The sequence below is a fragment of the Halomarinibacterium sedimenti genome, assembly GCF_019312585.1.
GTDB classification, from domain to species: Bacteria; Bacteroidota; Bacteroidia; order Flavobacteriales; family Flavobacteriaceae; genus Halomarinibacterium; species Halomarinibacterium sedimenti.
Map to the genome: position 1 here is coordinate 749,728 of NZ_JAHWDP010000001.1, position 115,343 is coordinate 865,070.

Below are 115,343 nucleotides of genomic sequence, written 5' to 3' on the forward strand. Positions count from 1 at the left end.
AATCCTTGGTTTACCCCTATCACTGGAAATAATGCAAACATGAGCATTCTGCTAATAATTCCGTAGGAAGCCACATCCAAAGAATCCCCATAAGTAATAAGGACATTGTTCAGTAAAATAGTAAGTACCGCAATAGTTCCTTGACGCGCAAGCGTTACAAAGCTTAAGGCGTTAATTTCTCTAACAATTTTTCCATTTAAAAAGAAAGACGAAATCTTCAATTTTAATTCACTTTTAGCTACGAAAAACCAGAAAATAAATAGAAAACAAATCGCATAACTTATGAATGTTGCCCAAGCAGCCCCTTCCATTCCAAAATCAAACACTTTAATAAGTATCCAATCCATGAATATATTACCAATGGCAGGAAGCATCATAGCGTACATGGCAAATTTGGGTTTTCCTTCGGCTCGAATCACGTTGTTTCCCATCATACACATGGCAAGCATTACAATTCCGTAGAGAACTATTCGGTAATAGGTTAATGCAAGTTCTTTAAAGGATTCATCGGCGCCAAAAAATTCAATAAGTTGGTGTTGAAAAATCAATCCCAAAAGTGCCAATATTCCTGAAGTGAAAAAGGTTAAGGTAATCTGATTCCCAAAGACTTTTAGCGCCTTTTCATGATTTCCAGAACCCAATGCACGTGAAAGGACTGAAGTACCTCCTATCCCAACCGATAGACCAATGGCTCCAATAAAGAAGGTGACTGGTATCACTACAGTGATAGCAGAAATGGCTAGTGGACCAATCCAACGACCTACAAAAATGGTATCCACAATCATATTAAGAGACATAACCAAAATACCTATCGAGGCAGGAACTGCCTGCTGAACAAGTAATTTGCTAATGGGTGAAGTTCCTAATAAAGTGGATTTATTACTCATTAAGCGATGGCGGTTTTGACATCGGTAAGTTGCCATTCTTCTATCCAATTGGCAAGCAATTGTGCAAAATCATCACGGTCATTTAAACATGGAATGGTTGTAAACTCTTTCCCCCCCACTTCGTGAAATATTTCTTCCCCTTCCATTGCTATTTCCTCTAATGTTTCAAGGCAATCACTTACAAAAGCTGGGGTAACAATTGCCATATTCTTGATTCCTTTCTTTCCAAAACGCTCAATGGTTCTATCGGTATAGGGTTGTAACCAAGGGTCAAATCCTAATCGAGATTGAAAGGAGCTCGAGTACGTTCCCTCTTGTAAATTCAACTTTTCTGCAACCAGTTGAGTAGTTTTAAGGCATTGGTGTCGATAGCAAAATGTATGTGCTTCGGAAGGAGTTACACAACATTGCCCATCGATTTTACAGTGGCTCTTTGTAATATCACTTTTTCGAATATGTCTTTCAGGAACTCCGTGATAACTGAACAATACATGCTCATAATTTTTCCCTTTGAGTCCTTCAGCTATACTTTTTGAAAGCACTTCAATATAATCTTCCCGGTTATAGAATGCCGAAAAAGTATCTACCTCGAGATTCGGGAAAAACTCCTTTTGAAGCTCTTCAACTTTTACATTAATCGTTTCAGTAGTTGCCATGGCAAACTGCGGATATAATGGCATCACCAATACTTGATTCACACCCTTATCGACCAATTCCTGTAGCCCTTTTTTCAAGGTCATGCTTCCATAGCGCATTGCTAAAGACACAGGAATGTTGGTGCTTTGTTGTACTTTTTCTTTAAGTCTTTCAGAAATTACAATTAATGGAGACCCTTCTTCCCACCATATTTTTTGATAGGCTTCTGCCGATTTCTTTGGGCGTGTATTTAAAATGATTCCTCGAACTAGCAAAATTCTTGCCCATTTTGGGACATCAATAACACGAGGGTCCATTAAAAACTCATCGAGGTATTTTTTTACATCTTTAGGATTGGTACTATCTGGGGAACCTAAATTTACAAGGAGCACTCCTTTTTTCATAATTCTTTTTTACGAAACAAAAATAGTATGCATTACTGGAAACTTTCTTAAAAAAGTATCAAACTTCCTCATTTACATATTTAATAATTCTATTGGCTTAGACTCATTACAAATTTCTTTGGTGTCACCCCATATTTCTTTTTAAAGGCAGCAATAAAATGGCTAGCTGTGCTATACCCAATTTTAAGACCTACTTCATTTACATTAAATGAACCCGAAACCAATAATTGCCGTGCAACTTCCATTTTATAATCGAATAAAAAGCTAAACACGGGCTCACCATACACTTGTTTAAAACCCTCTTTTAGTTTATTTAAGGATAAACCAATCTCCTTAGACAGCTCCTGTAAAGTAGGAGGTTCCGCCATTCTTTCAATAATAATATCCTTTGCTTTTTTAATTTTAGCCACATTGGTTTCGTCTACTAAAAAAGGGCATCGTTCAATATCTACACTTTGCGGAGTATTAAAATAAAGACTTAATAATTCATAGGTTTTTGCCTTAAAATAGAGTGGTTTCACCATGGGATGCAAACTAAATTGTAACAACTGATTTAATACAATCGCCATAGAAGGAGAAAAAATAGTGTCTTTATAATATTTACGGTCCCTATTTTCTCCGCTTAAAAAAGAAATATAATTGGCCTCCTTAGAAAATAACTCATGAAGTTTTTTAATGGGAAGTAATATTGAAATCAGCCAACTTTTTGGCTGCAAGGACAGTTCAATGGGTAAATCCAATTTCGGATTATATAGTAGTAGTGTGTGGTCTTCTAGAATGGGTAAGCTGTAACTTCCTTCATTAAAAACAAAGGCTCCTTGCCCCTTAACACAAAAGTGAAACTGAATAAAATTAGAATTTACTTCACGCTTAAAATATTGATTTTCAGTAGAATCATTTGTAAACTTTAAAATAAAAAAACCTGTTTCTACTTGCGTCTCTTCATATATACCTTGAGCGATACTTTTTTCAGAAATCATAAAGATAATTTTTTATGTTATTTAGAATAATTCCAAATAAATACTCAATCACATACCGAAAATACTACAAAAAACTGATATTTATCATTGAAAAAGGCAAATTAACACCTAACGATACTATATATACTTATAGCGTTACTTTTTATTACCACAGACTACTACATTTGCACTTGTAATTCAATGATGAGAAGCCAGAATCAACATTTTACACCTTCTACTGAAGAACATTTTTTTGTAATTGGTCTTAATTACCTTAAGGCCGATGCCGAAACTCGTGGGCATTTTAGTCTTTCAGAAGCATCACAGGAAGTCCTTTTGCGAAATGCAAAACAAATTGGTTTTCAGTCTTTAAGCGTTATTTCAACTTGCAATCGTACCGAACTATACGGGTTTGCAAAAAATGAAAATGATATTATTGCACTTTTATGTAAACACACTGTTGGAACGGTGGCGGAGTTTGAAAAAGTTGGATATACGTATAAAAATTCTGATGCCGTCTCGCATCTCTTCAAAGTAGGAACGGGCTTAGACAGTCAGATTCTTGGTGATTTCGAAATTATAAGTCAGTTAAGAAAGAGTTTTCGCTTTGCAAAGGAACTTGGATTGCTAAACGCTTATATGGAGCGGCTTATTAATGTAGTGATTCAATCTAGTAAGCGGATAAAGAATGAAACGGGCATATCTTCGGGGGCAACATCGGTGAGTTTTGCAGCGGTGCAGTATATTATGGCACGTGTTCCGTATGTTTCAGAAAAAAATATTTTGTTATTCGGCGTTGGTAAAATAGGAAGAAATACTTGTGAAAACTTAATTAAACACACTCGAAATAATCACATTACGCTTATTAATAGAACCAAAGTTAAGGCAGAAGAAGTAGCTGGAAAATTTAACCTGTTGGTAAAGGATTATGCTAATATTCAAAGTGAAATTGCCCAAGCCGATATTCTTGTGGTAGCCACAGGAGCGCAACAACCTACTATTAATAAAGAGCTTCTATACTTAAAAAAGCCCTTATTAATCTTAGACTTATCTATACCAAAAAATGTTTCTGAAAATGTTTCTGAAAACCCTTTGGTGACCTTAGTGCATTTGGATGAGCTTTCAAAAATGACCGATCAAACACTGTCGCAAAGAAAGGCAGATCTACCCAAGGCATTAAAGATAATTGAAGAAGCGAAAGAGGAATTTAATACCTGGGCATCTCATCGAAAATTTGCTCCAACTATAAAAGCTATTAAAGAAAAGCTTTCAGAAATTAAAGCAGGAGAGATAGATTTTCAGAAAAAGAAAATTGAAGGGTTTCACGAAGAACATGCTGAAATCTTAGCCGATCGATTAATTCAAAAAATTGCCACACAGGTAGTTGGTCACTTAAAAAATGCTAACGGTACTTCTCAGGATAGCATTGAAATACTAAAACAAGTTTTTGAACTTGAAACCTAAATCCCTTGAGCAAAGTAATCCGCATAGGAACACGTAACAGCCCTTTAGCCCTTTGGCAAGCGAATGTTGTTAAGTCACAACTAGAAAGATTGGGTTATCAAACACAACTCATTCCCATTACCTCAACCGGCGATATAGTCCTAGATAAACCCTTATACGAATTAGGCATTACTGGCATATTTACCAAGACTCTAGATGTCGCTATGATTCAGGGACAAATTGATATTGCCGTTCACAGTATGAAGGACGTCCCAACGCTTCTTCCTAAAGGGATCATTCAAACGGCTGTTTTGGAAAGAGCTTCTCACGATGACATTTTAGTTACCAAAGAATTGTTTAATTATGAAGAAGAATGTACCATCGCTACAGGAAGTTTACGCCGAAAAGCCCAATGGCTTAACCGCTATCCGCACCACAAAGTGGTGGGTTTACGTGGTAACGTAAACACGAGGCTACAAAGCCTCGCGAATAGCGACTGGCAAGGTGCTATTTTTGCAAAAGCTGGTTTAGAGCGTATCGATTTACTCCCCGAAAATTATCAAGATTTACATTGGATGATTCCTGCTCCGGCGCAAGGTGCGATGGTGGTTGTAGCCAATGAAGATGATACCTTTTGTGTTGAAGCTACAAGTAAATTGAACCACAAAGATTCACAGGTATGCACGGGAATAGAACGAGAATTTTTACGTGTTTTGGAAGGCGGATGTACTGCCCCCATAGGTGCCTTTGCAGAAGTGATTGGGAATCAAATTCTATTTAAAGGAATATTACTTTCCTTAGACGGAAAAGAAAAAATTGAGATTGAAGAAACTACAACGTTAAGTCAAATGCAAGGATTCGGACGAAAATGTGCGGAGTATATTCTGTCCAATGGCGGAAAAACACTTATGCAACAAATCAAAAATGAGATGTCAAATTAATGACGGTGCTTTCCACTAAAATATTGACTAAAACTCAGAAAGAGTTATTTAACGATTCAGGAATGGATGTGCTTGACTATGATGCAATATCTATCGAGTTTTTAGATTTTGACGCACCTCAATTTGTGAAAAATGGAATTTTTACAAGTCAGAACGCAGCAAGGTCAGTTTTGGGTAAAAATATCCAAATTTCCAATGCTTTTTGTGTAGGAGAAAAAACAAAACAACTTTTGGAAGAAAATGGACAAAATGTGGTTAAAATGTCCGAATATGCTTCAGAATTAGCCATATTTATTCAAAATAACTACCAAAATGAGGAATTTTACTTCTTTTGTGGAAACCGAAGGAAAGAGGAGATTCCCTACTCTTTTAAAAATTTAAAAAACACACTTTTTGAGCTAAAAACGTACAAATCCGAGTTAAATTCAATGAAATTTGATCAAAAATGGGACGGAATCTTATTTTTTAGTCCAAGCGGGGTGCAAAGTTTTACCACTAAAAATTCACTTGGAACTACCCCAGTTTTTTGTGTTGGGAATACCACCGCAGAAGAAGCAAAATTACATATAAAGAGTCCTATTTATATAGCTGATGACACTACTATTGAAAGCGTTATTAAAAAGGCTATTAATACTTTAAATAATGATTAAAAACGATTTATTCTTGAGAGCCTTAAAAGGCGAATCTGTGGACCGACCCCCCGTATGGATGATGCGCCAGGCTGGAAGATATTTACCCGAGTTTCAGGAAATAAAAGCCAAATACGACTTTTTTACGCGTTGTCAAACCCCAGAACTCGCCAGTGAGATTACAGTGCAACCTATTCGCCGATACGGTATGGATGCAGCTATTTTATTCAGTGATATTCTGGTAATACCCCAGGCCATGAATATTGAGGTAGAAATGAAAGCTGGAGTGGGTCCATGGCTACCAAAACCTATTAGAAGCCGAAAAGAATTAAATGAAGTTGTTGTTCCAAACATAGAGCAAACGTTAGGCTATGTGATGGAAGCAATTAAAATGACAAAGGATAAACTCAACAACGAAATTCCGTTGATTGGATTTGCAGGAAGTCCGTGGACTATTTTATGTTATTGTGTGCAAGGCCAGGGAAGTAAAAACTTTGATAAGGCCAAAGAATTTTGCTTTACACAACCCGAATTGGCACATGAATTACTTCAGAAAATAACCGATACGACTATCCTTTATTTAAGAGAGAAGGTACAGGCTGGCGTTAATGCTGTTCAAATCTTCGACAGCTGGGGAGGAATGCTTTCCCCAGTGGATTACAAAGAATATAGCTGGAAATATATTCAGCAAATAATTGATGCGTTAAAAGACATCACCCCTGTCATCGCTTTTGGAAAAGGTTGTTGGTTTGCTTTGGATACCATGGCAAAAAGTGGAGCTTCTGCACTAGGAGTGGATTGGACGTGTTCTCCAAAAAATGCGAGATCCCTTACTGGTGGTAACATAACACTGCAAGGGAATTTTGATCCTACTCGATTATTTAGTCCACCAAAAGAAATCAAAAAAATGGTAAAACAAATGATCGATGAGTTTGGGAAAGACCGTTATATCGTAAATTTAGGACACGGTATTTTACCCAATATTCCTTTGGAAAATGCGGGAGCTTTTATTGAAGCTGTAAAAGAGTACAAAGCTGAATGAATTTGTGGAAAAAATTAAAGCGAATAAGTTTAATAAAGCTGGTTAAATTTAGCTTTTTATTGCTTCAAAAACCGCTGTTAATTTTACCCATTTTAAAGGCAACAAAACAGGCGTTACAAGTGAGCCAAAAGTTATATGGAAATACTCATAATACCAACGGAAAAGCAAATGCTTTTCGACATGCATATTGGAATTATCTAATTTGTGAAAAAACGTTGAATTTTACCAAAAATGAGCAAAAAAGTGCCATTTGGACTGAAAAAGTGGTGGATTACTACGAAAAAGTGACAAAAAATGACATTTTAGACACTGAAATGGATTTTCACAATAACGAAATTGGAAGAAAACAATTTTTGATACATTTTGAAGAAAAATCATTCAATTCTGTTCAGTTTTTCCAAAATATGGCTCAAAATGCACAAAAAATAACCAAAATTCAAGAAATTCAGCATTTCGATAATCAATTAGTGTATATTTCAGATTAACCATGTTTAAAAACTTTTTTATCGGAATAAAAGCATACGGAGGCGCCTTTTCTTTAATAGGAAAATTAGGGCTCTGGAGGTACTTTTTTGTTCCTATTTTAATCAGTATTGTAACTGCTTTTTCCATTGGTTTTTTAGCTTGGGGGTTATCAGATAACATAGGGCAATGGATTGCCAAAATTTGGGTTTGGGAATGGGGCACAGAAACTTTTAAAACCATTAGTGATATCATTGCTGGAATTGCCATCATCGCTGTGGGGTTAATTTTGTATAAGCATATTATTATGGCATTAAGCGCACCATTTATGGGTGCTGTTTCAGAAAAAATTGAAGAGCATCTTATAGGGAAGGAAGTAAAGCAAGAGCGCTCTCAATTTTTACCATTGCTATGGCGAGGAATTCGAGTAAACCTTCGAAATTTACTAATGGAATTACTGTTTACCATTCCTATTCTTCTCCTTGGATTTATCCCAATTATTGGGTTTATATCCACTCCTCTTTTATTTTTAGTTCAGGCGTATTATGCGGGCTACGGAAACATGGATTACACCTTAGAAAGGCATTTTAGCTATTCAAAAAGTAATGCATTTGTAAGAGCACATAGCGGAATTGCCACCGGAATAGGCTCCGTATTTATGTTATTATTGCTCATACCTATATTGGGCATTATTTTAGTGCTTCCTCTTTCGGTGACTGCCGCAAGTACAACAACACTCGAAATTATCATTCCTTCAGAAAACAAAAAACAATGAAAGAAGCGTTTGTTGCCTATATAAAAGAACTTCAAAACACTATCACTTCTTCTTTGGAAGAAATCGATGGGAAAGCGACCTTTCGTGAAGATCTTTGGGAACGACCCGAAGGAGGTGGTGGTCGAACGCGAGTGATTGAAAACGGTACTGTTTTTGAAAAAGGCGGAGTGAATATTAGCGAAGTTTTTGGAAAACTTCCCGCAAGCATGCAACAGTATTTTGGTGTGGGTGATGTCGATTTTTTTGCCTGCGGACTCAGTTTGGTGCTTCACCCTAAAAACCCCTTTGTGCCAACGGTACACGCCAATTGGCGCTATTTTGAAATGTATGACCAAAAAGGTAACATAGTCGATAGTTGGTTTGGTGGCGGACAAGATCTAACGCCCTATTATCTTTTTGAGGAAGATGCCATTCACTTTCATAACATCTGTAAAAAAGCGTGTGATGCGCATAATCCTGAATTTTATACAGCTTACAAAAAGAAATGTGATGCCTACTTTTGGAATACACATCGCGAGGAAGCACGTGGCATAGGAGGTTTGTTTTTCGATTATTTGAAAAAATCTATAAAAATGTCAATGCAGGATTGGTATAACTTTGTAACAGAAGTTGGCGATAGTTTCTTGGAGGCCTATCTCCCCATTGTGGAAAAGAGAAAAAACATCCAATACACGAAAGAACATCGTGATTGGCAAGAAATTAGACGTGGAAGGTATGTGGAATTTAACTTAGTACACGATAAAGGAACACTTTTCGGTTTAAAAACCAACGGTAGAATTGAAAGCATTTTAATGAGTCTTCCTTCCCACGTACAATGGAGATACAACCATCATCCTGAAAAAGGAAGCGAAGAAGAAAAATTAATTGAAGTATTAAAATCACCCAAAGATTGGGTATAAAATTAAACGCATGTTTCCATTAAATAGAAGCCGAAGATTACGCACCAGCGAGGCTATTAGAAGTCTTGTAAGAGAAACTGTAATTACTCCCAATGATTTTTTAGTGCCTCTTTTTGTGGTAGAAGGTAAAGGTGTCAAGGAAGAAATTCCATCCATGCCTAATTATTATCGATATAGTTTGGATTTACTTCAACAAGAAGTAAAAGAACTTTGGAAGCTTGGCTTAAAAAGCGTTTTGCTGTTTGTAAAAGTTCCTGAAAACCTAAAAGACAATGCTGGAAAAGAAGCTTTAAATCCTAATGGACTTATGCAACGAGCCATTAAAACGGTGAAGAACACCGTTCCAGATATGCTAGTCATGACCGATGTTGCTCTTGATCCTTATTCAGAATACGGACATGACGGAATTATTGAAAAGGGAGTTATTCTAAATGATGAAACCTCTGAGGTTTTAGCAGAAATGAGCATTTCTCACGCCAATGCTGGGGCAGATTTTGTGGCACCTAGTGATATGATGGATGGGCGTATAATAACCATTCGTGAAGCCTTGGAAGACGAAGGGTTTTACAATACCGGAATAATGAGTTACAGTGCCAAATATGCTTCGGCATTTTATGGACCGTTCCGTGATGCTTTGGATAGTGCCCCTGTCAATATGAAAAACATCCCGAAGGATAAAAAAACTTATCAAATGGATCCTGCCAATAGAGACGAAGCCATTCGTGAAGTTGAAATGGATATTGACGAGGGAGCCGATATTGTCATGGTAAAACCAGGTTTATGTTATCTCGATATTGTCCGGGAAATTAGAAACCATGTAGAAGTCCCTGTGGCAGTATATCAAGTGAGTGGAGAGTATGCCATGCTTAAAGCAGCGGCAGAAAAGGGATGGTTGGATCACGACGCCGTGATGATAGAACAAATTACCGCTATTAAAAGAGCAGGTGCTCATATTATTGCGTCCTATTTTTCGAAAGATGTTGTGAAATTGATTTCGTAAAAGGAATAGAAAAAAATTAGTAAAACTTTATCAATTCGTGATTCCTTTTCGTATACATTTGTTGTGTGAAAAGGACGGTTATATTTTTATTCCTTCAACTTCTGATGTCAATCTTATTGACTTCAGAGAGTTTCGCTTTTTCAACGCAAGAAGAAGGAACTAAATCTACTTTACAGGATGGAACTGCATCCATTCAAGTCCCGCTAAATCATCGAGCTCTTATTGTTGAAGAATTTGGTACAACCAAAACGTTTGAGCAGAATTTCTATCCTCAAATACATTTCTTTTCTAATAAAAATTCACGTTTCAATACACTTTTTTTTGTTAGTTCACTTTCAGAAAATAAAGACAATTTTTTATTTAAAAAGAACCTTAAAAAGCTTCTTACCCAACAAATCTTCCCCTTTCATTTATTTTGGTAATGCATGTTTATTTAAATCGGAAATTTAAATAAACCTATTAATTATCAATACTTTACAAAATGAAATCAAGCACTTTAATTATCAGCGCTATACTTTTAGCAGCAACCTTTTTACCCTTAATTTATTTAATTACTCAAACATCTCGAAAAGAAAGTAAGGTTCGTAAGGCAATTCAAAAATTATGCGAATTGAATAAAATAACTCTTAGTGAAATGGAAATAAATGGAGACCTAATTTTAGGAATTGATCAAACTAGCAAAAAATTAATTTGTTCCAATAGAAAACTTCTTTCAGAAAAATTTGAAATCATTGATTTGAATCTACAATCTGATTGTAAAATAAAAACCCTAAGAAACCATGGAAAGCACTTGGAATGGGTAGGTCTTGAACTTTCAAATACTACTTCAAAAAAAGAGATTGTTTTTTATCAAGAAGATGAAGATGATGCGCCTATTGTTGATCCTCACAAATGTTTAAAAGAGGCCGAAAAATGGCAGAATATAATTAAGCCTTTACTTAAGGCATCATAAAAAAAGGAGGCAAAAAAGCCTCCTTTTTTATTTCAAATAAAGTATTTTAGTATTCGAAATTTGCTTCAAACATACTTTAGTATCTTTAAGAAAAATTAACTATATGACACTGCTTATTGTTTACGCAGTACTTTCCATTGCATTTTCATTTCTATGCTCCATACTAGAAGCAGCTTTGTTAAGCTACACCCCTTCCTTTATTAAAATGAAAAAACATGAAGGAAAAGCGTATGCTTCGCATTTGGCCGAGCTAAAAAGAAATATTGATGAACCGCTTATTGCTATTTTAACTGTTAATACTATTGCGCATACGGTAGGTGCTATTTTGGTAGGCGTACAAGCCGAAAAACTACCCTATAAAGTAGAAGTTTTTGGGATAAACATCGTGGGAATTGTTTCGGCAATTATGACGCTTCTTATTTTAGTTATTTCAGAAATTATTCCTAAAACTATTGGTGCTACCTATTGGAAAAAACTTGGAAGTTTCACAGCAATAGGTTTAAAGCTTATGATTTTTCCTTTAAGATATACAGGCATACTCTGGATTTTAACCCAAGTTACCAAGCTCATCGGTAAATCGGCCCACGTCAGCACGATGAGTCGTGAAGAATTTATTGCACTTACGGATGCTGCAGAGCAGGAAGGTGTTTTCGATGATAATGAAGGTGCCGTTATTAAAAACCTGTTAGTTTTTAAAAGTATTTATGCCAAAGACGTGATGACTCCCTTCCCAGTGGTAACCATGGAAGACGAGACAGTGACCCTAGAAGCATTTCACGAGTCTCATAAAAATCTTCGATTTAGTAGAATTCCTGTGTATAATGAAAAAAGCCACAACATTACGGGTTTTGTTTTAAAGGACGATATTCTGGAAGAAATAGTAGAGGAAAAGGGTAAAAAAACTCTAGCGGATATTAAAAGAGAGATATCTGTAGTGGAAGCACAAAAACCTATCCCCGAACTTTTCAATAAGTTTATTCATCAACGAAACCATATAGCACTTGTTGTGGACGATTTTGGGAATACTATAGGTGTCGTAACTATGGAGGATATCATTGAAACGCTTTTAGGTCTAGAAATTATGGATGAAAGCGATGCTATTGAAGACATGCAGGCTGCTGCCCGTAAAAACTGGGAAAGACGCGCACGAAGAATGGGTATAGATTTACAGTCTGAAAATACAAGGGAATAATGAACCAGTATTCAATGAATAGTCCTATTGGTACTCTTTCAATTTACGGAGATGACATGGGTATTTCTAAAGTTGTATTTCGGGAAAGTGAAATAACCTCTGAACAAATCCCAGATAGTTTAAAAGACGCTGTTAATCAATTAACCGAATATTTTGAAGGAAAAAGGAATCATTTTAATCTTCAATTAAACCCAAAAGGAACTGATTTTCAGAAAAAAGTCTGGCAGCAATTACAGCAAATTCCTTTCGGAAAAACAACCAGTTATCGGGCAATGGCTAATTTATTAGGCGATCCAAAAGTGATAAGAGCCGCTGCTTCTGCAAACGGAAAAAACCCCATTGCCATCATTATACCTTGCCATCGAGTTATTGGCAGTGATGGTTCTTTAACTGGGTATGCTGGCGGATTGCATAGAAAGAAATGGTTGCTTCAACATGAAAACCCCGTAAAACAAGGTGAACTTTTTTAGCTTAATTCAATGAAAATACTCAAGAAATTCTTCAAATGGCTGACAATTATTATAGTACTTTTAGTTGCGACACTCTATATCACAGATACAGATTACCTCCTAAAAGCGGTCCGAACTATTTATCTCAATGGTCACACCACTGCCTATCTTGAAGATTATCAAAAATTCGATAATCACACAGTTGAAAATGGAGCACCACCACCTTGGCTGGAACATCGTGAATATAATACCGCTTCGGAGACTGAAAAATTAGCTCAATGGAATTTGGATCTAGGTACAGTAGCCTACCTCATTATTAAAAATGATAGTATTTGGTTTGAAAAATATTACGAGGGGTATGCCGAAGATTCTAAGTCCAATTCTTTTTCTATGGTAAAAAGCATGGTAACGGCTATGCTGGGGAAAGCCATTATGGATGGGTATATTGAGAGTTTAGATCAACCTGTAGGAGATTTTATTCCAGAATTTAATGAAGGTCTCGCTGCGCAAATGACCGTAGGTGATTTATCTTCTATGGCCTCTGGAACCAATTGGGACGAAGCCTATTATTCACCGTTTTCTATTACCACCAGAGCCTATTTTGATGATAACTTACGGGAAGTCATAAAAGGGTTAAAAGTAATAGAAACCCCAGGAAAAGTCTTTAAATATGCGAGTGGCGATACAGAACTGTTAGGCATGGTCATTGAAAAAGCCACTGGAAAAACTCTCTCAAAATATTTAAGTGAAAGCTTTTGGAAGCCTCTTGGTGCTGAGCACCAAGCCCTTTGGCAAGTAGATAGTGAAGCAGAAGGTATGGAAAAATGTTTTTGTTGTCTGGCTAGTAATGCAAAAGATTTTGCGCGATTTGGAAAATTATATAAAGATTCCGGAAAGTGGAACGGTCAACAACTATTAGATTCTTCTTTTGTGGCAAAAAATATTACTCCAAGGTTTCCAGAAAGCCCTCAATACGGCTACGGTTGGTGGTTATATAACACAGATGACAAAAACTTTTTTATGATGCGAGGACACCTTGGTCAATACGTAATAGTTGAGCCCAATGATAATATTATTATCGTTCGATTAGGGCATCAAAAAAGTCCCGATGCAGGAGTAGGTGTATTTACCGAAGACATTACGGTTTATATTGAAGAAGCATATAACATGCTTGAAGGTAATAGTTTGTAGAAAATTTGTAATTTTACGTAACTCCCCTTTATAAAATTTTCAAAATATGTTACACCGAATTAATTTGGAGCATATCCTATTTTTGGATATTGAAACGGTTCCCTTATTTGATGATTTCAACAAATTAGATGATACTTCAAAAGTGCTTTGGGGGCAAAAAACACAATACCAGCGCAAAGACGAATTCACCCCTGAAGAATTCTATGACAGAGCAGGAATTTGGGCAGAATTTGGTAAAATAATTTGTATCTCGGTAGGATATTTTAAAATGAAAGGCGATATAAGAAATTTTCGCGTAACCAGTTTTTATGGTGAAGAAGTGAAAATTCTAAGAGACTTTAAATCACTTTTAGAAACTCATTTTAATAAACCTCAACATGTACTTTGTGCACATAACGGAAAAGAATTCGATTTTCCTTATATCGCTCGCCGTATGATAATTAATAGAATGGATATTCCGTTCAAGTTAAATTTCTTTGGTAAAAAGCCCTGGGAAGTGCCTCATTTGGATACACTTGAATTGTGGAAATTTGGTGATTATAAAACCTTTACTTCCTTAAAATTAATGGCGCATGTATTAGATATCCCTTCTCCAAAAGACGATATTGACGGCAGTCAAGTTCGGGACGTGTTTTATGAAGAAAAAGATTTGGATAGAATTATACAGTATTGCGAAAAAGATGCTATCACAGTGGCTCAAATATTTTTAAGACTCCGGAATGAAGAAATTTTAGACGAAAGTGAAATATTAAGCGTATAAAAAAACCCGCCAAACAGGCGGGCTTTTTAAAAATTGAATATTATTCTTTTATAAACCGTTGTGAAATTATTTCTTCTCCATCATTAATTTCAATGATATAAATTCCACTTTTCAGTCTTCCAACATTTAAAGGTTGTTGGGTTAATAAACCAGACATTACTTCTTGGCCTAGTGTATTTACAATTTTGAAGGTTGTATTGTCGATTGACTCTAGTAATCTTACATTTAAGAAAGTTGTTGTAGGATTAGGATACAATAACATATCCCCTTCAAACGCAGCATCGCTGTCTCCACTACCAAATCCTTGAACACCTCCTATAGCTGTAATTGAATTCCCTGCAAAAGCAGTTCCAGTATTACCAGTAATAGTTACTTGATCAATATAAATGTGATCTGAATTTGAACTTGCATCGCATCTAAATCTGAATTGGGCATTACTTGGGAAATTATAACTTGTGCTAGGTATATTTACAGTTGCTACATAAAATGAATTATTATTGAAGCTCGTTCCACTTGCATATGATGCCACAGTTCTCCAAGTAGAGCCATCGTAGAATTGTACCCAGAAGTCTTCACCCGTTTCCATACTCCAAGAATAGAAATAGAACTCTATATCAATTGAATTATAACTGGTCACATTGAAACTTCCTAATGTCATTGTAGAAGAGTTTGTATTATCTCGCAATCGAATCGAATAATTTCCTTGATAAGATCTTGATCCAGAGTAACGATAGGAGTCACTTCCTCCATCTATCCATCCATCCCAACCAGTTTCAAAGGATCCTTGGTGTAACACTGTTGAACCTCCGCCGCCGCCACCAGTAGTAGTAACAGAAACTGTATTACTTAATCCCGAATTGTTCCCAGCAGCATCAAATGCTCTAACATTAAAAGAATAGGATGTTCCAGCTGTTAAACCTGTAACATTGGCAGAAGTACCTGTAACAGTTCCTATACTTGATCCTCCTTCAAAAACTTCATATCCAGTAACACCAACATTATCTGTGGAAGCATTCCAAGAAAGGTCAACCGTAGTATCTGTTACATTAGAGGCAGAAAGATTTGAAGGGTTTGTAGGGGCTTCGGTATCTCCTCCACCGGTCCCAAGATTCACGGTATAATCTTCCACTTCACCATAGGTAAAGGTTTCGCATGAAGTTGGAATTCCATTGTACTTCATCGAAACACGCATTCTTACAGAGTTCCCAGACGTCCCGCTTGGCACTGTAAAGGATCCGCTATTAGGAGTATTGGTTGAAGCTGCTTTAGACCAAACTAATTCCCCTGCATCATTAAAATCTTTGTCATCATTATAGTCAATCCAAACGGCGTACCCTTCGGCATAAACAGTTCCAGTCCAGGTAGGAGTTACTGTAATAGTATATGACTGACCTTCGGTTAAATTCGTAGAAACGGAAGTAAAATCAGAATAAAACTGTGCGCCAGAAGAGTTATCTATGGTGTTTAATTGAACTCTACTTATATATTCGTCATTTACATTAGTACTACTAGAGGCACAATAGGAGCCGCCACCACCACCACCGCCATAGGCAGAACCAACTCCAACTGCATACCAGGCATTGGTAGTGGCAATTTCTTCAGCACTTCCTGCACCATATAAATCAATAGCAGCTTGAATGGCACCTGTTCTAGCGTCACTATACTGAGAATTTGTACTTAAATAAACCGATAAGTTTCTATACGCGATAGCGGCCGCTTTATCCATTCCAATTCCAGTTACAGTATAGCTGTCACCGTTATCATTTGTACCACTACCACCAACAGTTAATAAATAGAACCAAAAATTTTGCACTCCAGAATTATAGTGTACGCCACCATTATCTCCTGAACCAGAATACCAATTAGTTCCTAAATAAGTGTCAGGATCCCCGTAGGCATTTGGGTTGCTCATGGAGCGTAAAGCGCCACCACTTCCGCCAGCTCCTATTTGGTCTCCCATAAGCCAATCATTACTCCCCGAAGCATAGTTTTCAATAGATTCACCAAAAATATCGGAGAAAGACTCGTTTAAAGCACCCGACTGATAACTATAAACCAAATTAGCAGAGTATTCTGTAACCCCATGGGTTATCTCATGACCTACAATATCTAACGACACTAAGGGTCCATAATTTACTCCGTCTCCATCACCATAAGTCATTCTACTACCATCCCAAAATGCATTTACATAATTGTTTGAATAACTTACGTAGGAACGAATAATTGCTCCTGCATTATTATAGGAGTTCCTATTATGTTTACCTAAGAAATATTTATGAGTTTGTTCTGCCCCAAAATGTGCTTGCACACCTGTTGGGTGATTAAAACTAGTAGAACCACTAGTAATATCAGAAGCATTATTATAATTGGTGCCATTATTCATATCATAGGTTTGGATACCGTTACCATCTGCTGTTTGACGTAGCCTATAAGGCCCTGAAGCATTATCTGCTGTAAAGGATACATTTCCGTTATAAAGACTATTCCCAGAAGCTGGTACATTGGCATGATGAATTTTCTTGTTCTCTAGAAGAATTTCACCCGTTATAGCATCTACATAAACATCGGCTCTATAAAGTGGCTCCGATGCATAGATATCAAACTTATAAGCAAGTCTATTTTCCTTGGTTACATTTTCAAGGACTGGAAAAATAATAAGCTCTCCTTGAGGCAATTCATAATTGGCAAGTTCACTTTCTTGTACATTTTGCCATAAATATCTTGTAGCTCCTACTTTGGCGATTGCATAATTAAATGCCTGATTTGCGCCAAGTGCGGGCGTAGTATTTAACTCTTTAATATCCGCTAGACTATTGGTCATAGATGTTATAACACCCGATTTTGAGTGAAGCGTAAAGGTTGAAAACTCAACTTTAATACCATTATAGTATTGCTGGTATTTGTCGTGAGTAAAACCTAATGGATCTTGGTTTTGATTTACATACTGAAAGGAAGTTTGCGGGGAGAATTTAAATTCCTGTTGCAGTAATTGAGAAGTGTTTTGAGAATTGTAATTTTTTGAAGCATCAAATACTCTGAGGCTTGGTGGTCTTTTAATATTTCTTTGCTCATCGGACTTGTTCTGGGAACTAACTTCAATCGTCCCAAAAGCGAAAGTAAGGACCGATAAAAAAACAAGAAATACATTTTTACTAATTTTTTTCATAATGATTAGTGTTTTTGTTAATGATTAGTATTTATTTGTAATAATTATTTAAAACAAAGGCTTTTTTTTTATAAATAAAATTATTTTCGATGAACTACATTAAGATTTTATTAACAATTTTTTTCCTACAAAACTAAACCTACTGATTTAGTAGACTTTACAGTTTTTATTTAAAATTTTAATTGAAGTATCTTTGAGCTAATGAAAAAAGAACCCCTTATTACTATTAAAAACCTTTTGGTCTCATTTGGAAATAAGAAATCCAAAACCGAAGTGCTTCATCATATCTCATTTACAGTTTTACAAAATGAAGTTCTAGGGATTGTAGGAGAGTCTGGCTCGGGAAAATCGGTTACCTCATTAGCGCTTATGGGGTTGTTACCAAAGAAAACCTCCCATCTTTCTGGAGACATATTGTTTGAAAATAAAAACCTTGCCTTTCTAAAAGAAACGGATTACCGAAAGCTAAGGGGAAATGAAATTTCTATGATTTTTCAAGAACCCATGAGTGCCTTAAACCCTTCCATTAAGTGCGGTGAACAAGTTTCTGAAATGCTTCAGCTACATAAAAAAATGTCCTCTTCGGATGCCAAAAAAGAAACGCTTTCGCTATTTGAAAAGGTAAAACTGCCTCAACCTAAAGAATTGTACCATAGATACCCACACCAGATAAGTGGAGGGCAAATGCAACGAGTTATGATTGCTATGGCTATTTCTTGTAAGCCAAAATTATTGATCGCAGATGAGCCTACAACTGCTTTGGATGTAACGGTTCAAAAAGAGATACTTCAGTTACTAAAAGAGCTTCAGAAAGAAACTGGAATGAGTTTAATTTTTATATCTCATGATCTAGCCTTAGTTTCTGAAATTGCAGATCGTGTTGTAGTAATGCACAAGGGAATAGTCGTTGAAGAAGGTTCAGTTTTTGAAATATTCAAATTACCAAAACAAGAATACACAAAAGCCCTTCTTGCTTCCCGTCCACCACTAGATAAGCGTTTTGAAAAACTTCCAACCATTGCTTCTTTAGCAGACAAGTCTTTTACTCCAAAAGAAATAACCCTTTCTCAAAGGGCATTTCAGCATAAACAAATTTATTTGCAAAAGCCTATTTTAGAAATTAAAAACTTAGAAAAGGAATATTTTCAAAATACAGGACTTTTCACCAAAAAGCGTTCTATTAAAGCTGTTAACAAGGTCTCTTTTAGTGTTTTTGAAGGAGAAACCCTAGGATTGGTGGGTGAGTCTGGTTGTGGAAAATCTACCTTAGGAAAGGTAATTCTACAGTTGGAAAAAGCGACCGCAGGGAGCGTTTATTTCAAAGGAAAGGACATCACAAAACTTTCTAATACTGAAATAAAAAAACTAAGAAAGGATATCCAGCTAATATTTCAAGATCCATATTCTTCATTAAACCCAAGGCTAACTATTGGACAAGCCATCGTTGAGGTCATGAAAGTTCATAATATTGGAACATCCAAAAAACATCGAGAAGATAAAGTTGCCAAACTTTTACAAAAAGTAGGTTTAGACGAAAACTATTTTAATAGATATCCGCATGAATTATCTGGCGGTCAGAGGCAAAGGGTGGGCATTGCACGCACCATTGCATTAGAGCCTAAACTCGTTATTTGTGATGAAAGTGTAAGTGCTTTGGATATCTCGGTGCAAGCTCAGGTTTTAAATTTATTAAATGAACTGAAAGACGATTTTGGTTTTACCTATATATTTATCTCCCACGATTTAGCCGTGGTAAAATTTATGGCAGACCAACTCATTGTAATGAATGAAGGCAAAATTGAAGAAATAGGTGATGCGGATGAAATTTATGCCAATCCATCAACAGAATACACCAAAAAACTTATTGAAGCAATTCCAAAAGGGATTTAAAAAAAGACTTCCTTGCCCTTATAACATCAGAATGGGTCGTTTAACGAATAAAAAATTGTATTTCAATATTATATGGTTTATTACTCTATCTTTAATAGACTAACTAAAAACCAAATAATTATGAAAAAAATTACACTATTATTGTTTGCAGTATTACTTTCTGCAAGTGGATTTTCACAGTTCACAATTAATGAAGATTTTAATTCTGGTGCTCCGGCAGGATGGGGTACGGCAGTATGGGAAGGTACTTGTGATTTCCAATTTGGAACAGATTTACCTACAGGAGATGACTTTTTAACGCAGGCTTGGTTTTATGATGACGATGCTTGTGGTGATATTCCAGATGTAAACTTTCTATCCATTATTAGTGCCTCTTATAATTTAAGTGGCGCGACAACAGCTGTATTAACAGTTGATGTTGCGTTTCAAGAATCTGGGGATCAATATTTCGATATTGAAGTTTGGGAAGGGAGCACCACTCAATTGGCGGTCATAGCTCATTTTGAGGATGATATGGATCCGGACATTCAAACTTTAAGTTATGATGTTTCAGCCTACGTTAATTCTAGTTTAACATTTAGGTTTACTTTTATGGATGATCCAGAGTTTGATGGTACTGGTAGTTGGGGATGGCATGGAGGAATTGACAATTTTAGATTGGAAACAGATGCCTTAGGCGTTGCAGACAATCAAGTTGAAGGTTTTTCAATGTATCCTAATCCAGCTAAAAATAGCCTAAATATTTCTGCAGCTAATACTATTGATCAAATAGCTATCTATGATGTATTGGGAAGAAAAGTTATTGATCAGTCAATCAACTTAAATAATGTAGAAGTTAATGTGTCAGAACTAACAGCTGGAGCTTATTTTATCCAAGTTTCCTCTGGGACTCAAAAAGGGTCTTATAAGTTCATAAAACAATAAAGGAAACTACTAACTTTCCCTTAAAAGAAGTAAATAAAAAACCCGTTCTAACCTCACAAAGAACGGGTTTACCTTTATCTGAATCGTTGCAGATTTGGGGAAAAAGGATTTTTAATAAGCTACATCAACAAGAATACTTTTTTAGCAACATAAAACAAACTTTTTATAAGCTGCGAAGTATTTTTTATCCAGTTGGTTACACTTTTCATTACATAAGTTGGTTAAGCGTGGTTAATCAAATTTGGGAAAGCTAAATTGTAAAAAAAATTAAATAAACACGATTAAAAACATATTTTTTCGATGAAATGCGTAATACTTTAACATTTAATCGTAAAAACTATAGAACTCAAGATGAAAATTGGGGAAGAATACTTAAAATTTCATTTCAGGAATGCTGCCATCGATTACCATTTCACCTTCAGTAGCCGCTTTTATTTCTTCTACTGAAACCCCCGGAGCTCTTTCCAGAAGGTGAAATTTATTATCTCTTATTTCTAGAACGGCAAGATTGGTTACAATCTTCTTAACGCATCGTACACCCGTCAATGGAAGCGAACATGTTCTGAGAAGTTTAGACTCCCCAGCTCTGTTGGTATGCATCATGGCAACGATAATATTTTCGGCAGAAGCCACTAAGTCCATCGCTCCTCCCATTCCCTTTACCATTTTCCCTGGTATTTTCCAGTTGGCAATGTCCCCTTCTTGAGAAACTTCCATGGCTCCTAAAATGGTTAAATCTACATGTTGCCCACGAATCATAGAAAAACTCATGGCAGAGTCGAAGAAGGAAGCGCCAGGCAATGCAGTAATGGTTTGCTTTCCTGCATTAATTAAATCTGGATCCTCTTCCCCTTCAAAAGGAAAGGGTCCCATTCCCAAAATTCCATTTTCGCTTTGAAATTCTACTTCAATATCGTTTCGAACAAAATTTGCCACCAACGTGGGTATTCCAATTCCTAAATTAACATAATAGCCATCATTTACTTCCTTGGCGATACGTTGTGCTATTTGGTTTTTATCTAATGCCATTATGCCTTTTTTCTTACCGTTAATTGTTCAATCCTTTTTTCATAATTGGTTCCTTGAAAAATTCGCTGCACAAAGATCCCAGGAATATGCACCTGATTTGGATCAAGCGCTCCTGCAGGAACTAATTCTTCCACTTCTGCCACCGTAATTTTTGCGGCACCACACATATTTGGGTTAAAATTTCTTGCGGTTCCTTTAAAGATTAAGTTTCCTGCTGCATCTCCTTTCCATGCTTTTATAAATGCAAAATCGGCTTTAAAAGCATGTTCCATAATGTGCATTTTCCCATTAAACTCTCGCACTTCTTTTCCTTCGGCTACTTCAGTTCCGTAGCCAGCAGGTGTGAAAAAAGCAGGTATACCGCTTTGTGCTGCTCGACATCGTTGCGCTAGGGTTCCCTGTGGAATTAATTCTACATCTAATTCTCCACTTAACATCTGTCTTTCAAACTCGGCATTTTCACCTACATAGGAGGAAATCATTTTTTTTATTTGATGCTTTCGAAGCAATAGCCCCAATCCAAAATCATCGACCCCAGCATTATTGGAAATACAAGTCACTCCTTTTACATTTAATCGAACCAATTCTGCGATGCAATTCTCTGGTATTCCACTTAGTCCAAAGCCTCCCAACATAAAGGTCATTCCGTCCCTCACCCCTTTACATGCGTCTTGAACATTGGCAACTGTTTTAGTTATCATTTGCTTTACAATTTTTACTAAAATTACAAAAATATAGGCATTAAAAAACCCGATTTCTCGGGTTTTATGGATTTTATTTTTAGGATTAAGGAGTAAAGTCAAACTCGTCATCCGGAAGTTCATTCCCCTCTCCAGAACCACCACTATATTTAGCACAATCTGTCTCAATGGAAAGTTTTGAAGGTTTGCTAAAGTTGTTTTTTGAAACATCCAAAGATGGGTCTTCATAACATTTTCGCATATAAATTCCCCATATAGGCAATGCCATGGTAGCTCCTTGGCCATAGGCCGTGCTTGAAAAACGCACCGAACGATCTTCTCCTCCTACCCAAACTCCTGTTGCCAAATTGGGCACCATCCCCATAAACCATCCGTCACTATTATTTTGAGTTGTTCCTGTTTTTCCAGCAATTGGATTTGTAAATTCATAAGGATATCCTGTTACTGCATTTTTATAAGTTGCTGTATTAGTTGCCCAAGAATGTCTTAATCGCTGTCCTGATCCTGCTTGTGTAACCCCTTCCATTAAACTTACTGTTACATAGGCAGATTCTTTACTTATAACATCTTTTGTTTCGGGTACATTTTGAAACAAAATGGTTCCATTTTTATCTTCGATCCGTTGCACTAAAATAGGCTTTACATAAACGCCCTCATTGGCAAAGGTGCTATACGCTCCTACCATTTCGTACAATGAAATATCTGCCGTCCCTAGAGCAATGGAGGGTGCTTCTGGAATATCTTTAGATTCAACTCCCATTTTTTCTACTAAATCAATAACGGGTCGAGGCCCAACACGATCAATAAGTCTCGCTGTAACGGTATTCACAGAATTAGCTAATGCCCGTTTTAATGTTAACATCCCACCATAACTACCATCACTGTTTTTTGGACACCAATCTTTTAAAAGTCCATACTTCCCTGTAGGAATACAATAGGGAGTATTAGGTAATGTGTCACAAGGAGACATATGCATTTGATCAATAGCCGTTGCATATACAAACGGTTTAAAAGTAGAACCAATTTGCCGCTTCCCTGTTTTCACCATATCATACTTAAAATGTTTATAATTAACCCCTCCTACCCATGCTTTAATCTCACCTGTTTGAGGCGTCATAGACATCATGGATGCTCTTAAAAAAGACTTATAATATCTTATAGAATCTATAGGAGTCATTAAGGTGTCTATATCTCCTCCCCAAGCGAAGATGGTCATTTCCGTTTTTTTTCTGAAACTTTCCAAAATTTCCTTTTCACTTTTCCCTTGTTTTTTTAACTCCCTCCAGCGATCACTTCGTCTCATTGCAGATTCTAAAATTTGATCTTCTTCTTCTTGTGTAATATCCCGAAATGGTGCTGTTTTATTCTTTTCGTTTTGAATTGTAAATTGCTTCTGAATATTTGCAATGTGAGCATCTATAGCTTGCTCAGCATACAATTGCATTTTGGAATCTAAGGTTGTGTAAATCTTTAACCCATCACTATTAATGTCATAAAAGGAGCCATCGGGCTTTGGATTATCTTTTGCCCATTGTTTCATATAACCTCTAATGTATTCTCGCACATAAGTTCCAATTCCTTTGTCATGATCTTGTGGCGTAAATTTTACGCCTAAAGGTAATTCACGTAAAGAGTCTCTTTCTTTTTCCGTAATGAAATCGTATTTTTCCATTTGAGAAAGAACCACATTTCTTCGATTCATAACTCCTTCAGGGTTTCTCTTCGGATTATAGAGAGAAGAATTTTTAAACATCCCAACCAACATAGCCGATTCTTGAAGGTTTAATTCTTGTGGCGATTTATCGAAATAAATATTTGAAGCAGATTCTATCCCAATAGCTAAATTCAGAAAATCATAGGTGTTAAAATACATGGTGATGATCTCTTCCTTAGTGTACCGTCGTTCTAGGCGAGTAGCAATAATCCATTCTTTTATTTTTTGAACACCTCTTTCAAGTTTACTACTTGCCACTTGATCTGTAAAAAATTGTTTTGCCAATTGTTGCGAAATAGTACTTGCTCCTCCACGTGTTCCTAAAAATGCTACCGCTCTAAGAGTTCCTTTACCATCAATCCCAGAATGGTCATAAAAACGAGCGTCTTCTGTTGCAATAAGAGCATTTACTAGGTCTTCAGGAAGGTCTTCATATTGTATTGGCGTTCTATTTTCCTTAAAAAACTTTCCGATCACTTGTCCATCTGAAGAAATAATCTGAGTAGCAAGGTCTTTTTCGGGATTTTCTAAACTAGTCTCATCGGGTAGGCTTCCAAACACACCCCAAGAGGCTAGAAGAAATATTAAAAGAATCAATAAAATTCCAACACCAAAAATCTTCCAAAAAGTTTTTATATGCTTTTTGTTTTCTGGTTGATTTCCCTTCTTTTTTATGGTTTTTGCTTCCATTTTTTACTCCGTTACTTCTTCTATACTATAGCCTACGTCTGTGATACCACTTAATTGAGAAACGCCACCAACATTGCCATTATTGCGCACTGCTTGTGAAACTCTTAAGACATAACTCCCTTCTTCAAAAAAAGATATATTTTCTTTGTACCAAAGTTTGCTTTCTTTAATACTCCCTACTCCTGTTCCTAACCAAGTGCCATCTGATTCAGCCATACGATATTCTAGGGTGTCTGTGACTACTTTCCCGTGGGGGAAATTGATACTGGCAATAATAAATATATTATTAAAAGGATAATCGTTCGTGTTTCTTACATGTAGAAACATATTATACTTTTTAAGAGAGTCTAATTGTGGAATTGTAAACTCAATTATATCCTGTTGACCCCAATGACCCGGCAGTGTTTTCATTTCACTAACCACAGTTTTACCATCACAAGCTATAAACGTTATGACTACTAAAAGTGTCCAAAAAATGCTACGCATTTCTTTTTCGGTTTTTATTTCTGTTTTTACTTCGGCTCTTTCCTTTTTTGTTTCTAGCACGCTTGGGTTGGTCAAATCTAGTTAAACTATCCTGCCCAACGACATTGTTGAAAAGTTCTGCATCTTCAATAATTTTTTCTTCAATAAATTCTTCAAGACTAGCTACTTTCTTCCCTTTTTTATTGATAGCAATTATTTCGTTTACCTTTTCTACTGAAAGCTCATGCCAAGCCATGGCTTGTTCTTCATAAGAAAACCACATTAAGCCTTTAAAAATATCTATTTTTTGACATTGCGCTTTTCCTTTTTCAGTCAAAAGCTTTACGTCCATTTTTGGAAACTCCTTTAAAGCCTCCATATAGCTATCTAACTCATAGTTAAGACAACATTTTAACTTGCCACATTGCCCTGCTAGCTTTTGTGGATTTAAGGAAAGTTGTTGATATCTGGCTGCCGATGTATTGACTGATCTAAAGTCCGTAAGCCATGTAGAGCAACAAAGTTCTCTTCCACAAGATCCAATTCCTCCTAAACGTGAGGCTTCCTGTCTAAAGCCAACTTGTTTCATCTCAATTCGAGTACTAAATGCTCTTGCAAAGTCTTTAATAAGTTGTCTAAAATCTACACGTTCTTCTGCGGTATAGTAAAAAATAACTTTGGATCCGTCTCCCTGAAATTCAACATCACTAATCTTCATTTTAAGGCCTAAAGCCATAGCAATTTCTCGAGAACGTTTTTGCACATCTTCTTCTCTATCTCGCACTCCCTGCCAAATATCAATATCTTTTTGCGTTGCTTTTCGATATATTTTGGGAAGTTCTTCTAGATTTAAGAGTTCTTTCTTTCGTTTCATCTGGACTCTAACTAACTCTCCTGTTAATGTTACAATTCCAATGTCATGACCAGGAGAAGATTCTGTAGCAACTACATCACCAATGGCTAAGGGAAGATTTTCGGGGTTTGAATAAAAATGCTTTCTGCCATTTTTAAAACGAACCTCAACAGCATTAAAAGGCACCATGTCTTTAGGTAAAGACATGTTAGATAGCCAATCGAATACTGTTAATTTATTGCATCCATCAGTACCACAAGTCCCATTGTTCTTGCAGCCTTTTGGTTGTCCGTCAGCGCCACTGGCACAACTGGTACAGCCCATATTTTATGTATATATAGCTCTTTTAAAGGAAAAAGAGACGAAGATGAAACTTGATTTTAAAAAAGTAAAGATACCGTATTTTGAAGAAAAAATACCTATTTATGAAAACAATCACTTTACTTGGGTATTGTTAACAAAAAATATACTCTCATGGGATTTCCTATTGTAGTGAAACCAAAGAAATAGTACCTTAGCCTATTCAAATATTTTCTTATCAATTTAAAGACTCATGAGTACCGAAAAAGACGCAAAACTAAAAGCCCTTAAACTAACACTTGATAAACTAGATAAAACCTACGGAAAGGGAACCGTAATGAAATTGGGGGATTCTGCCGTCCAAAAAGTAGATGTTATTTCAACAGGTTCTTTGGGACTTGATGTTGCTCTGGGAGTGGGAGGATATCCTCGTGGAAGAGTTATTGAAATTTACGGCCCAGAATCCTCTGGTAAAACAACGTTAACGCTGCACGCTATGGCTGAGGCACAAAAAAAGGGAGGTCTCGCTGCCTTTATTGATGCTGAACACGCTTTTGATCGAAACTACGCCGAAAAATTAGGAGTGGATATTGAAAACCTAATTATTTCCCAACCAGACAATGGAGAGCAAGCCTTGGAGATTGCCGATAACCTTATACGAAGTGGCGCCATTGATATTATTGTTATTGACTCCGTTGCTGCCTTGACACCTAAAAGCGAAATTGAGGGGGAAATGGGAGATAGTAAAATGGGATTACACGCGCGTTTAATGTCTCAAGCCTTGAGAAAATTAACGGGTTCAATTAGTAAAACCAATTGTACTGTGATATTTATTAATCAGTTACGAGAAAAAATTGGTGTAATGTTTGGAAATCCAGAAACCACTACCGGTGGTAATGCCTTAAAATTTTATGCTTCAGTTCGATTAGATATTCGTAGATCCACACAAATTAAAAATTCTGACAGCACCTCTGTAGGTAATAAAACTAGGGTGAAAGTGGTTAAAAATAAAGTAGCGCCACCGTTTAAAACTGCCGAATTCGATATCATGTACGGTGAGGGAATTTCTAAAGTTGGAGAAATTATAGACCTTGGTGTTGATTTTGAAATCATTAAAAAAAGTGGCTCTTGGTTTAGCTATGATGACACAAAACTAGGACAAGGTAGAGACGCTGTTAAAGCCCTTCTTTTAGACAATCCTGAGTTAATGGAGGAGTTAGAGCAAAAAATAAAAGAAGCCATTGCAGCAATTTCATCATAAAAAATAATCTAATACGCAACCTAACACCATGCCTTGTATCTATAAATTGTAAAGTGAAATGGGAAAGGTTGCCTACTTTAAATTAGTAGATTAACACAAACTCATTGACTTTAGAAGAGCTCATAGCAAGGTGTAAAAAGCAAGATGCAAAAGCGCAGGAAACGCTCTATAGGGATTATTCCAGAATTCTTTTCGGAATTTGTTTAAAATACTCCCCCAATAAAGCTGAAGCCGAAGATAGTTTGCAGGATGCCTTTATCACTATTTTTAAACGAATTGAGCAGTTTGAAGGCAAAGGTTCTTTTGAAGGTTGGATGAAACGAATTACTGTGAATACAGTGCTTCAAAAATACCGAAAGAAAAAAACATTCGATATCCCCAATGAGCAGCAAATTGAAGATGCTGACGTTGACATTGAGCAAACCTCCATTCCATTGGATTATCTTTTAAAGATTATCCAAGACTTGCCAGACAGGTATCGATTAGTGTTTAATCTTTATGTAATGGATGGATATTCGCATAAAGAGATAGGAGAAATGTTAGGAATTAGTGATGGCACGTCTAAATCTAACCTAGCAAGAGCTAGAGGAATTTTAAAAACGAAAGTAGAAGATTATAAAGAAAAATTACAATAACCTTCCTCTCCACGGAAGATTACTATGAAACATAAAAAAAACATAGACGATTTATTTAAGGAGCAACTTAGTTCCTTTGAAGCTACGCCCTCTCCCGAAGTTTGGAAGCATATTGAGGCACAGCTTAAAAAGGAAAAAGAAGATCGTAAAATCATTCCTATTTGGTGGAAACTAGGAGGTGTTGCGGCTGTGTTGGCTATCCTTTTAACCGTTTCAGATGTTTTTAAATCTAATGAAATACTAGACGACAATAATACCATTGTTGAAGAGAACACCAACAAATCTGAAAATAATACTTTAAACAATACTGAAGAATCTGTCTTAAATAATTTAGATAAAACGACAGACGCTATTGTTACCGAGAATCAGGATTCGGAAAATGACAAGTTTATAGATAATTCTGAAAAATTAAATTCAGACAAGCTAATAAACAACACTGAAAATGCTGTTTCTACTACTGAAAAATCTCAGGTAAAAAAAGATTCCAAAAAGAAGGCTTCAGTATTGAAAAACACTACAGTTAAAGATGGAGTTGCTATTTCAACTACCACTAAAACCAATAAAAAAGAATCCAATTCATTTTTAAAAGAGGCGGGTTCAAAAGATAAAATAGTTTCAGAAAAAGAAGTTAATAGTGCCGTTGCTAAAGTAGAAAAGACTAATGCTGAAAAAATTCCTTCAGAAAAAGAGGAAAAGATAATTAGTCCTAATACTACCGGAGAAAGTATTGCCATAGAGGATATTACTGAAAAGACCGAAAAAGACATTCAACCAGCAAACAAAAAATCTATTTTCGATGCTATTGAAGAAAACAAAGATTCTGAAGTTGCAAAAAAAGACGACAAAAAATCGAATCCTTATTGGGAGGTAACCCCAAATGTAGGCCCTGTTTATTACAACAGTATTAATGGAGGTTCTTCCATTTCTTCCTCGTTTGCAGATAATCCACAATCTGGAGACACTAATATAAGCTACGGTGTTCAAGTAAGTTATAATGTAAATGACCGATTGAGTGTAAGAACAGGTATTAACAATGTAAGTTTAGGATATGCTACAGGAGATGTTGTTTTAGCAACTAGCCCTACAGAAGTTGCCCTTAAAAGTATTACTTACGAAAGTGGCGGAAGAACTGTGTTAACTGCTTTTGACAAGGGATCTCTTGAAAATTTACCAACGGACCCCAATAATCCTTTCTCTCAAGTAACTTTAAAATCTACTTCTGGAAATGCAGAAATAATTCAGAATATCTCTTACTATGAAGTTCCCATGGAGTTAAAATATGCTTTAGTTAATAACCGTTTTGGAATCAATATGATTGGTGGATTTAGCACTTTATTCTTAGGCAATAATGAAATTTCTGTAACGGATGGAGAATTTAGAAGTGTCTTAGGTGAGGCGAATAATCTAAACTCTATGAGCTTTTCTACCAATATTGGTCTAGGATTTGATTATAAAATAAGTAAACGATTTAAGTTTAATATAGAACCCATATTTAAGTACCAACTTAATCCCTATAGTACCTCGGTAGATTTTAATCCCTACTATTTTGGAATTTATAGTGGTTTAAGTTTTAAATTTTAGGTTAGTTTTTAGTTGGTTAGGTTTGGTTATACCGAACAAAGATAAAACCGCTCTGTCGCCATAGAGCGGTTTTTTTATACTGTAGGATTATTGAGTTCGTTTAAAATTAATTCTCTGGTTTGCATACGCAACATTCTTTTATCCTCCATTTCTAAAATCCCCGTAGGAATAATCTTGTGAATTTTTACTCTCATTTTCCCTGGACTACCGCTAAAAAAAGTATAAGAAAACCGTTTTTTATTATCGTGAAATGTCATAGGAGCAATTGGTATTTTATGTTCAATTGCCAATCGGAAAGCTCCATCCTTAAACTCGTCTAAAAGAATTGATTCATCGGGTACACCACCTTCCGGAAAAATACAAACACTCAACCCTTGATTAAGCTTTTCTTGGGCACTTTTAAACACCTCTCTTCTACTTTTCGGGTTATCTCTATCTACCAAAATGCAGGTGCGTTTGTAAAAAAAACCGAATAAAGGAATTTTTGCCAATTCCATTTTACCAACAAAAACAAAAGGATTTTTGGAAGCATATAACATGAGCATTATATCTGTCATAGAGGTATGATTGGCAACAAACATATAGCTTTTCCCCTCTTCATAATCTAAATCTCTTTTAATAATTGGAATGAAGCCCATACCAAAAAGAATGATTTTTGACCAAAACCTCGCAAGCCTAAAAAAATAGGGATACCAACTTTCTTTGGATATGCTCAATAGCAAAATTGGGAATAAAACTAGTATAGGTACGGTTACCAGTATATAAAACCAGATTCGGTAAAAAAGTAGTAATGGATATTTTAAGATTTTCATCAAACTTCAAAAATACACATTTGAAACAAGCAAATACTTCAAAAAAATTACCTTTGCAGAAAATTACTATTTATGTCCCGCATTTTAACAGGAATTCAAAGTACAGGAACGCCTCACTTAGGAAATATTTTAGGTGCCATTTTGCCTGCAATCAATATGGCAAATGACCCTAATAATGAGTCTTTTTTGTTTATTGCCAATATGCATTCGCTAACGCAAATTAAAGATGCTGAAACCTTAAAAAACAACACCTACAGTACAGCAGCTACTTGGTTGGCCTTTGGATTAGACATAAATAAGACTGTTTTTTATCGCCAAAGCGATATCCCACAAGTAACAGAACTCACTTGGTTTTTAAGCTGTTTTTTTCCATATCAACGATTAACCTTGGCACATAGTTTTAAAGATAAAGCAGATAGATTAGAAGATGTAAATGCTGGCTTGTTTACGTATCCTATGCTTATGGCCGCAGATATCCTTTTATATGATGCTGAGATTGTTCCCGTAGGAAAGGATCAACTACAGCATCTTGAAATCACTCGTGATGTGGCTTCTCGTTTTCACGCAAAAATGAATACTGAAGTATTTGTGCTCCCCGATGCCAAAGTACAAGAAAATACCATGCTTATCCCTGGAACTGATGGTGACAAGATGAGTAAGTCTAAAGGCAACATCATCAATATCTTTTTGCGAGACAAGCAACTGCGTAAGCAGATAATGAGTATTCAAACCGATAGCACTCCTTTGGAAGAGCCTAAAAACCCAGATACCTGTAATGTATTTGCAATATATAATTTATTAGGATCAGAAAGTGAAATTGCACAAATGCGAAAAAATTACGAAGGAGGCAATTACGGCTATGGGCATGCCAAACAAGCCCTTTTCGAATTAATCCTTCAAAAATTTGAAACACCAAGAGAGCGCTATAATTACTATATGGATAATCTTAATGAAGTTGATAAAGCATTACAACTTGGAGCCGAAAAAGCTACCAAAGTCGCAAACGATGTGCTTAAGAGAGTCCGAACCACTTTAGGGTACTAAATTACTTGAAACATTTTGCCAGGTAAAGGACGAATGACTCCTTTAAGTTCCATATTCAATAAAATAGAGGCTAATTTAAAGGTGGGTACATTGCATTCTATGGCAATGACATCAAGGAGTTCTTTGTCTTTTTCCTTAAGGTAGTTCCAAATAATTTTTTCATCAGTGGTTAATTCTACAAATAACTGGGTTTGTTTGGGTTTTGATTTTTGTTCATCAATCTCCCAACCCAAATGATACACCAAATCGGCAGCAGAGGTTAATAAATGTGCCTGCTGACTTTTAATTAGGTTATTACATCCTTGGCTTTGCGAGTCGGTGGTTCGCCCTGGCACGGCAAATACCTCACGATTATACGAATTGGCAATATCTGCCGTCACCAAACTTCCCCCTTTTTCAGCAGATTCAATTACAATTGTTGCCTCGCTTAATCCCGCAATAATTCTATTTCGTTTTAAAAAATTATTCCTGTCAAAGTCATCATTACTCCAAAATTCTGTGATAAAGCCTCCATTCTCTTCCATTTTTGCCACATACTTTTTGTGAGTTTTTGGGTAGATTTGATTAAACCCGTGAGCTAAACAACCAATGGTTTGCAACCTTAAATCCATGGCCTTTTTCTGTGCTGTGATATCAATTCCATAAGCAAATCCCGAAATAATGACAGGATTTAAAGGTGCAAGATCTTCAAGAAGCTTTTCGCAAAAGGTAATTCCGTAGGTAGTAGCATTTCGTGTTCCAACAATACTAATGAGTTTTTTATTTTGAATATCAATATTCCCCTTCATGAAAAAAAGGATGGGACCATCCAAGCAATGCTTAAGTCCTTCAGGGTAGTGTTTATCTAGGAAATAAGAATAGTTAATTTTATGTTCTTCAATAAATGATAATTCAGCTTCAGCTTCGGGTAAATGGAGATCCAGAGAAAGTTCTTTCAGTTTTATTTGCCCAATTCCTTCTATTTTTAATAATCTCGATTTTTTTTCTTTGAAAATTCCTTCCGCAGAGCCGACCGCTTGGACTAACTTTTTTGCCGAAGTATCGCCAAGGTTAGGAACACGCTGTAAAGCAAGGGTATATAATAATTCCTTTTTAGAAAGCATAGATTAGAAAAGCTGTGGGGAGATGCTCAAAAATAACTAAAAAATTATTTGTTGAAAAGTTCCTCTATGAACTTTTGATAGTGGCGTAAAAAAAATTTAAGTTTGTTTCTATGCAATTGGTAACATACATAAAAGACTTATTATATCGATATGAATGTGTTATCGTGCCTGGCTTTGGTGCATTTTTAACACGGTATCGTGCCGCTCAAATTGATGACAATCATACCTTTTACCCTCCAGGAAAAACTCTTTCTTTTAATAGGCAACTACAAACAAACGATGGCATTTTAGCACATCATGTAGCGTCTAACGAAAATTGCAGTTATGAAGTAGCTTTACAAAAAGTGAGAAATTTTGCAGGAAAGATTTCGCTTCAACTATCTGAAGGAGAAACTGTAGTGCTTCAAAACATAGGTGAGTTTTTCTTAAATAAAGAAAGAAAAATTCAATTTATTCCTTCGGAAAAAGAAAATTACAGTCCTTCTTCTTTTGGTTTATCTTCGTTTGTATCTCCAAAAATTGAACGTATTTCTGAAGAATCCCCTTCAAAACTAGTTTCTATAGCACAAGAGAAAAAGAAAACTGTCATTCCGTATATGCGGTATGCAGCTATTGGGCTACTGGCAATAACCATAGGTGGGTTTAGCGGTTTGAAAATTTATGAAGGAGAAGTAGAAAAACACAATTTTGCTGAAAAGAAAAAAGCAGACGCACTTGTTGAAACTCAAATTCAAGAAGCAACATTTGTCATTGAAAGTTTCCCTCCTTTAACTATTTCTATACCGAAAGAAAGTGGCAAATACCATATTGTTGCAGGTGCTTTTAGAATTGAAGAAAACGCTCATAAAAAAGTAACCCAACTTACCGAAAAAGGCTTTTCGGCAAGAATTATTGGCGCTAATAAATACGGGCTTCACCAAGTTGTATATAGTTCTCATCAAGATAGGTTAGAAGCACTACATATGCTGCAATCCATAAAAAATTCTGAAAATAAAGAAGCTTGGTTATTAGTCCAAGACCTTTCGGAGTAATTCCATATTTCTTTTCTGCTTTATATTCCTTTACTAAAGACAAATACTTTTTACCTTTGTTAAAAATTTATAATGGAAGCGAAAACTCCTAAGGATTCTAGAACCATCATTACAGACATAGTCCTCCCTAGTGAAACAAATCCCATTGGCAATATGTTTGGAGGAGAATTACTTGCAAGAATGGATAGAGCTGCAAGTATCGCTGCAAGAAGACATAGCCGAAGAATCGTTGTAACCGCTTCTGTAAATCATGTGGCTTTTAATAAAATGATTCCTTTAGGAAGTGTTGTTACCGTTGAAGCCAAAATTTCTAGATCTTTTAACAGTTCTATGGAAGTCTATATGGATGTATGGATTGAAGATAGAGAAAGCGGACTTAGAAGTAAAGCCAATGAAGCTATATATACTTTTGTAGCTGTTGACGAAATGGGTAGCCCAGTAAAAGTTCCAGAATTAATCCCCGAAACTGAATTAGAAAAAGAACGTTTTATTGCTGCTTTACGCAGAAAACAATTAAGCCTTGTCTTAGCTGGTAAGATGAAGCCCGCAGATGCTACCGAACTAAAAGCGCTTTTCGAATCCTAAAATAAACTCCTCCTTTAGGGTGTTAATATTCTGATTTTTTAAATGTTTATATATATATTTGAAATTCTATAAATATTTAGAACGTTTTTAGTTCAAATTCAGTCTATTGTGAAATGCCCTTTTATTATTACTAACCCAACCGAAGATGACTCTTTGGGCATTCCATCTTCCTGTTTTTCAAATACCTTATACCTATGAAAAAAATTATCTTCCTGCTTTTTACGTTTACTACATTTTTTGGATTATCCCAAAATTTCCTTCAGTTTCAAGATGAGACGATTGAGATACAAGAAAACATTCAATCTTTTGATTGGGATCAAATGCCCGAAAATTCACATTTAGCCAACGGTTATGTAGGATGGGTTCAATTCTATAATACTCCAACTCAGAATATTCAAGATGATTTTAAATCAAGAGGCCTTGAGCTTATCAGTTATATTCCTCATAAAACCTATCTGTTTTATTTCCCTAGAAATACTTCAATAGCGTATTTACAATCTAAAGGGGTTAGAGCTATAATTCCTGTAGAAGGTCGTTTTAAGTTGAGCGAAGAGCTCAAAAATGGTGACATTGGGGAATGGGCTCAAATAGATGATAAAATATTGGTTACACTTCAATACCTTGACTATGTCGATTACAATTTTGTTATTAACGATTTAGCCGAAAGACAAATCTCTTTACAACAATCTTACAAAGGATCTAATAATATAGATTTATTAATACCAGATAATTGCCTTGAAGAACTTTCAAGTTTGGCTTACGTAAAATGGGTTGAACTTATTGTTGCTCCAGATGTAAAAGATGATACAAGAGGTAGAAGTCTTCATAGATCGAGTAACCTTGACACGCAAGGTGCTGGTAGAAATTATACTGGTGTTGGAATTGGCGTGATGGTTAGAGATGATGGAATCGTTGGCCCTCATATAGATTTTGAAGGAAGAATAGACAATACTGGAGCTACCGGTTCTGGTCCAAGCCATGGAGATGGGGTTGGAGGTATTATGGCTGGCGCAGGAAATTTAAATCCAGATATGAGAGGAATGGCTGCAGGATCTGATGTATATGTAGTTGATTATGTTTCTAGTTTTTTGGATTCTGAAACAGTAACGCTAATTAATTCTGGAGATGTTCAAATTACAAATTCATCTTATAGTAATGGATGTAATGCTGGATATACAACTGTAACACAAACAGTAGATACCCAAACACAAGCAATCCCAAGTTTATTGCATGTTTTTTCTGCTGGAAACTCAAACAATAATAATTGTGGTTATGGTGCAGGAAGCCAATGGGGAAATATTACAGGAGGTCATAAACAAGGCAAGAATGTTATTGCTACAGCCAATGTTTTTTACAACGGAAATTTAGTCTCTTCTAGTAGTAGAGGACCTGCACATGATGGTAGAATTAAACCAGATATCGCCGCAAATGGGCAAAATCAAAATTCGACAAATGAAAATAACACCTATCAAGTTTTTGGTGGAACATCTGGAGCAGCTCCAGGGATTGCTGGAATTTCTGCGCAATTATATGAAGCCTATGGCAATTTAAATGGAGGAGCTTTGCCAGAATCTGCTTTAATAAAAGCTACTCTATTAAATACTGCAAATGACTATGGAAATGTAGGTCCAGATTTTAAATTTGGGTGGGGAATTGTAAATGCCTTAAGAGCTGGGATCTTAATTGAAGATGGAAGATATTTATCTAATAACATCATTCAAGGAAATACAAATACTCATACCATTAATGTACCGTCTGGTACGACACAAGTTCGCTTTATGCTTTATTGGAGTGATGCCCCTGCAACGCCAGGTGCATCCCCAGCTCTTGTAAATGATTTGGATTTGGTTGTTACCGATCCTTCTAATAATGCGGAGCTTCCTTGGGTATTAGACCACACTCCAGATCCTACGTTGTTAGATTTACCTGCAACAAAGGGTCCTGACCATTTAAATAATATGGAACAAGTATTAATAAACAATCCTGCTGCTGGAAATTATGATTTAGAGGTTACGGGATTTAATGTTCCAGTTGGTCCGCAAAGCTATTATATTGTTTATGAAATAATTCAAGATAATTTAACAATAACCTATCCAAATGATGGCGAGAGTTTTGTTCCTGGCCAAACGGAAACCATTCATTGGGATGCAGTTAATACAACAGATGCATTTACCTTAGAGTATTCTACAGATAATGGAGGTACTTGGAATGCAATTAATACAGTTTCTAACAATGTAACAAATTATAATTGGCTTGTTCCTAGCGCATTAACAGGAGAAGCGAAAATTCGAATTACAAGTGGAGCATTTTCAGATGAAAGTGATGGAACTTTTTCTATTGCAGCTCAGGTTACAGGTCTAACCATCACTCAAGTATGTCCTACACAAGCTATCTTTAATTGGAATGCCACTGCAGGTGCTGAAAATTATGATGTATACATTCTTGGACAAAAGTATATGGAAATAGCTGGTAATAGTACAACCAATACTATTACAGTTCCAATTTCCAATGCAACAGACCCTATTTGGTATTCTATTGTGGCTAAAAATGATACAGATGGATGGAAAACAAAAAGACTAATTGCTTTGAACCACCCTGGAGGGTTATTAAATTGTTCTTTAACTAATGATATGGAATTAACTTCTATTAATAATGCTCCTGGAGAGTTTTCTGGAGCATGTGGTGGAGGCACAGACACAATTGTATCAGTTAATATAACTAACACAGGCATAAACCCTCAAAGTAATTTTACTGTTAGTTATCAGCTTTCGGGAGGCCCCATAGTAGATGAAACCTATACCGGTACCTTAAATTCTGGAGAGCAAGTAACTTATGAATTTGCAACACCTGTTTCCATAACATCAAATGGCACCTATACATTAACAAGTTATGTGACTTTAACGGGTGACCAAAATTCAGCAAACGATGAAAAAACACTAGAATTCTATGCTCAAACGGATGCCACTGGGGTTCCTTTTGAAGAAACTTTTGAATCTATTGGAGTGCCACCACTTGGTTGGTTCGTGAATAATCCAGACAATGACATTACGTGGGAGGCTAGAGAAAATATTGCCGGAATAGATGGCACATTAACAACAGTAGCATTTGTGGATAATTATAGTTATAACGCTGCTGGCGAAGAAGACCAACTGGTTACGGAGTATTTCGATTTAACATCTAGCACCGAGCCCTATTTGGAATTTGCACTTGCTAAAGCACAATATTCGGCTACTTTGTTTGACACATTGCGAGTTGAGATATCAACAGATTGTGGGGTATCATTTTCAACTATTTATGAAAAAACTGATTTAGAATTATCTACCATTCCAGATTACAACACTGATAATGATTGGGCTCCTGCTACTCCAAACGATTGGAGAGTTGAATCTATAGATTTAAGTGCTTACGCTGGAGAAATAGTTTTCTTTAGATTTATAAATATTACTGGATATGGAAACAGTACACATATTGATAATATTAATGTTACTGGTGTGCTTTCTTCACCTAGCTTTATAGCAAGCCAAATTATCATGTACCCTAATCCTTCCTCAGAAACAGTTTCTATTTCGTTTGGGAATATAGTTTCCAACAATGCTCAAGTGATTGTTTCAAATAGTTTAGGTCAGATTGTTTCAGAAATTAATGAAGACATAAATTCAAATGCTACAGTAAACATCAATGTAAGCAACTATGCAAGAGGTATCTATTTTGTTACTATTAAAACTGACACAGGTACTATTACCAAAAAATTACTTAAAAAATAATTTCAATTACTAGTGTTATAAAAGCCCCAATATTGGGGCTTTTTTTATATTTAAATAGTATTTTGAAACTTATGATACAAGAACTTAAAAATAGTTATGGTCATCTTTTTGAAAATGAACTTCTTGAAGAAATAAATCAAGTTGGTACTTTTAAAGAAATTCCACAAGACTTTACTTTAATTGAAATAGGTGAGTATATAAAATCTATGCCTTTACTTATTTCCGGGGCTATAAAAGTGTTAAGAGAAGATAATGACGGAGATGAGCTTCTTCTTTATTTTCTTGAAAGAGGAGATACATGTGCGATGACTCTAAGCTGTTGTTTGGGGCAAACCAAAAGTGAAATAAGAGCCATTGCGGAGTTGGATACCAAACTAGTCATGATTCCCATTCAAAAAATGGAGGAATGGACAGGAAAATATAGGACCTGGAGGAACTTTGTATTTGAAAGCTATCATAACAGGCTTATGGAAATGCTTGAGACTATTGACAACATTGCGTTTATGAAAATGGACGAACGCCTATTAAAGTATCTAAACGATAAAGTAAAAGTTACCAAGGAACATATGTTACACATTACGCATCAAGAAATAGCATATGATCTTCATACCTCAAGGGTAGTAATTTCTAGGCTGCTTAAAAGTTTAGAGAAATTAAAAAAGATTAAGCTCCATAGAAATAATATAGAAATATTGTAATTCTAATTTTAGAATATGTAACCTTTGTTACAGCTTATCTTATCTAAAGACTTTACTTTTGCCTTCTAATAGATTACATGGAAATTACTCAAATTTTAGGATATTTTGGTGCTTTAGTAATAGGAATAATATTGGGGTTAATCGGTGGGGGCGGTTCGATTTTAACAGTTCCCGTTTTAGTTTATCTTTTCTATATTAATCCTGTTACTGCTACAGCTTATTCACTTTTTGTTGTTGGTATTTCAGCATTAGTAGGTGCAATAAATAATATCAAAAAGCGACTAATTGACTTTAGAACAGCTATAGTTTTTTCTATCCCCGCTTTTATAGCTGTTTATATTTCAAGGAAATATTTAGTGCCTGCTATCCCGGAAGAACTTATAACCATTGGTACTTTTGTTTTAACAAAAAATGTTGCAATCATGGTATTCTTTGCCATTATTATGCTCATTGCCTCCATTTCAATGATTCGAGATGTAAAGGAAACATCAGAAGGTGCCCTTCAAAGAATTGCTTACAATTATCCTTTAATTATTGTTGAAGGCTTAGTGGTTGGAATCCTAACAGGAATTGTAGGCGCTGGTGGAGGATTTCTCATAATACCAGCTTTGGTATTATTTGCAAAACTCCCCATGAAGAAAGCCGTAGCAACCTCCTTATTAATTATTGCTATTAAATCACTCATAGGCTTTATAGGAGATATTGAAACACTTAATATAGATTGGTATTTTCTTTTAACTTTTACTTTTATTTCCACAATAGGAATATTTATTGGAGTATGGCTCAACAGATTCATAAATGGTAAAAAACTAAAGAAGAGCTTTGGCTGGTTTGTACTAATTATGGGAATTTATATTATTATTATGGAAATTAGCAGGTAATTATATTGTAACCATTGTTACTGCAAATGTCCAAAAGCTATTATATCTTAGCACTTTGAAAATAAATACATTGAATTATGCACATTGAACAAATATATACTGGATGTCTTGCACAAGGGGCATATTATATTGAAAGTAAAGGAGAAGTGGCCATTATTGACCCGCTTCGAGAAGTACAACCTTACATTGAAAAGGCAAAACGAAGTAATGCAACTATAAAATACATTTTTGAAACGCATTTTCACGCAGATTTTGTGAGCGGTCACGTAACCCTTTCAAAAGAAACTGGCGCCCCTATTGTTTATGGCCCTACTGCCAATCCCTCATTTGAAGCAATCATTGCAAAGGATGGACAAGAATTTAAGCTTGGAGAAATAACTATTATAGCGTTACACACACCTGGTCATACCATGGAAAGTACAACCTACTTATTGAAAGATAAACATGGAAAAGACTACGCTATATTTAGTGGAGACACGTTGTTTTTAGGAGACGTCGGAAGACCCGATTTGGCTCAAAAAGCTGCACATATGACTCAAGAGGAATTAGCAGGAATGCTCTTTGAAAGCCTTCGAAATAAAATTATGCCTTTGGCAGATGATGTGATTGTATATCCTGCTCACGGGGCAGGCTCTGCATGCGGAAAAAACATGATGAAAGAGACGGTAGATACACTTGGCAATCAAAAGAAAATGAACTATGCCTTACGAGCCAATATGACAAAAGAAGAGTTTGTTAAAGAAGTAACAGACGGTTTATTGCCTCCTCCTCAATACTTCCCTTTAAATGTAAAAATGAATAAAGAAGGGTACGATGATATTGATAAAGTAATAGAAAGAGGAACAAAGTCACTTTCGCCAGATGCTTTTGAAACAGCGGCAAACGAAACAGGAGCCATCGTTTTGGATGTTAGACATCAAGACGATTTTGTGAAGGGGCATATCCCACGGTCTATTTTTATTGGCTTAGACGGCGGTTTTGCACCTTGGGTGGGAGCTTTAATTGCAGATGTAAAACAACCCATATTACTTGTTACTCCAGGGGGTAGAGAAGAAGAAGCTGTAACACGACTCTCTAGAGTGGGTTTTGACAACACCCTTGGCTACCTCAATGGAGGATTTGAAGCTTGGAAAAATGCCTCAAAGGAATATGATACACTTACCTCCATTCCAGCAACTTCATTAGAGAAAAAACTACATGAAGAAACTGTTCCCGTGTTTGATGTTCGAAAAGAGGGAGAATTTACTTCAGAACATATTGAAGGAGCGAAAAATACCCCACTTGATTTTCTTAATGATTATTTAGCTGAATTCCCTAAAGAAGAAACTTTTTATGTTCATTGTGCTGGTGGATACCGAAGTGTTATTGCAGCATCTATCCTTAAAAGCAGAGGAATTCATAATGTAATAGATGTTGCGGGAGGTTATAAAGACATCAAAGAAACAAGTATTCCAAAAACAAATTATGTGTGTCCAAGTGAATTAAAATAGTGCGCTATGAAACATATCATTGAAATACAAAATCTTAAATGCGGAGGCTGTGCTAAAACTATTGAAAACAACCTAAGACAAATCGACAACTTAGAATTGATAAATATTGAGATTGAAACAGGAAGTATTACTTTTAAAACAACTTCTGAAGATGCCTTATCTCTAGCTGAAAGGAAACTTCAAGAAATAGGGTATCCTATTGTTGGAGAGAAAAACTCTGTTGTAACAAAGGCAAAATCCTTTGTTAGTTGTGCTACGGGTAAAATGAGTAAATAATGACTCCTTTTGACCAATCCTATTGGGACAATAGATACAAAGAGGGTAGCACCGGTTGGGACATTGGAACTATTTCAACACCATTAAAAGAATATTTTAATCAACTAAAAGATACTTCTCTTAAAATTTTAATCCCTGGAGGAGGCAATGCTTACGAAGCAGAATATCTTTATAAGAAAGGATTTAAAAATGTTACCATTGTAGATATTTCAGAAACGGCACTTAACAATGTTCAAAAAAGAGTAACCGATTTTCCAAAATCACAATTAATACACCAAGATTTTTTTGAATTTGAAGGAAGCTTCGATTTAATTATTGAACAAACCTTTTTCTGTGCTTTAGATCCTTCTTTACGAAAGGAATATGCAAAAAAAATGCACGCGCTTCTAAATCCTAATGGAAAAATAGTTGGTTTGCTATTCGACTTTCCGCTAACTTCTGACGGCCCTCCTTTTGGTGGAAGTAAAGAAGAATACCTTACCTATTTTAAACCCTATTTTAATATTAAGATACTTGAAAGATGCTACAATTCTATCCTACCAAGGGCTGGGAGAGAGCTATTTTTTAAATTTCAGAAATACTAAAAGAACTTCCCTCCCTAAAAAAACACTTTTTGTAGTTTTCTTTTCTCGGTAACAAAAGTTACTGACTCGCCTATACCCTTCCCTCTATATTTGCCACAAAATATATAGTAGATGAAATACACATATATCATTATTCTTTTGTTTTTGACTGGCACAATGTTTTCTCAAGAATCCATTTTAATTACAAAAAAAGAAGCCATTTCAAAAGCGCTAGAAAACAATAATAGTATAAAAATTGTTGGTGAACAGGTAAACGAAAGCAAAGCTGATTACAAACAAACAAATGCGATATTTTTACCCAATATTTCTGCATCATATACTGGAATTACTACTACAAATCCTTTAATGGCTTTTGGTTCAAAACTTAATCAAGAAGTAATTTCTCAAAGTGATTTTAATCCGCAATTTTTAAATGACCCTAATCGTACTACTAATTTTGCCACAAAAATTGAAGTACAACAACCTTTAGTAAATATTGATGGGCTTTTTCAAAGAAAAGCAGCAAAAGCTAAATTTAATGCCTCCCAAATGCAGTGGGAACGCACCAAAGACTATGTAGCTTTAGAAACACAAAAAGCCTATATGCAATTACAACTGGCTTACAAAATGGTTGAAGTGCTTGAAAAAGCTAAAGTAGCTGCAAATGCAAATTTAAAATTAGCACAAAATAACTTTGCACAAGGGTATCTTCAAAAAGCTGATGTATTGGCGGTTCAAGTGCGCGTTACCGAGGTGGAAAATCAATTACAGTACGCAAAGAGCAATGTAAAAAATGCATCCAATTATCTATCGGTACTTATTAATGACAATCGTTTTTCTCTTTTACAACCTTCCGATTCATTAGCGGTAGAAGGATTAAATAATCCTACCTCAAATCTTTCTAATGAAAGAGCCGATATTAAAGCAATGGAATATGCGACGCAAGCATACGAAAAAATGTATAAGGCCGAAAAAATGACCTTTCTGCCTCGCCTAAATGCTTTTGGAAGTTACGAACTCTATGACAATGAAATCTTTCAAGCAGATGCCAATGGATACCTTGTAGGAGCTAGTTTAAGTTGGGACATTTTGGAGGGAGCACAACGCTTTGCTAAATCCAAAAAAAGTAAGGCCTCTTTTGAAAAATCGAAGTATGAACTCAACCAGTATAAATTGGAAAGTCAAATTGCATTAAACCAAGCAGAACGAATGTTAGAAGATGCAGAAAATAGTTTAAAACTATCCAAGTTAGCCCTGGAACAATCTGAAGAATCATTACGCATACGAAGCAATCGCTATAAAGAAGGATTAGAAAAAACAACTGACTTACTTATGGCAGAAACACAATATGCACAAAAACAATTAGAATATTATCAAACCATTTTTCAATATAACTACGCTAAGGATTACGTAGAATTTTTAACCAAAGAATAATTATTAAAATGAAAAACTATATATACTTAACCTCTTTTATTTCACTTTTAATTACCACGATAAGTTGTGGTGGTGATTCAAAAAAAGAAACTTTAGATAACACCCCTCCAATTTCGGTAACTGTAAATGCAATACAAGACACCACAAACAATCCATTTCTTAATGTGAGCGGAAAAATACAATCAGTACAAAGTGCCGACTTAAGTACCCGAATGATGGGCTTTGTTAATAAAGTACATGTAAAAGTGGGTGATAAAGTAAAAAAGGGACAACTATTAGTTTCAATTAACAACACCGATTTACAAGCACAACTTGCACAAATAAATGCGAGTATTACCGAAGCAAATGCGGCATACAATAATGCCAAAAAGAATTACGATCGTTTTCAAAATCTATTTGCAGAAAATAGTGCGTCACAAAAAGAAGTAGATGATATGACTGCTCATTACGAAATGGCTAAAGCCAGATTGGAAGCTGCAAAACAAATGAAAAACGAAATCAATGCCCAATTTACCTATTCAAATATTACCGCTCCTTTTAACGGCGTAATTACAGGAAAGTCAGTTGAAGAAGGAAATATGGCGAACCCAGGAATACCTCTAATTTCAATGGAAGCTCCAGGTAATTTTGAAGTAATTGCAATGGTTCCTGAAACCGAAATTTCAAAAATAAAAAACGATAGTAAGGTAGACGTTATTGCCAAGTCTATAAGTAAAACCATTTCTGGAAATGTAGTAGAAATAAGCACCTCTGCTAGAAATACAGGCGGACAATACTTAGTAAAAATTGCTTTGGACAAAACCGAAGCCCCCATATTATCTGGAATGTTTGTGAATGTACAATTCCCTCTAGAAAAAAAGGCAAATGCCGTCTCTTCAACCTTGTATGTGCCAGAAATTGCTTTAGTAAAACAAGGACAATTAACAGGGGTTTACACCATTGGAAATGGCAATGTCGCCCTATTAAGATGGCTGCGAATTGGGAAAACCTTTGGTGATCAAGTAGAGGTACTTTCAGGATTATCTAAAAATGAACAATATATTATATCTGCGGAAGGGAAATTGTATAATGGAGCAAAAGTTACGGTTCAATAACCGCTAACCACGCACTGAAACTTAAAACTCAAGAAAATGCAAGAAGGAATATCAGGTAAAATTGCTCAGTTTTTTATCAATTCAAAGCTAACCATTTTATTAATGTTAGCCTTAATGATTATTGGATCCTACAGTTCCTTTCTCATACCAAGAGAAGAAGAGCCACAAATTAATGTCCCTATGGCCGATGTTATGGTAGGATACCCAGGAGCAAGCCCTTCGGAGGTAGAAAGTAGGGTGCTAAAACCCCTTGAAAAAATTATTGGTAACATAAAAGGGGTAGAGCATATCCATAGCATGGCCATGAACGGACAAGCCGTCATGGTAGTTCAATTTTATGTCGGAGAAAACACAGAAGACTCTTATGTAAAGTTATATGATGAATTAATGAAACATCAAAACATGTTTCCCGAAGGTGCCATGCAGCCTATGGTAAAAACTCGTTCTATTGACGATGTGCCTATGTTAGGATTAACACTTTGGAGCGAAAACTATAACGACTTTCAACTAAGACAAATTGCTGAAGAAGTTACCAACGAAATTGAAAAAGTAAAAGACGTTTCCATTACCAAAGAAATTGGTGGGAGAACAAGAGCTCTCAAAGTAGTTCTCGATAAAGCTAAAATGGCTGAAAACGGCGTGGATGCATTAGGAATAATGCAAATGATTCAAGCTAATAATGGAAGCTCGCAATCGGGTAGTTTTGTACAAAACGATACAGAATATTTAATGACTACTGGAAAATTTTTAACCTCCTCAGAGGATGTCGAAAACCTTGTAATAGGTATACATAAAAATATGCCCGTGTATTTAAAACAAGTTGCTTCCATCCAAGACGGTCCACAAACCCCAAAAAATTATGTGACTTTTGGCTATGGTAAAGCCAACAAACAATATTCAAATTATAAATCGGAATACCCCGCAGTAACTATTTCTATTGCAAAAGTGAAAGGAGCCGATGCAATGAAAATTTCAGAAAAAATCCTTTCTCATGTAGAAAATTTAAAGAAAACCTTACTCCCTTCCGATGTTCACGTTGAGGTGACTCGTAATTATGGGGAAACTGCCTCATACAAAGTAGGAGAATTATTGCTTCACTTGGGTGTCGCCATTCTCGCCGTTACAATTCTTGTTATGCTTGCAATGGGCTGGCGAGGGGGATTGGTAGTATTCTTTTCGGTGCCCTTAACCTTTGCCCTTACCTTATTTAGTTATTATATGCTGGGGTACACATTAAACCGAATCACTCTTTTTGCTTTGGTATTTGTGGTTGGTATTGTGGTAGATGATAGTATTATTATTGCCGAAAATATGCACCGGCATTTTAAGATGAAACGCTTGCCCTTTAAACAAGCCGCAATTTATGCCATTAATGAGGTGGGAAATCCGACCATCTTAGCCACTTTTACCGTTATAGCAGCAATACTGCCCATGGCGTTTGTTTCGGGAATGATGGGGCCATATATGAGCCCTATGCCCATTGGCGCGTCCATAGCAATGTTGCTATCGTTATTTGTTGCATTAACGGTAACACCATATTTAGGGTATCACCTCTTGCGAGAAAAACATACCGAAGAAGAAAAAGAAGAGAAAGGACTTGAAACTAGCTGGATTTTTAAAATTTATAAGAAAATCGAGCAGCCCTTATTGGATAATTCCAAAAAACGAAACCTAATGTTTTTGGTTACCATTGTTTTGTTATTTGGTTCCATGCTTATGTTTTTTACAAAATCAGTAGCCGTTAAAATGTTGCCATTTGATAATAAAAATGAATTTCAAATAGTAGTTGATATGCCCGAAGGAACTACCTTAGAAAGAACTGCTGTGGTCACGAAAGAAATTGCTCAATATCTTTCTACAGTTCCAGAGGTGGTAAATTATCAAAACTATATAGGAACCTCCGCTCCTATCACCTTTAATGGACTTGTAAGGCATTACGATATGCGAGGGGGTAGTAATATGGCAGACATACAGGTAAACTTGCTTCACAAAGAAGATCGCGATTTACAAAGTCACGATATTGCAAAAGAAGTTCGTACTGAGGTTCAAAACATTGCCAAAAAATATGGCGCTAATGTAAAAATAGTGGAGGTTCCGCCTGGACCTCCAGTATTATCTACGTTGGTGGCCGAAATTTACGGTCCTAATTATGAAGAGCAAATAAAAGTTGCCAATCAGGTTAAAACAATTTTAGAAAACACAGCAGATGTAGTAGATACCGACTGGATGGTAGAAGCCCCTCAAGTTGAATACAAATTAGAAATTGATAGGGAAAAGGCGATGTTAAATGGCATTGCACCGCAACAGATAGTAGGTAATTTAACCTATCTCCTTCGTGAGATGCCAGTTTCAAATCTCTACGATGAAGCTTCTGTAGATCCTGTTGGTATAGTTCTTTCACTAGACGATGCCGATAAAACTTCGCTTCAAGATATTCAGAATTTAAAAATTAAAGGGAGTCAAGGAAATGTAATTCCCGTGAGTGACTTAGTAAATGTAAAGGAGGGGACTCTTAAAAACACCATTTACAGAAAAGACCAGAAACGTGTTGTTTATGTATTGGCCGATATGGCAGGCGAATTAGAAAGTCCTGTATATGCTATTCTAGGAATGAATGAAAAGTTGCAACAAATGGAATTGCCTAAAGGATATTCGGTTAGTGAATTATACCTAGGACAACCCGAATCTGAAGATGATTTTACCGTAAAGTGGGATGGGGAGTGGCAAATTACCCTAGAAGTATTTAGAGATTTAGGGACTGCATTTTTAGTAGTTATTATTATTATTTATATGCTTATTGTAGGCTGGTTTCAAAACTTTAAAACTCCCCTTGTTATGATGGTTGCAATACCTCTTTCCCTAGTAGGTATTGTATTAGGCCATTGGATTTTAGGAGCTTTCTTCACAGCGACTTCTTTTATTGGAATGATTGCATTGGCTGGTGTTATGGTGCGAAATTCGGTTCTATTAATCGATTTTATTGAAATTCGTTTAAATGATGGCATCCCAATGAAACAAGCTATTATAGAAGCAGGAGCCGTAAGAACTACACCCATATTATTAACTACTGGAGCCGTGGTCATAGGAGCCTCAATTATTTTGTTTGACCCCATTTTTCAAGGCTTGGCTATTTCCTTGGTTGCGGGTGCTATCGTATCCACATTGTTAACACTTATTGTGGTTCCCTTGATTTACTATATCACCGAACGAAAAAAATGGGAGAAAAATCTTAAAAAATAAATGATGAAACTACTAATTATTACCGCTATTACAGCCTTTGAAGAAGATATAAAACAAATGCTTAAAGAAGCAGAAGTAACCACGTTTACATATAAACATGTTACAGGTTACCGAGATTCAACCATGGATTCAATTGAAAATAATTGGTTTGGTTATGAAATGAATGAAAACGAATCGGTTTTGTTTTATGCCTTTCTAAAAAAAGAAAAAGTGGATGTATTTTTTGATTTAGTAGAACAAAAAAATGCAAAAAAAGAATCAAAATCAAGCATCCACGTAGCGAGTATCAACATTGAAAAAATCAATTCCTAATGAAAACAAGAATTATTCACGCTGTCGCAGGCACCTTTATCTTAGTCAGTCTTTTATTAGCCATTTATGTACATATTAATTGGCTTTGGTTTACTGCATTTGTTGGTGCTAACTTATTACAATCATCCATAACAAATTGGTGCCTCATGGGAACTATTTTGGAAAAAGCAGGAATTAAGGACAACGAAAAAGAGAGCTGTTGTAACTAAGTTACATTTTGTAGATCCAATCGGCAGGATTCATTTTGTTCGTGTTTTGATACACAAAAAACTTTAAAATAGCTTTGCCTGTTGTTGGATGCGTAAAGACAGTTCCTATTACTTGCTTTGTTGAAACTTTATCTCCCTTTTTAACAGCTACAGTAGCTAGATTGTTATAAATCGTGATATAGTCTCCATGGCGAATATATACGGCCTTATTGGCACCTTTAAGCTGTTGCACCTGCATGACTTCCCCATTAAATACTGCCCGAGCGGTAGCATTGGATTCGGTAATTATTTCTACTCCATTGTGATCCTGCATCACGTTGGGGAATTGAGGATGTTGCCTTCGTCCAAAAGGGGTAATTACCTTCCCCTTTTCAACAGGCCAAATAAGCTTCCCTTTATTATTCTTAAAATCTTTGGCAAGTAATTTTGCCTCTGGAGTTAATGTAAATGTGGTAGCTGAACTCGTTGTAGTTGTGGTTGAAGTTGTATTTCCAGCGGAAGCCTTTTTATTTGCTTCAGCAATGGCTGCTTTAATTAAAGCATCTATTTCCCTTTCTAGTCTGTCTGCTTCTTTTTGCTTATCCCGTATTTGACTAGCAAATTTACCTTCCTCCTTTTTTAAGGTAGCCACCAATGCTTGCTGGTTCTTCTTCTCTTCGTCTAGTTTTGCTTTTTCAATTTTATTTTGAGCAATTAATTTTTCTTTGTCCTTTTTTTGTCTAATTAAATCTTCATTTAGCTTCTGAAGCTCCCCTGTTTTAACTTTAATTTCCTCTCCTTGCTTTTTGCGAAACTTGGTGTACTGCTTCATATATTGCATGCGCTTGTAGGCTTGCAAAAAGTTTTCCGAAGACAATAAAAACATGATTCTACTTTGCTGTGATTTGCTTTTATAGGATTTTGAAATCATCCCAGCATAGTCGGTCTTCAGTACTTTTAGTTCGGTTTTTAACTGATCTATCGAATTGAGGTTGGTATTAATTTCTCGCGTTAATAAATTGGCTTGTTCATTAGTAACCCTTATTAAAGTTTCACGAGTTGAAATGCGTTGATCCAAATCTTCAACCTCTGCTAATACAGATTTTTTTTCGCCTTTTGTTTTAAATAATAAGGAATTTATCTTCTGAATTTCTTCAAGTAATGCTTGACGCTTTTCCTCTAATTCTTTTTGTTTTTTGGACTGGGAAAAAGAAGGTGCTGCTATAAAAAAAAGTAATAACCCGAAAAGAAAGAAGCCTTTTTTTCTCATTTGGACAACTGTATTTGCTCATATCCCTGCGGAATTTCAAATGGAAAACTCACGGGGGCGTTTACATCAATATTTTTATAGGTAACGGAAATTTTGGTCTTTTCGTCCTTTTCAGATGCATCAATTAATATATCTGAAGGGTAATAACTCCCTTCCACAAATTGATAGTCTCCATAGCGAATAGACAATAATCGATTGTCATTAGGCTGTGAAACTGATCCAGAAACAACCTTGTATGACGTTGGGTTCAAAAATAAAGAATGAATAAAGTTAAAGGGTTGTTTCTTAGGCTGGATTTTATAAAGATTGTTTACCACATCCACTTTATAATTTGAATCATCCAAGTTAAAAATAGATTGCCCTAAAAGAATGGACTGTGTTTTTTCAAAATCCAAATGGGTGCTTAACCAATCACTTAATAGTGAAAAATCTCCGTCGAAATAGGTGTTCGAAACGGTTTCATAATAGCTTACTCTATCGGGAGTTATAATGGCCTTTGCCAAAGTAATGCCTAAAACAGAAGCTTTAATCCAAATAGTTTTGTCCTTTTCCATTCTAAGGCTTACGGTAATGGATTGTTGTTTATCTTCATCCTCATATACAACTTGAACTCTGGAAGCCAAGGTGTTGAAATTGGGTGAAGCCCCTTGGTGTAAAGACATCACTTTTTGAATGCTTAGGCTAGTAGCTGTTTCTCCACCAATTACAGATTTTGTCCCCTTACAGCTATTTAAAATAAAAGCAAGACAGATAAATACTATATAAATTCCTTTTTTCAGCATTAATTTGACAAGTTAATTTCAGAAGCTTTCTTAGCGTAAAAGTTTGCCTTTTTAGTATCTCCTTTTTGGGTGTATGCTTTACTTAATTGCACATAAAAATCCTTTTCCATCTTTGGGTCATCGAGTAAAAAGTCGACCCCCATTTCAAGGCTTTCAATGGCATTATCGGCATTATTTAAATGATTATTTGCTACGCCATTTAAGAGATAAAGTAATGCCTGTGCTGGAAAAACCATCAAACTATTCTCACTTAAATTAGCTGCTTCAGTAAATTTTCCCGTATCAATTTGAAGCAAAATAGTATTTTTAATTAAGCTATAATTATCAGTGTCCAGCGCTGCTCCTTTTTCAAAAAATTGAAGGGCAACTTCCTTATTTTTCTTCTGAATAAAATAATTTCCTAGTTGTTCATAGAAGTTCCCGCTATTGCTATCTGAAAGTAATGGGATGAGTGATTCCAATTCGGTTTCAAATTGAGGATGTTCTGAAACAAAATTCAAAAAATCTGAAAGCACTTTATACTTTTCGGCTGTATCAATTTCTGAAGCCTTAAAGACTATTTTCATAGATTTAATGGCATCTGTAGTATTTCCTTCTTCCAAATAAAATTTATACAAAGCCAAATGGGCTTTTTTGGAATTAGGATTATTTTTTAATAGTTCTTCTGCTATTTCAAAGGCTTTTTGGGTGTTTCCTTCTTGACTATATAAATAAATTAGGTTGAGATAATCCTGTTCATTCTTGGAGTTCTTTTCAATTTTAGATTCTAAATTGGTAATGGCTCCTTCACTATTTCCGGTAATTTGATAAATCTGCTTTCGTAACGAATCTCGATACACACTTTCTCCCCAATCTTCATCTAACTCATCCAACAATTTCAATGCTTTGTCATATTGCTTCGTTCTATGGAAAAGATTGGCTAAATCCTCTTTATAATCATCATCCTTTTTTGCTAGTTTTTCAACGAGTGGGATGGCTGCCGTGTAATTTCGTTGTTGGTAATACAACTCGTACAAGGCTTCCATAACGTCTATTCTTTCACCTGTAGTAAGAAGTACGCTTTTAAAATTATCTTCAGCTTCGTCAAAACGTTTGAGCTTGGTAAGGTTTTTTGCCATTTCAAAATGCACCACCGCTTCTTGAATAGGATCCTTTTTAGCCGCTTTCTCAGCTTTTTGAAGTGCTTCAAGTGCTAACTCATAGTTTTCTATTCCTTTTTGCTTTAAAGCTTCGAAAAAGCTCTCCTGAAAAGCATCACTTACATTTCCTAAATCATCTGTGGGTGCTTCTTCAAGTTCTTGTGAAAATAGGGTTGCTTCAGAAAAAAATATTCCGAAGAGAAACAACGCTATTTTCAATTTTTCTATCATTTTAACTCACTGTAATCGCCAATGCTTATTTGGGTAAAGTTACCGTCGTACATAACGTGATTACCAATCATTGCATTGTCTAAAGTAGCATTTTTAATAACCGATTGGGTTTGTATTATAGAATTTTTAACGGTACAGTTTTCTAAGGTTGTTTCGTTTCCAATGGAAACAAAAGGACCCACTGTTGCGTTTTTTAAAACCACACCATCCCCAATATAACAGGGAGGAATCACTTTAGAGTTTTCTGAAGTATACTTTTCTGAAAGTAATTGTTTCCCATCATCCATCAAAAACTGAAGCATTTTTCCATTGGTTTCTACCGTAACTTCTTTGTTTCCACAATCCATCCATTCCTCAACAGTCCCAGTTTTGAATACTTTTCCAGCATACATCATTCTTTTAATTCCGTCGTTTATTTGGTATTCGCCTCCATGAATAATTTCGTTATCTAGCACGTATTGAAGTTCCTTTTTCAATTCACTTACTTCTTTAAAATAGTATATACCAATAACTGCTTGGTCACTCACAAAAGTCTTTGGTTTTTCGACCAATTCGATGATCTCTTCTTTTTCATTAAGGTTAACTACGCCATACGCCTCAGGATTATCCACTCTTTTGGTCCAAATAACACTATCAGCCTCTTTATCAAGGTTAAAAGTGGCTCGAATTAGCGTGTCGGCATAAGCAATTACTGCTGGGCCCGAAAGAGAAGGTTCTGCGCACATAATGGCGTGACCCGTACCTTTTGGGTTTAACTGCCTATAAATGGATACTTTCGCACCTAAATTTTCTCCTAATTCCTGTAAACTTGTAACAACATCCTCTCCAAAAAAGGCAGGGTCTCCAAGGATAAAGGCAATTTCTTCAATGGGTTCTCCTAGGACTTGGGTAATATCGGTGACTAATTGGTGTACAATGGGTTTCCCAGCAACGGGAATTAATGGTTTAGGAATGGTTAAGGTATGTGGGCGAAGTCGCGAACCACGACCGGCCATAGGGACAATTATTTTCATTTTATATGTTCAAAAAATTCTAGATTTATTTTACTCCTGTACTCCCAAAACCACCTTCTCCTCTGTTGGTTTCAGAAAGTTCAATGGTTTCTTCCCATTGTGCACGTTCGTGTTTCGCAACAATCAATTGTGCTATACGTTCTCCGTTTTCTATGGTAAAATTTTCATTGGAGAGATTTACCAATATTACCCCTATTTCACCACGATAATCTGCATCTATAGTGCCAGGAGCATTTAATACTGTAATTCCTTTTTTTGCCGCCAATCCACTCCTTGGCCGAACTTGCGCTTCAAACCCTATAGGGAGCTCAATAAAAAGGCCTGTTTTTACAATGGTTCTTTCGAGTGGCTTTAAAAGAATAGGATTTTCATTATTTGCTCTAAGATCCATCCCGGCAGAAGCGTCAGTTTCGTAATGCGGCAATGGGTGTGAGGACTTGTTAATAATTTTAATGACCATAAAGTGTTTAAAAAGATTTAATTCCTTCCGTTAGGGTTGCTACTTGGGTAAGCAATAAGAGGCTTTTCTTCAAGATTTGAAATTTTGTAATAATGCATTTCGCCCTTAATTGTATAACTTAAAATGGCTTCATTTTTTCTAAGGCTAAAAGGAGATTTCTCAGGAGGTATATTTTGTGATTCTTTTACTGCATCGCCATCCATAACAACATCCTGTCTAGCTTCATCTTTAAAATCTGCAGTATAACTATCAATATTTTGTGGGTGTCTATGAGCACTTAAAATTCGATCTCCAAAAAATATTTCCTTTACTGAAATCTCTTCCTTTATATTCTCAATGGTAATATGGACTTTAGTTCCTGAACCTCCTTCTTTAATCCCCGCAACCCATTTTTGAAAATAAGCAGTCGAAACGGTAAAAGGTGGATTTTGCTCAAGTAGATAATCCTTACCACCTGCACAACCTGATATTCCTATTACAAAGATGGAAAGACTTAATATTTTAAATAGTTTTTTCATAATTGATACAAATCAAAAGTCTTGCCATAAAGGTATAAAAAAACCTTCCGTTTATGGCGGAAGGTTTTTAATACTTTTCTCATCAATATTATCCAGCAAGAGCCTCTGCCCCACCAACAATCTCAAGTATCTCTCCAGTAATGGCTGCTTGACGTGCTTTGTTATATTGAAGTTTTAATTCATCACGCAATTCGGTAGCATTATCGGTTGCTTTATGCATAGCCGTCATACGAGCACCGTGCTCACTTGCCACACTATCTCTCAACGCTTTAAACAATTGTGTTTTAAGCATCTTAGGAATTAATTCTTCTACAATTTTTTCTTTTGAAGGTTCAAAAATATAATCTGTGGTTGTTTTCGTATCTGTATCTTCATTCGTTAAAGAAGCAATAGGCAAATACTGCTCATGCATAACTATTTGGGTAGCAGCATTCTTAAAGTTATTGTATACTAAAACAATTTTATCGAATTTTCCTTCTGCATAAAAACCCATTAGCTTTTGAGCTAATTCTGAAGCATTTTCAAAAGAAAGATCATCAAAAATTGCGTTGTTATTTTCAACAACATTTCCTGTTTTCTTTAAAATGTCATTCCCTTTTTTCCCAAAAGTTACAAATTGAACATTTTTCCCTTTATAAACTTCCGAAAGGCTTCTTCTGCATTCCTTTACAATATTACTATTGAAAGCGCCAGCCAATCCACGATTAGATGTGATTGCCACAATTAAAACATTGTTTACTTCTCGTTGCTCTGCAAATTTACTTCCGCTATCACCCTCTAGGGTAGCGCTTAAATTTTGAAGAAGCTTGGTAAGGGTTTCAGAATAGGGTCTCATCGCAGTAATGGCATCTTGTGCTTTTTTCAACTTTGCAGCAGATACCATTTTCATGGCACTCGTAATCTGCATGGTTGAACCTACTGAGGTGATTCTATTTCTAATTTCTTTAAGATTCGCCATTTCTCTTTTGAGTTAAGCTAAAAAATATCCTCCAATCTCATTATAAATGAGATTGGAGAAAATAATATATTAGTTATATCTTGATGAAAGGTCTTTAGCAACCGAAGTTAACACATCAATTACCTCATCGGTTAATTTACCTGCTTTAAGGTCATCTAGTGTGCTTCTATGCTTAGCGTTCAACAATTCTATATAATCTCTTTCAAATTCTTTTACTTTTTCAACAGGTACATTACGAAGTAGGTTTTTTGAACCTGCATAAATAATAGCTACCTGATCTTCTACTTTAAAAGGATCGTTTTGTGCTTGTTTTAAAATCTCAACGTTACGCTGTCCTTTTGAAATTACATTCATTGTAGCGGCATCAAGGTCTGATCCGAACTTCGCAAACGCTTCCAATTCACGGAACTGTGCCTGGTCAAGCTTTAAAGTACCCGCTACTTTCTTCATAGATTTAATCTGTGCAGAACCTCCCACACGAGATACTGAAATACCTACGTTAATCGCTGGACGTACTCCTGAGTTGAATAAATCTGACTCTAAGAAAATCTGACCATCTGTAATCGAAATTACGTTGGTTGGGATATATGCCGAAACGTCTCCTGCTTGTGTTTCAATAATAGGTAAAGCCGTTAACGATCCTCCTCCTTTTACAATTCCTTTTAAAGATTCTGGAAGGTCATTCATATCTGCTGCAATGGCATCATCTGCAATTACTTTTGCAGCACGCTCTAATAATCTTGAGTGTAGGTAGAAAACATCCCCAGGGTATGCTTCACGTCCTGGTGGACGACGTAATAAAAGAGATACCTCACGATAGGCCACCGCTTGCTTTGATAAATCATCATAGATAATTAAAGCAGGACGCCCCGTATCACGGAAATACTCTCCAATTGCTGCTCCGGCAAAAGGCGCATATACTTGCATTGGTGCAGGGTCTGAAGCGTTTGCAGCTACAATAGTAGTATACGCTAGCGCTCCTTTGTCTTCTAATACCTTTGCAATGTTTGCCACAGTAGAAGCTTTTTGTCCTACTGCTACATAAATACAATACACAGGTTCTCCTGCATCGTAAAATTCTTTTTGATTCAAAATAGTATCGATACAAACAGTTGTTTTTCCTGTTTGACGGTCACCAATTACCAACTCACGCTGCCCTCTTCCAATAGGAATCATCGCATCGATAGACTTAATCCCTGTTTGAAGTGGCTCGTTTACTGGTTGACGAAAGATTACTCCAGGTGCTTTACGCTCTAGTGGCATCTCGTAAGTTTTCCCTTCAATAGGACCTTTACCATCGATAGGTTGCCCAAGGGTATTTACAACACGTCCTACAATTCCTTCACCTACGTTGATAGAAGCAATACGTTGGGTACGTTTTACAGTAGCTCCTTCTTTAATTTCTTTTGAAGGACCTAATAATACAACCCCTACGTTGTCTTCTTCAAGGTTTAATACAATTCCTTCAAGACCGTTTTCAAATTCTACCAATTCTCCGTATTGTGCATTAGCAAGACCATATACGCGGGCAATACCATCCCCCACAGTCAATACAGTTCCTACTTCGTCTAGTGAAGCGGTAGCTTCAAAACCTGAAAGTTGTTGCTTTAAGATTGCTGAAACTTCAGCTGGTTTAACTTCTGCCATTTTTTTGTATCTATGTTTTGGCTTAACGCCAAATGGTTTTATAAACTTTTACTAAATTCTCTTTTTAAATTTCCTAATTGGTTTGCAATACTTGCATTGTATTGTAAATCTCCTACACGAAGAATAAATCCTCCTATAATAGACTCATCTATTTCGTTTTCCAAAGTCACACTTTTGCTTCCTGTTAATTCTTCAACTTTAGCAAGCACTTGCTTTTCTAAAGCTTCTGATAGAGGAACCGCAGTAGTAACCTTTGCACTTTTTACTCCTTTTGCATCATTGTACAAAGCAGTATAGGCATTTGCTACATTTCCTAGTTGATTGATTCTATGGTTTGAAATTAAAACCTCAATCAAAGAATGTGTCGCTTTGGACTGTGAATTAAATATTTTTAAAAGGGCTTCTTTTTTATCTTCTCCCTTAATTACTGGGCTTTGCAATACAACGCGAAGCTCTTTGCTATCTGCTAGGGTAGTAGATATGTCCTGCATATCTGCAAACACTTCCTTAGCATTTCCTGCCTCAGTTGCTTGTTGCAAAACTGCTTTTGCATATCGAATTCCTGATTTGCTTCCGCTCATTTCTTCCTTAGTTTAGTTTGGCATCACCCAACATATCCTCTACCAATTTTAATTGCTTGTCTTTGTTGGATAGTTCTGCTTTTACTACTTTTTCAGCTATATCAAGAGAAAGATTAGCAACTTGTGCTTTCAATTCAGAAATAGCAGCTTTCTTTTCAGTTTCAATTGCTGCTTGTGCATTGGCAATTAACTTGTCAGCCTTTACTTTTGCATCTTCTTCAGCATCGGCAATCATTTTGGTCTTAATCTCTCTTGCTTCTTTTAATAACGTTTCTCTTTCGGCACGAGCTTCTTTTAAAATACGCTCATTATCTGCAGTAAGGTTTTCCATTTCACGCTTCGCAGCTTCTGCGGCAGCAAGAGCATCTTTAATAGATTGCTCTCTTGTGTTCACCGAATTTAAAATAGGCTTCCAAGCAAACTTTTTAAGAATAAAAAGTAAGATCAAGAACGATATTCCTGTCCAAAAAATAAGTCCGAATTCTGGAGTAATTAATTCCATACTTTTGTTTTAATCTAATTAATTAAAATACAAAACTAGGCGCAACCAACCGTTGCGCCCTTGTTTATTGTTTATCCTGCAACAAGGAAAGATACTACCACACCAAAAAGTGCTACCGCCTCGATAAATGCAATCAATACGATTGCAGAACCTTGCAGTTTTCCTTGCATCTCTGGTTGACGTGCCATGGCTTCCATAGCTGCCCCACCAATTTTACCTACACCGATACCACCACCAATGGCTGCAAGACCAGCTCCAATTGCTGCAAATGCTCCATAGTTTGCTACGGCTTCTTGTACTAATGCTAAACTCATAGTTTATATATTTAAAAATTAATTAATGTTCTTCTTCTAATGCTTGTCCAAAATACAATGCCGAAAGCATGGTAAATATATATGCCTGTATTGCCACTACTAAAACTTCAATAACACTAATAAAAACTACAAACACCACAGAACCAACTCCTACAAAGTAGTTTTTGAAAATAAAGGTTAAGGAAATTAAACTTAGTACGATAATGTGTCCGGCAGTAATATTTGCGAACAAACGTATGGTTAAAGCTATGGGTTTAATAAACATCCCCATAAACTCAATGGGAGCAAGAAATAACTTCATGGGCACAGGTAAACCTGGCATCCAAAGCATATGCTTCCAATAATATTTTTTACTACTAAATAAGGTAATGATAAATGTAAATAACGCTAAGGTTACTGTAAAAGCAATGTTACCACTTAAGTTACTACTAAATGGGAAAAATGGAATTAGCCCTATTACATTATTAATCCAAATAAAGAAAAACAAAGTCAACAAAAATGGCATATAACGCCCATAATGTTTCTCTCCTATATTAGGTATAGCCACCTCATCTCTTATAAATAAGACAATGGGCTCCATAAACTTTCCTATTCCAGAGGGCATATTATTATTAGATCTTTTGTAAGATCTAGCACTTAGTAAGAAAATTAATAGAATAAATGCCATAGATAAAAACATCGAAAAGACGTTTTTAGTAATGGAAATATTAAGTGGCTTTTTTGCGTTTGTTGGGTGATGTTCCGCGTCGAATGCAACACTACTTGCACCTGCCTCTAATTGATAGATTTTTTCGTGAACATTAACGAATTTCAATCCATTCTTCTCTACAATCGTTTTACCATCTATATCGTGATGAAATTCACTAGACATAAAAGTCACTAACCCATTTTCAGTCCATAAAATGATGGGTAATGGAAGTGCTAAATCTCCTGCTATGTGAAAGCTATGACTATCTGTTATGTGATGGAAAATAAGTTCTTTCGTGTCAAATTCATCATCAGAAGTTGTTTCCTTTTCTTTAGAAATTGAACTTGCCTTAACAGCAAAAATTGAGAGTAAAAAAAATGCTCCTAAAAGGAGGTTTCTATTGATACTAAATTTCGTTGTTTTCAATGTAGTGCTTTTGCGTTCCTGAAATTCGGTGCAAATGTACTAATAGTAAATGAATTGACAAACCAAAAATTACTTTGTTTTAGGAGCTTGAAAAAATTTATTCAGGCTGAAGATTTCAAAAGCTAAAAACAAGAAATAGGGAATAAAAAAATTGATAGTTTCTGTTTTGGGATATTCAGATTTGCCTGTAAATAAAGGCAATAGAAAAACAATGGCTAATCCCATTTTAACCATGGTTAAAATAAGAAAAGTTTGATAGGTTTTTTCAGAAGCCTTTTCAAATTGTCTTTTTACGAAAAAATAAACAATGAAAGCTAACACCGAATTAAATAAATAAATGCTCCATAATGGAAAATAATATTCATTTTCTGAAGCAATCTGAAATAAAATATAGTAGTGAACAACATAGAGAAGCAAAGAAAACACAAACCATTTTCCTAAGAAACTAAGTACATCTTTATTCATTTAATTCTATTTTTTTGAATCATTCCCAACTTGTCTTATGGCAATATAGGTCGCAATACCTACGGAGAGAAGGCTACAAACTATGGTAAAGACAGAATATTTATTTGGGAATTTCTCGTCCAATTTCACACCACCATAGCAACCCATAGCGATGACAGCAATCATTTGAAACGCTATGCCAGAATACTTGGCGTAGTTATTAATTTTGCTGTTCGACTTTTGCTTTTTGAGATCGTTGGGTGCGGTCAAACGGATGGTTTTTTGCTTTTAAACTTTCGGAAATTTGTGTTTCTGGTATAGAGATATTTGCCTTTGGAGTTCCATGCATGGTACACGTTGCGTTAAAAGTGGCACCTGGTTCAACAGATAGTTTCCCTACAATTACTTCTCCTTCAATATGTGCAGTTGCCTTTAAAGTAAGTGTTCCTGAAACATTTAAATTTCCTTCAAATTTTCCTTCAATATCTGCATCATCACAAATTAATTTTCCTTTTATACTTCCTGATTTTCCTAAAACAATTTTTGAAGGCTTACTAATATTCCCTTCAATAGTTCCGTCTATTCTAAAAAACCCATTAGAAATAATATCCCCTTTTAGTTGGGTTCCTTCGTTTATTCTATTTTGACTACTAGTTGGTTCCATACTGTTCTTGTTTTTTTTGTCTGAAAACATAGGTTGCTATTTTTGGGGATTACTGTTTTCTTCAGTTATTTTATCTGTATTTAAATAGGAATCCAAATTCTTATGAATTTGAATGATTTTGTAATTAGCCGATGCTATTTCAAAAAATGGCTGTTTTATTTTATATTTTTTATTTTCTTTTAATACTTCGGCAAACCCTCTTCCACCCAATCGCGTGTTTAATCCATGAATAATCACGAAATAGGTTGAAGGATTGTAGTAATCTAATGAAATACTCATATTGTTTTCATAGTGGTATTCTACTATAGCATCATTTAGTTTTTTCTCAAGTTTCTTGGCGTTTTCAAGATCACTCGCGTTGAAGGTATAAACAATTTTCCAAGTAGTTGCATCTTTATCCTCGATAAAACTATTTACTGCTATTTTCGGTAAAACCTTGGTGTAAATTTCTTGGGCATCCTTTCCTTCTTGAGCCAATGGATAATTAAGCGCTACAAAATTCACTGCTTTTTTATAGGCTTCAAAGCCATCTCTTCTTCCTAGGGCTGTTGCTTTTAGCATTTCTAATTTGGGAACGATATCGTTTCCATTATAAATAATGAGAAACTCATCGCAAGTTGCAATTACGTAATCGTAATTAGAGGCTTCAAATTCGGCATAAAGCGCCTTATACTTAAACTCTGGGCTAGATTCGTCGGTCTCCAATTGTGTATTTGGATTTCTTAGAATTTCGGCATATCGAGAAGTTGAATGATTGTTTAATATATCATTCTTCCACTTATCCGCTTCCGCTTTATTTCCTAATAAATCGTAAATCTTGTATAAATTATACTTCGAAGGAAGTACTAAACGCTCTTCCGGACCAAATCCTAAAAGTTTTTCTAATCTATTTGTTGCCAATCCATACTCTCTAAATTTTTCCTTATAAATCAGCCCCAATTGGTAATAGGCAAAATTACGATCTTTAGTTAGGCTATCTATTACTTTCTCATCTGTAGGAATAGTGGCTATATAGGTTTGAGGGTTTAATAATTCACTTTGAGTTGCGCCATCGATTGCAGACTCAATTACATTGTTTTCTTCTTGGGTAATAGCATTATTATTGTTTGACATCCTCCAATTATCTTGAAGCTTTCGTGTTCCCCAAATTTTTCTAAACTCTTCTCTACCATAGGCGACCGTTGAGCTATTATAAAAATAAAACGCACCACCTTCATTTGCCTCACTATTCTTGCTTGTATTCTTTTTGTAAAATTCTTTGTTTGCTATTTGCTGCTCTTCTTTAATTTTTGCGATGGAATCTTGACGTATTTGTTCTTGTAAATTCTTTGTGTATTCTGAAAAATACGCCATTTGTTGAAATTCTGACATCCCAGCCAGTCTTAGAATCGAATCATTTCTTGTGGCAATATCTTCATACTTAATAACATCCGCTAGATTGTCAAGTTTCTTCTTCATACGTCTCCAAGGGCGAGAATTTTCAGGAAGAAAGGCAAGCGTACTATCGTAATACTTTCCAGCAGTTCTGTAAAGTGCTCTATCGAAGCTTATTTCTGCCAACGTAGAGTAATTCAAAGCCTGTAAGGGGTCATTTTCTAAATATTTCTTTATAGACTTATTGTAGTAAATGATAGCCGTATCTACATTTTTTGTGTTTCGATAATATTCCCCAAATTGATTGTAAATAAGGTCTAAAAAAGGTCTGTTTTCACGATTCTTCTCCAAATCCTGTAGCAATTCTAAAAAGGCAACCTTATCTCCTTTTTCATAATCGAAATTTCGTGCAATTTCCATATAGGAATTGAGCATATAAGTTCGAGGAGATTTTCTGTTTAATTCAATCACTTCTTGAAAGGCCATGTTGGCACTATCTTTTTCTCCAAGCCGATTATAAATCTGTCCTTTAATGTACGTATATCTTCCTTTTAATTCGTTGTCTCGAACATATTCTGAAGCAGTTTTAATCAGCGGTAATGCTGCTTCCAAAGTATCAAGGTTAATATAAGCTTGAGCCATAATTGCCGAAGCATCTGCCAAGTCTTCCACTTCCAACCCTTCCTTTTCAATCAACTCAGCTAATTCCTCAAGGGCTCCTTCTTCATTCCCCATTCTAATGTTGGTTTTCGCCTTCCACATTCTGGCTTCATTCACATTATTACTGGTGGCATAACGGTTTAGAATAAAGTTGAAAGCATCCTGAGCAGGGACAAAACGCTCGTCAAAATAACGAGCTTTTCCCAATAGCATATAGGCTTCGTCTATTTGCGGATTGTATTCTTTTCCATCAATGTAAATAGAGTGTTTTTGAATAGCTTTTGCGGCTTTTTCTTCGGCTCTATTAAATTTTGGATTGGTTTGTTCTCCTGGTTTAGTGAATTCCTCCTTAAGCTCTATACGTTCCACTGGAAGAATTTCCCAAAAATTATCTCGGTAAGTTAGTGCTAACTCTTCTTTCCCTTCTGCCAAAGCCACATCGCCATTATAAATAGCATTGTACTCCGCAGTAACGGCGTGATAATTTCTGCTTAAAAAAGTATTTTTCTTTCGGGAGCAAGCTGCAAAAAGTAATACAGCGAGTAAAAAAATGGTAATTTTATGTAAGCGCTTCAAAATTCTTTCAGTTTGTATAATAAAGTAACTTAAAACCTTTGTTTTTAGTATCTAAAGATAGCTAAAGGAGGGTAAAAATACACTTCTTTTTTGTAACTGTAAGTTTTTGATAAGAAAAATAGCCCGCTTTCATTCAATTTTAGGATGGTTGTAGAAATTATCCTTTGTATTTTTGCGACAAATTTTTGCAATGAATACTTTTTACCCCTTATCAATTTCTGAAATAAAAAAAGAAACCCGAAACGCGGTTTCAATTACTTTTCATATTCCTGAAAACTTGAAAGAAACCTTCAAATTTACAGCGGGACAATACCTCAACATAAAACATACCCTCAACGGAAAAGAATTGAGAAGATCCTATTCTTTATGTAGTGAAGTGGATAGCAATACTTGGAAAATTGGAGTTAAAAAAGTAGAAGGCGGAGCTTTTTCGGTATTTGCCAATGATGTTTTAAAAGTGGAGGATTCCCTTGAAGTCATGCCGCCACAAGGGCATTTTTTACTAAAGACAAATGCCGAAAATAACAACGCCTATTTGGCATTTGTAGCGGGTAGTGGAATCACTCCAGTTATGTCCATGATTAAAACGGTTTTAAAAAAAGAGCCACACTCTACTTTTGTTTTAGCATACGGAAATCAGAGTAAGTCTGAAACCATGTTTTATACGGAATTAGAAAGTCTAAGAGCACAATATTCTAATAGACTTAACATTGAATACTTCTTTAGCCGTGAAAGTGTAGAAGGAACATTCTTTGGAAGAATTGAAAAATCGATGGTTAATTTTCTGCTGAAAAATAAATATAAAGACATCGATTTTCATTCGTATTATCTATGCGGTCCCGAGGAAATGATTTTTGAAGTGAAAGACACTTTAATTGAAAAAAATATTGCGGAAAAGGATATCCACTTCGAATTGTTTACCTCAACAGAGCAGGGAACGCTTACCGAAACTCACGACGGAAATACTAGCATTACCATTACGTTAGACGATGAGACTAAAACCTTTGTTATGTCTCAAGAAAAAAGCGTTTTAGACGCTGCATTGGCTGAAGATTTAGACGCCCCATACAGTTGCCAAGGCGGAATTTGTAGCACGTGTATTGCCCGCGTAAAAGAGGGAAAAGTAGAAATGCGGAAAAACCAAATTTTAACCGATAGCGAACTGGAAGAGGGGCTCATTTTAACGTGCCAATCGCACCCCACAACCCCTACTTTGGTAGTGGATTATGACGATGTTTAATCAAGTAGTTTTTTAATTTTTTCTATTACGGCTAATGGTTCGATGGACTCCATCACATTTTCGTATCCAGTAGGGTATTTATTTCCATACACCGAAGTGGGTAATAAGGGGTATTTTTCAACATCAGAAACAAGTTGGTTTTCCATAGGTTGATGAAACGGGACAAAGCCTGTAAACGGATGGGTCACTCCCCAAAGCGTTATTACGGGAATGCCATACATGGCCGCCAAATGCCCATTGCCGCTGTCCATAGACACCATGACATCTAAATTTGAAATAAGTGCCAATTCTTCTTCCAAAGAAAACATTCCTGCGGTATTTATAATAGTATTTGAGTTTAACACTAACGTCTCTAGTGCATTTTTCTCTTCAAGGCTTCCAAAGAGAAACATTTGATATTCGTTGGTAGCTTCCAACGTCTGTATGACCTCTTTCATTAAATCCAATGGATACATCTTACTTTGATACGCCGCAAAAGGAGCTATGCCAATTCGTTTTTTTGAAGTAATCTTCTCAGAAATTTTAGCAGGCCAAGGTTTTCTTTTCAAAAAAAGAGGGGACTGTAAATCCAACGCATAACCTAATTTTCTGAATACATCAGCGTAGCGTTCATGTGTAGATTTAATAGGTTTTAATGGTTTTCCACTAGCCTTTGTAATAGCTTTTTTTTCAGCGCGTCCTTTATCAATTTTCGCTACTTTAATCGAAAAAGAAGTAAAATAACGCCTCATAACTTTCGTGCGAATGACATTATGTAAATCGGCTACAGCTGTTATATGCTGTTTTTTTGCCTGCTTTGCTAGCTTAACAATGCCTACTAATCCTTTGTGAGCTCCTTTCACATCGGCTTCCAAAAAGGAAATATTGGGAATGTCGTCAAAAAAGGGTTTAAATAGCTTTCGAGAAATTACTGTAAGTTGAAGGTCTGGGTAGGCTTCCACTAATTTGAGCAACACGGGAACCGTCATGGCAACATCTCCCATGGCTGAGAGACGAATAACCAATATGTGTGCGGGAGGTTTCACCCAAGTTTATTTTTGACTTCTCAATATCGGGTTCAATTCATCGTCATTGTACATTTTCATCTGCTTATACACTTTCATGTATTTTCTACCGTGGGCGATATCGTCTAATAACTGCTGGATTGCCGTGCTTAAATCCACACGTTGCTCTAACAGTACATCCAACTTTTTTTGGCAGGCTGCTCTATGGGCATCCGAAGCATTTTCGCGAGTAGCCTCCTCTTGCATATGATAGACTTTCAAAGCCAAAATGGACAATCTGTCCACGCCCCAAGCTGGGCTTTCGGTATTTATAGTAGCATTATCCTTTACCTCAACATCTTTGTATTTTTCTAGAAAATAGCTGTCGATATATTCTACCATATCGGTTCTGTCTTGATTGGAAGCATCAATTTTTCGCTTCAAATCTAGGGCGGCAACGGGATCGATATTGGGATCGCGGATAATATCTTCATAATGCCATTGTACCGTGTCTATCCATGATTTTCTGTATAAAAGATGCTCTAATAATTGAGAATCTTTGTTGTATGGATTGGTAAATGGCTGATAGGGGTCATCTACAACGTGATAGGTTTTAATGACTTCCTGAAATATTTTATTGGCTTTTTCGGTAAACATATTATTTCTTTTCAAGTATGTGTAAAAATTCGGTTGTATGCGAGGCCTTATGGTTTCGGTTTTCTGTTTTATCGGCTTTAAAGCGTTGGTATTTTTTGGTTGCCAAATCGTAGTTCCCAAATTGTTCCATGACTTTTTGCACTTCGTTTTGACTCATTAATCCTTCGTTGTTATAACTAAGAAAAATGTATTTAAATTGTGCGTTTTCTATCAACGCTTCAAAGCTTTCCAACACTTTTCCAACCTTGCAATAATCGCTTTTATAATAATCTCGTAATCCAGTAACGCCTCTGGGTGCAAAGGTATCCATTTTTGCGATAGTATTTAGTATATGATAATTGGCGCCGTATTGCCTAGCATTATAGGGAGGATCGAGGTATAAAATATCCCCTTCAATAGTTTTTATGAGTTGATTACTATCCTGCTGAAAAACCTCGTGCTGGGTAGTGGTTTCTTCAAAAAGTGCGGGTTGCAATACCAGAGGTTTTGCAGCCGATTTTTTAATGTGTTTTAAATACGCCCCATATACTGAAGCCGTGTTGGCCACTTTATCGGCACTTTCCAAAAGGGATGCTAAGAGAAAGTAGTATTCGTCTTCGTTAATTTCCCCAGCCTTTTTCCAAACCTCAATTTGAGTGCGAATGGCATCTATTTTTTGTCCGTTCTCTTTGGAAAAATAGTTTCTTCCTTGTTTTCCGCCTTCGGAATATTCTGAAAAAATAAAGCCTTGTTTTCCTTTTAAATTATCAAGCACCTCTATCTTTTCCTCTAGTGATATGGGTTTGTGATTGCCTATATAATTTCGATTCAATACAAAGCTGTAAAACTCTACATCGTTGGCAATTACTTTTTTTACTTGCGTTTTAAAGGTGCGGCCTACAATTCCCGTTCCTGCAAAAAGATCGCAAAATACTTTTTGGGATAAGTCGTCACCCGCTGTTTTTGAAATGGTTTCAAAAAGAAAAGGAGCTAGTTTGTATTTGGAGCCGATGTAGTTCAATGTGTCACCCAGATTATATCACTCAACGTTTTGTGATTGTTGTCAAAATTAAAAGAATGTAATTGGTTGGGACGAAAGTTTGATAAGTAATTCTCAATTTCTTTTTTAATAAGGGATAACTCGGCTTTCAACTTCCAATGAAACCCATTAGTCTCATGTACAATAATAAACAATCTATTTTTTAGATGGTAGCGTTGCTCGATACTTTGATTTGTATAAAGCCACGAAATTAATTCTTCTTTATGGGTTTTTGCATATTCGAAAGACTGTTTAAATCCTTTTGGAAATACCGAGGTTTTATGGTCAAAGGGAATGTCTTTCAGGAAAAAATCCTTTTCAGAATCTTTAGCATTGGCAACAGGTTGCACTAGGTCTGCCGCTTTAAAAATCATTTCCACTCCCATGGCACTCCAAAAATTAAACCAGCGGTTGGCAGCATAATTGAACAAAGCTCGCTTATCTACTTGTAAGCTTTGATGGGTTTGTTTTAGTTGCAAAATAAATTGTTCCCAAGAAGGCGTATCGTAAATAAAACCCGTAAAACTATCCCATTCGTTATTTTGAATCCGCCCCCATTGATAACGGTAGGGAAGTCTTTTTTGCAACTGACTTTCCAAATACGGTATATCTATTTTTGTCATATAAACAGAAAAATAATGGGGAGCAACAAAAATGTCCAAAGGAGTAATTCCTTAAACCAAATATCTCCCTTTTTTTCTAAATAACCCGCTATAGTCATAGCGCTTGGTGCAGCAAGAAAGATAAGTTCTGTGCCAATTTTAATTTCAGAAAAAAGGGTAATAAAAAAACACGCTATCACCGAAAAAATAACTAAAAGGTAGTTGCTTTTAAATTTCTTGGGAATATCTGGGAGTTTCGAAATTCTATAAAAAATACTCCAAATCAATACCGAAAAAAAGAAGGTTAAAAACACAAGTATATCTGCCGAAGCATAAGCGGTAAAGTCATAAGAAATAGACTTTGCAAACGCAGTGAGCCAAACAAATGAATTCTCTTTAATAAGGAAGAATGTTACAGCAATAAGGGTCATCCCTAATAATCCTATTAAAGGAATTAACAAATATCGAATAGCCTTTTTATTTAGTTTTACAATAGCGATATACAGTAGGATAATGAGCAAAATACTCCAGAAAAAGAAATAAGAAGCTAGTAGAATCCAAAGGGTAGCGTCCAGTATTTTCTTCTCCATGTTTTTTTCGGAGGCCATACTAAAAATCCTACGCAAAGCTAATAGTATCAGAAACTGAGAAATGATAATTCCTAGATGTTGGGTACTAGGTAGCATCGCAACCACACACGAAAATATAAATATCGCAAAGGTGCTTGAAGTGTTTAAATAGTTCTTCCTGATAATAAAATCAAGCAGTAACATGGAGAAAACAAGTAATACTAAAATGGTGAGGAGTGTTATAAACTCTTCTAGTTGAAACGTAAAGTCACTCACCAAAAGATATTTAAGCACACAAAAAATAGTGATGAAAATACTTAGCAATAAAAAATTGATAGGACTAGATTTACCAAAAAAGCTTGTAAGCATCATGCTTTATTTCTATTTTTGTGCTATAAATATACTACTATGACTTGGAAAGGTTTTTTTGAAGGTATTCAATCTTTTGCTGAAAGTGTTTTATTTGCTCCCTACGATGCGTTAAGACTTGGCGTAGACAGTTGGTGGGTTTCTAATGTGGTAAGCTGGATTTTAGTACTCATTGGGTTTGTTGCTTTTTTCTATTGGATGAAACAACTATCTATTTTTAATGCCAGTGGTGAAGAAGATAGAAGTCAGACCTCACATTCTTTTTTAGGAAAGAACTAAAGATCAAAACCGATATCGGTTCTATAATACATCGTATCAAAAGATAGTTTTTCTATTTCTTGATACGATTTTTTTATGGCCTTTTTAAAATCCTTATCCAGCGAAGTCACAGCAATTACACGCCCTCCGTTAGTGACCACTTTACCGTCTTTTAAAGCCGTCCCTGCGTGAAAAACGATGGAGTCTTTTACATTTTCTATTCCAATAATTTCTTTTCCTTTTTCATAGGCCTCTGGATATCCTCCAGAAACGACCATGATGGTAGCTGCAGATCTTTCATCCATTTCAAGGGATATTTCATCTAACTGTTGATTTGCTGTAGCTTCAAATAAATCGACTAAATCTGTTTTAATTCGTGGTAAAACGGCTTCGGTTTCAGGATCACCCATACGTACGTTGTATTCGATTACGTAGGGCTCGTTATTCACTTTTATTAAACCAACAAATACGAAGCCTTTATATTCAATCTTTTCGGCTTGTAATCCGTTTACGGTAGGTTTTACAATACGTTCTTCAATTTTCTTCATCAAGACCTCATCGGCAAAAGGAACAGGAGAAACGGCACCCATTCCGCCAGTATTTAGGCCAGTATCGCCTTCGCCAATACGTTTATAATCTTTGGCGGTAGGTAGTACTTTGTAGTTTTTGCCATCGGTTAAAACAAATACGCTTAATTCAATTCCGTCGAGAAACTCTTCAATCACTACTTTGCTACTCGCAGCGCCAAACTTTGCATTGGAGAGCATATTTTCGAGTTCAGATTTTGCTTCCTCTAAATCTTTCAAGATTAACACCCCTTTTCCAGCAGCTAGGCCATCTGCTTTTAACACATAAGGAGGATTCAATGTTTCTAAAAATTGTTTTCCCGCCTCTAAACTTTCTGAAGTAAAACTTTGATATGCTGCCGTGGGAATGTTGTGCTGCATCATAAACTCTTTAGCACGTTCTTTACTTCCCTCCAATAAAGCACCTCTTCTTGAAGGACCAATCAGCATCAAATTGTTAAGTTGGTCATCTTGTTGAAAGAAATCATAAATACCATTTACCAATGGGTCTTCGGGTCCTACCACAACCATTTTTATTGTATGTTCTAAAACAGCCTTTTTAATGGCTTCAAAATCGTTTACAGAAATAGAAAGGTTGGTTGCAATACTTGCTGTTCCAGCATTTCCAGGAGCTACAAATAATTTTGAGCAACGTGGACTCTGTGATATTTTATAAGCAAAAGTATGTTCTCTACCGCCAGAACCTAATACAAGAATATTCATTGTGAAGCGTTTTGTTTCGGCATCAAAAATAATTGTTTGTAAATTGAACCCCTAATTATTTTACATTGAATTTATTCGAACTTTCATTGCGTTGGAATGGTTTCCCAATAAAGGAAGCCAAAACGCAATTAAAAGAAATTCAATCCATTCCCGAAAGTGAATACCAAGCCTACGTTCAAACACAACGAATGGACATTGTAAACTTTCATCTCGCTAACAATGCCTTTTATAAGAAATTTACTGAAAGCCTCAACATTTGCTCTTGGGAAGATGTACCAGTGATGCAAAAAAGCGATTTGCAAATTCCGTTAAAAAAGCGGCTTTCAGAAGGGTATTCTGAAAGAAATGTATATGTAAATAAAACCTCAGGCTCTAGTGGCCACCCTTTTATTTTTGCAAAAGACAAGGTATGTCATGCCCTTACTTGGGCCGAAATATTTGACCGATTTGGCTGGTTTGGGTTGGACTTTCATACTTCGCTACAAGCGCGTTTTTATGGAATTCCGTTAGATTCTTTAGGCTATCAAAAAGAACGGTTGAAAGACCGTTTAAGCAGTAGATACCGATTCCCTATTTTTGATTTATCTGATAAAAAATTAGAACAATTTTTAAAGGCTTTTCAGAAAAAGAAGTTCGATTATATTAATGGCTACACCAGCTCGGTTGTATTGTTTGCTAAGTTTCTTCAGAAAAAAGGAATCGTACTTACATCCATTTGTCCCACGATAAAATATTGCATTGTTACTAGTGAAATGCTGTACGAAAGCGATAAAAAATTAATGGAACAAGTCTTTGGGGTTCCTGTGGTAAACGAATTTGGTGCTAGTGAGTTGGACCTCATCGCATTTACCAATAAAAAAGATGAATTTATCGTAAACAGTGAAACCCTTTTTGTCGAAATTTTGGACGAAGACAACGCTCAAGTTCCTCACGGAAAATCGGGACGAATTGTGATTACTTCCTTGTATAACAAGGCACACCCGATGATTCGGTATGACATTGGCGATACAGGAAGGCTTTCAGAAAAAAGCACCTTTAAAAAACCCATTTTACAAGAATTGATTGGCCGTACTAATGATGTTGCGAAACTCCCCAGCGGCAAAACGGTTCCTGGACTTACCTTTTATTACGTCACTAAAAGTGTGATTGAAGATGATGGAAACGTAAAGGAGTTTGTGATTGAACAACACGCTTTAGATAGGTTTAAAATTATCTATACTTCGGAAAGGGGATTAACTGCTTCAGAAATTGAAACTATAAAACAGGCCCTTTTTAAATACTTAGAAGCGGGGCTTCAACTGCAGTTTGAAAGGGTTGAAGTACTCGATAGAAGCAATCGAGGAAAACTGAAGCAGTTTATATCAAGATTATAATTTCTGAATATACTTTGGTCGAACAAAAAAGTATTCCCAAAAAAATCGAAGCAAATACCCTCCCGATTTAATCAGGTTAAAACCAAGGCTTCGATAAAACAGATAATTGTATTTGACTAGATTTATTTTATTTGAACTTATGGATCCCTTTCGTAATCGGTAATACGCCAAATCCTCCTGAAGCCCTACAGCGGGTTTCCCACTTCGCTTAATGGCTTCTAACCAAACCGCCCAATCCTGTCTTTTACGGATATTAGGTGCTACTATTTTTCCTATTTCACCGGCATTGTAAATTCCAGTAAGATTCCCAACATAATTATTTAAAAGCTGTTTTTTATATGACAACTTAGGGATGGCAAGGATTCTCTTCTTTAAAGGATTTCCATCTTCATCTATGTGTAAATAACTTGTAAAAGAAACCGAGGCATTTTCATTTTGCATCAATTTTAGTTGCCTTTCAAGCTTTTCCCGATGCCAATAATCATCGCTGTCTAAAAAAGCAATATAGTTTCCTCTAGCCCTTTCGGTTGCAAGATTTCTACAATAAGCAGCTCCTGCATTTTCATCTAATTGAATAAAAGTAATGCGCGGTTCTACTTTTGCAATCTCCTGAACTAGGCTTGCAGAGTCGTCACTTGAAGCATCATCTACAATAATTTGTTCCCAATTTGAATAGGATTGAGCTTGGACACTTTCTATATTTTGAAGTATAAATTTAGAGGCATTATAAAGTGGAGTAATGATTGAAACCAAAGGCGTTTCAGAATTATTAGTATGCTTTTTCTTCTCCTCGTAATGCATTGTAAATGGTTTGGAAAACAATCTTTATATCTAAAAATAAAGACCAATTTTCAAGATAAAATATATCGTATTTCACTCTGTTAATAATATGATTGTCGTCTTCAACCTCACCGCGATAGCCGCTTACTTGTGCTAGGCCAGTAATCCCAGGCTTTATAAAGTGACGCACCATAAATTTATCAATCCTTTTGGCATACATGTGTGTGTGGCTTACCATATGCGGTCTTGGCCCAACCACAGACATTTCACCTTTAAGCACATTAATAAATTGTGGTAATTCGTCGATACTGGTTTTTCGTATAACTTTTCCCACCCTAGTTACCCTTGGGTCATTTTTTCGAATTTGATGTAAATGTGCTTCAGGATTAGGGCGCATGGACCTAAACTTATAGCAATAAAACTCTTTATAATCAAGGCCATTTCTTCGTTGTTTAAAGAACACTGGCCCTTTGGATTCCAGCATAATAAAAATTGCTAAAATTGGGGTTAGCCAAGATAAGACCCCAACTATTATTATTATGGATAATATGATGTCGAAACTCCTTTTAATGAATTTATTGAAAGGTTCTTCAATTGGTATTTTCCGCAACGAGAGTATCGGCAAATAACCGTAGTAAGTAAAGTCTAATCGTTTGCTATAAATTTCTTTATTGTCTGGTAAAAACTTTAGGATTTTTAAGTTATTATCTGCGTAATCTATAAGCTGAGACAATTCTTTATTATTAAGTTTTGCTACGGAGGAATATATTTCGTCTACATTATTTTCTTCAATAAAAGCAAGGCATTCGTCTAGTGTGGTTTTATCGTCTTTGTTTAAATCAAAAGTCTTAGCCAATACATATCCGTATTCAGGATTTTCTAAAAAGAATTTTCTTAATTGATCCGTTTTCTGGTTTAAACCAATTATCACAACTTTTCTAAGGTTCCCTTTTAATAATAATCTGTACTTTTTAAGCAAATAAAAAACTGCAAGTTTTGTGAGCGTTATACATAACAAAGAGAAGAGGGTATAATTTAAAATTGAAAGCGGGTCTCTATTTAGGTTGTTGAAAACGCCAAAAAAAGCAAAAACAATAAGAATAAATAAAACCCCCTGTTTCCCAATAAGTGTAAGGATATTTGTTAAACGCGTAAAGCGGTATATTTCATAAAAATTAGAGCGTAGCGCAATTATAATCCACAACAATGAAACGCTTACGGTGTAATTTATAAATATGATATTATCTTCGAAAAAACGATACGCTAATACATTGATTATTAATAGATCAATTATATAAGAAATAGGTCTCAAAAACCCCGAGTATCTCCCTCTTTTAAATATCATACTTAAAGCCTGTTATGAGCTGTAAAATCTTTATGTTCACTTCTATAAAGCTCTTCCTTTGTCAAGCCTTTAAAATAATCAAACGTTTTTTTCATTCCTTCTCCTCGGGACACCATAGGTTCCCATTTTAATATTTTTCTTGCTAAAGTAATATCGGGCTGTCTTTGTAAAGGATCGTCTTTTGGCAAAGGCTTATACACAATTTTTTGATGCGTGTTTGTTAGCTTTACCATTTCTTTTGCAAAATCTAAAATGGTGATTTCTTCTGGGTTACCAATGTTTACGGGCAAATTATAATTGCTCATTAATAATCTAAAGAGACCTTCTACTTGATCATCTACATAGCAAAAAGAGCGTGTTTGCAATCCGTCTCCAAAAACAGTTAAATCTTCACCGCGCAAAGCTTGACCCATAAAGGCAGGAATTACTCTTCCATCATTAAGGCGCATTCTAGGTCCATAGGTGTTAAAAATGCGTGCAATTCTTGTATCAAGTCCATGAAACGTATGGTAGGCCATAGTAATAGATTCTTGAAACCGTTTGGCTTCGTCATATACTCCTCTAGGTCCTATGGTATTTACATTTCCGTAATAATCTTCACTTTGAGGATGCACCAATGGATCTCCATAAACTTCAGAAGTAGAAGCAATAAGAATTCTTGCCTTCTTTTCCTTTGCTAACCCCAATAAATTATGTGTTCCCAAAGAACCTACCTTAAGGGTTTGGATAGGGATTTTAAGGTAATCTATCGGGCTAGCAGGAGACGCAAAATGAAGAATATAGTCCACTTCTCCAGGTACATGAACAAATTTCGTTACATCATGGTGATAAAAACTAAAATTCTTAAGGTGAAAGAGGTGTTCAATATTTTTTAAATCTCCCGTAATAAGGTTATCCATAGCAATTACTTCGAGCCCTTCAGCAATAAATCTATCGCATAAATGAGAACCTAAAAATCCAGCAGCGCCCGTAATTAATACCTTATTCTTCATTGGCCAATTTCTTTTCTTCCTATGGAAATATACGTGAATCCTTCGGTCTCCATTTCTTCTAATTGGTATAAGTTTCTTCCGTCGAAAATCACAGGCTCCTTAAGTAATTCCTTTACCTTTATAAAACTAGGAGATCTAAAAATGCTCCACTCCGTACAAATAATCAATGCATCGGCCCCCTCAAGTGCATGATACATAGATGTAGCATAGGTTAACTTGCTCCCAAATTGTTTTTCAATATTTGGCATCGCCTCTGGGTCGAAAACGGTAAGTGAAACTCCCTTATCCAGTAATGCATTCATTACATCTATCGACGGAGCTTCACGAATATCGTCTGTTTCTGGTTTAAAGGCTAATCCCCAAATGGCGATTTTTTTTCCTATTAGGTTATTATTAAAATGACTTACAATTTTAGGAATCTGTATTGTTTTTTGTTTTTTATTTACCGTAATGACTGAGTCTAGAATCTTAAAATCATACCCTTGATCTTTTCCTGCTTTTTGAAGTGCTTTAACATCTTTAGGAAAACAAGATCCTCCATAGCCAATCCCAGGAAAAAGGAAGCGCTTGCCTATGCGAGAATCTGTGCCCATTCCTACACGTACTTTATCCACATCAGCACCTACTTTTTCACAGTAGTTGGCGATTTCATTCATAAAGGTGATTTTGGTGGCAAGAAAAGAATTAGCAGCGTATTTGGTAAGTTCTGCCGATTTTTCATCCATCACAATAACTGGATTTCCCGAGCGCACAAAGGGAGCATATAATTTCTGCATCAAAGCGGTGGCCCTATCACTACTAGAACCAATAATAATTCTTTCGGGTTTTAGGAAATCGTCTACCGCAAAACCTTCTCTTAAAAATTCGGGATTAGACACTACATCAAAGTCGCATTTTGCATTTTCCTTTATTACAGCGGTTACTTTTTCTGCAGTACCTACAGGTACGGTGCTTTTGTCAACAATAACTTTATAGCTTCCTATTTTCTTCCCTATTTCTTGAGAAACATTTAACACGTAGGAAAGGTCTGCGGAGCCATCTTCGTCTTCAGGGGTAGGTAATGCCAAAAAAATGATGTTGCCATGAGCTAATCCTTCATCTAACGAAGTAGTAAATTGTAATCTATTTGCCTTAATATTTCTTTCAAAAAGCACATCCAAATGGGGTTCGTAAATAGGAACCTCTCCTTGTTGCATTTTGGCTACCTTGGCTTCATCTATATCGACACAAATCACTTCGTTCCCTGTCTCGGCAAGGCAGGTTCCAGTAACCAATCCAACATATCCTGTTCCAATAACTGCTATTTTCATGTAATCTTCAGTTTGTTTTTGTATTTACACTGTTTTATTTCGGCAAAAATACAATTTGCTAAAGGAATTATCCTTGGTTCGATTGATTTTCAGTTTCTATATTATTTTTTATTAAAAGGGACAATATAATAAACCCTACATAGTATGCTCCTATTTGTCTATGAAATACATTTTCTACCATGGCAAAACATACCAAAGTTACCAGTAGGGCTGAGGGATAAAAGCTTTTTCTATTCCTAATGAATAAAATAAGAATCGCTAAAGAAAATAAGACTAGAGCTCCTACACCAGCCGCTAAATAGATGTCGAAAAATTGGTTGTGTACATTATATTCCTGACTTAGGAACCATTGCTTTTTCTTCTCATCCTCAATGGTATTATCATAACACAAGGCCAAAGCCGTATTTGTCTGTGAAAATCCCATTCCAGTAACTAAGTCATTCTTTTGCTTAGAAATTTGTAAGGCACAATCCCATATAATAGCTCGCGGCTCAAAGGCCATCGTATTGGCTATTAAGCCTTGATGTTTTTCAGCATTGTTTGAATAAAACACCTTTTTTCTAAGGTCGTTATTCCATACAAAAGCAAGGGTTACTGCTAATATGATACTCCCTGTAGCAAATAGGATTTGTGGCCCTCGCTTTTTTGAATGAAAAAGGCTAAGAATAAAAATTACCAACAAGGTGATAATGGCTATTCTTGAAACAATAAATAAGATAAATAAGACATTAATTATAATATTGGCTAGATAGTATCGATTGTCTGGGTGGTATTGGTTCCGTAACTCTTGATAAGATACAAGAATGCTCAAAACCGCTAAAAGGCCTAAGTAAATTCTGTCGACCAAAATGGCTTCTATCACCGCTGCAGATTCTAAAAAAGAAAATTCAACGCCTTGATTTAAAAGAATTAATAATTTAAAAAGTGAGTATATAATGGCCGCCAAAGAAGAAAAAATAATGGCCTTATTTATTTTTTTGAAATTATTTACGGGCAAGTATAAAACAACCAAGGCTCCCGCAAGCAATATCTTTTTCAACACAACCCAATCCAGCTCCCATCTGCCTGAAGATAAGGTAAGAAAGGCTACATAAACAAAAAACAAAAGCCACGTGGCTCCAGCGACTCTTTTAATTTTTTTAAAGTCATTTTTGGTAACGACTAAAGGAAAAAGAACTGCCAATAAAATAAGCAAAACGTTAGGGAGCGCCCTAAAATATAAATCAAAAGGAATGGTAAAAAATAGCAGTAAAAATATAAATGGATATATGGAAGCTAAAAGTACTCTCACAGTTTAATAATTGAGAATTTAAAAATAAGAAACTAAATAGCGCTATCCTATTTTTTTGAAGTTGAAAACTTTTCTTTTAAAACTAAGCCTATAAATTTACTATTTCCTACTAGATAGCGTTTCCACATGCGCTTGGGCTCTTGAATAAACCTATAAAACCACTCCAATCCAGCTTTTTGCATCCAGAGAGGAGCGCGCTTGGTAAGTCCAGCCACTACATCGAAGCTACCTCCTACGCCCATAATAAAGTTTACCGAGGAAAGCTCCTTTTTATAGTTAAATAAGAAATTCTCTTTGGTAGGGGAGCTTATGGCCACAAAAAGTAAGTTTGCACCACTAGTCGCTATTTGCCTAGCAATAGCAGGTTCTTCTTCTTTGGAAAAGTAGCCATTTCTGTAGCCAGCTATGAGTTGTTTACCATGTCTTTCTTCATACAAGGAAGCCACTTTTGTGACGATTTCTTCTTTAGCACCAAAAAGAAAAATTTTATAATTTTTTTTAGCTGCCAGTTCGACCAAGTTTTCCATTAAATCGATTCCCGCGACACGTTCTTTTAAAGGTTTCCCTACAAACTTAGACGCCCAAACCACCGCTTGCCCATCGGCATTAATAAGATCGCTTTCATTTACACTTTGGCGGAGTTGTAAATCCTTTTGCATGGCGACAATTTTACCTGCGTTAACCACTACATGATGGATTTGGTCACCATTAGAAATAGCAGTATCTACCAACTGCAAGGTTTCTTGCATGGATAGGTTGTGGATGGTGGTGTTAAGAAAGTTTATTTTAGGAATTGTTACCATGTGATTCCTGCTTTGGTATTATTTCTGAATGTAATATTTGCATTCTTAAGATTAATAAAAAAAGTGCTGTCATGGTGTACACAAAAAAGTTGCCAGTAAACAAAAGGATTATTGAAAATAGCACAAAAAACAGTACCAACGCCTTATTCATTTTAAAAGTAACAAAGGTTATTCCATAGCTGTATAGATAGATTATTCCACCCAAAATACCCCAAAACAAAAAGATATCAATTACTTCCATTTGTGATCTTAGATCGTAATTGGAAACCCCTCCAAAAAGATAATTTTTCCAGTCCCAATTTTCTTGAATAAAGGGAAGTGTCCTATCCATAAACAATTCATTTCTTAAAGATAAAAAAGAGGAGACAATTCCTTTTTCATGGGTAAGTTTTGCAAAAAATCCAACTTCATAAAACGAGATATAAAAAAGGGCTCCTATAAATGTTGCAAAAAGTAAAAGAACATACTTTCCTTTTGAAATATTTAATTGGCTTATCGTAGCTATTAAAAACACTAAAATTCCTAGATAGACTACTTTGGTTCCTATAAAAAAGCAGGAAACAAAAAATATCCAAAATTTAATATTTTTCCACAATTCTCTTTTATAAGAAAAATAAAAGTATGCAAGTGAAATAAGTATACAATAGGAAGAAACACCTGAGGTTATAAACAACCCATTATAACCAAAACGGGGTCCTATATAGCTTTCAAATAATTTTATTTTAAAAATAAAGCCAACAAATATGAGAACACTGTTAATAACAATGGTCCATTCAAAAACGTTAAAAAGACGCTTAGCGGACTGTTTACTTATTTCTGCCTTGTTAAATAATTCAAAGAATATAAGTGGTGTAATAAATTTTCCGAAAATAATTAGATTCTTTTTTGAAAATGGAATCTCCAATGTCCATTGCCCAAAAGCAAAAAATAAAGCTAGGATTAATAGTAGGATAAATACCTTTTTGTTTTTATAAAGAGCAGCTAAAGTGAGGATGATTCCTCCAGACATTATTCCCTTTATAATCATTGGAATAGTAGTGGTTGTTTTCGAAAAAATATGTGTTTTCCCCAAGGCGTCTAAGGCAAAAAAAAGAACAAATAACGTTATAAGACCGTATTCACTTAGATATCGGTTTAAAACCATTGTATTTTCACTTAGTGCTTTTATATTAGAAATATTTAGTTATTTAAGTTTTAAGGATTTTAGGATGATTTGTTCTGCAAAAGGGATGTCATATTGCTTTATGCGCTCAGAGTGTTTCATCATATCCAAAACTAGATTTTTATCCTGATGCAACAAAATAAGCTTTGATGCTAAATCTGCAGCATTCTTTTGTTTAAAATATACCTTATTGTTGAAGGTGTCCAACATGTTTTTATTTTCAATTATATCTGAAGCAATTATTGCCATTTTTGCAGCAATGGCTTCCTTTAAAACAATGGGTGAATTTTCAAAATAGGATGGAAAAATAAAAACAGAGCATTTTTTAAAATAGTGGAATTTTGCCTCTCCCATTTGTGGTCCATGAAAAATAAAATTAACTAGATTGTTGTCATTAATTTTACTTTTCATCCGTTCTTCAAACTCTGCATTTTCGAAAGCACCAAGCACTTCAATTTTAAGGTCTTTTAATAGTTCTCCAGCAATTATTAGCGCATCAACCAAGGTCTCGAAACCCTTTTTTTCAGAAAGTCTACCCACATACAAAAAATGGGGTTGCTTGTCTTCAATCTCGTTTTGAAATTCCTTATAATCAACAAAATTTTCTAACACCACCAATTTTTCAGGGTTAATGTATTTGGAGTAAAAGGCCTTATGGTGTTTTTCTGAAAGCACAAAAATGATATCTCCCAACGAAATAATCCATGTAAAAAGTTTAAGTCGAAATCCATGTAGAAATAAATCCCCGTCGGTTTTAGCATGCAAGTGTACGACCAATTTTTTGGCTTTTAGTTTTAAAATAAAGATAAAAATGGCCTCCCTTAAAAAGGAAATGTTGGGAACGATAAAAACATTTGCGATAAAAATTTTGTGTCTAAAAACAAACCTTATTAATTGAAAAATATTTTTTGTAAAATGGAAGAATTCACCCAATCCTTTCTTCTTATACAGATCGGCATTAATACTTTTTTTGGAGGTATTTAGGTTAATAACCTTGTAGGAAGGAACCTTTCTGGCAATAATCTCTTGAGCTCTTAAATTAGCAAGAGCCACACCTCCCACGGGTGGAGGAAGAGGACCAATAAAGGCTATTTTTTTAGGCAAAAGAGAGTTTTTGATTTTTATATTCTATATAAATAAACGCTAGCACTGCAAAAAACCAGTATCCTGCTAATGCTCTTACCGCCAATCCATTACTAATGATAGATGTAAATAAATATCCGAAAATTAGGGTCATGTAAATTAAGTGGTTCTTTTTGGTAAGGAACAATAATGAGCCAATAAGCACTAAAAACATAAATAAATAAATAGCCCCATTTTCAACTAAAAAAGTTAAATAATCATTATGAGATCCCTTTTCGGCATACCACCATTCTTTTGTTTTTACGAGATCCGATCCCCAACCTCTTCCAAAAAGATATTCCTCCAATTTATAATATCTTAAAATATCAAACTTTTTGGCATACATACTCAAACGACCTGAAGAGAAAGAATTAAAATCGAAGTTTTTTAGGGCCGAAAAAAGGAATAAGCCTAAAAAGGGAAGGTAGGCAAGAATTCTCGCATAAATATTTTTAAAAAGATTCTCTTTTAAGTAAAAAACCATGGATATATAAATGAGATAAAAAACCATAGGGGTCCTTACCCCATATCCCAACGCTAAGAAGGCAAAGGTTGCAAGGAAATAAAGAGTAAGGATGTAGGTATGTTTTCTTAAAAAGAGGGAAATAGCTATAAAGGTAACCGCCAAAATATAGTTATGGGTATGCAGGCCTGAGAAAAAAACTGGATAGCGATAAGCACCCCTGTTAAAACTTACATCAAAAAATAACAAGGCAATGATGCATAAAAACACAATATAAAGTATACTTCCAATAAATAATGTATTAAAATTATGTCCAGTCCTTTTTGAATGTACCACCAAAACACAGAAAAAGTAAATGGGAGCGGAAATTTTAAGAGTATACCTAATAGACTCTAGAATATTAATATTATTTAAATATGAGGTAACACAATTAAGTAGTAATAATACCCCTGTTAAAAAAAGAGGGATCTTAAGAGGTCCTAGCTTTCCAAAGCTTATAAACAAATAAAAAAGAATTGTTGGTATTATTAAAAATTCTAAATACTCAGACAGGTTTTTGGGTAAATGTAATGGATTAAATTTCTCATGATTTGGTGTTAAAAAACGCAACCACCAATCTAGTTCTACAGTTAGATAGGAAAATGTAAACTTTAATGCCATTAAAAAGATAATAAAGGCAAATACTACATTAGGTATGGTAAGTTTTATGTTCAATCTATTATCTTAAATTTGCTAAGTTCAAAAGCGTCATTAAACGGTTGAATTTCTTTAAAGTGCTTCACACTCACAGAGTAGATTTCATCTTGGCTTAAGGGTTGCTCATAAATTTCAAAATTTCTAAGGAATCCATACAATTGGTTAGTATAAGAGCCTTCAGTATTTAAAACCCCAAAAATACAGGAATTTATAACGATATTGGTGTCTTTTATAATCTTATATTCTCCATAAAGTTCAGCATTAATAAATACCTGAATGGTGTTGTCTATTTTGTTTACCGAGAGAAAATAGTATTTACCAACTTCTAATCTGGGTAGATCGTAGAAGTCTCTAGAAATAGGTAACTCCTTTGAAAATTCTTTAGCACTAAATCTGTTGCTGTTAAGGTTTCCGGTCACCCTAAAACCAGACATCCAGAGAGCCAATTGCTCCTTTGGGTTATTGCGGTTAAAAGCCTTAAAAAGTACCTGAGGAATTTTCCCATTATCCCCCCTTACCCGAAACCAAAAGGAAAGGTTAAAGCTTTTGGAAATGTCTGGGATGGAATCTAATACCAAATAAGAGGGAATATGACCATTTCCAAATTCTGCTCCCTCCATAGAAAATAGAACATGGGAAAAGGAATGAATTTGGGAAGGATTGGTTAGTTTCAATTGAACCATGGGTTCGCTAACGGTCACGAGTTTTCTTTCTTTTCTCAAATTAGTGCAAGAAAATAGTACTATAAACAAAAAACTATATTTAACGAATTTCATTTATTATATTATTATTACCATAAATAAAAATAAGCATCAAAATATAAAATGAAAGTCCCCAAGATCGCTCTAGGATAGATTCCGTTATACTCGCCACAACAAAACTATAAACTAAAAATAGGGTAAAAGAATCTTTTCTTGCCACGCCTTCTTTGCATAACAAATACAAAATCATTATAAAGACCAACCCACCCATAATACCATAGGTGCTGAGGTATTCTAAAAATTGATTGTGAGCGTTATAATTATCATTATAGGCTTCGCTATCTCTATTTTTAAAATAGACTTCTTTTCTATATATATCTTCCCCTGCAGTACCAGGCCCAAAGAGTGGAAATTTTTTAAATACTTCGATTGAGGCAGAATATCTTGAAAATCTGTCGTCCTTTTTACTAAAAATGGTTTGTTCTTCAAAAATGTTGATACTTTTAAATATTCGGTCTCTTAAAAAATTTTCATCTTGATAATAGGCCAGCATACCTAGGGAGGCAATAAGAGAGGTGATTAAAAAAAGAGCGAAATATTTTCGGTGGTAAATAAAGAATACTAAAGCCCCCGAAATGACAGTAAAAAGGGCCGTTCTTGCCAATAAATTTATCAAAAAGAAAAATAATACCAATGCCCACAAGGCTATAGCTAGGCTATGTTGTTTTGATTTTCTATGGAATCCTTCAAGAATTAAAAAAAACAAGGAAACCGCAACAAATAAACCTAAATAAGGAGTGTGTATTCCAACCCTTTCAGAAAGGAAATGATAAGCATACGCTTGCGAAAACAAATCCCCAATAGTTCCGTTTGTTTGCCAGATTTCATAAAGTGAAAGTCCCCAACAAACAAGCGCTGAAATTAAGCACCCAAGCGCTAGACTATAGAGTAGTTTTTTTAAAAGATTTGTAAAAAAATGAGTGTTATATATAATTACTGGAACAAGCAGCGCTAATGGGAATAGTCTTCCAATATCCTTAAAAGCACCGTCTGGATTGCTCGTGTAAAAACTGCCTAAAACAGAAATAAGTAGGGGGCTGGAAAGTATAACTATAGACAACCACTTTTTTTTTGAATGCATTAAAAGATCTATGCCTTCATTTAAAACCGTTTTCAAAAAAAAACCAACAAAAAATATAGAAAAGAATAAATTGTTAAAAAAGAGGTTAAGCGGCAAAAAAAACGTAGCTATTAATAGAGCCCACTCGAGAAGCCACAAGGGTATAAATCTATTATAAATTGTTCTTATTTGTTCCAAAATATGATATCAAACAGTTCTTTTCTAGGTGTTAGCAACAATTTGTTTGTTATAGAAAAACAATACAAAATAGCGTAAGGCTAGACAGGCAGCACTACTTCCTGCTAATCCTATAATTCCATAAATATTATACCCTACCCAACAAAGTATAACGTTTAATAATAACATTACAATATTAATAATCAAATTCTCTTTAAATTTTTTATAAATGAGAAGGTTGGTGCCAAATAATGACGACAAGGCGTGAAACACTTTTGCAAAAAGGATAATTGTAAATAATACAAAAGTGGTTTCATATTTTACAAAAAGGAAACTTACCAAGACATAATATACCCCAACTAATACTAATGCTCCCGGAAGAACAACCTTTTTTATATTTTTATGAAGTTCGTAAATAAAGGTTTTATTAATCTTAAGTTTTTCAATATTAACTTGCACTAAGGTAAGTGGCGCTATTAATAAAATACTAGCAATGTTAAGCGCAAAGCTAAAGTCGGCTATTTCACTATTAGCCTGCTGAGAAACCCATTTTATTACAAAAATATCGGTATATAAAAACATTAAATTGGCAAAATTACTTACCACTAACGTAAAGGAGCTTAATAGTAGCTTTCGAAAAAGCGTCCAATATTTTTTGAGTGTTGACTTCACGAGCTTTTCTTTGTAAAGCTCAAGTGCAGTATAAACTATTAATATAGGGAGTAACGCATAATTAACATACACATACGCCATACTCCCCTGATGTTCAAAATAGATATACAGGAATACGATGCAGTAAAAGAAAATAGAGACAATTATCTTGTAATAAGACACATAATTACTCCCCTTTTTAACTAATAAATATGACTGCATGATCCCTCCATTAAAGAAAAGAGCATAAAACAAGAAGGGGACTATTAAAAATTCCCATTGAACAAAAAATAAAAAAGGAAGAGCTGCTATGGCCAAAACTACCACCGTTGAGGTGCTTAAAGCCAAAAAATTTACTTTGCTTTTTAGACTGCGAGTATAGCTAAGTATTAGTGCTGGAAATCCAAACGCCAAGACAGATGATCCTACCTCAATTACCTTTTTGTAAAACTCTAATTGCCCGTACTCCTCTTTTATCAAATACCCCGCAGCAAATAATAAAACCAAATACTCAAGCCCCCTTGTAAAAACAAGAGTGCCTCCATAGAGTAGGTATTTGTTCTTTATAAGTTTCAGTATAACATTATTTTAAGAGGTAGGTTAACAACTCTAACACTTTATCAACTAGTAAATAATAGTTAAGCCATTTTAAGCTGACCTAAAAATATTTAGAAAATGCCCTAATTTTGGGTCATATCTTTATCATCTGCCCAAACTTTATCAAAGCTTATTGCCTTATATGAAGTCTCGTTTAGGTCTTTGTTACAATCCCACCAACCCCATTTGTAAATTCCAATTTTAAGATACATAGGGTAGTTTTTAATATAGTTTCTACCCTCTTGGCTCAATACTTTTTCACCGTCTTTCCAAACTTCTACAATACCTTTTTTATCACTTTTTGAAATAATTATTCGATATTTCCAATCGATCCATTTATTTTTCACCACAGGGCCTAAATCAAAACTCTCTCCCTTTCCATCGTTATTTTTTGTAATGGTAAGTTTAAATCTATCTTTAACAATGAGTAACGCAATGGGAGGGTTAATTACTTTCTTTCCTCTACTGTGAAATTGTGTTACAATTTCGCCTGGATTAAGGTTATCTATTTGGTAGTTTTCATCAATAAGCATTCTTAAGCCAAACCAATGTTCTTTTTTTGCTTTATATAAATCACCTCTATTTCCATAAATAGCAATTTCATTTCTATTCATATGAGTTTTATATTCGTACGATCCTGTCCCTAAGGGACTAAGGTTACAATCTACACAGTAAAGATTTTTAGGAGCATTATATTTACTTAACAATAGCGAATCTGGAATAACATTATTAATTTCGCTGTCATCACAGGAATATTTTGCATAAAAAAAGGGATCCAATCTTTGTAATTCGAATCTTATAATCTTGTTGTTGGCGTTAAACGGATCTAACACAATGACAGAGTTTTTAAATTCTTCTTCCTTATCGATTACCCCATTTTCATTAAAGTCAATGGTGCTAACTGCATGTTTTGTTGACCAAATGCTATTTCTTGCATCATTTTGATATAAGGAATCCAGAGTTTCAAAATCGGGATAGTCAAAGTCTTCAAAAAAATAAGTCTGAGCCAGTGATGGAAATGAAATTAATAGAAGAATAAATGTGAGATTTTTCATAGATATTAGGTAATTCCTACAAAATCTAATACAGATTTTAATTTGTTAATTTTTAGATTTTTAAATCCAGTATGCCCAACTAGATAGATAATAATATCTGCTTGTTTTATAGCTTCTTCACTAGAAATTAAAGGTCTTTCTGCAGTATTTTTTAAATTGGGCTCTACTTCTAAAGTATGAAAACCTTGAACCTTTAATTGATCTGCAACATACAATGCTGGCGATTCGCGTAAATCATCTATATCTGGTTTAAAAGCTAGACCCATACAAGCAATTACCGCTTCTCTACCATTATCTAATTTAAATTGAAGCGCTTTATTTTTAACCTTCTCTAAAACCCATTGGGTCTTGAAGTTATTTATTTCTCTCGACTTTTTTATAAGCTGTGCTTGCTCAGGAAATTCTGAAACTATAAACCAAGGGTCTACCGCAATACAATGTCCTCCAACCCCTGTGCCAGGTCTTAATATATTCACCCTAGGATGTTTATTTGCAAGACGAATGAGTTCCCAAACATCTATCCCTGCTGAATCACAAATCATAGAAAGTTCATTGGCAAAAGCAATTTGGTTGTCGCGGGAAGCATTCTCCACTAATTTTACCATCTCTGCAGTCTTAGCATTGGTAGGATGTAACTCACCTACAACAAAGTGCTTATAAAAGTTTATTGCTTTTTGGGTAGAAGCTTCATTTATCCCTCCAATGGCCCTATCATTATGCTTTAGTTCATGTAAAATATTTCCTGGAAGCACCCGTTCTGGGCAATAAGCAATGTAAATATCATCTCTTAATCCTGGCCTTTCTTTCTCTATTAGGTCCTGAATTTTTTTAGTTGTCCCTACCGGACTTGTAGATTCTAAAATTATTAAAGAACCCTTTTTTAAAGTTGGAATAATCTTTCTCACTGCAGCGCTAACAAAGCTTAAATCTGGTACGTGATTTTCCTTAAAGGGAGTGGGAACCGCAATTAAATATACATCCGCCTCTACCGGGCTTATTGAGGCCTTTAAATGGCCTTCTTTTACTACATGATGGACTAATCCGTCAAGGTCGGGCTCCACAATATGTATTTCCCCTCTATTTATAGTTTCAACAACTTCTTTTCTAATGTCCACGCCTGTTACGCTAAGACCTCTGCTAGCAATTAATGCTGCTGTGGGGAGTCCTATGTAACCCAAACCCATCATCACTACTTTGGGTTTACTTTCCATGAGGTAATTCTTTTATAAATTTTACAATTCTTTCAACCGCCTTACCGTCTCCATATGGATTGTGAAGCTCACTCATCTTATGGTATAATTCTTCATTTTCAAAAAGGGCTTTTGCCTCCGAAACAATTTTCGTTTTATCTGTTCCAACCAATTTAACCGTCCCAGCTTTTACTGCCTCTGGTCTTTCAGTAGTTTCTCTCATAACCAATACCGGTTTCCCTAGGCTTGGAGCTTCTTCTTGAACACCTCCACTATCAGTAATAATTAAATATGATTTATCCATTAACCAAACAAATGCTGGGTAGCCTAATGGTTCGATTAGTTTTATATTAGAAATATTGTTTAATAATTTATAAACTGGCTTTTGTACATTGGGATTTAGGTGCACAGGATAAATAATTTGGGCCTCTGGATAAATAATTGCAATCTCCTTTAGAGCATTACATATGTCTATAAATCCTTGTCCGTGATTTTCTCTTCTATGCCCAGTAACGAGTATTACCTTATCTGAATTGATACTTTGTTTAAGTATATCAATTTCTGAATCATAAAAATCTATGGATGAAACTTTTTTTACACTAAATCTTAAAGCATCAATAACGGTATTCCCAGTTACAATGATATTCTCTTCAACAATATTCTCTTTAAGCAGATTCTTCTTTGAAGTTGTTGTGGGAGCAAAATGGTAATCTGTGATTCTCCCGGTAATTGATCTATTAATTTCCTCTGGAAAAGGCGCCCACTTATTATGAGTTCTTAATCCAGCTTCTACATGACAAACTTTTGCTCCTGAATAAAAAGAAGCAAGGCTTGCTGCCATGGTAGTAGTTGTATCTCCATGTACATAAACATAATCCGGCTGAAAATCTTCTAAAACGGATTTCATCCCACTCACAATATCTGCTGTTAGGCCGTATAAATCTTGATTAGGTTTCATTAAATCCAAATCATAGTCTGGGATAATTTCAAAAAAAGTGAGTACCTGATCTAACATTTCTCTATGTTGGGCAGTTATACAAACTCTTGTAACAAAGTCTTTATCATTCTCTTGGAACGCCTTTACTAGGGGAGCCATTTTTATAGCCTCTGGACGCGTTCCAAAAACAATAAGATTTTTCTTTTTCATAGAGTAGTTTCTAGACAGAATAAAGCCGAATTTTAATTACTTCGAACTTTCTTGGTCTATTTTTTCAAGTTTTTTAAATAGTGCAACAAGATAAATGGACACTACTAAGAAAAACAAGAAAATAATAGGCATTATAATTGTTGTTCTATCTAAAAATGAGGTCTTCTTTTGTAACATAGGCTTGTTAATTAAAGACAAAATACCATCCTTCCCTCGTAATAAATCGGTTTCAATGATTTGAAGATCTTTAACCAACTTGGTCTTTTCTTGTACTAAAAAATGTTGGTTTACGGGACTTGAAGTATTAATATATACTGTCCCGGGATTGGTTTGTCCTTCCACCACCGTACCGTATGCTTTTAACATCATATCGATTTCTTCAATACTTTCCTTTGTCTCTGCAACCTCATTTGCTAAGTTTTTAAGGCCAATTACCTTAATTTCATCAAATTTGGGATTGTTATTAAAATAAGAAAGAATAGTGTTAATTACTTGCGGACTCGCATCGCTAGTAGTTGTTAGTTTGATTCTATGAAGTCTATATTGTGAAACAAACATCTCAGAAATAAGTAAATCATCTTCATATTTTGATTGATCCAAATAGGTATCCACATTTCTATTATTTGGGTCCATTCCATTATTAAGATCTCGAATATCAGGAATGGGCTCAATTTCTATTTTTCTTATTTTAAAGAGATGAGTAAAGTCATCTTTTAATTCATTTAGTGCTGTCCCATCTCCTTCATTAATCTTTTTCTTTAATTGATTTACTGCATCATAAACATAATCTGCCGAGTCGAAATTAATTTGAACTAAAAGTTGAGTTTCTCTTAACTTCTCTTTATTGTTTTGCAGATAAAGCCCTAATAAATAACCTAAAACCAATACTATAATTAAGACATACCAAAATCGAACGAGAAATCGGTAAAGGTTTAACAGAAAATTTAGGTATATACTTCTAACTTTATTATAAAGGAACAATAAATCTATTTCCTCTGGATGATTATTATTCATAACATTATTAATTTTTATAAAGGGTTTTTATTGTTTTTTTTAAGCTTCTTTGCCACATTAACGGTTCGATTAACAAAACCTCTCTTATTTTACTTGTTTCAAGAATACTATACGCTGGACGCTTTGCAAAAGTAGGATAATAGTCCGTTTCTACAACATTTACTTTATTTGAAAGTCCTGAAAACTCTATTATAGATTTTGCAAAATCATACCATGTTGCCTCCCCATCATTACTAAAATGATATATCCCGTAGTCTTTAATGTCTAAATGTATCAATTTTAATAAAATATCTGCTAAATCATTAGCATTGGTAGGACTTCCTGTTTGTTCAGTTGTTATGGTCAACGTTTCTTTTTCTTTAGAAAACTTCAAAATAGAATTTAGAAAATTATGCCCGTATTGAGAATACAACCAAGACGTTCTAATAATGAAATACTTATCGCAAATCTCCTGAATATACTCCTCTCCCTTTAATTTTGATGCTCCATAGACATTAATTGGGTTTGTCTCATCTGTTTCTTGATATGGTGTTTGCTTGTTTCCGTCAAAGACATAATCCGTAGATATATGAAGCAAGGTAACATTACTCTCTTTACAAGCAATACTCAAGTTTTTAACTCCTTCTGCATTCACTAAAAAAGCTTGCTCTTCATCGCTTTCAGCCTTATCGACTTGGGTATAGGCAGCAGCATTGATACAAAAATCAAAGGTATTCTCTTCAAAGAACGTTGTTACAGCTTTGGGAGTTGTAATATCTAAAATCTCCTTATCTACAAAGCTAAAATCAATATCTGGGTAATTCTTTGATGCCGCTTTTAAACAACATCCCAATTGACCTTTTGCTCCAGTAATAAGCACTTTTTTCATTGAGTCACCTCCTTAAATGTGGGAAGTTCCAAGTCTTTTTCTGAAACTATTAAATCCTCTTGGGGAAGATGCCAATCGATGTTTAAGGTTGCGTCATTATAAATAATCCCGCTTTCTGAAGCTTTGTCGTAAAAATTATCGCATTTGTAACAAAAAACAGAATCTTTTGAAAGTGTTACAAACCCATGGGCAAAGCCTCTTGGAACAAAAAGTTGAAAGGCGTTTTCGCCTGAAAGTTCGAGCGAAAATTGTCTTCCAAAAGAAGGAGAATCCTTTCTTAAATCTACTACAATGTCAAGTACTCTGCCTTGAGCTACTCTCACCAGCTTGGCTTGTGCCATAATTCCTGTCTGGAAATGAAGTCCTCTTAAGACCCCATATTTTGAAATTGACTGATTGTCCTGTACAAAATTCAAAGAAAGAGCTGTAGCCTTTTCAAACTGCTTTTGATTGTAGGTTTCTGAAAAAACACCCCGTTTATCTTCAAAAACGCTTGGCTTTATATAAAAACAGTCCTTTAATGGGCTCTGAATGATTTCCACCTTAATCTAGTTTCATTAAATGTTTCCCGTAGCCACTTTTTAAAAGGGGTTCGGCTAATTTTACTAATTGTTCTTTTGAAATATATCCCATCTCGTAAGCAGCTTCTTCAATGGCACCAATCTTTAACCCTTGCCGCTCTTCAATCACTTCAACAAACTGGGAGGCTTGCATAAGCGATGCAAAAGTCCCTGTGTCTAACCAAGCGGTTCCTTTATCAAGTTTACTTACACTAAGTTTTCCTTGTTTTAAATACACATTATTTACATCGGTAATTTCAAGTTCACCACGTGCACTTGGCTGTATGTTTTCAGCAATGTTTACTACGTTATTGTCATAAAAATAAATACCTGGAACTGCATAATTACTTTTTGGGTTTTCTGGTTTTTCTTCAATAGAAAGTGCTTTTCCATGTTTGTCAAATTCCACAACGCCATAACGTTCTGGGTCGTGCACATGGTAGGCATAAATAATTCCTCCATCAGGGTCATTATTGGCTTGCAATAATTCCTTTAATCCCGATCCATAAAAAATGTTATCTCCTAGAATTAAAGCAACCTTATCTTTACCAATGAAGTCTTTTCCAATTATAAATGCTTCAGCAAGTCCATTGGGATTTTCTTGCACAGCATATTGGAAATCACAACCGTATTTTTTGCCATCGCCCAACAGTTTTCTGAAAAGAGGAAGATCTTCTGGAGTAGAAATAATCAAAATTTCCCGAATTCCAGAATACATTAACGTGGATAGTGGATAATAAATCATGGGTTTATCATACACTGGCATTAACTGTTTACTTACCGCCAATGTTAATGGATGAAGCCTAGTCCCAGAGCCACCTGCTAGTATTATTCCCTTCATAATCTATTGGTGTTGTGCAAATACCATAGTATGGTTTTTTTAATTCCTGTTTCAAATGTTTCTTCAGCTTTCCAACCCAATTCATTTTCAATTTTGGAAGCATCAATCGCATATCGAAAATCATGTCCTGGACGATCGGTAACAAAAGAAATTTGTTTTTTATACGAAACTTCTTTTGGTTTTAATTCGTCCAAAAGTTCACAAATAGTATTTGCAATATATAAGTTTTTTCTTTCGTTACGCCCACCAATATTGTAGGTTTCACCCAAGGCACCTTGGTCCAAGGCTAATTTAATTCCTACACAATGGTCTTTTACATATAGCCAATCCCTCACGTTTTGACCATCACCATAAATAGGAATAGGTTCTCCTGAAAGTCCTTTACGAATGATCGTGGGAATTAATTTCTCCTTATGCTGATTGGGCCCATAATTATTTGAACAATTTGTAGTCACAACAGGCATTCCGTAGGTGTGAAAATAGCTTCTCACAATAAAATCTGAAGAAGCTTTTGAAGCGCTATACGGGCTATTAGGCGCATATGAAGTCTCTTCAGTAAACAATCCTGTTTCACCCAAAGTTCCGTAAACCTCATCGGTGGAAACATGAAGAAATCTCGCAGTATTATAGTCAGCTTTTAACTGGTTTGCTCCATCCATCCACAATTTATAAGCTGCTTGCAATAACTGAAACGTCCCTACAATATTAGTTTCTATAAATGCCGAAGGACCCGTTATGGAATTATCTACATGAGATTCTGCCGCAAAATGAACGACTTCTTGAAATTGGTATTTGCTAAAAAGTGATTCCAGTAGATGCGAATCGCATATATCACCCTTTACAAAATGATAATTTGGATGATTATTAAAAGCTTCTAAATTTCTAAGATCCCCTGCATAGGTAAGTTTGTCAAGTACCACGACGTTGTCATCAAAATTTTCCAAAACGTAACCCACATAGTTAGATCCTATAAAGCCTGCCCCTCCTGTTACTAATACTGTTTTCTTTGCCAAATCGTACTATTTAAGTATTTGTTCTAAAATTTTCTCCGTAATTAAATAGGTTGGGCGTACACCCGTGGTGCCTAGGCCTCCTGAGGCCAAGGTACTTCCAGTTTCAAGAGGGTTATCCGATGCGTAATATGCATACCGCACCTCAACTTTAGGGCTAATGCTTCGTCTTATTTTTGATGCAGACTGGATGGCTTTTTGGTAATGTGCTCCTTCCATTTCCAGACCAATTACGTTCCATGATGAATTATAAAAGAAGGTAAGAATGTCCTTATTTTGCAGTGACGTTCCCAACACTGTAATCATCGCACCAGAACATACTTTTACATTATTCCCAAAATGATTTTTCTTTAGTTTATTTTTAAAGGGATAATTGTCTGCTGTTCCTTCAAAAATATGTGAAGAAGGGATCATAATATCACCTTTTCCACCTTCCAAAATTCCAGCCTTCCCCATGATAGAAATAGATGCCACATTTAAATATTCCTTTTTCCCGTTATGCTGAAATGGTTTCAGAAGTTCATCCATGGTTTCATATGCCTGTTCCCCAAAAGCATAATCCATGACCAATAACACAGGTTTTTCAGGTGAACTGAGATTTAATTTTAAAATCTTATCAGTGTCAAAAAGCTGTACATCTATGTTAGTGCCACTTTCATCTGGTAAATAAATCATTCCATTTTGAAGCGCTTTTTTAGTCACTTTTTCTCTCAATTTTCCGTTATCAGCCTTACTCAATTCCTCAAACAATTGTAGTGTGGTTTTACCTTTTTTCTCTGTTGTTAAGGCTTCTTCAGCAAAAAGACTATTCATGACACTGTGCATATTAGCGCTAATAATATGAAGCGGACGTTCTAACAATCCTTTATTGAAAAGTTCTTTTTTAATTCTAAACGCCCATCGTTCGCCGTGAATATGATGCCCTAAACGCTCTCTTAAAACTGGGCTGAAAGTAATGAGTCTTTTCTTATCTGTAAGTGTTTCGGATATTGCCCCTATTCCTAGATAATAGATAATTTTTAGAAATCTGTGTTCGTCCTCTTTACAGGCAAATAAGGAATACACTTCATTTACTTCTTCAAAGGTTCTCCCTAAAAAATTGGCTGTATGAGTTAAGGCTATTTCCTTATCCTTTTGAGTGAGTGTTTTTTTGTTTAAAACAGCGTCTTCAAGCTTTTCCCAATCTCGGATCAATTCTCCATCATCATTAATGAGGACTTGCTTCATGATTTTATGAGATTCAATATAGAGAAAGGTAAGATGGGTTAGGATGTCATAAATTTCACTTCTCCCTCGGGTAATTTCAATATTCATTTGCTCCTCGTCTATACGATAGCAATTTCGTCTTCTTTTGGCTGGAATAATAGGAGTGAAATGTGACTTTTTATAGCCTTCGTCGCTAGTTAAATTTATAAACGTACATTCTTCAATCCCATAGGGAAGCCTGTCCATGACATAAAGCAGTCCCTGTAATTCTATTTTCTCTTCGGCTATTGAGCCATAAATCTCTGGACGTAATATAAGAAGCGCCTCACGAAGCGTTTCTCCACTAATTCCCATAGGTTTATAAAAACCTCTGTTAAATAAGTGACGCATCGTTATATACAGCCTTTCTATAGCGCTTGAGCTTTCTTGGGCTCGAGTTCGTTTATGTGAAATTTGCGGATTCATTTTCTTGGCAAAGATACTATTATTTTAGCCTTGAAGTTTTACAAGTTCGTTTGCTATTTTTCGGTCGTTTGCCAGTCGTGGGACTTTGTTTTGCCCTCCCAGTTTGCCTTGGCTTTTCATAAATTCATTAAAAGCATCCTTTTTAAGGCTTGTAATTTTTAATGGTTGAAGGACCTTTCCTTTTATTAAATCGAAATAATAGCTATTCTGTTTTTGAAGTGATTCATCTAGAAAAGCTGCAACTTCTGAAAGATTTTCAGGAGTGTCTTCAAATTCAATCAGCCATTCGTGATAGGGTAATTCTCCATGATGGGTTTCGGTTTGAGGGGCAACTGTAAATTCTGAAATTGAAAAGTCAAATTTTTCTGAGGCCTCTTGCATGGCCTGTTCCACCTCTTTACCAATAACGTGTTCTCCAAAGGCAGAAATAAAATGTTTTATTCGTCCTGAAACAATAAGTTTATAAGGTTTTGTGGAGGTAAACATAACTGTATCCCCTAAATTATACCCCCAAAGACCTGCATTTGTAGAAATAATCATTACATAATTAACGCCCACCTTTACCTCTCCAATTGTGAGTCGCTTTGGATGGTCTGAAAAAAAGGTGCCAGCTTCCACAAATTCGTAAAAAATTCCAGCATTTAATTGCAACAACAGTCCTTTATCCTTTTGTTCATTCTGAAATGCAAAAAACCCTTCAGAAGCTGGATAGAGCTCAATACTATCCACTTTTCGCCCAATAAGGTTTTCAAATTTTTGTCGGTAAGGTTCGTAGTTAACTCCGCCGTAAATAAAGAGTTCAAAATTCTTGAAAAGGTTACCAATTTTCTTTCCTGTTTTTGCTTGAAGGCGTTCAAAATACATCTGCACCCAAGATGGAATTCCACTTATAATGGACATATTTTCTTCTTGTGTTTCGGCTACTACGGAATCTACTTTTTCTTCCCAATCTTCTATACAATTAGTTTCCCATGAAGGCAGTCTATTTTTTTGCAAATATTTTGGGACATAGTGCGCTACAATTCCTGAGAGCCTTCCAAGTTTAATCCCATTTTGTTCTTTAAGAATCGGACTTCCTTGTAAAAAAATCATTTTACCATCTACAATTTTGGTGTTTCCAGTTTCATTTATGTAACATAGTATGGCGTTACGCGCCGCCCGAATATGATGGGGCATTGACTCCTTGGTGAGTGGAATGTATTTAGCTCCAGAAGTGGTCCCAGAGGTTTTGGCAAAATATAATGGTTTTCCTGGCCACAATATGTCTTCATTTCCTTCTACAACTTGATCGATGTATGGACGTAAATCTTCGTAATCTCTAATAGGGACTTTGTTTGCAAAATCTTTAAAAGATAATATTTCAGAAAAGTGATGGTCTCTTCCAAATTTGGTGTTCTTTGCTTTAGAAATTAGTTCGTTGAAGACTTTTTGCTGGGTTTCTATGGGTTTTGTAGCCCATCCCGAGATTTGCATCACAATAGTTTTGGCAAAAAGTTTAGCTCCAAAAGATTTTAGCGTCATTTTAATTAAAATCGATAAAGTTTTTTGGGTTTATTGGATAGCCATCGCTCCAAAGTTCGAAATGAAGATGAGGCCCCGTTGTAAGCTCACCTGTGTTCCCAACGGTTGCAATTACCTCACCTGCTTCAACTAAATCCCCTTGTTCTTTTGATAAGGATGCATTATGCTTGTAGGCTGAAATTAAATTGGATCCATGTTTTAAAATAAGCACATAGCCCGCATCTGCGGTCCAGCCCGAAAATATAACGGTGCCATCTGCAACCGCCTTTACCGCGCTATTTTTGGCGGTTACAATATCTACTGCAAAGTGTTTTTTTGAAGGATTATAATCTTCAGAAATGGTTCCTTTTACTGGAGCAAACAGTACAAATTTTAATTCTGAGTTTGCCGTTAAGGGATTGTATTTGTCTTCTTGTTGTACCTTTTCCCTTAATATAGAATCTTGTTTTGAAGGTAAAAATGCCGACTCATTTATTTCTTTTCTAACCACTTGAAGAATAGAGTCCCTATTAAAGTTTTGAGCTTTAACATCTCCCGTTAACACTCTTTTTATAGAAGCTAAGTATTGCTGATTAATCAATAATTTTTGTTGAAGGGAGTCTGTTTGATATGTTAGCTCGGTCGCCTTCTTCTTTAGAGAGGTGGAAGAGTATCCAGGAATATATTCGCGTAGGGGTGTAAAGGCAATAAGGATAGTTGTGCCAGCAATTAATATAAGCGCTGCTAAAGAACTAAATACAAAAACATTTAATCTGTTTAGTTTAAAAGAAAAACGTTCTTCAAAGGTTTCTTCATTTAAAACTACCAGACGATATTTATGCAGTAATTTCGTCTTTATTTTCTTCCCTCTTCTTTCTTTTTCTTGCATTTACAAAAATAATAGGTTTACAAATGTACGTGGTTTATGCTAAACTTACGATGAAAACGTTCTATCTAAGGATTTCTTGTTACCTTTGTGTCATAAAATTATACTAAAATGGAAGCACTTTTTATACCCCTTGCAATTGGTCCTTGGCAAATCGTTCTTATTGTCATTATTGTTTTATTACTTTTTGGAGGAAAGAAAATACCAGAATTAATGCGAGGATTGGGAAGCGGAATTAAAGAATTTAAAGATGCTTCTAAAGACGATAAAAGTGATAAACTGGAAGAAAATAAATAATTTTTCTAGTCTTATTTATAAAAAACCCGAAGCTCGTAAGCTTCGGGTTTTTTATTTATTGTCATTAAGAACTATTCAAACTTAGTCGATTTTATAATGGACTCTAATTCAAATTGTAAATCTCTTTTTTCCATGGATGGAGCGTGTGTAAAACCTTCTATTATTAAATAGCGCCCACTCTCTTCATCTTTAATGGCATAATTAAGAAAGGGTCCTGCCATAAAATTATCTTTTACTTCCCAAGTTCCTTTAGTTTCATAGGCAAATTTTCCTCCTACTTCCGTTGTGAAAAGGTAGGGCGCAAAAGCCTCTTCGGTAACAAACAAATCATCGTCCTCAACAGGTAAATACCCAGAACCAATAGTGTCACGAACTTTAATGATATCACCAATGATACTACTATCTTGTCCAATTACATTTAAAGGCACTTCATAAATTAACAAATTGGTACTCCCATTTGATTTTAAATCTTTTCGAATCCAATAAAAATCATCGCAAGCCGAAGCCACTCGGTATGCAGATGGTATATTTAGTGAAATACCAAATCGCTCTTTAAGAGAGTCTACTTTTAATAAAGAAATATTCGTTCTTCGTTGGCGCTCTTTAATCTCGAAAGATTTAAAAGTGTTTATAATATTCTCTTGGTTTGCCTCAATAAGTTCAATTAGTTTATCTTCTGAAGTGGCAGTAATAAAAGCTCCTATTTGTGGTTTTGCATAAGAGTCCTTTTTCACTTTCACAGTGTCCTCTTTTCCTAAATCTACGTATAAAAAAGTACGGTAGGTGCGTGCAAAATCACTAAAATTTTCTGGCTGAATTTGACTAATTGAAAAAATAGGCTCTATTTGAGGAAGTCCATCGGCTGGTGCGGCGAAATATTCTCTAATTTTTTCTCCTACTGAGTCATTCCATAGCGTATTAGAAATTACTACCTGAAGCCCATTAATAGCCCCTACAGATTCGGTTAAATAAGATGTGTCTCTTTTTCCTGATGAATTATCACAAGAGAAAAATAAAATGCTACAAAAAACGAGCGGATATAAAAGTATTTTCATTTGGATAATGGTCTAATTAATACAAAGTTAACCTTTTGAAACTTTTAGTCTCATTCCTGGTTTTATATTATTACCACTAATATCGTTCCACTTTTTTAAATCATCAATAGAAATATTGGGGAATTTTTTTGATATGCTCCAAAGCGTATCTCCACTTTTTACAGTATATGTTTTTACGTTTTCCGTTTTAGCAATAGTAGTAGTGTTTTCAGAGGCTGCTATTTGGGCCCCTTTAGGATATATGGTAAGTCTTTGTCCAACTCGAAGTGTATTACTTCTTAATCCATTCCAGCGCTTTATTTGACTTACTGAAACGCCATATTTTTCAGCTATTCTTCCAAGATAATCTCCGCTTCTTACTCGATACCGAATTTTATCATTTTGCTCAAAAAGTTGGGGAAGTGGCTTTTCTCTATCATTAAATTCTGTTTCGGCTAGATCATAGATAGCTTCTTCGTTATTAACAAATTTCCCAATCGCATCAAGAGGCAATCTTAACACATAATTTTCATCTTTAATTACTGGAATAACACCCAGCTTATAAGAAGGGTTTAGAAATTCTACCTCGGACAAATCCATATTGGTCACCTTTGCAACTTGCTCTAAAGTAATCATCTTTTTAATATGCAAAGTATCGGTTGCAATGTATGGAAATTTAGGTCCATGACTTTTTAATCCGTGTTCTTCAGCATATTCAAAAATATACATCGTAGCTAGGAAAGCCGGAAGATATCCAGCTGTTTCACGTGGAAGAAATTGACGGATATTCCAATAATTTGTTTTTCCTCCCGAGCGACGTATCGCCTTAGAAACATTCCCTGGTCCACTATTGTAAGCTGCCAAAGCTAAATCCCAATCGCCTAAACTTTTGTGAAGGCTTTTTAAGTATTTTGCTGCAGCTTCTGTTGCCATTAAAGGGTCTGTGCGCTCATCTACATAACTATTTACATCCAATCCAAACATTTTTCCTGTTTGAAACATAAATTGCCAAAGTCCTTTGGCTCCTACTCTTGAGGTAGCTTTTGGGTCTAAAGCCGATTCAATTACGGCCAAATATTTCATTTCTAGAGGTAATCCTTGGCGTGCCATTTCCTCCTCAAACATCGGGAAATAATAATCGCTTAACGCTATGAGCCTCCCCATAGTCCTTCTTCGATTTTTGAGATAGCTTTTTATAACACTTTCCAAAGAAGGGTTGTATTCTACATGAAAAGGGGTGCGAGCATCAAGCTCTTTGAGACGTTGTTTTAAAACTTCGGTGGGTAGTTCTTCATATTCCACGGGTTCATAATCCAATTCAACCACAGAACCATAAATTTCTTCAAAAAGATCATTATTGTACAATTGTGCTAGCCAAACAGAGTCTATTTTTCTAGCTTTCTTTAGGTCTTCAAGTTCATATACTACAGAGTCTCTAAGCTTTGTAGCCACAATGGTTGTGGGAAGTTCCTCGTCTAATTTAGGAACCGAAATAGAATCTACTACCTGAATCGTTTTTTGTGGTAGTTGTTTCTTTTTGTCTTTTTTTGAAGGTGTCTTATCCTGCGAGAAAGTGATCCCGCAAACCATAAGTACCACTATTAAAATTACCTTTTTTAGCATAGGCATATAACGAGGGAGTAGGTTAAAAATTTTGATAAAAATAGTGAATTGCCTGAATTGTGCAATTTTTTAACGTATTACTCCAAAATAGCCGCAATCCCAGGCAATGTTTTCCCTTCCAACATTTCCAGCATAGCACCCCCTCCAGTGGACACATAACTTACTTTGTCCTCAAATCCAAATTGCTTTACTGCCGAAACACTATCGCCTCCTCCTACTAATGAAAAGGCACCATTTTGCGTTGCTATTGCAATTGTTTCACAAACAGCAATGGTTCCCTTTGAAAAGTTAGGCATTTCAAAAACACCTACTGGACCATTAAATAAAATGGTTTTAGAGTTTTGGATGACTTCAGCAAATTGCTTTTGTGTTTCAGGACCTGCATCCAAGCCCATCCAACCTTCAGGAATTTTATAAATATCGCATACTTTCGTTTCGGCATCATTCGCAAATGCATCTGCAATAACAGTATCTGTGGGTACATGCACTTGCACATTTTTTTGTTTGGCTTTCTTTAAAATTTCCAAAGCCAATTCTTGTTTGTCATCTTCCACCAAAGAGTTTCCAATGGTTCCGCCTTGAGCTTTTATAAAAGTGAATGCCATCCCACCCCCAATAATAAGGTGATCTACTTTGTCTAAAATGTTCTCAATTATGGTAATTTTTGAAGATACTTTGGCACCCCCCACAATGGCAGTTACGGGCTTTTGACTATCGTTTAAAACTTTATTTACATTTTTAATTTCGGAAGCCAATAAATGTCCAAAGCATTTATTTTCAGGAAAAAATTGTGCTACTACCGTGGTGGAAGCATGTGCTCTATGAGCCGTTCCAAAGGCATCATTAATATAAATATCTCCCCATTTTGAAAGCTTTTCTGCGAAATCTACCGCTCCTTTTTCCTCTTCGGGATAATATCTTAAGTTTTCGAGTAACAAAATTTCACCGGGCTGAAGCTTAGAAACAGCTTCTTCAACCCTATCTCCTATACAATCATCCACAAACTTAACAGCAACACCAAGAATATCGCTAGCTGCATTCACAACGTGTTTTAATGAAAACTCGTTTTCTTTGTTTTTGGGCCTCCCTAAATGCGACATTAATACGCAGCTTCCACCATCTTCCAATACTTTTATAATGGTAGGTTTTGCGGCTTCAATTCGCGTCGCATCAGTTACCGTTAAATTCTTATCCAACGGAACGTTAAAATCTACTCTTATTAAAGCTTTTTTAGTATTAAAATTGAAGTCGTTTAGCGTTTTCATAGGTCCTATTTTTCAAACGCAAATATAACCAATTATGCCGTTAATAGACTGAATAAAAAAATGTAGTTTTGTGTATGGATTTCTCACAAGTTGTTGGTTTAGATTACATCAAAAACCATCTTTTAACAACCCTAAAAAATGACAGAATTGCCCATGCTCAATTGTTTGTAGGGCAAAGCGGTGCTGGACTACTTCCAATAGCCATAGGTTATGCCAAAGAAATTTTGTGCAGTCAATATGAAGTTGATAGTGAGGCTCACCTTCGTTGTTCAAAAAATGTCGAGCGTCTTTCTCACCCCGATCTTCATTTTGTATATCCCGTAAACACAAATGAATCTGTTAAAAAATCGGCCGTATCCGACTCATTTTCAACAGAATGGAGAGATTTTGTTTCAAAAAATCCTTATGGTTCTCTCTTTCAATGGTTTCAGCATTTAGGAATTGAAAATAAGCAAGGGAATATTAGTGTAAAGGAAGCCGAAGAAATTTCGAAAAAGCTCTCATTGAAGGCATATGAAGGTGGTTACAAAGTTATGATTGTTTGGATGGCCGAAAAAATGAATACCGAATGTGCCAACAAAATTTTAAAATTGGTCGAAGAACCTTCAGACAAAACAGTGCTCCTTTTACTTACTGAAAATGAAGAGCAAATTATTAATACTATTCATTCCCGTTGCCAAACATTGCATTTGCCTTTACTTTCTGAGGCTGCTATTACAAAAGCACTCATAGAGAAAAAAGGAATTACAGAAAATGAAGCACAAAAGATTAGTAGACAGTCTCATGGAGATTTTAATAAAGCACTTCAAATTATTGAAAACACCAATGAAGACAGTATTTTTGAAGAATGGTTTATTCTTTGGGTACGTACTGCATTTAAGGCAAAAGGAAATAAAAAAGCGATTGAGGAACTGTTGCAATGGAGTGACTTAATGGCCCAAAACGGAAGAGAAACACAAAAAAACTTTTTGTTTTACTGTGTAGAATTATTTCGACAAGCGTTACTTAAAAATTATAAAGCCGATTCACTTTTATATTTTGAAACGAAAGACCCAAAATTCACTATTGAAAAATTTGCACCTTTTGTACATCAAAATAATATTTTTGAAATTGTTGAAGCCTTAGAAAATGCAAATTACCATATTGAACGAAATGGGAATGCAAAAATCATTTTTACAGATCTTTCCATACAACTCACCAGGCTTATTCATAAAAAAGAATTGGTATAAATAATACTTATTGAAGCATCGGATTTTTATAAGTACTTATTATTTGTTTTGATCAAAAATAAAGCCGTTTAAGAGCGTTTAAAAAAGAAGAAAGGCAAACTGCCGTTTATGCGCTTTTGCATTAAAAATTAGCGCTTATTTTAATTAATTAGCCTTTTTGAAGATATAAATTAAAGAAGAATACTCCTTGGTCTTCCAAGCAGAAAGATTTGAACGCAATCCTATCCAAAATGCCTTAAGTGAAAAAGTATTTCCGTTTTTATATTTCTCCGAAATAAGACTTACATAAAATGCATCAAAAATCATAGGTTTAGTTTTTACCAATGTCATTTTTGACGAAAACAACATCTTCATGCTTTCTTGAGAAAAATGCCAAAGATGTCTCGGCACATCATAGGCAGCCCAAAATTCTTTATAAAATTTTGCATCGTAGGAATTAAAGTTGGGAACTGCAACGATTAAAGTTCCGCCTTCTTTAACCAATGCTTCAATGTTAAGAACTGTATTTTGTAAATCGGGTAAGTGCTCCAACACATGCCACAGGGTAACCACATCAAATTGATTTCCCTTACATTCTTCTATCGACTCTTTTAATTGTATTCCTTTATTTAGAGAAAGTGATCTTGCACTTGCATTCACCTCAACACCATTTACCTCCCAATTATTATCTTTTGCGTATTTTAAAAAATCTCCTGTTCCGGCTCCAATATCTAGCAAGCTCCCTTTTCCTAGATGTAGTTTTTCAATTAAACGTAGTTTTCTTTTTAAAGAATAGTTCTTGACTGCTTGGTAAAGAAAATTAATTAGACCCTTTTTTGAATCGGTATGAGAGATATATTCATTGCTTTCGTAGTACTTATTAAGATTCTCTTTTAAAGGTTGTGGTTGTGTTATAAGAATCTTTTGGTCTTCATTCCAAACTAATGAAAAGGATTCTCCAGACACCAAAAAGTCTTTGGTGGTACAATGAGTTTTATCGGATTGTTCTGTCAAAATAGTAAATGTTCCACGTGAAACAATGTTAAATTACCTTCCCATATACACTAACAATACCGAAATATCATTAGGAGAAACGCCGCTTATTCGTGACGCTTGAGAAACCGTTGTGGGTTTAATTTTAGTGAGTTTTTCGACAGCTTCATACGACAACGACTTAAGTTTAGAATAGTCAAAACTTGATGGTATTTTAATCCCTTCTAGTCGATTTAACTTGTCTGCATTGTTCTTTTCTTTTTCAATATAACCCGCATATTTTATTTGAATTTCGGTTTGCTCCAAAATCTCGTGGGTTAATTCATTGGATGCAGCAAATTCATTTACTTCTTGTATTTTCCTCATATCATCCATAGTGATATTAGGTCTCGAAAAGAACTTAAATAATTTGTCACTTTGCTTTACAAGGGCCGAATCTTTATTTTCAAGTATAGGATTTATTATTTCTGGCGCAGCACTTGTTTCTTTAAAAAACTGAATAAAAGCATCACTTTTTGCATACTTTTCTTCCATATCACGCATTCTTTCTTCAGAAGCCAAACCAAGCTCAAAGGATTTTGGTGTTAACCGATTATCGGCATTATCTTGTCGCAATAAGGTTCTATATTCCGCACGAGAGGTAAACATTCTATAAGGCTCCTTTGTTCCTTTTGTAATAAGGTCGTCTATTAACACCCCTATATACGCTTCATCTCTTTTTAATATAAAAGGGTCCTTTTCATGCACTTTTAAATGCGCATTAATACCTGCCATTAACCCTTGAGATGCGGCTTCTTCATATCCTGTTGTACCGTTAATTTGACCCGCAAAATACAACCCAGATACGAGTTTAGTTTCTAGAGTGTGCTGTAACTGTGTAGGCGGAAAGTAATCATATTCTATGGCATATCCTGGTCTGAAAAACTTTACATGTTCAAATCCAGCACATTCCTTTAACGCTTTAAACTGAACTTCCTCTGGTAAGGAAGTTGAAAACCCATTAATATAATATTCAACAGTATTCCACCCTTCAGGCTCAACAAACAATTGATGTCTGTCTTTATCTGCAAACCGATTAATTTTATCTTCAATAGAAGGACAATACCTTGGTCCAATACTTTTAATAGAACCATTAAACATAGGAGATCTATCAAATCCTTCCTTTAATAATTCATGAACTAAAGGACTTGTATGTGTCATATGACACGCTCTTTGTTGGGTAAGGGGTTTTGTGATTTTTGAATAAGAAAATTTTTGTGGGTCGTCATCTCCTGGTTGTATGATCATTTTGGAAAAATCTAAGGATCTTCCATCCACTCTTGGTGGTGTTCCAGTTTTCATTCTTCCGGCTTCAAAACCTAAATCAACTAAATCCTGTGTAATCCCGGTAGAAGCTTTTTCTCCTGCTCGACCACCTCCAAATTGTTTGTCTCCAATGTGAATAAGACCGTTTAAAAAAGTTCCGTTTGTTAATACAACAGATTTTCCCTTCACTTCAATACCTAACGAAGTCTTTACGCCTATTACTTTTCTGTTTTCAACTAAAATCCCAGAAACCATTTCTTGGTAAAAATCAAGATTGGGTGTTTGCTCTAACATTAATCGCCATTCTTCAGCAAAACGCATTCGGTCACTTTGAACACGTGGACTCCACATAGCAGGTCCTTTCGATTTATTGAGCATTTTAAACTGAATGGCTGTCTTGTCTGAAACAATTCCGCTATAGCCGCCCAACGCATCAATTTCACGAACAATTTGTCCTTTAGCAATACCTCCCATAGCAGGGTTGCAAGACATCTGTGCAATATTTTGAAGGTTCATTGTAATAAGTAAAGTAGACGACCCAAGGTTCGCGGCAGCAGCCGCTGCTTCAGATCCTGCGTGTCCAGCACCTACAACAATAACATCATATTCTTTATTAAACATAGCTTCTATTGTTCCACGTGGAACAAATTAATTTTTAAACGGGTGCAAATATAGCGTAAAACATTGAAATTCAGATAATTAAAATAATAAATAGTTGAATATCAGGCTACTAGCTTTGGAAAGCTTGAAGATAAAAGTTTTCCTTGAAACGCATTTGGCTTTCATCAGCTTCAGATTTGTCCTTATAACCACATAGATGAAGCACGCCATGTATAATCACTCTATGTAATTCTTCATTAAAAGAAACTTTATATTCTGAAGCGTTTTCTTTTACCCTGTCAATGGATATATAAATCTCCCCGTGGATTTCCTTTCCTAAAGTATAATCAAAAGTGATAATATCTGTAAGTGTATCGTGATTAAGGAATTCAAGATTTATTTTATGAAGGTACACATCATCACAAAAAATAAAAGTTAAATCTCCTTCCTTTAATCCTTCAGAAACTATCGTTTTTGCAACCCAATCTTTTACAGAATCTTCATCACTAAATTCAAACTCTGTTTCAGAAAAAAAATCAATCATTTTCTTTGTTAAAATACTTTTGCACTTCTTTCTTATATTCTAAATGCAAAGGTAAGGCTTCCCTATTTAGAATTTCTTCTTGATTGAAATACTTTTTAATGTCCTCTGGTTGTAACCGAAGCGAGTTATTAAATTGTTGTCTATTGGTACGAGATTCTCTTCTATTTTCTTTTCCTTGCTCAAAGTCTGCTTCGTCTAGTTTCAACAATTCATACTGCAGATTTAGCATACGTTCCAAGGTTCTTTGGTTAAAGCCTTTATCTAGCAATTGCTGCTCAATACCTTCCATTTCCTTTATAATTTTACCTCCTTGCCCCTCTAGTCCTTCTTTACTTAATCTATCCTTTAGTTGATTTCGTAAATCCTGCTGTTGCTTGTAAATTTCATACAGCTTTCCATTTAAATCCTCATTGTATTTATCTCCATTTTCACCTTCTTTTCCATCTTTATTACCATTACCACCACTACCATTATTTCCACTTTTGCCATCTTTACCATCTTTTCCTGAATTTCCATCACCAGATTGTCCACCTCCTTCTCCTTCTCCTTGACCCTCCTTTCCTTGACCTTTTTCACCTTCTCCATCTTGTCCCTCTTTTCCTTTTTCCATTCCTTCACCCATTTCTTTACTCAGGCTTTCTTGTTTTTTGATAATATCTGGGAGTTGGAAGCCATCACCTTGTCCTTCTCCTTTTCCCATACCCTTGCCTTGTCCTTTGCCCTGACCTGGCATACTCATAGCCATACTTTGCATATTACTTAGCAGATCGCTTAAAAGAATAGCAAGCTCATTAGCGCCTGTTACAGTATATTGTTGACTCGCAATACCATTACGTGAATTATTTTCTGCAAATTGTTCTAGCGCCTTATCGATGTTGAAAGACACATTAGTAAGTGATTCATTAATTACTTCGCTAATTAAAGGTTGTCGTAATGATAATGCAAAAAGACTATCATCAATATGCTGAAAATTCAATTTTAAATCATTCTGAATATTAAGTTTTTTTCCAAAGGCAGCACTTCCATAATCAATTTGTTTAAAATCTTGCATTAAGTCTTCCTGCTCAAATGAAAAAGTAACAAGGTTGTCCAAAACCTGACGCAACATTTCAATGTCTTCATCCATACTATCCATTTGGCCGGACATCATTTTAGCTTCCATTTGCTGACTCATTTGCTTCATTTTTTGACCCGCTTTCTTTTGGCTGGGTGCTGCACCTTGAGGATTTTGCTGTTGTAATTTATCTGTGGCTTTTTCTTGCTCCTTTTCAACTTCCTTTTCGCCAGTTACATCTTGTGGGATATCAATAGGCTCTTTCAACTCTTCATTTTCCTTTTTTAAATCTTCCATCTCCTTCTGGAAGTCGTCAAACTTTTTGTTCAACTCTTCCTGCTTTTCCTTTGTGTTTTCTTCTTTTGATGCTTCCGAAAGCTTTTCCTGTTCCTCCCCTAGCTTGAAAAGTTCTTCCGCGAGCTTTTCTGCTTTTTTGGTGACATAATAGCGCTTCGTAAGCTCAACTAACTGTTCTAAATTCTTTTCTTGATTCTTGTTTTGCTTAGCAAGTTTTTCCAATTTTTCTGAAAGCTCTTCTTTGTCAATTTTTTCTTGAAGTCGTTCTAATTCTTCTAACAGTTTTTCATTTTCCTCCAGGCGCTTTTCATTTTCTTCTAGTCGCTCTTCTAATTGTTCCTTAAATGGATCTTCCTCTTTGTTTTCGGGCTGAAACTTTTGTAAATCCTCTTTCATTTCTTTAGAAAAATTCTTCATCATTTCCTCTTGCTGTTTTTGCCGTTTCAGGAAGTCCTCAAGCTTCTTTTTATCGTTCCAATTAAGTTGCTCTTTTTCTTTTTGAATTTTATTAATTTCTTCTAAGCGTTTGTCTTGTTCTTTCAAGTCCTTAATCGATTTTGAAAGATCTTTTATATTTTCTCCTTGTTTTTCAAGTTGAAGTTTCTCCAATTCGTCTTTTGTGAGCTTTCTGAAGGTGTAAAATCCTGTTTTTGAAGATTTATAATTATGAATTACATCGTTGTCAAAAACTTCAAAATAGTATTCATAAGAAACGCCTTCTTCAAGTTCTAAATCCCCTGGAAAGGTATGTGTAAATTGGTCGAAGTTTGAAGTATTAATAGATAGCTTTTTAGTTTTCTTTTGTCCTTCTTCTCCCACAGGATAATACACCAATTGTAGCTTTGTAAGTCCATAATCGTCTGAGACTTGTCCCAAAAAATAATAGGTTTGAAACTCGGTACTGTCTTGTTTTGAAGACACAGATATTTCAGGATACTCGTCTTTTACAACCCCTAATGTAAAGGCAAGGTTTTCGTACTCTTTCAAATCTTTATTGGAAGTTGTAATGGCGTAATCCAGTTTTTGATATACTCCTTTATTAAAGCTGAATTCGTTTTCCTTTACACTAAAGTTATAAGAAGTGTCCTTTACTTTAAGTTGCACCGTTTCGGTATTCTTGGTGTTAACTTTCCAGGTAACCTGCGTTCCCTCTAGTATCGTAGCATTACCCGTGCTCTTTAAAGTTTCATCTTTCTTTCCTGTGTAAGATGGATAATTCAGAAACATCTCAAACCCTAACAATGATGGGGTTTTAACCACCTCAACCCGATAGGGTTTAGAAATTACTTTATTGGCAATAAAGCGAAAATCAAAACTTTCGGAAGGTTGAGAGAAGGTAAATTCAAATCTCCCTGGGCTGGTTTGTTCTAGGTAATAGGTTTCGTTATTAAAGTTCACTGAAGCATTTTCGGGAACTACGGTACCTTCGGTTTTTACTTTAACCTTAAAGTTTTTGTTTTCAATAGCTTTTAAATCATCATTCAGCAATACAAAACTAAAAGGCGCTGGTGGCTCATAAGCGGTATCATAATGCACTACTCTTTCGTAGCTATCTGTAAATAAATTTTTGTCCCAAAATAGACTTATTAATACAATGATTACAACAGGAATGGCCGCATATTTAAGATATTTAATGTTTTTCTTAAAATGAATAGCGCTCACAAAAGGAATCGGTTGCAACTCACCAGATTTTTGATCGATACTGGCGGCAAGCAATTCAGATTCTCGTCTATTCTGGTTTAGCTGAATTACATTTAACAGCTTATCATTAACCTGCGGGAAATGGTTGCCAATAATTTTTGAAGCTTCTTCATAACTAATCCCCTTTTGGAGTTTAAATAGTTTTGCTAATGGAAAAGCAATAAATCTTGCAAATAATCCTAACGCAACGACAACAAAAGTCCAAAAAAGGATGGCTCTGCCTGTTGTTTCTAACCACAAAAAATGTTCAACAAGCAAGGTGATAATAAGATACAATAGCCCAATAGCAAAGAACAAGATAGCTCCTTTAATAAGTTCATTCGTGTAGTATTTACGAATAAACTGTTCTAACTTTTGTTGTATGATATTAAATGTGCTCAATGGCAATGGCTTTAAGGACTAAAATATAACAAAAATTATACCTAATAAGCGCGTTTGGGAAAGATTTACATGTTTCAATTCTTTTTAGCGGCTCACCAAGGAGAAAACTTAAACAATTTCTACCTTTGCCACTCAAATTAAGGTTATGTCTCAAAAAGTTAGAGTTCGTTTTGCTCCTAGTCCAACTGGTCCTTTACATATTGGAGGGGTAAGAACGGCATTATTTAATTATTTATTTGCAAAAAAACACGGTGGCGCTTTTCTACTTCGTATTGAAGATACCGATCAAACCCGATATGTTGAAGGCGCCGAAGAGTATATTGTTGAAGCGTTAAACTGGCTTAATATTCCTTATGACGAAGGCCCTAATAAAGAAGGGGATTGTGGTCCCTATCGCCAAAGTGAACGAAAGTATTTATACAAAGAATATGCAAATAAGTTGATTTCTGAAGGAAAAGCTTATTATGCTTTTGATACGGCAGACGAGTTAGACGCACACCGGAAAGACCACGAAGCAAACGGCAAAACCTTTATCTATAATTGGCACAATCGCCTAAAACTAAAAAATTCGCTTGCGCTTTCTCCCGAAGTAGTTGAAAAGAAAATCGCTTCTGGTGAGGAATATGTCATTCGTTTTAAATCACCTGAAGGCAAAACGCTTCAGTTAAATGACATCATTCGAGGAGAAATGCAAATTGACACCAATATTTTAGACGATAAAGTGCTGTTTAAAAGTGATGGAATGCCAACGTATCATTTGGCCAATATTGTGGATGACCATCTCATGAAAATCACCCACGTGATTCGAGGAGAAGAATGGCTACCCTCTTTGGCTTTACACCAGTTGTTGTATGATGCTTTTGGATGGGAGGCGCCTCTATTTGCACACCTTCCTTTAATTATGAAACCCGTTGGAAAAGGAAAATTAAGTAAGCGAGATGGAGAAGCAGGTGGATTTCCAGTCTATCCACTAGAATGGAGAACTCAAAATGAATTATATATAGGCTATCGCGAAGAAGGCTATCTACAAGAAGCAGTAGTAAATATGTTGGCCCTATTAGGTTGGAATCCTGGAACGGAAAAAGAAATATTTAGTTTAAAAGAACTTATCAATACCTTTTCCTTAGAAAGAGTACATAAGGCCGGGGCAAAGTTTGATCCCGAAAAAGCAAAATGGTTTCAGCATCATTATCTTCAGGAATTAAATGAAGAAACCTTGGTTTCACAATTTACAAATCTCTTGGGGAGTAAAAATGTTTTTCCTTCAATCGAGGTGGCAAAAATTGTTTCTTTGGTGAAAGAACGTGCCACCTTTGTTTCAGATTTATGGGAGCAAAGCAGTTTCTTTTTTGAAGCTCCGAAATCCTATGATGAAAAAGCTGCGCAAAAATCCTTTAAAGAAGATACGCCGCAATTGCTTCAAAAAGTAGTTGGCATATTAAATGAAATGGATGATTTCTCGGCCGCCACTCTTTCCGAAAAAGTAAAAGGATGGATTACGGAAGAAGGTATTGGGTTTGGAAAAGTTATGATGCCGTTACGACTTTCATTAGTGGGAGAAATGAAAGGTCCAGATGTGTTTGAGATAATCGCTATTTTAGGGAAAAAAGAAGCGGTTGAAAGAATCCAAAAGGCGATTCAATCTATAGGCTAAAAGTATAAATACGCTCCAATAATTATTGTGGACGTATTTCCTTTAAACCCTCCTTCTGGTTTACTTGAAGATAAGGCCTCTTGGTCATTAAACCTATCGAACAAATTACTCACCCCATATTGATATTGGGCATTTACTTTAAAGTTTTTAAGCCCTGCTGTAATTCCGGTGGCCAAATGAAAATGTACCCTAGATACATTATCAATATCAGATGCCTTTAGGGTATCATATCCGTCCAAGACATAGTTATTAAAAGATTCATCCTTTAACTTCAGTTTCCCATTTACATTTAAAACAGGGCCTGCGTCAATACTTAAATGGTGTCTAATGATGTTATATCCACCTAACAATTTCACTTGGACACTAGAAAGCTCGTAATTAATATATTGCTCGTCAAAATTATTTAACGGATTGGCAAAGTCTCTACCAAAGATTCCCAATTGATTTTGATGAAAACTCACTCCGTATTCTAAATCGAAATTATTATACACATCCCCACGAGTAACAAATCCAGCAGAAAAACCATTTCCTGAGTTCGTATTGAAATTTGAAGTATTAATATCAAAAATATTAAAGCCGCCAAAAATTCCTAGTTGGTTATATTCATCATAATTTCGTTGGGCGGTAATTTCAGAAAAAAAGAAAAGGGAAATAGTAACAAAAAAGAGGTTTTTTAGACTCATCAAATAGCAATTTTTAAGGGGCAAAAGTAGCTTTAATTTTGTATCTTCAAACAGTAATTCAATAAAAACAAAACTATGGGCGGTATTTTAGCAATTCCAGTATTAATTTTCGCATTTTTCGTTTTACTCATGTTTATTTTCACGGTAAAACAACAAACAGCAGCCATAATAGAACGCTTTGGAAAGTTTCAAAGTATACGAACTTCAGGTTTACAGTTTAAAATCCCAGTATTTGACCGTATTGTGGGTCGTATTAACCTGAAAATTCAGCAATTAGACGTTTTAGTAGAAACAAAAACAAAAGACGATGTTTTTGTAAAGCTTAAAATTTCGGTACAGTTTCAAGTATTAAAAGAAAAAGTATACGATGCTTTTTACAAATTAGAAAACCCTCACGACCAGATTACATCCTATGTTTTTGATGTGGTGAGAGCCGAAGTTCCAAAGATGAAATTAGATGACGTTTTTGAAAGAAAAGACGATATCGCAATTGCAGTAAAACGAGAGTTGAATGAAGCTATGATTGATTATGGATATGACATTATTAAAACATTAGTGACCGATATTGATCCCGATGTACAAGTAAAAGCAGCAATGAACAGGATAAATGCTGCGGAACGGGAAAAAGTGGCGGCAGAGTACGAAGCAGAAGCAGAGCGTATTAAAATTGTTGCTAAAGCGCGTGCAGAAGCAGAAAGTAAACGACTACAAGGACAAGGTATCGCAGATCAACGTAGAGAAATTGCTCGTGGTCTTGAAGAATCTGTAGAGGTATTAAACAATGTAGGTATTAATTCTCAAGAAGCTTCAGCATTGATTGTAGTAACACAACATTACGACACATTGCAATCTATTGGGGAAGAAACCAATACTAACTTAATTCTACTTCCTAATTCCCCACAAGCAGGAAGTGATATGTTAAATAATATGATTGCTTCTTTTGTGGCGAGCAACCAAATTGGAGAGGAAATGAAAAAACAGAATCAAGCTACTGGTATAGGCAACACAAAGAAAAAAAGAACCCCACCACGAAGCAATGATGATATCAACTATTAATAAAAAAGGCGCTTTCGAAGTGCCTTTTTCTATTCTGTAAGTTTTGCCCAAGAATCTCGTAAAGGCACTGTTCTATTAAAAACTTTATTTTCAGAAGTACTATCCCTATCGACTACAAAATATCCCAAACGCTGAAACTGAAAATGATCTCCTTCATTAATCTCTTTTAGACTTGGCTCGGCATATCCTGTGATAACTTCTAAAGAATTAGGATTCACAAACTCCATAAAATCCTTGTCTTTTTGAGTGTCTGGAGAGGCTTCAGTAAATAGTCTGTCGTACATCCTAACTTCTACTGGTAAAGCATCTTTAATAGAAACCCAATGTAGGGTCCCTTTTACTTTTCTAAGAGAAGCTTCGGTGCCGCTTCCACTTTTAGAATCGGGGTCGTAGGTACAATGTATTTCAGTAATGTTCCCTTCAACATCTTTTACAACACTTTCCCCTTTTACTATGTAGGCACTTTTTAGACGAACTTCTTTGCCTAAAGTAAGCCTGAAAAACTTTCGGTTAGCTTCTTCCAAAAAATCGTCTCTTTCAATATATAGCTCTTTCGAAAAAGGAATTTTACGCATTCCAGCCGTTTCATCTTCGGGATTATTTTCGGTCTCTAACCATTCGGTTTCGCCCTCTGGATAGTTTGTGATAACCAATTTTACTGGATCTAAAACCACCATCACACGCGACGCTTTTTTGTTTAAATCCTCACGAACATTAAACTCGAGGTGTGAAACATCAATTAAATTTTCACGCTTTCCAACACCTATACTATCTGCAAAATTCCTGATAGAATCCGGCGTATAGCCTCGTCTTCGTAAACCAGCAATGGTTGGCATACGTGGATCATCCCAACCGGTCACAACGCCTTCTTGAACTAGTTTTAACAGTTTTCTTTTACTTACAACTGTATGACTTAAATTTCTACGTGCAAATTCACGCTGTTTAGGGCGTAATTTATTCTTATCGTACACTTGGTCTAAAAACCAATCGTAAAGCTCTCTATGGGGTAGGAATTCGAGTGTACAGAACGAATGTGACACTTGTTCTATATAATCGCTTTCCCCATGAGTCCAATCGTACATTGGAAAGATTTTCCAATCGGTTCCTGTTCTATGGTGGTGTTTGTTTAATACACGATACATAACTGGGTCGCGCATCAACATATTAGATGAAGCCATATCGATTTTAGCACGCAATACATGAGCGCCCTCTTCAACTTCGCCATTTTTCATTTTTTCGAATAACTCCAAATTTTCTTCTACAGAACGATTTCTGAATGGACTAGCCGTTCCAGGAGTATTGGGTGTTCCTTTTTGAGTTGCAATTTCTTCCGAGGATTGTGAATCTACGTATGCCATTCCGTCTTTAATAAATTGAACGGCCCAATCGTATAGTTGTTGAAAATAATCTGAAGCGTAACATTCGTTGGCCCATGTGTATCCTAGCCAAGAAATATCTCTTTTTATAGCATCAACGAATTCTTGTTCTTCTTTTGCCGGATTGGTATCGTCAAAACGTAAGTTAACAGGCGCGTTGTATTTTATCCCTAAGCCAAAATTTAAACAAATAGAGGACGCATGACCAATATGTAAATATCCGTTGGGCTCTGGAGGAAATCGAAAGCATAATTCGCTTTTTGAATATCCATTTTTTAAATCCTCTTCAATAATGTGCTCAATAAAATTGAGACTTCGTTCTTCACTCATAATTGTAATGTCTCCCTGAGCGCAGTCTCGGGGTTTTTTGAAGTGTCTAACCTTTCCAATTAAGTTCTCAAACACTGCGCTAATATTCGCAAAATCAAAAGTATTGAATTTTCAAATAATGCTTGAACAGACACGTTTTAAACCTATTGCAAAGGTAAATAATTAACTGAATAAAGTATCTTCGCAAAAAGTTTTTAAATGAGTACCATTCGACTTAAAAATATTCGCATTTATGCCAACCACGGTTGCCTAACAGAAGAAGAAAAAATTGGGAGCGATTATTTGGTGAATCTCACTGTTAAAGCCAACCTTGTTACGGCGGCCAAAACGGATAGGCTTGGTGATACCGTAGACTATGTGCATTTAAATAAAATTGTGAAAGAGCAAATGGCCCTTAGGAGTAAGCTTTTGGAACACGTAGGAAATCGAATTATAAATGCTATATTTTCTGAAATTCCTCTAGTTTCTCAAGTGAAAGTAAGTGTCGCTAAAGTAAACCCACCCATTGGGGGTGATGTGGCTGAAGTTAGTGTGACGATGAAATCTAAAAGATAGTTTTAAAAGAAAACAATAGTAATTCCTCTTTTGTTTCATTGGAATCTTATTATATTTGCCAACATAAATTGGCGTCTTGGCCGAGTGGCTAGGCAGAGCTCTGCAAAAGCTTGTACAGCGGTTCGAATCCGCTAGACGCCTCCAAAGCCTTCACTATAGTGAGGGCTTTTTTTATTTTGTCATATTCTCAATTTTATCGGAAGCATTTGGAATTCGATCGAGTCCCTTTTGAACTTCATCTGGAAAAACACCTTGAAGTAACATCATTACCCCAAAAATTAAAATAAGTATACTCACCCATTTTTTGGTTTTATAAATAAACCGAGGTGTCATTTTGCTTTTCAGCTTTTTTGCAAGGAATATTTTTAATAAATCTGTTAAGAAGAAAGTCGCTAATACCGTTGCAAGAAAAAAGAATACGCCATTTTCTGAAGTAGTTAAAGCATTTGCCATAATTATGGTCCCAATCCAACCCGCAAGTACACCAAAATTTACAAAATTGAGTAAAAATCCCTTCAGAAAAAGACCTCCTAAATCCTTTTTTACGTTCACCGCATAGTGCTCCCTAACAATTTTAATGAATGATTTTGCTGTGCGTATGTATGAGATTATTCCGTAAGCAATTAAAACAGCGCCTCCAAAAATGAGTAATCCTGGGTCATCTTTTACACGCTCTAAAATCTTACTTGTACTAAAATAGGCAATTAATATGAAGATAATATCTGCCGTTTGCGCGCCTAAATCGAAGAATAATCCAGCTTTAAATCCTTTGGTAATACTCGTTTCTATAAGTGTAAAAAATACAGGCCCAATAGCAAATGCTAACAGAAATCCGTACAAGGCAGCATATAACAAACCGTCAAACATGCCTTAAAATTACGAATTTGTTTATGGATGTTTAACGGTTTTAGAAAAAATATAGCTTCCCCCTTCCCTCCTTTGACAAGAAGGGAATTAAGAGGTGGTAGAAATAAGTTAATTCATCCTTTTAATACGACCCCCTGCAAATGTCTTTTCACTTACTGTTTTTGGATTACCATAAATATTAACATTCCCACCGGCGGCTACTCTAACATCTGCCTTGTTTGACACATAAATATCTGCTTTTCCTGCAGCAGTAACCCCAATAGTAGTGTCTTCGGTTTTAAGGTCACGACCTTCAAAAATTCCACCAGAACTTAAAGTGATGTCTTGACTTTTTGATACCCCCGAAGCTTCAACAATACCTCCAGTGACAGCTTTAATTTTAGTATGATTTACCTCCAATCCTACTTTTATTTTACCTCCTTCTTGAGCGCGAAGTTCAATCGTATTTTGCGAAATCATTTCATTTCCAACAATATAAGATCCTTCGTTAGCATCGATAATATCAATACTTTTAAAATATACTTCTACATAAGTTTCTTCTCCTCTAAAAATCTTTTCGGCCTCCATCTTCACTTTTAAGGTGCCGTTCTTATTTACAATGTTTACATCTTGGCTGTC

108 protein-coding genes and 1 tRNA gene (2 of these 109 only partly in view) are annotated in these 115,343 nt (G+C 35.4%); 42 read left to right on the forward strand and 67 right to left on the reverse strand.

Going from position 1 to position 115,343, the window contains the following annotated elements; all coding sequences use genetic code 11:
• The 3 genes from KXJ69_RS03580 to KXJ69_RS03590 form a co-directional block, all read right to left on the reverse strand.
• Positions 1–887: the 5' portion of an MATE family efflux transporter gene (locus KXJ69_RS03580; protein ID WP_219051361.1), read on the reverse strand. Its footprint begins 487 nt before the window's first position; 887 of the gene's 1,374 nt are visible here — the first part of the coding sequence; it begins with the start codon at positions 885–887; its stop codon lies off the left edge, out of view.
• Complete coding sequence (gene hemH / locus KXJ69_RS03585) at positions 887–1,927, reverse strand: ferrochelatase (protein ID WP_219051362.1); 1,041 nt, start codon at positions 1,925–1,927, stop codon at positions 887–889. The genes KXJ69_RS03580 and hemH overlap by 1 nt, the downstream gene beginning before the upstream one ends.
• Positions 1,928–2,016: 89 nt before the next feature.
• Positions 2,017–2,907 carry a helix-turn-helix transcriptional regulator gene (locus tag KXJ69_RS03590; RefSeq protein WP_219051363.1) on the reverse strand — a complete coding sequence of 297 codons (891 nt, stop codon included), beginning with the start codon at positions 2,905–2,907 and terminating at the stop codon, positions 2,017–2,019.
• A gap of 180 nt (positions 2,908–3,087) precedes the next feature.
• Between KXJ69_RS03590 and hemA the strand changes: the two genes are divergently transcribed.
• From hemA to KXJ69_RS03660, 14 genes are all read left to right on the forward strand, one after another.
• On the forward strand, positions 3,088–4,350 hold the full coding sequence (hemA, locus tag KXJ69_RS03595) for a glutamyl-tRNA reductase (protein ID WP_219051364.1): 1,263 nt from the start codon (positions 3,088–3,090) through the stop codon (positions 4,348–4,350).
• Positions 4,351–4,355: 5 nt separating this feature from the next.
• The gene (hemC, locus tag KXJ69_RS03600; RefSeq protein ID WP_219051366.1) at positions 4,356–5,270 is read left to right on the forward strand and encodes a hydroxymethylbilane synthase; all 915 of its coding nucleotides are present in this window, start codon (positions 4,356–4,358) and stop codon (positions 5,268–5,270) included.
• Complete coding sequence (locus tag KXJ69_RS03605) at positions 5,270–5,920, forward strand: uroporphyrinogen-III synthase (RefSeq protein WP_219051368.1); 651 nt, start codon at positions 5,270–5,272, stop codon at positions 5,918–5,920. The genes hemC and KXJ69_RS03605 overlap by 1 nt, the downstream gene beginning before the upstream one ends.
• Entirely contained in the window at positions 5,913–6,941 is a 1,029-nt protein-coding gene (gene hemE, locus KXJ69_RS03610; RefSeq protein ID WP_219051370.1) for a uroporphyrinogen decarboxylase, read from the forward strand. Before KXJ69_RS03605 ends, hemE begins: the two co-directional genes overlap by 8 nt.
• The gene (locus KXJ69_RS03615; RefSeq protein WP_219051372.1) at positions 6,938–7,426 is read left to right on the forward strand and encodes a DUF6973 domain-containing protein; all 489 of its coding nucleotides are present in this window, start codon (positions 6,938–6,940) and stop codon (positions 7,424–7,426) included. The genes hemE and KXJ69_RS03615 overlap by 4 nt, the downstream gene beginning before the upstream one ends.
• A gap of 2 nt (positions 7,427–7,428) precedes the next feature.
• On the forward strand, positions 7,429–8,178 hold the full coding sequence (locus tag KXJ69_RS03620; protein ID WP_219051374.1) for an EI24 domain-containing protein: 750 nt from the start codon (positions 7,429–7,431) through the stop codon (positions 8,176–8,178).
• Entirely contained in the window at positions 8,175–9,077 is a 903-nt protein-coding gene (hemF, locus tag KXJ69_RS03625; RefSeq protein WP_219051376.1) for an oxygen-dependent coproporphyrinogen oxidase, read from the forward strand. Before KXJ69_RS03620 ends, hemF begins: the two co-directional genes overlap by 4 nt.
• Positions 9,078–9,087: 10 nt before the next feature.
• Entirely contained in the window at positions 9,088–10,077 is a 990-nt protein-coding gene (gene hemB, locus KXJ69_RS03630; protein WP_219051378.1) for a porphobilinogen synthase, read from the forward strand.
• Positions 10,078–10,181: 104 nt separating this feature from the next.
• Entirely contained in the window at positions 10,182–10,499 is a 318-nt protein-coding gene (locus tag KXJ69_RS03635) for a hypothetical protein (protein WP_219051380.1), read from the forward strand.
• 59 nt (positions 10,500–10,558) lie between these two features.
• A complete protein-coding gene (locus KXJ69_RS03640; RefSeq protein WP_219051382.1) occupies positions 10,559–11,029 on the forward strand; it encodes a hypothetical protein in 471 nt (156 codons plus the stop codon).
• Positions 11,030–11,132: 103 nt separating this feature from the next.
• Complete coding sequence (locus KXJ69_RS03645) at positions 11,133–12,221, forward strand: CNNM domain-containing protein (RefSeq protein ID WP_219051384.1); 1,089 nt, start codon at positions 11,133–11,135, stop codon at positions 12,219–12,221.
• Positions 12,221–12,691 carry a methylated-DNA--[protein]-cysteine S-methyltransferase gene (locus KXJ69_RS03650; protein ID WP_219051386.1) on the forward strand — a complete coding sequence of 157 codons (471 nt, stop codon included), beginning with the start codon at positions 12,221–12,223 and terminating at the stop codon, positions 12,689–12,691. Before KXJ69_RS03645 ends, KXJ69_RS03650 begins: the two co-directional genes overlap by 1 nt.
• 9 nt (positions 12,692–12,700) lie before the next feature.
• Positions 12,701–13,861, forward strand: a complete 1,161-nt coding sequence (locus tag KXJ69_RS03655) for a serine hydrolase domain-containing protein (RefSeq protein ID WP_219051388.1) — start codon at positions 12,701–12,703, stop codon at positions 13,859–13,861.
• Positions 13,862–13,907: 46 nt separating this feature from the next.
• A complete protein-coding gene (locus tag KXJ69_RS03660; protein ID WP_219051390.1) occupies positions 13,908–14,621 on the forward strand; it encodes a 3'-5' exonuclease in 714 nt (237 codons plus the stop codon).
• 40 nt (positions 14,622–14,661) lie between these two features.
• Here the strand turns inward: KXJ69_RS03660 and KXJ69_RS03665 are convergent, their stop codons facing one another.
• Positions 14,662–17,787: a M4 family metallopeptidase gene (locus tag KXJ69_RS03665; protein WP_219051393.1), complete on the reverse strand. Its 3,126-nt coding sequence runs from the start codon at positions 17,785–17,787 to the stop codon at positions 14,662–14,664.
• Between the two features lie 201 nt (positions 17,788–17,988).
• Here KXJ69_RS03665 and KXJ69_RS03670 point away from each other — a divergent pair, with 201 nt between their 5' ends.
• Together KXJ69_RS03670 and KXJ69_RS03675 are read left to right on the forward strand one after the other, a co-directional pair.
• On the forward strand, positions 17,989–19,677 hold the full coding sequence (locus KXJ69_RS03670; protein ID WP_219051395.1) for an ABC transporter ATP-binding protein: 1,689 nt from the start codon (positions 17,989–17,991) through the stop codon (positions 19,675–19,677).
• Positions 19,678–19,797: 120 nt separating this feature from the next.
• Positions 19,798–20,601 (forward strand): T9SS type A sorting domain-containing protein, encoded by an 804-nt coding sequence (locus KXJ69_RS03675; protein ID WP_219051397.1) that lies wholly within the window; start codon positions 19,798–19,800, stop codon positions 20,599–20,601.
• 372 nt (positions 20,602–20,973) lie between these two features.
• On the opposite strand, the gene KXJ69_RS03680 is transcribed toward KXJ69_RS03675, so the two are convergent.
• The 5 genes from KXJ69_RS03680 to KXJ69_RS03700 form a co-directional block, all read right to left on the reverse strand.
• Complete coding sequence (locus tag KXJ69_RS03680; protein ID WP_219051399.1) at positions 20,974–21,630, reverse strand: CoA transferase subunit B; 657 nt, start codon at positions 21,628–21,630, stop codon at positions 20,974–20,976.
• Entirely contained in the window at positions 21,630–22,331 is a 702-nt protein-coding gene (locus KXJ69_RS03685; RefSeq protein WP_219051400.1) for a CoA transferase subunit A, read from the reverse strand. Before KXJ69_RS03685 ends, KXJ69_RS03680 begins: the two co-directional genes overlap by 1 nt.
• Before the next feature lie 85 nt (positions 22,332–22,416).
• The gene (locus tag KXJ69_RS03690) at positions 22,417–24,735 is read right to left on the reverse strand and encodes a penicillin-binding protein 1A (RefSeq protein ID WP_219051401.1); all 2,319 of its coding nucleotides are present in this window, start codon (positions 24,733–24,735) and stop codon (positions 22,417–22,419) included.
• Positions 24,736–24,738: 3 nt separating this feature from the next.
• A complete protein-coding gene (locus tag KXJ69_RS03695; RefSeq protein ID WP_219051403.1) occupies positions 24,739–25,221 on the reverse strand; it encodes a gliding motility lipoprotein GldH in 483 nt (160 codons plus the stop codon).
• A complete protein-coding gene (locus KXJ69_RS03700; protein WP_219051405.1) occupies positions 25,214–26,377 on the reverse strand; it encodes a PSP1 domain-containing protein in 1,164 nt (387 codons plus the stop codon). Before KXJ69_RS03700 ends, KXJ69_RS03695 begins: the two co-directional genes overlap by 8 nt.
• Before the next feature lie 229 nt (positions 26,378–26,606).
• Here KXJ69_RS03700 and recA point away from each other — a divergent pair, with 229 nt between their 5' ends.
• The 3 genes from recA to KXJ69_RS03715 all read left to right on the forward strand — a co-directional run bounded on the left by recA (position 26,607) and on the right by KXJ69_RS03715 (position 29,830).
• Positions 26,607–27,614, forward strand: coding sequence for a recombinase RecA (gene recA / locus KXJ69_RS03705; protein ID WP_219051407.1), 1,008 nt, complete (start codon positions 26,607–26,609; stop codon positions 27,612–27,614).
• A gap of 104 nt (positions 27,615–27,718) precedes the next feature.
• Positions 27,719–28,249, forward strand: coding sequence for an RNA polymerase sigma factor (locus tag KXJ69_RS03710; protein ID WP_219051409.1), 531 nt, complete (start codon positions 27,719–27,721; stop codon positions 28,247–28,249).
• A gap of 24 nt (positions 28,250–28,273) precedes the next feature.
• A complete protein-coding gene (locus tag KXJ69_RS03715) occupies positions 28,274–29,830 on the forward strand; it encodes a porin family protein (RefSeq protein ID WP_219051411.1) in 1,557 nt (518 codons plus the stop codon).
• Positions 29,831–29,904: 74 nt separating this feature from the next.
• On the opposite strand, the gene KXJ69_RS03720 is transcribed toward KXJ69_RS03715, so the two are convergent.
• Positions 29,905–30,642: a lysophospholipid acyltransferase family protein gene (locus KXJ69_RS03720; RefSeq protein ID WP_219051799.1), complete on the reverse strand. Its 738-nt coding sequence runs from the start codon at positions 30,640–30,642 to the stop codon at positions 29,905–29,907.
• 72 nt (positions 30,643–30,714) lie between these two features.
• Here KXJ69_RS03720 and trpS point away from each other — a divergent pair, with 72 nt between their 5' ends.
• On the forward strand, positions 30,715–31,686 hold the full coding sequence (gene trpS, locus KXJ69_RS03725) for a tryptophan--tRNA ligase (RefSeq protein ID WP_219051413.1): 972 nt from the start codon (positions 30,715–30,717) through the stop codon (positions 31,684–31,686).
• Here trpS and dprA read toward each other — a convergent pair.
• A complete protein-coding gene (gene dprA, locus KXJ69_RS03730; protein ID WP_219051415.1) occupies positions 31,683–32,789 on the reverse strand; it encodes a DNA-processing protein DprA in 1,107 nt (368 codons plus the stop codon). The two genes, trpS and dprA, sit on opposite strands and share 4 nt — an antisense overlap.
• Before the next feature lie 110 nt (positions 32,790–32,899).
• Here dprA and KXJ69_RS03735 point away from each other — a divergent pair, with 110 nt between their 5' ends.
• The 13 genes from KXJ69_RS03735 to KXJ69_RS03795 all read left to right on the forward strand — a co-directional run bounded on the left by KXJ69_RS03735 (position 32,900) and on the right by KXJ69_RS03795 (position 48,366).
• Positions 32,900–33,820 carry an HU domain-containing protein gene (locus KXJ69_RS03735; RefSeq protein ID WP_219051417.1) on the forward strand — a complete coding sequence of 307 codons (921 nt, stop codon included), beginning with the start codon at positions 32,900–32,902 and terminating at the stop codon, positions 33,818–33,820.
• A 72-nt stretch (positions 33,821–33,892) separates the two neighbouring features.
• Positions 33,893–34,405: an acyl-CoA thioesterase gene (locus KXJ69_RS03740; protein WP_219051419.1), complete on the forward strand. Its 513-nt coding sequence runs from the start codon at positions 33,893–33,895 to the stop codon at positions 34,403–34,405.
• A gap of 194 nt (positions 34,406–34,599) precedes the next feature.
• Positions 34,600–38,169, forward strand: coding sequence for a S8 family serine peptidase (locus tag KXJ69_RS03745; RefSeq protein ID WP_219051420.1), 3,570 nt, complete (start codon positions 34,600–34,602; stop codon positions 38,167–38,169).
• A gap of 71 nt (positions 38,170–38,240) precedes the next feature.
• Positions 38,241–38,867 (forward strand): Crp/Fnr family transcriptional regulator, encoded by a 627-nt coding sequence (locus KXJ69_RS03750; RefSeq protein WP_219051422.1) that lies wholly within the window; start codon positions 38,241–38,243, stop codon positions 38,865–38,867.
• Between the two features lie 77 nt (positions 38,868–38,944).
• Positions 38,945–39,748, forward strand: a complete 804-nt coding sequence (locus KXJ69_RS03755) for a sulfite exporter TauE/SafE family protein (protein ID WP_219051424.1) — start codon at positions 38,945–38,947, stop codon at positions 39,746–39,748.
• 77 nt (positions 39,749–39,825) lie between these two features.
• Positions 39,826–41,238 carry an MBL fold metallo-hydrolase gene (locus KXJ69_RS03760; protein ID WP_219051426.1) on the forward strand — a complete coding sequence of 471 codons (1,413 nt, stop codon included), beginning with the start codon at positions 39,826–39,828 and terminating at the stop codon, positions 41,236–41,238.
• A gap of 6 nt (positions 41,239–41,244) precedes the next feature.
• The gene (locus tag KXJ69_RS03765; protein WP_219051428.1) at positions 41,245–41,514 is read left to right on the forward strand and encodes a heavy-metal-associated domain-containing protein; all 270 of its coding nucleotides are present in this window, start codon (positions 41,245–41,247) and stop codon (positions 41,512–41,514) included.
• On the forward strand, positions 41,514–42,098 hold the full coding sequence (locus KXJ69_RS03770; RefSeq protein ID WP_219051430.1) for a methyltransferase domain-containing protein: 585 nt from the start codon (positions 41,514–41,516) through the stop codon (positions 42,096–42,098). The genes KXJ69_RS03765 and KXJ69_RS03770 overlap by 1 nt, the downstream gene beginning before the upstream one ends.
• 111 nt (positions 42,099–42,209) lie before the next feature.
• Positions 42,210–43,511 (forward strand): TolC family protein, encoded by a 1,302-nt coding sequence (locus KXJ69_RS03775; RefSeq protein WP_219051432.1) that lies wholly within the window; start codon positions 42,210–42,212, stop codon positions 43,509–43,511.
• A gap of 8 nt (positions 43,512–43,519) precedes the next feature.
• The gene (locus KXJ69_RS03780) at positions 43,520–44,605 is read left to right on the forward strand and encodes an efflux RND transporter periplasmic adaptor subunit (protein ID WP_219051434.1); all 1,086 of its coding nucleotides are present in this window, start codon (positions 43,520–43,522) and stop codon (positions 44,603–44,605) included.
• 36 nt (positions 44,606–44,641) lie between these two features.
• Positions 44,642–47,845 (forward strand): efflux RND transporter permease subunit, encoded by a 3,204-nt coding sequence (locus KXJ69_RS03785; RefSeq protein ID WP_219051436.1) that lies wholly within the window; start codon positions 44,642–44,644, stop codon positions 47,843–47,845.
• On the forward strand, positions 47,846–48,157 hold the full coding sequence (locus tag KXJ69_RS03790) for a hypothetical protein (protein WP_255571167.1): 312 nt from the start codon (positions 47,846–47,848) through the stop codon (positions 48,155–48,157).
• Positions 48,157–48,366: a YgaP family membrane protein gene (locus tag KXJ69_RS03795; RefSeq protein ID WP_219051438.1), complete on the forward strand. Its 210-nt coding sequence runs from the start codon at positions 48,157–48,159 to the stop codon at positions 48,364–48,366. Before KXJ69_RS03790 ends, KXJ69_RS03795 begins: the two co-directional genes overlap by 1 nt.
• A 1-nt stretch (position 48,367) precedes the next feature.
• Here KXJ69_RS03795 and KXJ69_RS03800 read toward each other — a convergent pair whose 3' ends face one another.
• The 16 genes from KXJ69_RS03800 to porW all read right to left on the reverse strand — a co-directional run bounded on the left by KXJ69_RS03800 (position 48,368) and on the right by porW (position 62,592).
• Complete coding sequence (locus KXJ69_RS03800; RefSeq protein ID WP_219051440.1) at positions 48,368–49,615, reverse strand: murein hydrolase activator EnvC family protein; 1,248 nt, start codon at positions 49,613–49,615, stop codon at positions 48,368–48,370.
• Positions 49,612–50,397: a lipoprotein insertase outer membrane protein LolB1 gene (gene lolB1, locus KXJ69_RS03805; RefSeq protein WP_219051442.1), complete on the reverse strand. Its 786-nt coding sequence runs from the start codon at positions 50,395–50,397 to the stop codon at positions 49,612–49,614. The genes KXJ69_RS03800 and lolB1 overlap by 4 nt, the downstream gene beginning before the upstream one ends.
• Positions 50,397–51,767, reverse strand: a complete 1,371-nt coding sequence (locus KXJ69_RS03810) for a tetratricopeptide repeat protein (RefSeq protein ID WP_219051444.1) — start codon at positions 51,765–51,767, stop codon at positions 50,397–50,399. The genes lolB1 and KXJ69_RS03810 overlap by 1 nt, the downstream gene beginning before the upstream one ends.
• A complete protein-coding gene (locus KXJ69_RS03815; RefSeq protein WP_219051446.1) occupies positions 51,764–52,780 on the reverse strand; it encodes a sugar phosphate nucleotidyltransferase in 1,017 nt (338 codons plus the stop codon). The genes KXJ69_RS03810 and KXJ69_RS03815 overlap by 4 nt, the downstream gene beginning before the upstream one ends.
• Positions 52,781–52,805: 25 nt before the next feature.
• Entirely contained in the window at positions 52,806–53,240 is a 435-nt protein-coding gene (gene dut / locus KXJ69_RS03820) for a dUTP diphosphatase (RefSeq protein ID WP_219051448.1), read from the reverse strand.
• A gap of 17 nt (positions 53,241–53,257) precedes the next feature.
• On the reverse strand, positions 53,258–53,758 hold the full coding sequence (locus KXJ69_RS03825; protein WP_219051450.1) for a hypothetical protein: 501 nt from the start codon (positions 53,756–53,758) through the stop codon (positions 53,258–53,260).
• Between the two features lie 88 nt (positions 53,759–53,846).
• Positions 53,847–54,716: an ATP synthase F1 subunit gamma gene (gene atpG / locus KXJ69_RS03830; protein WP_219051452.1), complete on the reverse strand. Its 870-nt coding sequence runs from the start codon at positions 54,714–54,716 to the stop codon at positions 53,847–53,849.
• Positions 54,717–54,785: 69 nt separating this feature from the next.
• Positions 54,786–56,363, reverse strand: a complete 1,578-nt coding sequence (gene atpA / locus KXJ69_RS03835) for a F0F1 ATP synthase subunit alpha (RefSeq protein WP_219051454.1) — start codon at positions 56,361–56,363, stop codon at positions 54,786–54,788.
• 38 nt (positions 56,364–56,401) lie between these two features.
• Complete coding sequence (gene atpH, locus KXJ69_RS03840) at positions 56,402–56,944, reverse strand: ATP synthase F1 subunit delta (protein ID WP_219051456.1); 543 nt, start codon at positions 56,942–56,944, stop codon at positions 56,402–56,404.
• Between the two features lie 7 nt (positions 56,945–56,951).
• Positions 56,952–57,446 (reverse strand): F0F1 ATP synthase subunit B, encoded by a 495-nt coding sequence (locus KXJ69_RS03845; RefSeq protein ID WP_219051458.1) that lies wholly within the window; start codon positions 57,444–57,446, stop codon positions 56,952–56,954.
• Between the two features lie 71 nt (positions 57,447–57,517).
• Positions 57,518–57,760, reverse strand: coding sequence for an ATP synthase F0 subunit C (gene atpE, locus KXJ69_RS03850; protein WP_219051460.1), 243 nt, complete (start codon positions 57,758–57,760; stop codon positions 57,518–57,520).
• A gap of 22 nt (positions 57,761–57,782) precedes the next feature.
• Positions 57,783–58,874, reverse strand: a complete 1,092-nt coding sequence (atpB, locus tag KXJ69_RS03855) for a F0F1 ATP synthase subunit A (RefSeq protein ID WP_255571168.1) — start codon at positions 58,872–58,874, stop codon at positions 57,783–57,785.
• Positions 58,875–58,943: 69 nt separating this feature from the next.
• Entirely contained in the window at positions 58,944–59,339 is a 396-nt protein-coding gene (locus KXJ69_RS03860; RefSeq protein WP_219051462.1) for a hypothetical protein, read from the reverse strand.
• A 6-nt stretch (positions 59,340–59,345) separates the two neighbouring features.
• Positions 59,346–59,588 (reverse strand): AtpZ/AtpI family protein, encoded by a 243-nt coding sequence (locus KXJ69_RS03865; protein ID WP_255571169.1) that lies wholly within the window; start codon positions 59,586–59,588, stop codon positions 59,346–59,348.
• A complete protein-coding gene (locus tag KXJ69_RS03870; RefSeq protein WP_308701025.1) occupies positions 59,539–59,982 on the reverse strand; it encodes a bactofilin family protein in 444 nt (147 codons plus the stop codon). Before KXJ69_RS03870 ends, KXJ69_RS03865 begins: the two co-directional genes overlap by 50 nt.
• Positions 59,983–60,018: 36 nt before the next feature.
• Positions 60,019–62,592, reverse strand: a complete 2,574-nt coding sequence (porW, locus tag KXJ69_RS03875; protein ID WP_219051468.1) for a type IX secretion system periplasmic lipoprotein PorW/SprE — start codon at positions 62,590–62,592, stop codon at positions 60,019–60,021.
• 190 nt (positions 62,593–62,782) lie between these two features.
• On the opposite strand from porW, the gene KXJ69_RS03880 reads away from it, so the two are divergent.
• Positions 62,783–63,832 (forward strand): 2Fe-2S iron-sulfur cluster-binding protein, encoded by a 1,050-nt coding sequence (locus tag KXJ69_RS03880; protein ID WP_219051469.1) that lies wholly within the window; start codon positions 62,783–62,785, stop codon positions 63,830–63,832.
• Here the strand turns inward: KXJ69_RS03880 and KXJ69_RS03885 are convergent.
• The 5 genes from KXJ69_RS03885 to KXJ69_RS03905 are packed head-to-tail and all read right to left on the reverse strand — an operon-like array spanning position 63,829 to position 68,033.
• On the reverse strand, positions 63,829–64,857 hold the full coding sequence (locus KXJ69_RS03885; RefSeq protein ID WP_308701026.1) for a glycosyltransferase family 9 protein: 1,029 nt from the start codon (positions 64,855–64,857) through the stop codon (positions 63,829–63,831). The genes KXJ69_RS03880 and KXJ69_RS03885 overlap by 4 nt on opposite strands.
• Before the next feature lie 6 nt (positions 64,858–64,863).
• Positions 64,864–65,472: a DUF4254 domain-containing protein gene (locus KXJ69_RS03890; protein ID WP_219051471.1), complete on the reverse strand. Its 609-nt coding sequence runs from the start codon at positions 65,470–65,472 to the stop codon at positions 64,864–64,866.
• A 1-nt stretch (position 65,473) separates the two neighbouring features.
• On the reverse strand, positions 65,474–66,472 hold the full coding sequence (locus KXJ69_RS03895) for a DNA adenine methylase (RefSeq protein ID WP_219051473.1): 999 nt from the start codon (positions 66,470–66,472) through the stop codon (positions 65,474–65,476).
• On the reverse strand, positions 66,469–67,113 hold the full coding sequence (locus KXJ69_RS03900) for a hypothetical protein (RefSeq protein ID WP_219051475.1): 645 nt from the start codon (positions 67,111–67,113) through the stop codon (positions 66,469–66,471). Before KXJ69_RS03900 ends, KXJ69_RS03895 begins: the two co-directional genes overlap by 4 nt.
• Positions 67,110–68,033: a DUF6427 family protein gene (locus KXJ69_RS03905; RefSeq protein ID WP_219051477.1), complete on the reverse strand. Its 924-nt coding sequence runs from the start codon at positions 68,031–68,033 to the stop codon at positions 67,110–67,112. Before KXJ69_RS03905 ends, KXJ69_RS03900 begins: the two co-directional genes overlap by 4 nt.
• A gap of 36 nt (positions 68,034–68,069) precedes the next feature.
• On the opposite strand from KXJ69_RS03905, the gene KXJ69_RS03910 reads away from it, so the two are divergent.
• Positions 68,070–68,309: a DUF6341 family protein gene (locus KXJ69_RS03910; protein WP_219051479.1), complete on the forward strand. Its 240-nt coding sequence runs from the start codon at positions 68,070–68,072 to the stop codon at positions 68,307–68,309.
• Here KXJ69_RS03910 and purD read toward each other — a convergent pair.
• Positions 68,306–69,577: a phosphoribosylamine--glycine ligase gene (gene purD, locus KXJ69_RS03915; protein ID WP_219051481.1), complete on the reverse strand. Its 1,272-nt coding sequence runs from the start codon at positions 69,575–69,577 to the stop codon at positions 68,306–68,308. The two genes, KXJ69_RS03910 and purD, sit on opposite strands and share 4 nt — an antisense overlap.
• Positions 69,578–69,642: 65 nt before the next feature.
• Between purD and KXJ69_RS03920 the strand changes: the two genes are divergently transcribed.
• Positions 69,643–70,950, forward strand: coding sequence for a phenylacetate--CoA ligase family protein (locus KXJ69_RS03920; protein WP_219051483.1), 1,308 nt, complete (start codon positions 69,643–69,645; stop codon positions 70,948–70,950).
• Here the strand turns inward: KXJ69_RS03920 and KXJ69_RS03925 are convergent.
• The 23 genes from KXJ69_RS03925 to KXJ69_RS04035 all read right to left on the reverse strand — a co-directional run bounded on the left by KXJ69_RS03925 (position 70,945) and on the right by KXJ69_RS04035 (position 95,905).
• Positions 70,945–71,751 carry a glycosyltransferase family 2 protein gene (locus KXJ69_RS03925; protein WP_219051485.1) on the reverse strand — a complete coding sequence of 269 codons (807 nt, stop codon included), beginning with the start codon at positions 71,749–71,751 and terminating at the stop codon, positions 70,945–70,947. The two genes, KXJ69_RS03920 and KXJ69_RS03925, sit on opposite strands and share 6 nt — an antisense overlap.
• Positions 71,720–73,075, reverse strand: coding sequence for an exopolysaccharide biosynthesis polyprenyl glycosylphosphotransferase (locus tag KXJ69_RS03930; protein WP_219051487.1), 1,356 nt, complete (start codon positions 73,073–73,075; stop codon positions 71,720–71,722). The genes KXJ69_RS03925 and KXJ69_RS03930 overlap by 32 nt, the downstream gene beginning before the upstream one ends.
• 2 nt (positions 73,076–73,077) lie before the next feature.
• Positions 73,078–74,067 carry a UDP-glucuronic acid decarboxylase family protein gene (locus KXJ69_RS03935; RefSeq protein ID WP_219051489.1) on the reverse strand — a complete coding sequence of 330 codons (990 nt, stop codon included), beginning with the start codon at positions 74,065–74,067 and terminating at the stop codon, positions 73,078–73,080.
• Positions 74,064–75,377: a UDP-glucose dehydrogenase family protein gene (locus KXJ69_RS03940; RefSeq protein WP_219051491.1), complete on the reverse strand. Its 1,314-nt coding sequence runs from the start codon at positions 75,375–75,377 to the stop codon at positions 74,064–74,066. Before KXJ69_RS03940 ends, KXJ69_RS03935 begins: the two co-directional genes overlap by 4 nt.
• A 67-nt stretch (positions 75,378–75,444) precedes the next feature.
• The gene (locus KXJ69_RS13775; RefSeq protein ID WP_219051493.1) at positions 75,445–76,668 is read right to left on the reverse strand and encodes an O-antigen ligase family protein; all 1,224 of its coding nucleotides are present in this window, start codon (positions 76,666–76,668) and stop codon (positions 75,445–75,447) included.
• Between the two features lie 47 nt (positions 76,669–76,715).
• Entirely contained in the window at positions 76,716–77,471 is a 756-nt protein-coding gene (locus tag KXJ69_RS03950; RefSeq protein ID WP_219051495.1) for a WecB/TagA/CpsF family glycosyltransferase, read from the reverse strand.
• Positions 77,455–78,615, reverse strand: a complete 1,161-nt coding sequence (locus KXJ69_RS03955; protein ID WP_219051497.1) for an O-antigen ligase family protein — start codon at positions 78,613–78,615, stop codon at positions 77,455–77,457. Before KXJ69_RS03955 ends, KXJ69_RS03950 begins: the two co-directional genes overlap by 17 nt.
• A 39-nt stretch (positions 78,616–78,654) precedes the next feature.
• Positions 78,655–79,737, reverse strand: coding sequence for a glycosyltransferase family 4 protein (locus KXJ69_RS03960; RefSeq protein WP_219051499.1), 1,083 nt, complete (start codon positions 79,735–79,737; stop codon positions 78,655–78,657).
• On the reverse strand, positions 79,730–80,932 hold the full coding sequence (locus KXJ69_RS03965; protein WP_219051501.1) for a hypothetical protein: 1,203 nt from the start codon (positions 80,930–80,932) through the stop codon (positions 79,730–79,732). The genes KXJ69_RS03960 and KXJ69_RS03965 overlap by 8 nt, the downstream gene beginning before the upstream one ends.
• Positions 80,929–81,615, reverse strand: coding sequence for a LamG-like jellyroll fold domain-containing protein (locus KXJ69_RS03970; protein WP_219051503.1), 687 nt, complete (start codon positions 81,613–81,615; stop codon positions 80,929–80,931). Before KXJ69_RS03970 ends, KXJ69_RS03965 begins: the two co-directional genes overlap by 4 nt.
• Positions 81,616–81,676: 61 nt before the next feature.
• Positions 81,677–82,735 (reverse strand): O-antigen ligase family protein, encoded by a 1,059-nt coding sequence (locus KXJ69_RS03975; RefSeq protein ID WP_219051505.1) that lies wholly within the window; start codon positions 82,733–82,735, stop codon positions 81,677–81,679.
• Between the two features lie 222 nt (positions 82,736–82,957).
• Positions 82,958–84,070, reverse strand: a complete 1,113-nt coding sequence (locus tag KXJ69_RS03980) for an MATE family efflux transporter (protein WP_219051507.1) — start codon at positions 84,068–84,070, stop codon at positions 82,958–82,960.
• Between the two features lie 173 nt (positions 84,071–84,243).
• A complete protein-coding gene (locus KXJ69_RS03985) occupies positions 84,244–85,215 on the reverse strand; it encodes a heparin lyase I family protein (RefSeq protein ID WP_219051509.1) in 972 nt (323 codons plus the stop codon).
• Positions 85,216–85,220: 5 nt separating this feature from the next.
• A complete protein-coding gene (gene wecC, locus KXJ69_RS03990; protein ID WP_255571180.1) occupies positions 85,221–86,426 on the reverse strand; it encodes a UDP-N-acetyl-D-mannosamine dehydrogenase in 1,206 nt (401 codons plus the stop codon).
• Positions 86,416–87,552, reverse strand: coding sequence for a non-hydrolyzing UDP-N-acetylglucosamine 2-epimerase (gene wecB, locus KXJ69_RS03995; RefSeq protein WP_219051511.1), 1,137 nt, complete (start codon positions 87,550–87,552; stop codon positions 86,416–86,418). The genes wecC and wecB overlap by 11 nt, the downstream gene beginning before the upstream one ends.
• 36 nt (positions 87,553–87,588) lie before the next feature.
• A complete protein-coding gene (locus KXJ69_RS04000; RefSeq protein WP_219051513.1) occupies positions 87,589–88,566 on the reverse strand; it encodes a hypothetical protein in 978 nt (325 codons plus the stop codon).
• Positions 88,567–88,573: 7 nt separating this feature from the next.
• On the reverse strand, positions 88,574–89,434 hold the full coding sequence (gene rfbD, locus KXJ69_RS04005) for a dTDP-4-dehydrorhamnose reductase (RefSeq protein WP_219051515.1): 861 nt from the start codon (positions 89,432–89,434) through the stop codon (positions 88,574–88,576).
• Positions 89,431–89,976: a dTDP-4-dehydrorhamnose 3,5-epimerase gene (gene rfbC, locus KXJ69_RS04010; RefSeq protein WP_219051517.1), complete on the reverse strand. Its 546-nt coding sequence runs from the start codon at positions 89,974–89,976 to the stop codon at positions 89,431–89,433. Before rfbC ends, rfbD begins: the two co-directional genes overlap by 4 nt.
• Position 89,977: 1 nt before the next feature.
• Positions 89,978–90,835, reverse strand: a complete 858-nt coding sequence (gene rfbA, locus KXJ69_RS04015; RefSeq protein ID WP_219051519.1) for a glucose-1-phosphate thymidylyltransferase RfbA — start codon at positions 90,833–90,835, stop codon at positions 89,978–89,980.
• Entirely contained in the window at positions 90,832–91,848 is a 1,017-nt protein-coding gene (gene rfbB, locus KXJ69_RS04020; RefSeq protein WP_219051521.1) for a dTDP-glucose 4,6-dehydratase, read from the reverse strand. The genes rfbA and rfbB overlap by 4 nt, the downstream gene beginning before the upstream one ends.
• Positions 91,849–91,854: 6 nt before the next feature.
• Complete coding sequence (locus KXJ69_RS04025; protein ID WP_219051523.1) at positions 91,855–93,516, reverse strand: DUF6909 family protein; 1,662 nt, start codon at positions 93,514–93,516, stop codon at positions 91,855–91,857.
• A gap of 24 nt (positions 93,517–93,540) precedes the next feature.
• Positions 93,541–95,037, reverse strand: a complete 1,497-nt coding sequence (locus KXJ69_RS04030) for a GH3 auxin-responsive promoter family protein (RefSeq protein WP_219051525.1) — start codon at positions 95,035–95,037, stop codon at positions 93,541–93,543.
• 1 nt (position 95,038) lies between these two features.
• Positions 95,039–95,905: a M23 family metallopeptidase gene (locus KXJ69_RS04035; protein WP_219051527.1), complete on the reverse strand. Its 867-nt coding sequence runs from the start codon at positions 95,903–95,905 to the stop codon at positions 95,039–95,041.
• A 108-nt stretch (positions 95,906–96,013) separates the two neighbouring features.
• On the opposite strand from KXJ69_RS04035, the gene tatA reads away from it, so the two are divergent.
• A complete protein-coding gene (tatA, locus tag KXJ69_RS04040; RefSeq protein ID WP_219051529.1) occupies positions 96,014–96,199 on the forward strand; it encodes a twin-arginine translocase TatA/TatE family subunit in 186 nt (61 codons plus the stop codon).
• Positions 96,200–96,270: 71 nt separating this feature from the next.
• On the opposite strand, the gene KXJ69_RS04045 is transcribed toward tatA, so the two are convergent.
• The 3 genes from KXJ69_RS04045 to KXJ69_RS04055 form a co-directional block, all read right to left on the reverse strand.
• The gene (locus KXJ69_RS04045) at positions 96,271–97,254 is read right to left on the reverse strand and encodes a DUF4837 family protein (protein ID WP_219051531.1); all 984 of its coding nucleotides are present in this window, start codon (positions 97,252–97,254) and stop codon (positions 96,271–96,273) included.
• A 27-nt stretch (positions 97,255–97,281) separates the two neighbouring features.
• Positions 97,282–98,856: a LysM peptidoglycan-binding domain-containing protein gene (locus tag KXJ69_RS04050; protein WP_219051804.1), complete on the reverse strand. Its 1,575-nt coding sequence runs from the start codon at positions 98,854–98,856 to the stop codon at positions 97,282–97,284.
• Between the two features lie 77 nt (positions 98,857–98,933).
• On the reverse strand, positions 98,934–100,121 hold the full coding sequence (locus KXJ69_RS04055; protein WP_219051533.1) for a phosphoglycerate kinase: 1,188 nt from the start codon (positions 100,119–100,121) through the stop codon (positions 98,934–98,936).
• 74 nt (positions 100,122–100,195) lie between these two features.
• Here KXJ69_RS04055 and KXJ69_RS04060 point away from each other — a divergent pair, with 74 nt between their 5' ends.
• The gene (locus KXJ69_RS04060; RefSeq protein WP_219051535.1) at positions 100,196–101,350 is read left to right on the forward strand and encodes a DNA polymerase III subunit; all 1,155 of its coding nucleotides are present in this window, start codon (positions 100,196–100,198) and stop codon (positions 101,348–101,350) included.
• A 144-nt stretch (positions 101,351–101,494) separates the two neighbouring features.
• Here the strand turns inward: KXJ69_RS04060 and KXJ69_RS04065 are convergent, their stop codons facing one another.
• The 4 genes from KXJ69_RS04065 to KXJ69_RS04080 form a co-directional block, all read right to left on the reverse strand.
• Entirely contained in the window at positions 101,495–102,343 is an 849-nt protein-coding gene (locus KXJ69_RS04065; RefSeq protein WP_219051537.1) for a class I SAM-dependent methyltransferase, read from the reverse strand.
• Positions 102,344–102,376: 33 nt separating this feature from the next.
• Entirely contained in the window at positions 102,377–104,248 is a 1,872-nt protein-coding gene (mnmG, locus tag KXJ69_RS04070; RefSeq protein WP_219051539.1) for a tRNA uridine-5-carboxymethylaminomethyl(34) synthesis enzyme MnmG, read from the reverse strand.
• A 109-nt stretch (positions 104,249–104,357) separates the two neighbouring features.
• A complete protein-coding gene (ybeY, locus tag KXJ69_RS04075) occupies positions 104,358–104,771 on the reverse strand; it encodes an rRNA maturation RNase YbeY (RefSeq protein WP_219051541.1) in 414 nt (137 codons plus the stop codon).
• Positions 104,764–108,204 (reverse strand): coiled-coil domain-containing protein, encoded by a 3,441-nt coding sequence (locus tag KXJ69_RS04080; protein WP_219051543.1) that lies wholly within the window; start codon positions 108,202–108,204, stop codon positions 104,764–104,766. The genes ybeY and KXJ69_RS04080 overlap by 8 nt, the downstream gene beginning before the upstream one ends.
• A 145-nt stretch (positions 108,205–108,349) precedes the next feature.
• Between KXJ69_RS04080 and gltX the strand changes: the two genes are divergently transcribed.
• A complete protein-coding gene (gene gltX, locus KXJ69_RS04085) occupies positions 108,350–109,858 on the forward strand; it encodes a glutamate--tRNA ligase (RefSeq protein ID WP_219051545.1) in 1,509 nt (502 codons plus the stop codon).
• On the opposite strand, the gene KXJ69_RS04090 is transcribed toward gltX, so the two are convergent.
• Entirely contained in the window at positions 109,855–110,541 is a 687-nt protein-coding gene (locus KXJ69_RS04090) for an outer membrane beta-barrel protein (protein WP_219051547.1), read from the reverse strand. The two genes, gltX and KXJ69_RS04090, sit on opposite strands and share 4 nt — an antisense overlap.
• 75 nt (positions 110,542–110,616) lie before the next feature.
• Between KXJ69_RS04090 and KXJ69_RS04095 the strand changes: the two genes are divergently transcribed.
• On the forward strand, positions 110,617–111,597 hold the full coding sequence (locus KXJ69_RS04095; protein WP_219051549.1) for an SPFH domain-containing protein: 981 nt from the start codon (positions 110,617–110,619) through the stop codon (positions 111,595–111,597).
• 29 nt (positions 111,598–111,626) lie between these two features.
• On the opposite strand, the gene KXJ69_RS04100 is transcribed toward KXJ69_RS04095, so the two are convergent.
• Positions 111,627–113,303: a glutamine--tRNA ligase/YqeY domain fusion protein gene (locus tag KXJ69_RS04100; protein ID WP_255571183.1), complete on the reverse strand. Its 1,677-nt coding sequence runs from the start codon at positions 113,301–113,303 to the stop codon at positions 111,627–111,629.
• A 198-nt stretch (positions 113,304–113,501) separates the two neighbouring features.
• On the opposite strand from KXJ69_RS04100, the gene folB reads away from it, so the two are divergent.
• Both folB and KXJ69_RS04110 read left to right on the forward strand, forming a co-directional pair.
• Positions 113,502–113,858, forward strand: coding sequence for a dihydroneopterin aldolase (folB, locus tag KXJ69_RS04105; protein WP_219051551.1), 357 nt, complete (start codon positions 113,502–113,504; stop codon positions 113,856–113,858).
• 70 nt (positions 113,859–113,928) lie between these two features.
• Positions 113,929–114,002, forward strand: a tRNA-Cys gene (locus KXJ69_RS04110).
• 27 nt (positions 114,003–114,029) lie between these two features.
• Here the strand turns inward: KXJ69_RS04110 and KXJ69_RS04115 are convergent.
• Entirely contained in the window at positions 114,030–114,725 is a 696-nt protein-coding gene (locus KXJ69_RS04115; protein ID WP_219051554.1) for a LysE family translocator, read from the reverse strand.
• 108 nt (positions 114,726–114,833) lie between these two features.
• Positions 114,834–115,343, reverse strand: partial view of a head GIN domain-containing protein gene (locus tag KXJ69_RS04120; RefSeq protein ID WP_219051556.1) — the 3' portion only. 165 nt of this gene lie beyond the right edge of the window; 510 of the gene's 675 nt are visible here — the last part of the coding sequence; the start codon falls outside the window, past its right edge; its stop codon occupies positions 114,834–114,836.

Coding starts and splice junctions, on each gene's coding strand:
- KXJ69_RS03905 (WP_219051477.1), bottom strand. CDS start 68,033: ATGATGCTTACAAGCTTTTTTGGTAAATCTAGTCCTATCAATTTTTTA.
- wecC (WP_255571180.1), bottom strand. CDS start 86,426: ATGGAAAGTAAACCCAAAGTAGTGATGATGGGTTTGGGTTACATAGGA.
- KXJ69_RS03635 (WP_219051380.1), top strand. CDS start 10,182: ATGTCAATCTTATTGACTTCAGAGAGTTTCGCTTTTTCAACGCAAGAA.
- KXJ69_RS03815 (WP_219051446.1), bottom strand. CDS start 52,780: ATGAAAATAATTGTCCCTATGGCCGGTCGTGGTTCGCGACTTCGCCCA.
- KXJ69_RS03950 (WP_219051495.1), bottom strand. CDS start 77,471: ATGGTAACAATTCCTAAAATAAACTTTCTTAACACCACCATCCACAAC.
- KXJ69_RS03735 (WP_219051417.1), top strand. CDS start 32,900: ATGCAATTGGTAACATACATAAAAGACTTATTATATCGATATGAATGT.
- KXJ69_RS03665 (WP_219051393.1), bottom strand. CDS start 17,787: ATGAAAAAAATTAGTAAAAATGTATTTCTTGTTTTTTTATCGGTCCTT.
- atpA (WP_219051454.1), bottom strand. CDS start 56,363: ATGGCAGAAGTTAAACCAGCTGAAGTTTCAGCAATCTTAAAGCAACAA.
- KXJ69_RS04000 (WP_219051513.1), bottom strand. CDS start 88,566: ATGAATAATAATCATCCAGAGGAAATAGATTTATTGTTCCTTTATAAT.
- KXJ69_RS03675 (WP_219051397.1), top strand. CDS start 19,798: ATGAAAAAAATTACACTATTATTGTTTGCAGTATTACTTTCTGCAAGT.
- KXJ69_RS03755 (WP_219051424.1), top strand. CDS start 38,945: ATGGAAATTACTCAAATTTTAGGATATTTTGGTGCTTTAGTAATAGGA.
- KXJ69_RS03645 (WP_219051384.1), top strand. CDS start 11,133: ATGACACTGCTTATTGTTTACGCAGTACTTTCCATTGCATTTTCATTT.
- tatA (WP_219051529.1), top strand. CDS start 96,014: ATGGAAGCACTTTTTATACCCCTTGCAATTGGTCCTTGGCAAATCGTT.
- KXJ69_RS03910 (WP_219051479.1), top strand. CDS start 68,070: ATGACTTGGAAAGGTTTTTTTGAAGGTATTCAATCTTTTGCTGAAAGT.
- KXJ69_RS04060 (WP_219051535.1), top strand. CDS start 100,196: ATGGATTTCTCACAAGTTGTTGGTTTAGATTACATCAAAAACCATCTT.
- KXJ69_RS03770 (WP_219051430.1), top strand. CDS start 41,514: ATGACTCCTTTTGACCAATCCTATTGGGACAATAGATACAAAGAGGGT.
- KXJ69_RS03685 (WP_219051400.1), bottom strand. CDS start 22,331: ATGATAACTAAAACAGTTGCCAATGTTCAAGACGCATGTAAAGGGGTG.
- KXJ69_RS03810 (WP_219051444.1), bottom strand. CDS start 51,767: ATGATAGAAAAATTGAAAATAGCGTTGTTTCTCTTCGGAATATTTTTT.
- hemH (WP_219051362.1), bottom strand. CDS start 1,927: ATGAAAAAAGGAGTGCTCCTTGTAAATTTAGGTTCCCCAGATAGTACC.
- gltX (WP_219051545.1), top strand. CDS start 108,350: ATGTCTCAAAAAGTTAGAGTTCGTTTTGCTCCTAGTCCAACTGGTCCT.
- purD (WP_219051481.1), bottom strand. CDS start 69,577: ATGAATATTCTTGTATTAGGTTCTGGCGGTAGAGAACATACTTTTGCT.
- KXJ69_RS03680 (WP_219051399.1), bottom strand. CDS start 21,630: ATGGCATTAGATAAAAACCAAATAGCACAACGTATCGCCAAGGAAGTA.
- KXJ69_RS04045 (WP_219051531.1), bottom strand. CDS start 97,254: ATGAAAATACTTTTATATCCGCTCGTTTTTTGTAGCATTTTATTTTTC.
- KXJ69_RS03670 (WP_219051395.1), top strand. CDS start 17,989: ATGAAAAAAGAACCCCTTATTACTATTAAAAACCTTTTGGTCTCATTT.
- KXJ69_RS03790 (WP_255571167.1), top strand. CDS start 47,846: ATGATGAAACTACTAATTATTACCGCTATTACAGCCTTTGAAGAAGAT.
- dut (WP_219051448.1), bottom strand. CDS start 53,240: ATGGTCATTAAAATTATTAACAAGTCCTCACACCCATTGCCGCATTAC.
- KXJ69_RS03890 (WP_219051471.1), bottom strand. CDS start 65,472: ATGTTTACCGAAAAAGCCAATAAAATATTTCAGGAAGTCATTAAAACC.
- recA (WP_219051407.1), top strand. CDS start 26,607: ATGAGTACCGAAAAAGACGCAAAACTAAAAGCCCTTAAACTAACACTT.
- mnmG (WP_219051539.1), bottom strand. CDS start 104,248: ATGTTTAATAAAGAATATGATGTTATTGTTGTAGGTGCTGGACACGCA.
- KXJ69_RS03800 (WP_219051440.1), bottom strand. CDS start 49,615: ATGAGAAAAAAAGGCTTCTTTCTTTTCGGGTTATTACTTTTTTTTATA.
- KXJ69_RS03750 (WP_219051422.1), top strand. CDS start 38,241: ATGATACAAGAACTTAAAAATAGTTATGGTCATCTTTTTGAAAATGAA.
- KXJ69_RS03700 (WP_219051405.1), bottom strand. CDS start 26,377: ATGGGCTGTACCAGTTGTGCCAGTGGCGCTGACGGACAACCAAAAGGC.
- KXJ69_RS04095 (WP_219051549.1), top strand. CDS start 110,617: ATGGGCGGTATTTTAGCAATTCCAGTATTAATTTTCGCATTTTTCGTT.
- KXJ69_RS03845 (WP_219051458.1), bottom strand. CDS start 57,446: ATGGAATTAATTACTCCAGAATTCGGACTTATTTTTTGGACAGGAATA.
- hemA (WP_219051364.1), top strand. CDS start 3,088: ATGATGAGAAGCCAGAATCAACATTTTACACCTTCTACTGAAGAACAT.
- KXJ69_RS03940 (WP_219051491.1), bottom strand. CDS start 75,377: ATGAAAATAGCAGTTATTGGAACAGGATATGTTGGATTGGTTACTGGA.
- KXJ69_RS04050 (WP_219051804.1), bottom strand. CDS start 98,856: ATGCTAAAAAAGGTAATTTTAATAGTGGTACTTATGGTTTGCGGGATC.
- KXJ69_RS03880 (WP_219051469.1), top strand. CDS start 62,783: ATGAATACTTTTTACCCCTTATCAATTTCTGAAATAAAAAAAGAAACC.
- KXJ69_RS03780 (WP_219051434.1), top strand. CDS start 43,520: ATGAAAAACTATATATACTTAACCTCTTTTATTTCACTTTTAATTACC.
- KXJ69_RS03795 (WP_219051438.1), top strand. CDS start 48,157: ATGAAAACAAGAATTATTCACGCTGTCGCAGGCACCTTTATCTTAGTC.
- lolB1 (WP_219051442.1), bottom strand. CDS start 50,397: ATGCTGAAAAAAGGAATTTATATAGTATTTATCTGTCTTGCTTTTATT.
- KXJ69_RS04025 (WP_219051523.1), bottom strand. CDS start 93,516: ATGAATCCGCAAATTTCACATAAACGAACTCGAGCCCAAGAAAGCTCA.
- KXJ69_RS03640 (WP_219051382.1), top strand. CDS start 10,559: ATGAAATCAAGCACTTTAATTATCAGCGCTATACTTTTAGCAGCAACC.
- dprA (WP_219051415.1), bottom strand. CDS start 32,789: ATGCTTTCTAAAAAGGAATTATTATATACCCTTGCTTTACAGCGTGTT.
- KXJ69_RS03860 (WP_219051462.1), bottom strand. CDS start 59,339: ATGAATAAAGATGTACTTAGTTTCTTAGGAAAATGGTTTGTGTTTTCT.
- KXJ69_RS03590 (WP_219051363.1), bottom strand. CDS start 2,907: ATGATTTCTGAAAAAAGTATCGCTCAAGGTATATATGAAGAGACGCAA.
- folB (WP_219051551.1), top strand. CDS start 113,502: ATGAGTACCATTCGACTTAAAAATATTCGCATTTATGCCAACCACGGT.
- rfbA (WP_219051519.1), bottom strand. CDS start 90,835: ATGAAGGGAATAATACTAGCAGGTGGCTCTGGGACTAGGCTTCATCCA.
- KXJ69_RS04100 (WP_255571183.1), bottom strand. CDS start 113,303: ATGAGTGAAGAACGAAGTCTCAATTTTATTGAGCACATTATTGAAGAG.
- KXJ69_RS03870 (WP_308701025.1), bottom strand. CDS start 59,982: ATGGAACCAACTAGTAGTCAAAATAGAATAAACGAAGGAACCCAACTA.
- KXJ69_RS03720 (WP_219051799.1), bottom strand. CDS start 30,642: ATGAAAATCTTAAAATATCCATTACTACTTTTTTACCGAATCTGGTTT.
- KXJ69_RS03765 (WP_219051428.1), top strand. CDS start 41,245: ATGAAACATATCATTGAAATACAAAATCTTAAATGCGGAGGCTGTGCT.
- KXJ69_RS03715 (WP_219051411.1), top strand. CDS start 28,274: ATGAAACATAAAAAAAACATAGACGATTTATTTAAGGAGCAACTTAGT.
- KXJ69_RS04115 (WP_219051554.1), bottom strand. CDS start 114,725: ATGTTTGACGGTTTGTTATATGCTGCCTTGTACGGATTTCTGTTAGCA.
- hemF (WP_219051376.1), top strand. CDS start 8,175: ATGAAAGAAGCGTTTGTTGCCTATATAAAAGAACTTCAAAACACTATC.
- KXJ69_RS03930 (WP_219051487.1), bottom strand. CDS start 73,075: ATGATATTTAAAAGAGGGAGATACTCGGGGTTTTTGAGACCTATTTCT.
- KXJ69_RS04055 (WP_219051533.1), bottom strand. CDS start 100,121: ATGAAAACGCTAAACGACTTCAATTTTAATACTAAAAAAGCTTTAATA.
- KXJ69_RS03955 (WP_219051497.1), bottom strand. CDS start 78,615: ATGGTTTTAAACCGATATCTAAGTGAATACGGTCTTATAACGTTATTT.
- KXJ69_RS04090 (WP_219051547.1), bottom strand. CDS start 110,541: ATGAGTCTAAAAAACCTCTTTTTTGTTACTATTTCCCTTTTCTTTTTT.
- KXJ69_RS03745 (WP_219051420.1), top strand. CDS start 34,600: ATGAAAAAAATTATCTTCCTGCTTTTTACGTTTACTACATTTTTTGGA.
- atpE (WP_219051460.1), bottom strand. CDS start 57,760: ATGAGTTTAGCATTAGTACAAGAAGCCGTAGCAAACTATGGAGCATTT.
- KXJ69_RS03785 (WP_219051436.1), top strand. CDS start 44,642: ATGCAAGAAGGAATATCAGGTAAAATTGCTCAGTTTTTTATCAATTCA.
- KXJ69_RS03605 (WP_219051368.1), top strand. CDS start 5,270: ATGACGGTGCTTTCCACTAAAATATTGACTAAAACTCAGAAAGAGTTA.
- KXJ69_RS03740 (WP_219051419.1), top strand. CDS start 33,893: ATGGAAGCGAAAACTCCTAAGGATTCTAGAACCATCATTACAGACATA.
- KXJ69_RS04035 (WP_219051527.1), bottom strand. CDS start 95,905: ATGCAAGAAAAAGAAAGAAGAGGGAAGAAAATAAAGACGAAATTACTG.
- hemB (WP_219051378.1), top strand. CDS start 9,088: ATGTTTCCATTAAATAGAAGCCGAAGATTACGCACCAGCGAGGCTATT.
- KXJ69_RS03760 (WP_219051426.1), top strand. CDS start 39,826: ATGCACATTGAACAAATATATACTGGATGTCTTGCACAAGGGGCATAT.
- KXJ69_RS03615 (WP_219051372.1), top strand. CDS start 6,938: ATGAATTTGTGGAAAAAATTAAAGCGAATAAGTTTAATAAAGCTGGTT.
- KXJ69_RS03775 (WP_219051432.1), top strand. CDS start 42,210: ATGAAATACACATATATCATTATTCTTTTGTTTTTGACTGGCACAATG.
- atpG (WP_219051452.1), bottom strand. CDS start 54,716: ATGGCGAATCTTAAAGAAATTAGAAATAGAATCACCTCAGTAGGTTCA.
- KXJ69_RS03900 (WP_219051475.1), bottom strand. CDS start 67,113: ATGACAAAAATAGATATACCGTATTTGGAAAGTCAGTTGCAAAAAAGA.
- KXJ69_RS03620 (WP_219051374.1), top strand. CDS start 7,429: ATGTTTAAAAACTTTTTTATCGGAATAAAAGCATACGGAGGCGCCTTT.
- KXJ69_RS03935 (WP_219051489.1), bottom strand. CDS start 74,067: ATGAAGAATAAGGTATTAATTACGGGCGCTGCTGGATTTTTAGGTTCT.
- wecB (WP_219051511.1), bottom strand. CDS start 87,552: ATGAAAAAGAAAAATCTTATTGTTTTTGGAACGCGTCCAGAGGCTATA.
- KXJ69_RS04030 (WP_219051525.1), bottom strand. CDS start 95,037: ATGACGCTAAAATCTTTTGGAGCTAAACTTTTTGCCAAAACTATTGTG.
- KXJ69_RS03690 (WP_219051401.1), bottom strand. CDS start 24,735: ATGGAAGCAAAAACCATAAAAAAGAAGGGAAATCAACCAGAAAACAAA.
- KXJ69_RS03650 (WP_219051386.1), top strand. CDS start 12,221: ATGAACCAGTATTCAATGAATAGTCCTATTGGTACTCTTTCAATTTAC.
- KXJ69_RS03985 (WP_219051509.1), bottom strand. CDS start 85,215: ATGAAAAATCTCACATTTATTCTTCTATTAATTTCATTTCCATCACTG.
- KXJ69_RS03655 (WP_219051388.1), top strand. CDS start 12,701: ATGAAAATACTCAAGAAATTCTTCAAATGGCTGACAATTATTATAGTA.
- KXJ69_RS03660 (WP_219051390.1), top strand. CDS start 13,908: ATGTTACACCGAATTAATTTGGAGCATATCCTATTTTTGGATATTGAA.
- trpS (WP_219051413.1), top strand. CDS start 30,715: ATGTCCCGCATTTTAACAGGAATTCAAAGTACAGGAACGCCTCACTTA.
- rfbD (WP_219051515.1), bottom strand. CDS start 89,434: ATGAAAAAAGTGCTTATTACTGGAGCAAAAGGTCAATTGGGATGTTGT.
- KXJ69_RS03925 (WP_219051485.1), bottom strand. CDS start 71,751: ATGCATTACGAGGAGAAGAAAAAGCATACTAATAATTCTGAAACGCCT.
- hemE (WP_219051370.1), top strand. CDS start 5,913: ATGATTAAAAACGATTTATTCTTGAGAGCCTTAAAAGGCGAATCTGTG.
- KXJ69_RS03695 (WP_219051403.1), bottom strand. CDS start 25,221: ATGCGTAGCATTTTTTGGACACTTTTAGTAGTCATAACGTTTATAGCT.
- ybeY (WP_219051541.1), bottom strand. CDS start 104,771: ATGATTGATTTTTTTTCTGAAACAGAGTTTGAATTTAGTGATGAAGAT.
- atpH (WP_219051456.1), bottom strand. CDS start 56,944: ATGAGCGGAAGCAAATCAGGAATTCGATATGCAAAAGCAGTTTTGCAA.
- KXJ69_RS03825 (WP_219051450.1), bottom strand. CDS start 53,758: ATGAAAAAACTATTTAAAATATTAAGTCTTTCCATCTTTGTAATAGGA.